At 72.2% G+C, this 115343-nt stretch carries 103 protein-coding genes, 3 tRNA genes, 3 rRNA genes, 1 other RNA gene and 4 pseudogenes (2 of these 114 cut by a window edge); 39 read left to right on the top strand and 75 right to left on the bottom strand.

What is annotated here, in order from left to right; genetic code table 11:
- Positions 1–91, bottom strand: partial view of a YihY/virulence factor BrkB family protein gene (locus R2740_RS10565; protein ID WP_371302632.1) — the 5' portion only. 878 nt of this gene lie to the left of the window's left edge; only the first 91 of its 969 coding nucleotides appear in the window; it begins with the start codon at positions 89–91; its stop codon lies off the left edge, out of view.
- A 96-nt stretch (positions 92–187) separates the two neighbouring features.
- Between R2740_RS10565 and R2740_RS10560 the strand changes: the two genes are divergently transcribed.
- From R2740_RS10560 to R2740_RS10550, 3 genes are all read left to right on the top strand, one after another.
- A complete protein-coding gene (locus R2740_RS10560; RefSeq protein ID WP_371302631.1) occupies positions 188–481 on the top strand; it encodes a hypothetical protein in 294 nt (97 codons plus the stop codon).
- Positions 482–588: 107 nt separating this feature from the next.
- Positions 589–4479 (top strand): hypothetical protein, encoded by a 3891-nt coding sequence (locus R2740_RS10555; RefSeq protein ID WP_371302630.1) that lies wholly within the window; start codon positions 589–591, stop codon positions 4477–4479.
- Between the two features lie 76 nt (positions 4480–4555).
- Positions 4556–4987, top strand: a complete 432-nt coding sequence (locus R2740_RS10550; RefSeq protein WP_371302629.1) for a hypothetical protein — start codon at positions 4556–4558, stop codon at positions 4985–4987.
- On the opposite strand, the gene R2740_RS10545 is transcribed toward R2740_RS10550, so the two are convergent.
- The 9 genes and pseudogenes from R2740_RS10545 to R2740_RS10505 all read right to left on the bottom strand — a co-directional run bounded on the left by R2740_RS10545 (position 4977) and on the right by R2740_RS10505 (position 17682).
- Positions 4977–5792: a hypothetical protein gene (locus R2740_RS10545; RefSeq protein ID WP_371302628.1), complete on the bottom strand. Its 816-nt coding sequence runs from the start codon at positions 5790–5792 to the stop codon at positions 4977–4979. The genes R2740_RS10550 and R2740_RS10545 overlap by 11 nt on opposite strands.
- Positions 5793–5856: 64 nt before the next feature.
- A complete protein-coding gene (locus R2740_RS10540; RefSeq protein WP_371302646.1) occupies positions 5857–7245 on the bottom strand; it encodes a hypothetical protein in 1389 nt (462 codons plus the stop codon).
- A gap of 865 nt (positions 7246–8110) precedes the next feature.
- Positions 8111–8578 (bottom strand): annotated as a pseudogene (locus tag R2740_RS10535) (DEAD/DEAH box helicase); the annotation flags it as partial.
- 14 nt (positions 8579–8592) lie between these two features.
- The gene (locus R2740_RS10530) at positions 8593–11580 is read right to left on the bottom strand and encodes a bifunctional [glutamine synthetase] adenylyltransferase/[glutamine synthetase]-adenylyl-L-tyrosine phosphorylase (RefSeq protein ID WP_371302627.1); all 2988 of its coding nucleotides are present in this window, start codon (positions 11578–11580) and stop codon (positions 8593–8595) included.
- Positions 11577–12344: a type 1 glutamine amidotransferase gene (locus R2740_RS10525; RefSeq protein WP_371302626.1), complete on the bottom strand. Its 768-nt coding sequence runs from the start codon at positions 12342–12344 to the stop codon at positions 11577–11579. The genes R2740_RS10530 and R2740_RS10525 overlap by 4 nt, the downstream gene beginning before the upstream one ends.
- A 73-nt stretch (positions 12345–12417) precedes the next feature.
- Complete coding sequence (locus R2740_RS10520; protein WP_371302625.1) at positions 12418–13065, bottom strand: hypothetical protein; 648 nt, start codon at positions 13063–13065, stop codon at positions 12418–12420.
- 44 nt (positions 13066–13109) lie between these two features.
- On the bottom strand, positions 13110–14447 hold the full coding sequence (locus tag R2740_RS10515) for a glutamine synthetase family protein (RefSeq protein ID WP_371302624.1): 1338 nt from the start codon (positions 14445–14447) through the stop codon (positions 13110–13112).
- 184 nt (positions 14448–14631) lie between these two features.
- Positions 14632–15411: a MerR family transcriptional regulator gene (locus tag R2740_RS10510; protein WP_371302623.1), complete on the bottom strand. Its 780-nt coding sequence runs from the start codon at positions 15409–15411 to the stop codon at positions 14632–14634.
- Positions 15412–15586: 175 nt separating this feature from the next.
- Positions 15587–17682: pseudogene (locus tag R2740_RS10505) on the bottom strand (NAD(+) synthase).
- Between the two features lie 7 nt (positions 17683–17689).
- Between R2740_RS10505 and R2740_RS10500 the strand changes: the two are divergent.
- The 3 genes from R2740_RS10500 to R2740_RS10490 all read left to right on the top strand — a co-directional run bounded on the left by R2740_RS10500 (position 17690) and on the right by R2740_RS10490 (position 19643).
- Complete coding sequence (locus tag R2740_RS10500; protein WP_371302622.1) at positions 17690–18043, top strand: ribonuclease E inhibitor RraB; 354 nt, start codon at positions 17690–17692, stop codon at positions 18041–18043.
- A gap of 141 nt (positions 18044–18184) precedes the next feature.
- Positions 18185–19048: a 3-methyl-2-oxobutanoate hydroxymethyltransferase gene (panB, locus tag R2740_RS10495; RefSeq protein ID WP_371302621.1), complete on the top strand. Its 864-nt coding sequence runs from the start codon at positions 18185–18187 to the stop codon at positions 19046–19048.
- Between the two features lie 274 nt (positions 19049–19322).
- Positions 19323–19643 carry a hypothetical protein gene (locus R2740_RS10490; protein ID WP_371302620.1) on the top strand — a complete coding sequence of 107 codons (321 nt, stop codon included), beginning with the start codon at positions 19323–19325 and terminating at the stop codon, positions 19641–19643.
- A gap of 37 nt (positions 19644–19680) precedes the next feature.
- Here the strand turns inward: R2740_RS10490 and R2740_RS10485 are convergent, their stop codons facing one another.
- Positions 19681–19875 (bottom strand): hypothetical protein, encoded by a 195-nt coding sequence (locus R2740_RS10485; RefSeq protein WP_371302619.1) that lies wholly within the window; start codon positions 19873–19875, stop codon positions 19681–19683.
- Positions 19876–20056: 181 nt separating this feature from the next.
- Here R2740_RS10485 and rnpB point away from each other — a divergent pair.
- An RNA gene (rnpB, locus tag R2740_RS10480) (RNase P RNA component class A) lies at positions 20057–20466 on the top strand.
- A gap of 99 nt (positions 20467–20565) precedes the next feature.
- Entirely contained in the window at positions 20566–20859 is a 294-nt protein-coding gene (locus R2740_RS10475) for a three-helix bundle dimerization domain-containing protein (RefSeq protein ID WP_371302618.1), read from the top strand.
- A gap of 11 nt (positions 20860–20870) precedes the next feature.
- Here R2740_RS10475 and R2740_RS10470 read toward each other — a convergent pair whose 3' ends face one another.
- From R2740_RS10470 to R2740_RS10450, 5 genes and pseudogenes are all read right to left on the bottom strand, one after another.
- A complete protein-coding gene (locus tag R2740_RS10470; RefSeq protein WP_371302617.1) occupies positions 20871–21518 on the bottom strand; it encodes an ATP-binding cassette domain-containing protein in 648 nt (215 codons plus the stop codon).
- Positions 21511–22386, bottom strand: a complete 876-nt coding sequence (locus R2740_RS10465; protein WP_371302616.1) for an ATP-binding cassette domain-containing protein — start codon at positions 22384–22386, stop codon at positions 21511–21513. Before R2740_RS10465 ends, R2740_RS10470 begins: the two co-directional genes overlap by 8 nt.
- Positions 22383–24158: an FtsX-like permease family protein gene (locus R2740_RS10460; protein ID WP_371302615.1), complete on the bottom strand. Its 1776-nt coding sequence runs from the start codon at positions 24156–24158 to the stop codon at positions 22383–22385. Before R2740_RS10460 ends, R2740_RS10465 begins: the two co-directional genes overlap by 4 nt.
- Positions 24159–24249: 91 nt before the next feature.
- Positions 24250–25122, bottom strand: a pseudogene (locus R2740_RS10455) (FtsX-like permease family protein); the annotation flags it as partial.
- A 439-nt stretch (positions 25123–25561) separates the two neighbouring features.
- On the bottom strand, positions 25562–27013 hold the full coding sequence (locus R2740_RS10450) for an RNB domain-containing ribonuclease (RefSeq protein WP_371302614.1): 1452 nt from the start codon (positions 27011–27013) through the stop codon (positions 25562–25564).
- On the opposite strand from R2740_RS10450, the pseudogene yaaA (R2740_RS10445) reads away from it, so the two are divergent.
- Together yaaA (R2740_RS10445) and yaaA (R2740_RS10440) are read left to right on the top strand one after the other, a co-directional pair.
- Positions 27012–27461, top strand: a pseudogene (gene yaaA, locus R2740_RS10445) (peroxide stress protein YaaA); the annotation flags it as partial. The gene R2740_RS10450 and the pseudogene yaaA (R2740_RS10445) overlap by 2 nt on opposite strands.
- Before the next feature lie 71 nt (positions 27462–27532).
- Positions 27533–27868, top strand: coding sequence for a peroxide stress protein YaaA (gene yaaA, locus R2740_RS10440; RefSeq protein WP_371302613.1), 336 nt, complete (start codon positions 27533–27535; stop codon positions 27866–27868).
- A gap of 121 nt (positions 27869–27989) precedes the next feature.
- Here yaaA (R2740_RS10440) and R2740_RS10435 read toward each other — a convergent pair whose 3' ends face one another.
- From R2740_RS10435 to R2740_RS10420, 4 genes are all read right to left on the bottom strand, one after another.
- Positions 27990–29810, bottom strand: a complete 1821-nt coding sequence (locus R2740_RS10435) for a bifunctional RNase H/acid phosphatase (protein WP_371302612.1) — start codon at positions 29808–29810, stop codon at positions 27990–27992.
- Positions 29807–30295: a zinc ribbon domain-containing protein gene (locus tag R2740_RS10430; protein ID WP_371302611.1), complete on the bottom strand. Its 489-nt coding sequence runs from the start codon at positions 30293–30295 to the stop codon at positions 29807–29809. Before R2740_RS10430 ends, R2740_RS10435 begins: the two co-directional genes overlap by 4 nt.
- A 265-nt stretch (positions 30296–30560) precedes the next feature.
- The gene (locus R2740_RS10425; protein ID WP_371302610.1) at positions 30561–31373 is read right to left on the bottom strand and encodes a Nif3-like dinuclear metal center hexameric protein; all 813 of its coding nucleotides are present in this window, start codon (positions 31371–31373) and stop codon (positions 30561–30563) included.
- Complete coding sequence (locus R2740_RS10420; RefSeq protein WP_371302609.1) at positions 31370–32083, bottom strand: DNA alkylation repair protein; 714 nt, start codon at positions 32081–32083, stop codon at positions 31370–31372. Before R2740_RS10420 ends, R2740_RS10425 begins: the two co-directional genes overlap by 4 nt.
- Positions 32084–32244: 161 nt before the next feature.
- On the opposite strand from R2740_RS10420, the gene egtB reads away from it, so the two are divergent.
- The gene (gene egtB / locus R2740_RS10415) at positions 32245–33549 is read left to right on the top strand and encodes an ergothioneine biosynthesis protein EgtB (protein WP_371302608.1); all 1305 of its coding nucleotides are present in this window, start codon (positions 32245–32247) and stop codon (positions 33547–33549) included.
- Complete coding sequence (gene egtD, locus R2740_RS10410) at positions 33546–34523, top strand: L-histidine N(alpha)-methyltransferase (protein WP_371302607.1); 978 nt, start codon at positions 33546–33548, stop codon at positions 34521–34523. The genes egtB and egtD overlap by 4 nt, the downstream gene beginning before the upstream one ends.
- 9 nt (positions 34524–34532) lie before the next feature.
- Here the strand turns inward: egtD and R2740_RS10405 are convergent, their stop codons facing one another.
- Both R2740_RS10405 and R2740_RS10400 read right to left on the bottom strand, forming a co-directional pair.
- The gene (locus R2740_RS10405; RefSeq protein ID WP_371302606.1) at positions 34533–36431 is read right to left on the bottom strand and encodes an alkyl/aryl-sulfatase; all 1899 of its coding nucleotides are present in this window, start codon (positions 36429–36431) and stop codon (positions 34533–34535) included.
- 46 nt (positions 36432–36477) lie between these two features.
- Entirely contained in the window at positions 36478–37359 is an 882-nt protein-coding gene (locus R2740_RS10400) for a bile acid:sodium symporter family protein (RefSeq protein ID WP_371302605.1), read from the bottom strand.
- A gap of 180 nt (positions 37360–37539) precedes the next feature.
- Between R2740_RS10400 and R2740_RS10395 the strand changes: the two genes are divergently transcribed.
- A complete protein-coding gene (locus R2740_RS10395; RefSeq protein ID WP_371302604.1) occupies positions 37540–38484 on the top strand; it encodes a DMT family transporter in 945 nt (314 codons plus the stop codon).
- Between the two features lie 50 nt (positions 38485–38534).
- On the opposite strand, the gene R2740_RS10390 is transcribed toward R2740_RS10395, so the two are convergent.
- The 4 genes from R2740_RS10390 to R2740_RS10375 all read right to left on the bottom strand — a co-directional run bounded on the left by R2740_RS10390 (position 38535) and on the right by R2740_RS10375 (position 41432).
- Positions 38535–38606: transfer RNA gene (locus R2740_RS10390), tRNA-Val, on the bottom strand.
- A gap of 233 nt (positions 38607–38839) precedes the next feature.
- Positions 38840–39304, bottom strand: coding sequence for a peroxiredoxin (locus R2740_RS10385; protein WP_371302603.1), 465 nt, complete (start codon positions 39302–39304; stop codon positions 38840–38842).
- A gap of 56 nt (positions 39305–39360) precedes the next feature.
- Complete coding sequence (locus tag R2740_RS10380; RefSeq protein WP_371302602.1) at positions 39361–40989, bottom strand: AMP-binding protein; 1629 nt, start codon at positions 40987–40989, stop codon at positions 39361–39363.
- A 14-nt stretch (positions 40990–41003) separates the two neighbouring features.
- Entirely contained in the window at positions 41004–41432 is a 429-nt protein-coding gene (locus R2740_RS10375) for a DUF3052 domain-containing protein (protein ID WP_371302601.1), read from the bottom strand.
- Between the two features lie 205 nt (positions 41433–41637).
- Here R2740_RS10375 and aceE point away from each other — a divergent pair, with 205 nt between their 5' ends.
- Positions 41638–44418: a pyruvate dehydrogenase (acetyl-transferring), homodimeric type gene (gene aceE / locus R2740_RS10370; protein ID WP_371302600.1), complete on the top strand. Its 2781-nt coding sequence runs from the start codon at positions 41638–41640 to the stop codon at positions 44416–44418.
- Between the two features lie 6 nt (positions 44419–44424).
- On the opposite strand, the gene R2740_RS10365 is transcribed toward aceE, so the two are convergent.
- Both R2740_RS10365 and R2740_RS10360 read right to left on the bottom strand, forming a co-directional pair.
- Positions 44425–46107, bottom strand: coding sequence for a SulP family inorganic anion transporter (locus tag R2740_RS10365; protein WP_371302599.1), 1683 nt, complete (start codon positions 46105–46107; stop codon positions 44425–44427).
- A gap of 70 nt (positions 46108–46177) precedes the next feature.
- Entirely contained in the window at positions 46178–47143 is a 966-nt protein-coding gene (locus tag R2740_RS10360; RefSeq protein ID WP_371302598.1) for an alpha/beta fold hydrolase, read from the bottom strand.
- A 146-nt stretch (positions 47144–47289) separates the two neighbouring features.
- Between R2740_RS10360 and R2740_RS10355 the strand changes: the two genes are divergently transcribed.
- From R2740_RS10355 to fabF, 6 genes are all read left to right on the top strand, one after another.
- Complete coding sequence (locus R2740_RS10355; protein WP_371302597.1) at positions 47290–48624, top strand: calcium-binding protein; 1335 nt, start codon at positions 47290–47292, stop codon at positions 48622–48624.
- Between the two features lie 33 nt (positions 48625–48657).
- Positions 48658–49878, top strand: a complete 1221-nt coding sequence (locus R2740_RS10350) for a PucR family transcriptional regulator (RefSeq protein ID WP_371302596.1) — start codon at positions 48658–48660, stop codon at positions 49876–49878.
- A 75-nt stretch (positions 49879–49953) separates the two neighbouring features.
- Entirely contained in the window at positions 49954–50970 is a 1017-nt protein-coding gene (locus R2740_RS10345) for an ACP S-malonyltransferase (RefSeq protein ID WP_371302595.1), read from the top strand.
- Positions 50970–51983 carry a beta-ketoacyl-ACP synthase III gene (locus R2740_RS10340; RefSeq protein WP_371302594.1) on the top strand — a complete coding sequence of 338 codons (1014 nt, stop codon included), beginning with the start codon at positions 50970–50972 and terminating at the stop codon, positions 51981–51983. Before R2740_RS10345 ends, R2740_RS10340 begins: the two co-directional genes overlap by 1 nt.
- Before the next feature lie 48 nt (positions 51984–52031).
- Positions 52032–52277: an acyl carrier protein gene (locus R2740_RS10335; RefSeq protein WP_371302593.1), complete on the top strand. Its 246-nt coding sequence runs from the start codon at positions 52032–52034 to the stop codon at positions 52275–52277.
- Positions 52278–52366: 89 nt separating this feature from the next.
- Positions 52367–53605, top strand: a complete 1239-nt coding sequence (gene fabF, locus R2740_RS10330; protein WP_371302592.1) for a beta-ketoacyl-ACP synthase II — start codon at positions 52367–52369, stop codon at positions 53603–53605.
- 63 nt (positions 53606–53668) lie between these two features.
- On the opposite strand, the gene R2740_RS10325 is transcribed toward fabF, so the two are convergent.
- The 8 genes from R2740_RS10325 to tyrS form a co-directional block, all read right to left on the bottom strand.
- The gene (locus R2740_RS10325; RefSeq protein WP_371302591.1) at positions 53669–54187 is read right to left on the bottom strand and encodes a DUF3145 domain-containing protein; all 519 of its coding nucleotides are present in this window, start codon (positions 54185–54187) and stop codon (positions 53669–53671) included.
- A 239-nt stretch (positions 54188–54426) separates the two neighbouring features.
- Entirely contained in the window at positions 54427–55332 is a 906-nt protein-coding gene (locus R2740_RS10320) for a hypothetical protein (RefSeq protein ID WP_371302590.1), read from the bottom strand.
- Positions 55325–55924 carry an RNA polymerase sigma factor gene (locus R2740_RS10315; protein ID WP_371302589.1) on the bottom strand — a complete coding sequence of 200 codons (600 nt, stop codon included), beginning with the start codon at positions 55922–55924 and terminating at the stop codon, positions 55325–55327. The genes R2740_RS10320 and R2740_RS10315 overlap by 8 nt, the downstream gene beginning before the upstream one ends.
- Before the next feature lie 12 nt (positions 55925–55936).
- Positions 55937–56851 (bottom strand): tetratricopeptide repeat protein, encoded by a 915-nt coding sequence (locus tag R2740_RS10310; RefSeq protein ID WP_371302588.1) that lies wholly within the window; start codon positions 56849–56851, stop codon positions 55937–55939.
- 175 nt (positions 56852–57026) lie between these two features.
- Positions 57027–57143: ribosomal RNA gene (gene rrf / locus R2740_RS10305) — 5S ribosomal RNA — on the bottom strand.
- Between the two features lie 135 nt (positions 57144–57278).
- Positions 57279–60444, bottom strand: a 23S ribosomal RNA gene (locus R2740_RS10300).
- A 444-nt stretch (positions 60445–60888) separates the two neighbouring features.
- Positions 60889–62436, bottom strand: a 16S ribosomal RNA gene (locus R2740_RS10295).
- The 16S, 23S and 5S rRNA genes sit together here, the layout of an rRNA operon.
- A gap of 482 nt (positions 62437–62918) precedes the next feature.
- Positions 62919–64187, bottom strand: a complete 1269-nt coding sequence (gene tyrS, locus R2740_RS10290; RefSeq protein ID WP_371302587.1) for a tyrosine--tRNA ligase — start codon at positions 64185–64187, stop codon at positions 62919–62921.
- Positions 64188–64319: 132 nt separating this feature from the next.
- On the opposite strand from tyrS, the gene R2740_RS10285 reads away from it, so the two are divergent.
- The 4 genes from R2740_RS10285 to R2740_RS10270 all read left to right on the top strand — a co-directional run bounded on the left by R2740_RS10285 (position 64320) and on the right by R2740_RS10270 (position 67915).
- Complete coding sequence (locus tag R2740_RS10285; RefSeq protein WP_371302586.1) at positions 64320–65444, top strand: hypothetical protein; 1125 nt, start codon at positions 64320–64322, stop codon at positions 65442–65444.
- Between the two features lie 35 nt (positions 65445–65479).
- Complete coding sequence (locus R2740_RS10280; protein WP_371302585.1) at positions 65480–66862, top strand: rhodanese-like domain-containing protein; 1383 nt, start codon at positions 65480–65482, stop codon at positions 66860–66862.
- A gap of 85 nt (positions 66863–66947) precedes the next feature.
- Positions 66948–67538: a hemerythrin domain-containing protein gene (locus R2740_RS10275; RefSeq protein WP_371302584.1), complete on the top strand. Its 591-nt coding sequence runs from the start codon at positions 66948–66950 to the stop codon at positions 67536–67538.
- A gap of 47 nt (positions 67539–67585) precedes the next feature.
- A complete protein-coding gene (locus tag R2740_RS10270) occupies positions 67586–67915 on the top strand; it encodes an antibiotic biosynthesis monooxygenase (protein ID WP_371302583.1) in 330 nt (109 codons plus the stop codon).
- A 25-nt stretch (positions 67916–67940) separates the two neighbouring features.
- Here R2740_RS10270 and R2740_RS10265 read toward each other — a convergent pair whose 3' ends face one another.
- Positions 67941–69086, bottom strand: a complete 1146-nt coding sequence (locus tag R2740_RS10265) for a hypothetical protein (RefSeq protein WP_371302582.1) — start codon at positions 69084–69086, stop codon at positions 67941–67943.
- 19 nt (positions 69087–69105) lie between these two features.
- On the bottom strand, positions 69106–69642 hold the full coding sequence (locus R2740_RS10260; protein ID WP_371302581.1) for an HdeD family acid-resistance protein: 537 nt from the start codon (positions 69640–69642) through the stop codon (positions 69106–69108).
- 203 nt (positions 69643–69845) lie between these two features.
- Here R2740_RS10260 and R2740_RS10255 point away from each other — a divergent pair, with 203 nt between their 5' ends.
- Together R2740_RS10255 and R2740_RS10250 are read left to right on the top strand one after the other, a co-directional pair.
- Positions 69846–70049, top strand: a complete 204-nt coding sequence (locus R2740_RS10255) for a hypothetical protein (RefSeq protein WP_371302580.1) — start codon at positions 69846–69848, stop codon at positions 70047–70049.
- A gap of 114 nt (positions 70050–70163) precedes the next feature.
- A complete protein-coding gene (locus tag R2740_RS10250; RefSeq protein ID WP_371302579.1) occupies positions 70164–71603 on the top strand; it encodes a serine/threonine-protein kinase in 1440 nt (479 codons plus the stop codon).
- A gap of 35 nt (positions 71604–71638) precedes the next feature.
- On the opposite strand, the gene R2740_RS10245 is transcribed toward R2740_RS10250, so the two are convergent.
- Both R2740_RS10245 and R2740_RS10240 read right to left on the bottom strand, forming a co-directional pair.
- A tRNA-Ile gene (locus tag R2740_RS10245) sits at positions 71639–71715 on the bottom strand.
- 22 nt (positions 71716–71737) lie between these two features.
- Complete coding sequence (locus tag R2740_RS10240; RefSeq protein WP_371302578.1) at positions 71738–72364, bottom strand: vitamin K epoxide reductase family protein; 627 nt, start codon at positions 72362–72364, stop codon at positions 71738–71740.
- A gap of 105 nt (positions 72365–72469) precedes the next feature.
- Here R2740_RS10240 and R2740_RS10235 point away from each other — a divergent pair, with 105 nt between their 5' ends.
- The gene (locus tag R2740_RS10235; RefSeq protein ID WP_371302577.1) at positions 72470–73210 is read left to right on the top strand and encodes a PIG-L deacetylase family protein; all 741 of its coding nucleotides are present in this window, start codon (positions 72470–72472) and stop codon (positions 73208–73210) included.
- Positions 73211–73305: 95 nt separating this feature from the next.
- Here R2740_RS10235 and R2740_RS10230 read toward each other — a convergent pair.
- The 4 genes from R2740_RS10230 to R2740_RS10215 all read right to left on the bottom strand — a co-directional run bounded on the left by R2740_RS10230 (position 73306) and on the right by R2740_RS10215 (position 76185).
- A tRNA-Asn gene (locus tag R2740_RS10230) sits at positions 73306–73381 on the bottom strand.
- Between the two features lie 140 nt (positions 73382–73521).
- Positions 73522–74028: a hypothetical protein gene (locus tag R2740_RS10225; protein ID WP_371302576.1), complete on the bottom strand. Its 507-nt coding sequence runs from the start codon at positions 74026–74028 to the stop codon at positions 73522–73524.
- Positions 74025–75911, bottom strand: coding sequence for a DNA primase (gene dnaG, locus R2740_RS10220; protein WP_371302575.1), 1887 nt, complete (start codon positions 75909–75911; stop codon positions 74025–74027). The genes R2740_RS10225 and dnaG overlap by 4 nt, the downstream gene beginning before the upstream one ends.
- 61 nt (positions 75912–75972) lie before the next feature.
- Positions 75973–76185 (bottom strand): hypothetical protein, encoded by a 213-nt coding sequence (locus R2740_RS10215; RefSeq protein ID WP_371302574.1) that lies wholly within the window; start codon positions 76183–76185, stop codon positions 75973–75975.
- Positions 76186–76267: 82 nt separating this feature from the next.
- Here R2740_RS10215 and R2740_RS10210 point away from each other — a divergent pair, with 82 nt between their 5' ends.
- Both R2740_RS10210 and R2740_RS10205 read left to right on the top strand, forming a co-directional pair.
- Positions 76268–76909, top strand: a complete 642-nt coding sequence (locus tag R2740_RS10210) for a hypothetical protein (protein WP_371302573.1) — start codon at positions 76268–76270, stop codon at positions 76907–76909.
- Positions 76910–77156: 247 nt separating this feature from the next.
- Positions 77157–77504 (top strand): hypothetical protein, encoded by a 348-nt coding sequence (locus R2740_RS10205; protein WP_371302572.1) that lies wholly within the window; start codon positions 77157–77159, stop codon positions 77502–77504.
- A gap of 100 nt (positions 77505–77604) precedes the next feature.
- Here the strand turns inward: R2740_RS10205 and R2740_RS10200 are convergent, their stop codons facing one another.
- Entirely contained in the window at positions 77605–78318 is a 714-nt protein-coding gene (locus tag R2740_RS10200; RefSeq protein ID WP_371302571.1) for a hypothetical protein, read from the bottom strand.
- Positions 78319–78450: 132 nt separating this feature from the next.
- Here R2740_RS10200 and R2740_RS10195 point away from each other — a divergent pair, with 132 nt between their 5' ends.
- Positions 78451–79635 carry a sensor histidine kinase gene (locus R2740_RS10195; RefSeq protein ID WP_371302570.1) on the top strand — a complete coding sequence of 395 codons (1185 nt, stop codon included), beginning with the start codon at positions 78451–78453 and terminating at the stop codon, positions 79633–79635.
- Positions 79632–80297: a response regulator gene (locus tag R2740_RS10190; RefSeq protein WP_371302569.1), complete on the top strand. Its 666-nt coding sequence runs from the start codon at positions 79632–79634 to the stop codon at positions 80295–80297. Before R2740_RS10195 ends, R2740_RS10190 begins: the two co-directional genes overlap by 4 nt.
- Positions 80298–80322: 25 nt before the next feature.
- Here the strand turns inward: R2740_RS10190 and R2740_RS10185 are convergent, their stop codons facing one another.
- The 12 genes from R2740_RS10185 to R2740_RS10130 all read right to left on the bottom strand — a co-directional run bounded on the left by R2740_RS10185 (position 80323) and on the right by R2740_RS10130 (position 92046).
- The gene (locus R2740_RS10185; RefSeq protein WP_371302568.1) at positions 80323–81231 is read right to left on the bottom strand and encodes a 2-hydroxyacid dehydrogenase; all 909 of its coding nucleotides are present in this window, start codon (positions 81229–81231) and stop codon (positions 80323–80325) included.
- On the bottom strand, positions 81228–82505 hold the full coding sequence (locus tag R2740_RS10180; protein WP_371302567.1) for a deoxyguanosinetriphosphate triphosphohydrolase: 1278 nt from the start codon (positions 82503–82505) through the stop codon (positions 81228–81230). Before R2740_RS10180 ends, R2740_RS10185 begins: the two co-directional genes overlap by 4 nt.
- A 40-nt stretch (positions 82506–82545) precedes the next feature.
- The gene (locus R2740_RS10175; protein ID WP_371302566.1) at positions 82546–83151 is read right to left on the bottom strand and encodes a response regulator; all 606 of its coding nucleotides are present in this window, start codon (positions 83149–83151) and stop codon (positions 82546–82548) included.
- Entirely contained in the window at positions 83148–84296 is a 1149-nt protein-coding gene (locus tag R2740_RS10170; protein WP_371302565.1) for a sensor histidine kinase, read from the bottom strand. The genes R2740_RS10175 and R2740_RS10170 overlap by 4 nt, the downstream gene beginning before the upstream one ends.
- 20 nt (positions 84297–84316) lie before the next feature.
- Positions 84317–85141 (bottom strand): ABC transporter permease, encoded by an 825-nt coding sequence (locus R2740_RS10165; RefSeq protein ID WP_371302564.1) that lies wholly within the window; start codon positions 85139–85141, stop codon positions 84317–84319.
- Positions 85138–86076: an ABC transporter ATP-binding protein gene (locus tag R2740_RS10160; RefSeq protein ID WP_371302563.1), complete on the bottom strand. Its 939-nt coding sequence runs from the start codon at positions 86074–86076 to the stop codon at positions 85138–85140. The genes R2740_RS10165 and R2740_RS10160 overlap by 4 nt, the downstream gene beginning before the upstream one ends.
- A gap of 94 nt (positions 86077–86170) precedes the next feature.
- The gene (locus R2740_RS10155; protein WP_371302562.1) at positions 86171–87013 is read right to left on the bottom strand and encodes a mucin-2 protein; all 843 of its coding nucleotides are present in this window, start codon (positions 87011–87013) and stop codon (positions 86171–86173) included.
- A gap of 216 nt (positions 87014–87229) precedes the next feature.
- A complete protein-coding gene (locus R2740_RS10150) occupies positions 87230–88267 on the bottom strand; it encodes a TRM11 family methyltransferase (protein ID WP_371302561.1) in 1038 nt (345 codons plus the stop codon).
- A gap of 2 nt (positions 88268–88269) precedes the next feature.
- The gene (gene dusB / locus R2740_RS10145; RefSeq protein WP_371302560.1) at positions 88270–89409 is read right to left on the bottom strand and encodes a tRNA dihydrouridine synthase DusB; all 1140 of its coding nucleotides are present in this window, start codon (positions 89407–89409) and stop codon (positions 88270–88272) included.
- Between the two features lie 74 nt (positions 89410–89483).
- Positions 89484–90233 carry a hypothetical protein gene (locus R2740_RS10140; RefSeq protein ID WP_371302559.1) on the bottom strand — a complete coding sequence of 250 codons (750 nt, stop codon included), beginning with the start codon at positions 90231–90233 and terminating at the stop codon, positions 89484–89486.
- Positions 90234–90269: 36 nt separating this feature from the next.
- Positions 90270–91667 carry a glycine--tRNA ligase gene (locus R2740_RS10135; RefSeq protein WP_371302558.1) on the bottom strand — a complete coding sequence of 466 codons (1398 nt, stop codon included), beginning with the start codon at positions 91665–91667 and terminating at the stop codon, positions 90270–90272.
- Between the two features lie 58 nt (positions 91668–91725).
- A complete protein-coding gene (locus tag R2740_RS10130; RefSeq protein WP_371302557.1) occupies positions 91726–92046 on the bottom strand; it encodes an antibiotic biosynthesis monooxygenase in 321 nt (106 codons plus the stop codon).
- Between the two features lie 61 nt (positions 92047–92107).
- On the opposite strand from R2740_RS10130, the gene R2740_RS10125 reads away from it, so the two are divergent.
- The 4 genes from R2740_RS10125 to R2740_RS10110 are packed head-to-tail and all read left to right on the top strand — an operon-like array spanning position 92108 to position 95295.
- Positions 92108–93040: a metal ABC transporter substrate-binding protein gene (locus tag R2740_RS10125; RefSeq protein WP_371302556.1), complete on the top strand. Its 933-nt coding sequence runs from the start codon at positions 92108–92110 to the stop codon at positions 93038–93040.
- Complete coding sequence (locus tag R2740_RS10120; RefSeq protein WP_371302555.1) at positions 93037–93891, top strand: metal ABC transporter ATP-binding protein; 855 nt, start codon at positions 93037–93039, stop codon at positions 93889–93891. The genes R2740_RS10125 and R2740_RS10120 overlap by 4 nt, the downstream gene beginning before the upstream one ends.
- Complete coding sequence (locus R2740_RS10115; RefSeq protein ID WP_371302554.1) at positions 93888–94892, top strand: metal ABC transporter permease; 1005 nt, start codon at positions 93888–93890, stop codon at positions 94890–94892. Before R2740_RS10120 ends, R2740_RS10115 begins: the two co-directional genes overlap by 4 nt.
- A complete protein-coding gene (locus tag R2740_RS10110; protein WP_371302553.1) occupies positions 94879–95295 on the top strand; it encodes a Fur family transcriptional regulator in 417 nt (138 codons plus the stop codon). Before R2740_RS10115 ends, R2740_RS10110 begins: the two co-directional genes overlap by 14 nt.
- A gap of 6 nt (positions 95296–95301) precedes the next feature.
- On the opposite strand, the gene R2740_RS10105 is transcribed toward R2740_RS10110, so the two are convergent.
- The 7 genes from R2740_RS10105 to R2740_RS10075 form a co-directional block, all read right to left on the bottom strand.
- Positions 95302–96180: a hypothetical protein gene (locus R2740_RS10105; RefSeq protein ID WP_371302552.1), complete on the bottom strand. Its 879-nt coding sequence runs from the start codon at positions 96178–96180 to the stop codon at positions 95302–95304.
- Positions 96173–96709, bottom strand: a complete 537-nt coding sequence (locus tag R2740_RS10100) for an RNA polymerase sigma factor (protein ID WP_371302551.1) — start codon at positions 96707–96709, stop codon at positions 96173–96175. The genes R2740_RS10105 and R2740_RS10100 overlap by 8 nt, the downstream gene beginning before the upstream one ends.
- 81 nt (positions 96710–96790) lie before the next feature.
- The gene (locus tag R2740_RS10095) at positions 96791–97570 is read right to left on the bottom strand and encodes an isoprenyl transferase (protein WP_371302550.1); all 780 of its coding nucleotides are present in this window, start codon (positions 97568–97570) and stop codon (positions 96791–96793) included.
- A gap of 130 nt (positions 97571–97700) precedes the next feature.
- Positions 97701–98429, bottom strand: coding sequence for a DNA repair protein RecO (recO, locus tag R2740_RS10090; protein WP_371302549.1), 729 nt, complete (start codon positions 98427–98429; stop codon positions 97701–97703).
- Between the two features lie 16 nt (positions 98430–98445).
- Complete coding sequence (locus tag R2740_RS10085; protein ID WP_371302548.1) at positions 98446–99309, bottom strand: alpha/beta fold hydrolase; 864 nt, start codon at positions 99307–99309, stop codon at positions 98446–98448.
- Positions 99310–99327: 18 nt separating this feature from the next.
- On the bottom strand, positions 99328–101055 hold the full coding sequence (leuA, locus tag R2740_RS10080; RefSeq protein WP_371302547.1) for a 2-isopropylmalate synthase: 1728 nt from the start codon (positions 101053–101055) through the stop codon (positions 99328–99330).
- A gap of 182 nt (positions 101056–101237) precedes the next feature.
- Entirely contained in the window at positions 101238–101732 is a 495-nt protein-coding gene (locus R2740_RS10075) for a hypothetical protein (RefSeq protein ID WP_371302546.1), read from the bottom strand.
- Between the two features lie 197 nt (positions 101733–101929).
- Here R2740_RS10075 and R2740_RS10070 point away from each other — a divergent pair, with 197 nt between their 5' ends.
- Positions 101930–102790 (top strand): septum formation family protein, encoded by an 861-nt coding sequence (locus R2740_RS10070; protein ID WP_371302545.1) that lies wholly within the window; start codon positions 101930–101932, stop codon positions 102788–102790.
- Positions 102787–103647, top strand: coding sequence for a septum formation family protein (locus R2740_RS10065; RefSeq protein ID WP_371302544.1), 861 nt, complete (start codon positions 102787–102789; stop codon positions 103645–103647). The genes R2740_RS10070 and R2740_RS10065 overlap by 4 nt, the downstream gene beginning before the upstream one ends.
- A 16-nt stretch (positions 103648–103663) precedes the next feature.
- Here the strand turns inward: R2740_RS10065 and era are convergent, their stop codons facing one another.
- The 10 genes from era to R2740_RS10015 form a co-directional block, all read right to left on the bottom strand.
- On the bottom strand, positions 103664–104587 hold the full coding sequence (gene era / locus R2740_RS10060) for a GTPase Era (RefSeq protein WP_371302543.1): 924 nt from the start codon (positions 104585–104587) through the stop codon (positions 103664–103666).
- Positions 104584–105369, bottom strand: coding sequence for a siderophore-interacting protein (locus R2740_RS10055; protein ID WP_371302542.1), 786 nt, complete (start codon positions 105367–105369; stop codon positions 104584–104586). The genes era and R2740_RS10055 overlap by 4 nt, the downstream gene beginning before the upstream one ends.
- A gap of 159 nt (positions 105370–105528) precedes the next feature.
- A complete protein-coding gene (locus R2740_RS10050; protein WP_371302541.1) occupies positions 105529–106800 on the bottom strand; it encodes a class I SAM-dependent methyltransferase in 1272 nt (423 codons plus the stop codon).
- Positions 106797–108200, bottom strand: coding sequence for an FAD-binding oxidoreductase (locus R2740_RS10045; RefSeq protein ID WP_371302540.1), 1404 nt, complete (start codon positions 108198–108200; stop codon positions 106797–106799). Before R2740_RS10045 ends, R2740_RS10050 begins: the two co-directional genes overlap by 4 nt.
- A 60-nt stretch (positions 108201–108260) precedes the next feature.
- Entirely contained in the window at positions 108261–108620 is a 360-nt protein-coding gene (locus tag R2740_RS10040) for a cytidine deaminase (protein WP_371302539.1), read from the bottom strand.
- Positions 108613–109923, bottom strand: coding sequence for a hemolysin family protein (locus tag R2740_RS10035; protein ID WP_371302538.1), 1311 nt, complete (start codon positions 109921–109923; stop codon positions 108613–108615). The genes R2740_RS10040 and R2740_RS10035 overlap by 8 nt, the downstream gene beginning before the upstream one ends.
- Before the next feature lie 10 nt (positions 109924–109933).
- Positions 109934–110401 carry an rRNA maturation RNase YbeY gene (gene ybeY, locus R2740_RS10030; protein ID WP_371302537.1) on the bottom strand — a complete coding sequence of 156 codons (468 nt, stop codon included), beginning with the start codon at positions 110399–110401 and terminating at the stop codon, positions 109934–109936.
- Positions 110398–111441 carry a PhoH family protein gene (locus R2740_RS10025; protein ID WP_371302536.1) on the bottom strand — a complete coding sequence of 348 codons (1044 nt, stop codon included), beginning with the start codon at positions 111439–111441 and terminating at the stop codon, positions 110398–110400. The genes ybeY and R2740_RS10025 overlap by 4 nt, the downstream gene beginning before the upstream one ends.
- A 180-nt stretch (positions 111442–111621) precedes the next feature.
- A complete protein-coding gene (locus R2740_RS10020; RefSeq protein ID WP_371302535.1) occupies positions 111622–112866 on the bottom strand; it encodes a hypothetical protein in 1245 nt (414 codons plus the stop codon).
- Positions 112863–113216, bottom strand: coding sequence for an HIT domain-containing protein (locus R2740_RS10015; RefSeq protein WP_371302534.1), 354 nt, complete (start codon positions 113214–113216; stop codon positions 112863–112865). The genes R2740_RS10020 and R2740_RS10015 overlap by 4 nt, the downstream gene beginning before the upstream one ends.
- A gap of 119 nt (positions 113217–113335) precedes the next feature.
- On the opposite strand from R2740_RS10015, the gene R2740_RS10010 reads away from it, so the two are divergent.
- Complete coding sequence (locus R2740_RS10010) at positions 113336–113845, top strand: SigE family RNA polymerase sigma factor (protein WP_371302533.1); 510 nt, start codon at positions 113336–113338, stop codon at positions 113843–113845.
- Positions 113842–114888 (top strand): Gmad2 immunoglobulin-like domain-containing protein, encoded by a 1047-nt coding sequence (locus R2740_RS10005; RefSeq protein WP_371302532.1) that lies wholly within the window; start codon positions 113842–113844, stop codon positions 114886–114888. Before R2740_RS10010 ends, R2740_RS10005 begins: the two co-directional genes overlap by 4 nt.
- 74 nt (positions 114889–114962) lie before the next feature.
- Here R2740_RS10005 and R2740_RS10000 read toward each other — a convergent pair whose 3' ends face one another.
- Positions 114963–115343, bottom strand: the 3' portion of a protein-coding gene (locus R2740_RS10000) for a 16S rRNA (uracil(1498)-N(3))-methyltransferase (RefSeq protein ID WP_371302531.1). The gene runs 360 nt beyond the window's last position; 381 of the gene's 741 nt are visible here — the last part of the coding sequence; its start codon lies off the right edge, out of view; it ends in the stop codon at positions 114963–114965.

Raw genomic sequence — 115343 nt, 5'->3', positions numbered from 1 at the left:
GCGACAGCCGGTCCAGCACGGCCAGCTGCTCCTCGGCCATGCCGAACTCCACCAGCTCCGCGCGCAGGGCGTCGCGGTCCATGTTGGACATGCCCCTCCCGCGGTCCGATCGCGCGGCCGCCGACGGCCGACCCAGGGCAGCACAGTAGTCGGCGCCGGTGTGGACCGCGTGACTACCGTGGGACCCATGGACAGCGATCAGGTCCGACGGTCGGTCGACGCGGCACTGGTGCCGCTGGTCGCCTCCCTCGGTCCCTGGGGCGTGACCGACGCCCACTGGCTGCCGGACCGAGCCGGTGCCCCCGTGGTCTGGCTCCGCACCCGGACCGAGCGGGAGCGCGGGTCGCTGGCCGGGCAGGTGTGGCTGCTTCCCCAGGTGCAGGTCACGCTGACCCGCCTCAGCGTGCCGCACGAGATCGTGTGGCCGTTGCGCCTCGAGCTCACGTCGTACGAAGCAGAGCAGCGGCTGCTGGCCGAGTGACTTTGCCAAACCGGACGCCCCTGCCTCTGGTCACCCGGGCGGATCGGTACTAGCGTCCACAAGGGCCCCATTCTGGGGGACACGGACCTATCGGGGAGGCAGTGGTCGTGGCTCACACGCGCATTCGCAGGCGGTTGGTTCCGGTGGTCGGGGCGGCGCTGGCGCTGACCGGACTCACCTCGTTCGGCGCGGCATCCGGGGCGGGACCCGGAGCCGAGCCAGGTGACGAGCCGGTCTACCGGCCCGGCACCGCGCCGATGCGGATGAACGAGGAGGCGGAGGAGCACCTCCTCGAGCGCGACAAGTTCTTCACCAGCCGGCTGCGCGCCGGCGACGAGAAGCTGACCTGGGCCGAGGTCGGCAAGCTGCAGGCCAAGGCGGGCCGGGCGGCACGCACCGACCGCCGGGTCAGCGCCCGGGCCGCGGTGTCCGCCTCGAACCCCAGCACCTTCGACGGCACCTGGAGCAACGTCGGCGCCGCCCCGATCTACGAGGTGACCCGCAGCACGCCGATCCTCGAGCAGATGAACGGCCGGATCGGCGCCCTCGCGATCAACGACGACGGCACCTACATCCTGGGCGGCGCCCAGGGCGGCATCTGGGTGCTCGGGCCCTCGGACACCGAGTGGAGCCCGCGCACCGACAACCTGCCCTCGCTGGCCATCGGCGCCCTCGCCATCGCCCCCTCCGACGACCAGATCGTCTACGCCGGCACCGGCGAGGGTGAGCTCTCCGGCGACTCGCTCGCCGGCAACGGCGTCCTGAAGTCCACCGACGGCGGGCAGACCTGGGCGCACGTCTCCGGCGACTACTTCCAGGGCGTCGCGACCTCGCGGATCGTCGTCGACCCCACCAACGCCGACCACCTCTACGCCTCCGTGCTCAGCGGCCGGGGCGGCGCACGCCGCGTCTCGCCCCCGGTGCACAGCCGGTTCGGCATCTGGGAGTCCAAGGACGGCGGCGTGACCTGGAAGATCAAGCGGCAGGTGCCGATCGAGCACGGCGCGACCGACCTCGAGATGGACCCGCAGAACCCGAAGATCCTCTTCGCCAGCTTCTGGGGCGATGCGATCTACCGCTCCACCAACGGCGGTAACAGCTGGAAGAAGATCATGACCGGGCTGCCGACCGGCGTCGACTACGGCGAGGCGCCCACCCGGTTCTCGATCGCGATCTCCCACCCCGACGCCTCGAGCCCGGCGACGCTCTACACCGGCTTCCAGATCGGCGACGAGCCCGCCCACCTCTACAAGTCCGTCAACGGCGGCAACTCCTGGGCGCAGACCTCCGACGGCGCCGGGGACGACACGGTCGCCGACTACTGCGGCACGCAGTGCTGGTACGACAACGTGGTCGAGGCCGACCCGACCAACCCCGACATCGTCTACGCGGGTGGTCAGTTCAACTACAACATCGGCTCCGGCGGCATCTTCCGTTCCGACGACGGCGGCGCCACCTGGCTCAACCTCGGCTGGGACCAGCACCCCGACTTCCACGCCTTCGCCTTCGACCCTCAGGACAGCAACCACATCCTGAGCGGCTCCGACGGCGGTGTCTGGGAGAGCGCGGACCGGGGCGGGCGCACCAGCCCGGGCGACCCGCTCGACGCGGTGACCTGGCAGACCCTCAACGCCGGCGGCCTGTCGATCGGGCAGTACACCTCGGTCGCCACCAACCCGGCCTGGACGGACCTGTCCGGCAACCCGTTCCCGTCGCGGATCTGGGGCGGCACCCAGGACAACGGGACGATGCGCCACTTCACCGACCCCACCAACCCCGCGATGACCGACGTGTCGAGCGGTGACGGCGGCCAGGTGCTGGTCGACCCGACCGACTCCAACTACGTCTACGGCACCTACTTCGGGCTGAGCCCGTGGCGGTTCGACGACGGTGGCGCGTTCATCTTCGGCAACCAGTCGATCGCCCGCGGCATCGACCAGTCGGATCGCTCCGACTTCTACATCCCGTGGGTGCTCAACAAGGACAACCCGGACCAGCTGTTCCTCGGCTCCTACCGCGTCTACCGCACCGACAACGCGAAGGCCGCCTCGGCCGGTGACGTGCTCTGGACGCCGATCAGCGGTGACCTCACCGGCGGCTGCACCGGCACCGCACCCAACGGTGCCCGCACCTGTGCGCTGTCCGCGTTCGGCGTGGGCGGCGGCGACGCCGTGTGGGCCGGCTCGCTCGACGGCTACCTGTGGGTGAGCCCCGACGCGCAGACGGCCGACTCGCCGACCTGGCGCCGGATCCGCTCGCCGAAGCTGCCCAACCGGCCGATCCAGTCGATCGCGGTCGACCGCTCCAACTGGCGGATCGCCTACGTCGCCTACGGCGGCTTCTCCGAGTCGACGCCCGGCAAGCCCGGTCACCTGTTCGCGACGTTCAACGGCGGCTACACCTGGCAGGACGTCTCCGGCGACCTGCCCAACAGCCCGCTCAACTCGGTCGTCGCCGACCCGTCGTACGCCGGCACGCTCTACGCCGGCACCGACGTGGGCCCCTACGTCAGCTACAACGGCGGCAAGAGCTGGTCGTTCATGGGCGGCGACAGCCACGCGATCGTCGGCATCTGGCAGCTCGACCTCGACCCGAGCCACGGCGTCCTCGCGTCCGGCACCCACGGTCGCGGCGTCTACGGCCTGGTCGACGACAGCCCGCGGCCGGCGCTGGTGCTCGACAAGGTCGACTCCGGCACCCCGGTGGGCCCGGGGTCGACCATCGACTACACGATCACGCTGCGCAACATCGGCACCGGTGACGCGACCGACGTCCGGATGACCGACCGGCTCCCCAGCCGGACGTCGTTCGTCTCGGCGTCGGACGGCGGGACACTGCGGGGACGCACGGTCACCTGGCGGCATCTCGATGTGCCGGCCGGCGGCAGCGTCGACGTGACGCTCTCGGTCAAGATCCCGGCGGGCCTGCCCTCCGGCGTCCACCGGATCGTCAACAACTCGTTCCGCGCGGTGTCCTCCGAGGGGCCCCTCACCACGGGCTCGCCGACGGTCACCCCGATCGCCGACCCCTACGACGTCTCGGTGGCTCCGGCCGCCCAGACCGACGGGGCCAAGGTCGGGAGCAGCGTGGACTACCACCTGACCGTGACCAACCTGGGCTACCAGGATGACTCCTACACCCTGTCGGCCTCGGGTGGCTCGTTCCCGACGTCGTACTTCGAGTCCGACTGCACCACCCCGCTGACGTCGACGGCGACGATCGGAGCGGGCGCCAGCACCGACGTCTGCGTGCAGGTCTCCGTCCCCGCAGGAGCCGCCGACGGTGACACCAGCAGCTCGACGGTGACGGCGACCTCCACCGGTGACCCGAGCGTGTCCGGGTCGGGCACGATCACCACGATCGCGGTCGCCTCGGCGACCCTGGTGGTGGACGACGACGGCAACGGACCCGACGTGCAGTCCTACTACACCGACGCGCTCGACGCCGCCGGTGAGAGCTACCAGGTGTGGGACCTCGCGACGGACATGACGCTGCCGACGAACTACCTCGACTCGTTCACCAACGTGGTGTGGTTCACCGGCAACGCCTACCCCGCTCCGGTCACCCCCTACGAGTCGGAGCTCGCCGGGTTCCTCGACGGCGGCGGCAGGCTGTTCATGTCGGGTCAGGACATCCTCGACCAGGCAGCCGGCCAGACCGACTTCGTGAGGGACTACCTGCACGTCGACTGGGACGGCACCGAGGCACAGAACGACATCTTCACCGCCTCCGTGCACGGCGTGGCCGGCACGTTCACCTCCGGGGTGGGCGACGTTCCGCTGGACCTCACGGTCCTCGGCGACGCCTACATGGACCAGATCACGCCGATCAGCCCGGCCCAGGCGATCTTCACCGACGACTCCGGCGGTGACAACGCCCTGGCCGTGGACAGCGGCACCTACCGGGTGGTCTTCCTGGCCTTCCCGTTCGAGGAGTACGGCAACGCCGGTCAGAAGTCCGACCTGATGACCGCGGTGCTGGGCTACTTCGGTTCCTGAGCCGAGGGGTGGGGGCCGGCCGCGCCGGCCCCCACGTCCCCGGCCCGGCCGCGCGGCCGCGCGCTAGGTTCGAGGCATGGGGAGGTCCGCGCCGCGCTCGGTCGTCCTCGTGGCCCTGCTCAGCTGGTCGGTGGCGGCGTGTGGCGACGCGCCCTCGCCCACGCCGAGCGCCCCACCGGGAGGATCAGTGACCGACAGCGCCAGCCCGGCAGCAGTGCCGGTCAGCGGCACCGTCGAGGTGCCGGCGGTGGCCGCCTCCTGCTTCCCCGACGAGCCCTGTGACCCGCCGGTGGTGGCAGGACAGCTGGTGCTCTCCCACGACGGCGATGTGGTCGCCCGGATCCCGCTGGGCGCGCGGGGCGCCTTCACCACGCGGCTCCCGCCCGGCACCTACGCCGTCTCCGTGACGCCGGGCGGCCCCGGGATGCGGCTACGCCCGGGCACGCTCACCGTGCCTCCCGAGGGGCTGACGGACGTGCGGTTGCGACTCGTCGGCGCTACGAGCTGACCCTGAGGAAGGCACTGTCCACGACGCCGTTCCACTGGTCGGACGGCGTGGCGACCGTGGTGGCGTCCTGCAGCTTGCCGCCGACCGAGAAGGGCGTGTCCGCCGCGAAGGTGAGCGAGCCGACCGGACCGGTGGCGGAGATCGTCCGACGCACCGGCCCTCGGGTGCCGTCGCTGTGGACCCGCCGGACCCGCAGCACCAGGGAGTCGCCCTGGGCCGACGTACGCCTGCTGCAGGTCGCGTGGTACCACCGCTTGGTCCGGGTGGTGAGGGTCGAGGTGACCATCAGCGTGCCGTCGTCGCCCTTGACCCGACACGAGAACCGAGGGCCGTCGAGCTGGAGCTTGTACTGCGCGGTCTGGGTGGCCAAGCCGCGCTGCACCAGGTTGTTGCCGTTGTCGTTGGCCGTCCCGGTGCTGGCGTCGTCGAGCTTGGCGTCGGCGCCGAAGGTGAAGGCCGCGCTCCCGGGTGACAGCACATCGGTGCTGCCGGCGTTGGTGACCGCCACCACCGCCCGGGCGCCCTTCGCGGTGCCGTCGTAGGCCGGGTAGCGCGCGGCGAGCCCGGACTTGATGTGCGACCAGTGCGCCGTCAACGCGCCCCCGTTGGCCGTCACCACCGACTGGTCCGTGGTCCCACTCCCCGCATTGCCGACCGACGTGATCGACTGCCCGTCGGTGGCGTCGCTGAAGGTGATGCTGACGACGGTGTCGGAGGCCGCCGAGGCCGGGGCGACCGGTGCGACGCCCGCGAGCGCGAAGGACGACAGGCCGGCCAGCGCCACGCGGGTCCCGAGACGAGTCATGGGCACCACCGTACGTCGGCGGCCCGCGTCAGTCCGCATCCGTGGACGCGTGGCGGGCCGGCGGTCACGACCAGTGCCGTCGCATCACCGACGTCACGGCGAACGGGTCGTCGCCGAGCTGCGCCGCGACCACGCCGGCACCCTCCGGCGAGCCGGTGTAGAGCGCCTCTCCCCCGCCGACCCAGTGCTGCCAGGCCCGGGCGTAGCCCTGCGCGCGGCGGGCGTTGACGCCCAACGCGCTCGGCACCGGATGCCACACCTCCCCGTCGGGCGCCAGCAGGCCCGCCGCGGCGCGCAGCGCCCGGCCGACGGACGCGTCGCCGTCGAGGATCACCCAGCGCGGCACCAGGTAGCGCTGGTCGGCCACCGGTCCGAGCGCCTCCTCGAGCGCCTCGCCGAACAGCCGCGAGGCCGCCTCGTCGACGTGCTCGAGGGAGCATCGGTAGACCCCCTCGGCGTCGAGCCACACCGAGACCGCCTCCGCCCCGCGCGTGGCCAGACCAGCCTCGCGGAGCCCGTCGGCGACCGCGTTGGCCACCTGCCGGATGCTCGGCCGGCGGCCGGCCTCGGCGACCAGCCGTCGGCCGCGCCGGACCTCACGCAGGCCGCCGAGAGTGGTGACGGCGGCGAGGACTCCGGTCGCGGCAGCCACGACCACCGGCGGGTAGCCCGCCGCGACCACCGCGCCGACACCCGCCGAGGCCGCGCCGACGCCCATCACGGCGGCGGCCAGCGGCCCCCGTCGGGCCGGGACCCGCGTCGGGCCGACCCGGACCGCCGGGGGCTGCTGGTCGGTCCCCCACTCCCGGGGGCGGTCCGGCAGCACCCGCACCGTGCGCGCCACGTGGTCGTCGTAGGGCTCGCCGACGCGCCAGCCCGCCGCGAGCGTGGCGCGGCCGGTGCTGCGCGCCACCATCCGGGCGTTGACCTCGCCGAACTCCCGGGCGGCGGGCGCTGCGAAGGGCGAGAAGGAGTCGTCCAGGTGGGCCACCCCGTCGACGATCTCGCCCTCGCCGTCCAGCGCGAAGAAGCCCTCGTGCTTCCTGACCAGGCGCTGCCAGTCGTTGTCGCCCTTGGGGTGCTGCTCGGCGACGCACACGACCGACCAGGTGACGGCGACCTTCTCCGGCCAGGTCGGGTCCAGGCGCAGCGCCCGGCCGCGGGTCTGCACGACGCTGGTGGCCGTGGTGGCCGCCGTCAGGTCGACCAGGCCGGTCACGCACGGGGCGTCCCAGCCCTCCCCCAGCAGCGCCCGGGTGCCGACCAGCACCTGGCACCCACCCCCCGCAAGGTACGCCGTCACGAGCGGGACCCACTGCCGGCTCGACCAGGACCCCTCCAGGACGCTGAGGCCGTCGCCGTGCGCCGCGACGACCAGCCCGGCCGCCAGCGACGGGTCGCCGACCGCGACGGCGGCGCGCAGGTCCTCGAGCACCTCGAGCTCTCCGGCCACGGTCGACCCGGTGACCAGCAGCGGGCGCAACCCGCGGGTCGCCGGGTCCGTGACCAGACGAGCGACCAGTGCCAGTGCCGACCCGGCCTCCCGGGCTCAGCACCCCGGTCAGGTCGGCGGGCAGCGTCGCCGTGGCCCGCTCGTGGTCGCAGAGCACCAGCATCCGCATCCGGTCACCGAGCACACCGTGCTCGTGGTCGAGGATCTCGACGGTCGCCAGCGCCTTGCTGTCCGAGCGCGCCAGGACCCGGTCCACCGGCGATCGGCCACGACGGATGCCGCGCCGGGTCCACTGGTAGCCCACCGACGGCAGGGCCCGGCGGATCGCCTCGGCGACCTCGGCGTCGGCCGGGTCGGCCGAGGCGACCAGGTGCCCGCGCGCCCAGTCGTCGACCAGGGCGACCCAGTCGTCGGCGGTCGGCTCCTGACGGTGCGCCTCGGTGACCCGGGCACCACGCGGGAGCCCGAGCAGACCGACATGGTGCATCCGCAGGGCCGCCCGGCACAGGTCGGGCTCGGCGGCCACCAGCTCGGCCCAGGGCACCTCGTCGGCGAGGACGCGCGAGTCCAGCCAGGACAGGAACGACACCGAGCCGAAGGCCGGGTCGGTCAGTCGATGCACCAGCTCGTGGAAGCGGGCGGCCTGGTCGTCGAGCCACTGGCCCTCCGTCGCGGTGGGCGTGGTGAGCCAGGCCAGCTCGAGGAACGGCGCCAGGTCGCCTTCGCGGACGACGGCGGGGATCGAGGTCTCGAACACGGTGTCGCCGAAGAGCTCCGCCACCACCGTTGCCTGGCTCGCGGTCATCGTGGCCGGCGGGGTGGCCGTGAGCCCGAGCACCCGCGCTCGCGGCAGCACGGCCAGCACCTCGGCGAGCAGCCGCCCCCAGACCTCGAGCAGGTGGTGGCACTCGTCCAGCACCAGCAGCAGGTCGCCCCGGGCGGCGAGCCGGTCGAGCAGCGCCCGGCCGTTGCGGTGCAGCTGCGCCAGCAGCGGTTCGACCGCCGCGTCGTCGCCGACCTCGGCGTCGGGGTCGAAGACCGCGACCGACTGGTAGGTGAGCGACGTGAGGGTGGCACTCAGGTCGCGACCCACGTCGGACTCCAGCCCGAGGCGGCGCGCCTCGCGCTCCCACTGCTGCTGGATCGCCGTGTTGGGGCTCAGCACCACCACGGCATCGGCCGTGCCGTCGGCGAGCCGCCGGCGGACGGTCTCCAGCCCCACCAGCGTCTTGCCCGCGCCGGGCGGCAGCTCCACCCAGGCGCGACGCCGGCCCGCCGACCAGGCGGCCTCGAGGGCGGACAGCGCCAGCTCCTGGTGGCGTCGGAGGCGCACCGATCGGCCCGCGGTCAGCCCCAGAAGACCCGCTCGACCACGTCATGGGCCTGGCGGGTGATCCGGAGGTAGTCGTTGAGCATCCGGTCACTCGAGCCGGGCGGGTAGCCCAGCACCGAGGCCAGGGCGGCCCGCTCGCGAGGGTCGCGGGGCAGCTGGTCCGACGGCTTGCCGCGCACCAGCGTGATCGCGTTGCGCACCTGGCTGACCCGGCGCCAGGCGCGCACCAGCGCGTCGACGTCGGCGGCGGCCAGCAGACCCGCCGCCCCCGCGGCCGTGAGTGCCTCGACGGTGCGGGTGCTGCGCAGCGACGGATGGGCACCGGCGTGTCGCATCTGGAGCAGCTGGGCGGTCCACTCGACGTCGGCGAGCCCCCCGCGACCGAGCTTGAGGTGGGTGTGCGGGTCGGCGCCCCGCGGCAGCCGCTCGTTGTCGACCCGCGCCTTGATCCGCCGCACCTCACGGATGTCGGCCTCGTCGAGGCCGCCCGCGGGGAAGCGCAACGGGTCGATCAGCGCGGTGAACCGCTCCCGGAGGTCGGCGTCGCCCACCACGGCATCGGCGCGGAGCAGGGCCTGGAACTCCCAGACCTTCGACCACTTGGCGTAGTAGGCGGCATAGGCCTCCAGGGTGCGCACCAGCGGCCCCTGCCGACCCTCGGGCCGGAGGTCGGCGTCGACCTCGAGCGGCGGGTCGGTGGCGGGCAGCGCCAGCAGCCGCCGCAGCTCGTTGGCCACGGCCAGGGCGTACGCCGCGGCCTGCTGCGGGTCGGCGCCCTCCTGCGGGTCGTGGACGAACATCACGTCGGCGTCGCTGGCGTAGGCCAGCTCGAAGCCGCCGTACCTGCCCATGGCGACCAGCGCCATCCGCGTCGGCGGCGACTCGAGCCCACGCGCCTCGGTCTCGGCGCGCTCGACCACGGCGAGCGTGGCCTCCAGCGTGGCGTCGGTGAGCCGCGAGAGGGCCGCCCCGACGTCGGCCACGTCGACGAGACCGAGCAGGTCGCCGGCCGAGATCCGGAAGAGCTCGCGGCGCCGGATGCCCCGGATCGCCCGGACCGCTCCCTCGGCGGAGTCGTGGCGGCCGGCGAGGGAGCGCATCTCCTGCAGGATGGCCTCGGAGGTCAGCGGCTCCAGGTCGCCGCCGAGCAGCCGGACACCGTCGGGCTCACGCTCGAGCAGGTCGGTGGCATAGCGCGAGGTCGCGAGCAGCCGGGCCAGCCGCTCGGCCACCTGGCCCTCGTCGCGCAGGGTCTTGAGGTACCACGGGGTCCGGCCGAGAGCCTCGCTGATCCTGCGGAAGCCGAACAGGCCGGCGTCGGGGTCGGGCGCGTCGGCGAACCACTCGAGCATGACCGGCAGCAGGGTCCGCTGGATCGCGGCGGTGCGGGAGAGCCCGCTGGTCAGCGCCTCCAGATGACGCAGGGCTGCGGGTGGGTCCTGGTAGCCGAGCGCGGCCATCCGCTCCTCGGCGGCCTCCGGGCTGAGCCGGGCCTCCTCGCCGGGGATCCTGGCCACCGCCTCCAGGAGGGGGCGGTAGAACAGCTTCTCGTGCAGTCGCCGGACCTCCCGGCGGTGGTGGGCCCAGGCCTTGTCGAGGGCTTCGACGGGATCCTTCAGATAGCCCAGGGTCCGGCCGAGCCGCCGCAGCGTGTCGTCGTTCTCGGGGACGACGTGGAGGCGCCGGAGCTGGAAGAGCTGCATCCGGTGCTCCAAGGTGCGCAGCCACGCGTAGGCCTCGCCCAGCGCGTCGCCGTCCTCGCGACCGACGTAGCCCGCCCGGGTCAGCTCCGCGAGCGCGCTGAGGGTGGTGGCCGGCCGCACCCGTGGGTCGGCGCGGCCGTGCACCAGCTGCAGCAGCTGGACGGCGAACTCGACGTCGCGGAGCCCGCCGGAGCCCAGCTTGAGCTGGCGCTCGGCCTCCGTCTTCGGGATGTGGTCGACCACCCGGCGCCGCATCGCCTGGACGTCGGTGACGAAGCCGTCCCGCTCGGCGACGCTCCACACCAACGGCTCGACCATCTCGACGAAGGCGCGTCCGAGCGCGAGGTCGCCGGCAACCGGTCGGGCCTTGAGCAGGGCCTGGAACTCCCAGGTCTTGGCCCAGCGCTCGTAGTAGCCGCGATGGCTGGCCAGGGTCCGGACCAGGGGTCCCTGCCGGCCCTCCGGACGGAGGTTGGCGTCGACCGGCCAGATGGTGCCCTCCGGAGTCTGGTCGGAGCAGACCTGCATCAGCGTCGCCGCGAGCTGGGTGGCCGCCCGCAGTGCGGCCGCCTCGTCCACACCCTCGACCGGCTCGGCGACGAAGATGACGTCGACGTCGGAGACGTAGTTGAGCTCGTGGGCACCGCACTTGCCCATCGCCAGGACCGCGAGCCGCGCGTCGGCCGCCGCCTCGCCGACCCGGGCCCGGGCGACGGCGAGCGCGGCGTCGAGGGTGCCGGCCGCCAGGTCGGAGAGCTCGGCGGCCGCGTCGTCGACCGAGAGGTGGTGGGCCAGGTCGCGGGAGGCCAGCCGCAGCAGGTGCCGGCGGTACTCCACGCGCAGGGCATCGGCCGCCTGGGTCGGTCCGAGGGTGGCCACGGGCACCTCGTCGCAGGGCTCGGCGCCGACGGCGGTGAGCAGCGCCGCGCGGACGGCGTAGGCCGCGGGACGGGTGGACCCGAGCGCAGGGTCGCACAGCTCGCGCCACTGGTCGGGGTGCCGGACCAGGTGGTCGGTCAGCGCCTGGCTGGCCCCGAGCACGAGCAGCAGCCGCATCGCGAGGCCCTCGTCCTCCATCAGGGCGTCGCGGAGGTCCTGGGGCTCGTCGGTGGCGGCGACCAGGCGCAGCAGCCCCGACAGCGCCAGGTCGGGGTCGCCGGCGCGGCCGAACATCGCGACCAGCGGCTCGCGGACCTCCCCCAGCGTGGCGAGGCCCTGCTGGGCGGCCTCGACGTCGTGGAACCCCCAGCGGAGCAGCGCCTGACGGCTGGTCGCGCTGTCGGGTTCGCGGGGGGTCATCGGGCGGCGACCGCCGCGGTGGAGTACGCCGTCACGAGGGCCGCGAACCGCTCGGCCAGGGGCCGCCAGGCCGCGTCGAGCTCGGCCCGAGCGGCCTCCACCTCGGCGAGCACCTGGTCGGCGTCGACGCCCGCCTCGCGAGGCTGGTCCGGCTCCTCGTCGACCCAGCGACGCAGCAGCGGCTCGTCGATCTCCGGGTGCCACTGGACGCCCCAGGCGGCGTCGGCGAAGCGCGCCGCCTGGATCTCGCCGCCGGGCGCGGTCGCCATCAGGCTCGCTCCGGGCGGCAGCTCACTGACGATGTCACTGTTCCAGTGGATGCCGCGGCGCGGGGGCTCCCCGGGGCCGGTGGCGACGGCACCGAACAACGGGTCGCCCGCGGCGGCGTCGGTCCACGCGACGGGCAACAGCCCGATCTGCTGACCGGTCGGGTTCTTCACGACCACGGTCCCACCCAGCGCGACGGTCGCCACCTGGTGGCCGAGACAGATGCCGAACATCGGCATCCGCGCCGCGACCGCCTCGCGGACCAGGTCCTTGACCCCGGCCAGCCACGACACCTCGGCGTCGTGGTGGGCGCTCATCCAGCCACCCATCACCAGCAGGCCGGCGTACCCGTCGAGGCCGGTGGGGAGCGCGTCGCCGGCCCAGGGCTGGCACACGTGCAGGTCGCAGCCGGCGCCCTCGAGCCAGACGCCGAACCAGGCCGGGGGGTCGTCGGCCTCGTGCTCGACGACGAGGATGCGCGGATGGCTGGTGGTCACAGCCGCAATCTAGCGGGCGCGCCGTGGCCCGGCCGTGGCCTGGCGGTCCCTCGGGTCGCTCGTGAGTCGCTCGTCAGGCAGGGGCGATGCCGGCCGCCAGCACCGCGCCACCCACCAGCGTCAGGGCCGCGGCCAGCCAGCGCTGGCTCCAGACCTGCTCCATGGTGCCGAGGACGCCCACCAACAGCATCCACCAGGGCAGCAGGTCGGTCCACGCGGCGGTCTCCCGCTTGGGGACCGCCACGAACCCCTGGTCGAAGGTGCGGAAGCACATGTAGCCGAGCACCACGGCGGCGAACGCCAGGGCGATCATCGCCGCGAAGACCGGCCAACCACGCTCCTGACCCGGAGGTGGAGGCACGACCCGCCACTTGACGGAGGCCAGCAGCGTCAGGGCGATCCCGGCCAGCATGAAGCCCCACATCAGCTTGTGCCGCGTGGCGAACTCGATCTGGTCGATCCGGTTGATGGCCCACCCGGAGATGATCAGGCCCAGGCCGGCGAGCATGGCCAGCGAGCGGGACACCGAGCCGGGGCTCGAGGCGAAGAGCAGCGCGGCGACGCCGTTGACGAGGAGCACCACGGCCATCGCGGCCGAGATCACGCCGAGTCGCGGCTGCAGCGCGACTCCGCCGGCGACGGCGGAGTGGACGTCGAAGGCGACAGCGGTCCAGACCACCCCGGTGGTGACGACCAGCCACAGCAGTGGCTCGACCACCACGCGGGGGTATCCGTGGACCCTGTCCACGCCGAGGGCTTGAACTGTCATAGGACCGGCAACATCCTGTCTCGCTCGAAGGCGGACACCTGGGTGCGGTACTCCATCCACTCCTGACGCTTGTTGCGCAGGAAGAAGTCGAAGACGTGCTCGCCGAGGGTCTCGGCAAGCAGCTCAGAACGCTCGGCAACGCCGATGGCGTCCTGCAGGCTCCGGGGCAACGGCTCGATGCCCAGGGCCTGGCGCTCACGCTCGGTCAGCGACCACACGTCGTCCTCCGCTCCGGGGGGCAGCTCATAGCCCTCCTCGATGCCCTTCATGCCCGCCGCCAGGACCACCGCGAACGCGAGGTACGGGTTGCAGGCTGCGTCGATCGTACGCAGTTCGATGCGTGTTGAGTTGACTTTCGAAGGTTTGTACATCGGGACCCGGATCATGGCCGAGCGGTTGTTGTGTCCCCAGCAGATGTACGACGGCGCCTCGCCGCCGCCCATCAGCCGTTTGAAGCTGTTGACCCACTGGTTGGTGACGCAGGTGATCTCCGCCGCGTGGGTGAGGATGCCGGCGATGAACTGACGCCCGGTCTTGGACAGCTGGTACTCCGCGCCGGCCTCGAAGAACGCGTTGCGGTCGCCCTCGAAGAGCGACACGTGCGTGTGCATCCCGGAGCCGGGATGGGTGGTGAACGGCTTCGGCATGAAGCTGGCCCACAGGCCCTGACCGAGCGCCACCTCCCGGATGACGGTCCGGAACGTCATCACGTTGTCAGCGGTCGTCAGCGCGTCGGCGTAGCGCAGGTCGATCTCCTGCTGGCCCGGCCCGCCCTCGTGGTGGCTGAACTCCACGGAGATGCCCATCGACTCGAGCATCGTGATCGCCTCGCGCCGGAAGTCGGCGCCCTGCGACTGCGCCGTGTGGTCGAAGTAGCCGCTCCGGTCGACCGGCACCGGCTCCTGGCCGGGCTGCGGGGAGTCGCGGAACACGTAGAACTCGATCTCGGGGTGGGTGTAGAAGGTGAACCCCTGGTCGGCCGCCCTGGTCAGGGTCCGCTTGAGGACGTGGCGCGGGTCGGCGTACGAGGGGCTGCCGTCGGGCATCACGATGTCGCAGAACATCCGGGCGGTCGCCTGCCCCTCGCCGCGCCACGGCAGGATCTGGAACGTCGACGGGTCGGGCTTGGCCAGCATGTCGGCCTCGTAGACCCGCGCGAAGCCCTCGATGGCCGAGCCGTCGAAGCCGATGCCCTCGTCGAAGGCCCCCTCCAGCTCCGCGGGTGCCACCGCCACCGACTTGAGGAACCCCAGCACGTCGGTGAACCACAGCCGCACGAACCGCACGTCACGCTCCTCGAGCGCCCGCAGCACGAAGTCTTCCTGCTTGCCCATGGCCCCACTATGTCGCAGGGATGTTTCGCAGGCGTGTCCCGACACGAGGTGCGGGAAATGGTCTCCCGACATGCCGGTCATGGCGGCACGACATGCGGGTCATGGCGGCACGACATGCGGGTCATGGCGGCACGAGATGCGGGTAGTGGTCCACCCACGTGTCCACAACTGAGGCGCGGACCGGTCAGGCCACCGGCTGCTGGAGCTCGATCACCTCGTCGTGGGCGCCGTCGAGATGGATCACGTGGTAGATCTCCCGACAGATGCCGGCGGGCTGGTGCCCATGCTCGGCGAGGTGCGCACCGAGCGCCTGCCAGGCGTCACCGATCCCGCTGATCGGGCCGCGGTACGTCGTCACGACGGCCCGCGCGACCGCGGGGAGTGTCTCCGTCTCGACGCCGGGAGGCGCCTCACCGTGCTCCTCCACGGCGGCGGCGAGGCGCAGCCGGTCTCCGTCGCCGGCGTACCACGCGACGGAGCGGCCGGGCAGCCGGCCGTCGTACGCAGCGACCAGGCGCTCGAAGAGCGGGCCGATCACGCCGGCGATCTCAGGCTGCTCGGTGACCTCGCCGGTGAGCTGGGCGAGCCGGATCTCGGGCAGGGAAGTGAGGGTGAACTGCATCTGACTGTCTCCTTCGATGAGTCGGAGGCGTCGCTCGACCTCGGCCAGCCGGCCGGTGTCGCGGCCGATCTGGTCGGCCAGCTCCCGCTTGCGCGTCTCGAGCAGACCGCGCACCTGGTCGGGCGCGGTCTGGTCGAGCAGCTCGCCGACCTGCTCGAGGGTGAACCCGAGCTCCTTGAGGGCGACGAGCTGGTGCGCGCGCGGCAGCTGGCCGGGCCGGTAGCGGCGATAGCCGGAGAACCGGTCCACCTCCGCGGGCGGCAGCAGGCCCAGGGCGTCGTAGTGGCGCAGCATGCGCACCGACACCCCGGCCAGCCGGGCGAACTCTCCGATGGTCAACATGACGACTCCCAGTCGAGGGCCTCACACGGTGTCAGGGTCAAGGAAGAGCCCTCAGCCGCATCTCGCGGGGCCATTCCCCGCATGTCGCGGGGCCATTCCCCGCATGTCGCAGGGCGATTCCCCGCATCTCGCGGGGCCATTCCCGGCATCTCGCGGGGCCATTCCCGGCATGTCGTCACAGGGAGGTGGGGACGTGGTCCTCGAGGTCGGCCAGCCAGGCGGCGGCGGAGGCGTCGGAGGGCATCCGCCAGTCCCCGCGGGGCGACATGGTGCCGCCGGCGCTGACCTTGGGCCCGTTGGGCAGCGCGGAGCGCTTGAACTGGCTGGCGAAGAACCGGCGGACGAACACCTGGAGCCACTCGCGGATCTCGGCCAGGTCATAGGCGCGACGGCGGTCGTCGGGGAAGTTCGGCGGCCACTCCCCCGCGGCGGCGTCGCGCCAGGCGTGCCAGGCCAGGAAGGCGATCTTGCGGGGCCGGTAGCCGCGACGCACGACGTGGTAGAGCGTGAAGTCCTGCAGCGCGTAGGGCCCGACGCTCGCCTCGGTGGACTGGGGCTTCGCCCCGTCCTCGGCGGGGATCAGCTCCGGAGTGATCTCGTGGTCGACGATTTCGCGGAGCACCGCGTTGGTGTCCTCGCCGAACTGGTCGGAGTCGGCGACCCAGCGGATCAGGTGCTGGATCAGCGTCTTCGGCACTCCGGCGTTGACGTTGTAGTGGGACATCTGGTCACCGACGCCGTAGGTGCACCAGCCGAGCGCCAGCTCGGACAGGTCGCCGGTGCCGAGCACGATGCCGCCGCGGTGGTTGGCGAGCCGGAAGAGGTAGTCGGTGCGCAGTCCGGCCTGCACGTTCTCGAAGGTGACGTCGTAGACCGGCTGGCCGTCGGCGTAGGGATGATCGAGGTCGTCGAGCATCTGCCGGGCCGCGGGGCGGATGTCGAGCTCCTCGAAGGTCACGCCGAGCGACTTCGCCAGCCGGGTGGCGTAGGACCTGGTCACCTCGGAGGTCGCGAAGCCCGGCATCGTGAACGCGTGGATGTCGCCGCGCGGGCGCGCCAGCCGGTCCATCGCCTTCGCGGCGACGATCAGCGCGTGGGTGGAGTCGAGGCCGCCCGAGACGCCGATCACCACCTTGGGCTGGCCGATCGCGTGCAGCCGCTGCTCCAGCCCGGCGACCTGGATGTGGTAGGCCTCGTAGCAGTCGAGCGCCAGCCGCTCGGGGTCGTCGGGCACGAACGGGAACCTGTCGACCTTGCGGCGCAGCCCGAGGTCGCCCGCGGGCGGCGACAGCTCCAGCTCGACGATGCGGAACTCACGGGTCCGCTCGTCGTGGGTGCGCCGGTTGTCGTCGAAGGTGCCTTGGCGCAGGCGCTCCTGCCGGATCCGGTCGAGGTCGACGTCGGCGACACTGCGCCGCGGCCCGTCGGGGAACCGCTCGGACTCCGCCATCAGGTCGCCGCACTCGTAGACCATCGTCTGGCCGTCCCACGACAGGTCGGTCGTGGACTCGCCCTGGCCCGCCGCGGCATAGAGGTACGCCGCGTTGCACCGCGCGCTGGCCGAACGGACCAGCAGCCGCCGGTCCTCCGCGCGGGCCACCGTGATCGGGCTGCCCGACAGGTTGGCCAGCACCGTGGCGCCGGCCAGCGCCGCCTCGGCGCTCGGCGGGATCGGCACCCACGGTGTCCTCGCACACCTCGACGTGCAGGCGCAGGCCAGGGACGTCGACGGCGTCGAAGACCAGGTCGGGCCCGAACGGCACGTCCTCGCCGCCGAGCCGCACCCAGGAGTCGCGTCGGTCGTCCCCGGGCGCGAAGTGGCGGCGCTCGTAGAACTCGCGATAGGTCGGCAGGTAGGACTTCGGCGCGACACCCAGCACCCGCCCGCGGTGCACCACGACCGCACAGTTGAGCACCCGGGTGCCGTGCACCCGGCGCGCCGACCACCACGATCGGCAGCAGGTCGGCGGTGGCCTCGGCGAGCTCGCCGATCACCTCCTCGACCTCGGCGAGCAGGGTGTCCTGGAGAAGCAGGTCGTCGATGGCGTAGCCGCTCAGGGCGAGCTCGGGGAACACCGCGGCCGCGACGCCCTCGTCGTGGCAGGCGCGCACCTCGGCGAGCACCGTCGCGAGGTTGGCCCGCGGGTCCGCGACCGCGACGGGCACCGTGCAGGCCGCGACCCGCGCGAAGCCCTGGGCGTAGGCCGAGGTGAAGTCCACGCTCGTGAGTCTACGATTCCCGGGACGCGACGGACGCCTTCGTGCTTCCATCGAGGCCATGCGTTCCCTTCGCAGACGCCCGGCGCCGGTCCGGATGTTCAACACCGGACATCCGGACGACGACGCGCGCCTGGAGGTGCTCGCGGAGGACGACGGCCTGCGGCACGCCTACTCCTGGAGCCACTTCCTGTGGTTCGAGGCGCGGGAGGCGGCCGAGGAGGCGACCGAGCGGCTCGAGCCGGCGTACACCGCCAAGATGGTGGAGAACCCGATCGGCCCCGGCTGGATCGTGCAGGCCCTCCGTGAGGGCGTGCTGCTCACCCCCGAGGCGGTGACCGAGGCACGCGGCGAGCTGACCGGGCTGGCCCAGGTCCTCGGCGGCAGGTACGACGGCTGGCAGGCCTGGGTCTGACCTCTCGGGCCGGACCGACCGGCGCCGAGCGGCGACGTGACCACCGTCACCGCGACGCACGGCGCGCCCCCGGCTAGCGTGGAGCGGTCCGTGGACTCCATCCGGGAGCCGCGAGTCACGCCCCGTCCGGGGAGGAGCGCCATGTCCGAGCCCGTTCCCAGCACCGAGACCACTGCCCCCTACGCCACCGGCGCCGGCGGGCCGCCCGTCGTCAAGCGGGTCCGCACCCATCATCTGCGTGAGATGAAGGAGCGCGGCGAGAAGATCACCATGCTGACGACCTACGACATGTACACCGCGTCGATCTTCGACGACGCCGGCATCGACATCCTCTTCATCGGCGACTCGGCCTCCAACAACGTCTACGGCAACGCCACCACGATCCCGGTGACGGTGGACGAGCTGATCCCGCTGGTGCGGGCCGTGTCGCGGGTCGCCAAGCGCGGCTTGGTGCTGGCCGACCTGCCCTTCGGCTCCTACCAGCGCTCGCCGGAGCAGGCCTTCGACACCGCCGTGCGGTTCATGAAGGAGGCCGATGCGCACGCCGTCAAGGTCGAGGGCGGCGCGGAGATCTCGGCCCAGGTCGAGAAGCTGACCACCAACGGCATCCCGGTGATGGCGCACATCGGCTTCACCCCGCAGAGCGAGCACACCCTGGGCGGCTACCGCGTGCAGGGCCGCGGCAGCGCCGCCGACCGGGTCCGCCACGACGCCCGGGCGATGCAGGAGGCCGGCGCCTTCGCCGTGGTGATGGAGATGGTGCCCGGCGACGTGGCCGCCGAGATCACCGCCGAGCTGGCTATCCCCACCATCGGCATCGGCGCCGGCGCCCAGTGCGACGGACAGGTGCTCGTGTGGCAGGACGCCTTCGGGTTGCGCACCGGCAAGATGGCGAGGTTCGTCAAGCAGTACGCCGACCTGCACGGCGTGATCTCCGAGGCTGCCCGCGCCTACGCCGACGATGTCCGCGCCGGCACCTTCCCGGGGCCCGAGCACACGTTCTGACGTCGGCGTCGCGGGCCGGTGAGCCCGCCGTGGTGGACAGCCGGGTCCGCCTGCGGCAGCGTGTCGGGCATGGCTGACACCCCGGCGAAGAAGACCACCGCCCCCGCGGCGACGAGCGCTCCAGCGAAGAGGACCGCGAAGAAGCCGGCCACGAAGGCCGCCCCGAACAAGGCGGTCAAGAACGGCGCCGAAGAAGGCGGCCACCAGGAAGGCGGCACCGAAGAAGGCGGCACCGAAGAAGGCGGCACCGAAGGCGGCGAAGGCGTCCCCGGGCATGGCCTCGGTGACCGAGCTGCCCGGTGCCGCCGCGCCGAGCGCTCCCCCGCCGCCTCGACGCGGCCGGCGTACCCCGTCGGCGGCGGCCACCGTCGAGCAGGCCTCCGCCGCGCTCCGGTCGGCCGAGCAGAGCGCGGAGAGGATCGCCCGTGACGTGGCCGAGCGGGTGGCCGCCGAGGTCGCGTCCAACGCGTTCGCGCAGACCCTGCAGAAGGCCGTGACCGCGGCGGTGACCGAGGCGCTCAAGCAGGCCCGGACCGCCGGCGACATGGCCACGGAGATGGCCGCCGAGACCCGCAAACGGGTCCGCCGGCGCTGAGCAGCCGGCGACTCGGGTCAGCGACGCGACCCCGGACTCATCGCTCGGCGTCGTCGTTCCACTTCGGGTCGTTGTCCCACGCCTCGTTGCGCTCCTCGACGATGTCGAGCGCCCTGGCCGCCTGCTGGCGGGTCGGGTAGGGCCCGAGCCGGTCGGCGTTGCGGCACCCCTCCTCGCCCTCGACCGCGTGATGGGTGAGGCAGAACCAGAACTCCTGCTCGGTGTCGCTCATGGGGGGAAGGTACCCGCTTTCGGCCAGGGGCACTCGAGGTGGTGGGTGGTCGCCCGGGCTTGCTGTCGTTTCGGCACAAACGTCGCGAATCGGCGACACCACGCCGCACTTTCCGCACAATCGCTGCCCATCCGCGCGGGTAGCCCCACCCGCGGGGACCGCCTACGCTGGACCCAGCGGAGGGGCTGGCCGGGCGACCGCGGCCCGTCGTACGACGTGCGGCGGGTCGAGGAAGGTCCGGGCTCCACAGGGCGCGGTGGTGGGCAACACCCACCCGGGGCAACCTGCGGGACAGTGCCACAGAGAACAGACTGCCGCCCGGTCCGCCGGGCGGTGAGGGTGAAACGGTGGTGTAAGAGACCACCAGCGCGCCGGGTGACCGGCGTGGCTCGGCAAACCCCACCAGGAGCAAGGTCAAGAAGTCCCGGGTCGCGAGGCCCGGGGCGCGCGCACGTTCGAGGGCGGCCCGCCCGAGTGCGCGGGTAGACCGCACGAGGCGGCCGGCAACGGTCGCCCCAGATGGATGGTCGCCACCGGAGTCGCCGCCAGGCGGCGCCGGGACAGAACCCGGCCTACACGCCAGCCCCTCCGCCTCGGCCCCTGATCGAGTGACGTCCGCCACCGCCGTGCAAAGTGAACAGTCGGTGAACAGCATTGGTCCGGCCGGGGGCTCGGCGGTTCAATGGCGATATGCGATCCCATGACGAGGCCGAGGCAGTTTCCCGCGTCATCCTGCGGCTCCGTTCGCGCTTCCCCGACGTCGACCCCATGGAGATCACCCACCTGGTGGAGCGCTGCCACCGTGACTTCGACGGCCGCCCCATCCGCGACTTCATCCCGCTGCTGATCGAGGCCGAGATGCTCAAGCAGCTACAGCGCCTGCCGGTCCCCGAGCCCCGCCCGCAGGCCGACCTGCCGTCGCCGGTCCCCGGCGCGGTCGACCCCTCGCTGGACCCCGGCGCGCGCACCCTCGAGCACACCTGACCGAGTCCGGCCTACCGGCTCAGCGTGGCCTCCCCCTCGTCGAGGCTGAGCTCCGCATCGGCCTGGGCTGCCGCCTCCGGGTCGTGGGTCGCCATCACGATGACGGCGCCCCGCGCGGCCTCGGCCCGCAGCAGCGCCAGCGCCCGGTCACGGTTGGCGGCGTCGAGGTCGCTGGTCGGCTCGTCCGCGAGCAGGACGGCGGGGCGCGCGGCGAGCGCTCGCGCGAGCGCCACCCGCTGCTGCTGCCCGCCGGAGAGCTCGTCGACGAGGTGGTTTCCGCTCTCCTCGACCCCGACCAGTCCCAACGCGGCCAGGCACCTGTCCCGCGCGTCCGTGGGCGCCACGCCCGCCGCCAGCAGCGGGGCCAGGATGTTCTCCGCCGCCGTCAGCGAGTAGGCCAAGCCGTTGCCCTGGGGCATCAGGCCGATGCCGAGTGCCGCGGCGTGCTCGCGGCCCGTCACCTCGTGGTCGCCGAGCACCACCCGACCGGAGGCGACGGCGACGGCGCCGGCCAGCGCCCACAGGAGTGTCGACTTGCCGGCCCCCGACGGCCCGGTGACGGCCAGCAGCGACCCTGGCGCGACCGTCAGATCCACGTCGCGCAGCGCAACGAGGTCGCCGTAGCGGACGGTCAGGCCGTGCGCCCGGAGCTCACTCATCGCCGGCTCCCCGTTCCGTCGGGTCCTCGAGCTCGGGCAGCAGCAGGTAGCCCTCCTCGTGATGACGGAACCGCACCAGAGTCCCGGGCTCCAGCTCCTCGCGCACGTGGGGAGGCAGCGGAAGGAACCCGTCGGGGGTGACCACGGCGTACTCCTCCCCATGGCGCCCCTCACCGCCCACCCGGCCGTCGCGGATGGTGATCGTCCGGGGCAGTACGGCGGCCACGGCGGGGTCGTGGGTGACCAGGATCGCGGTGGTCCCGAGCTCCCTGGTGACCCGGCCGAGCTGCTCGAGCACCAGGTCACGAGCCCCGTGGGCCAGCTGGCTGGTCGGCTCGTCCGCGAGCAGCAGTCCCGGCCGGGCGGCCAGCGCCACCGCCAGCGCCACCAGCTGGAGCTGGCCGGGGCTGAGCTCCGTGAGCCGACGCTCCGCCTGCTCCTGGAGGCCGAGCCCGGCGAGCACCTCGGCGGGAGACGGGAGCTCCCGGCCGCGACGGCGCGCTGCCCGTTGGGCGAACCGCACGTTGTCCAGCGGGGTGAGGTAGGGCAGCAGGTTGCGGCCGGCCCCCTGGAGCATCAGGGACACCTCTCCGGCCCGCAGCTCGTCGAGCTCGGCGAGCGAGGCCTTCGAGAGCTCACGGGCGCCGACGAACACCTTGCCCGCGCTCGGTCGTAGCAGCCCGGCGAGCAGGCTCAACAGCGTGGACTTCCCCGCACCGGACGGTCCCAGCAGGCCCACCAGCTCACCCGGGCCGACGTCGAGGTCGACGCCGGACAGCGCCGCGACCTCATGGCCCTCGGAGCGGTAGATCACCACGACTCCCCGGGTGCGGACCCCGACCCCCGGCGTGGTGCTCAGGGCGCTCACGGGACCGACTCCCGCAGCAGCGACACGTCCGCCGCTCTCGCCAGCGCACGACCGATCAGCAGGCTCCCCACGGACAGACCGGCGAGCACTCCGGCGAGCACCACGGCCACTCCCGCCCAGGGAGTGTGCAGGTCCAGGGTCGAGACCTCGGGCGGGGTCGCGAACAGCGGAACGAGCGGCATGGCAAGCCGAGCCCCGAGCGCACCGGCCGCCCCGCCGACCACCCCGGCGACCAGCACGGCCGGCAGCTGGCCGACCACGGCCGAGCGCCGCAACATCGCTGCGCCGGCGCCGGTCATCCGCAACGCTGCCAGGTCTCGGGTGCGCAGTCGCCAGCTGCTCGCCGCGCTGACCACGAGGACGAGCAACGCGATGAGCAGGGAGGCCGCGCCGACCAGCACCGCCAGCTGGAGACTCCAGGCCGACGCGGACTCGTCGTAACCTCGGCGTACGTCGTCGAGGCTGGTGGTGCCGGACGCGCGGATGCCGCGCTCGTCGAGAGCGGCCAGCACCCGGCGCCGCAGTTCGGGGTCTGCCCGGGCGTACCAGATCTCGACCCGCGCCGTCGGCCCCGCCGCGGGGCCACGCAGCATCGTGTCGAGGTTGGCGACGTACATCTGCCGAGCCGATCCGGGGACCCGGGTCAGCAGTCCTGCCACCCGGGCCGCGCGGTCCTCCCCGTCCAGTCCGGCGATCGTGGTGGCGGTGTCGACGGGCTGCCTCAGGCTCGTGGTCGCCAGCACCGGGACCTCGCTGAGCACCCAGTCGTGGCGGGCGGACAGCACGGCGCCTCCGTCACCGCGCACCCGGACGTCCAGCCCCTCGGCGCCGTCGGTGAGCGTGACCGGGGCGGGGCCGTCGCCGTCGTCGCCGGACCAGTGCACGGCCGACCCCAGCTCGACTCGCGTGCCGGCGGGGAGCTGCGTCAGCGCCGACACCGTGGCGGCTCCCCGGACCCGGGCGCCCGGCAGGCTGCCGAACCACAGTCCGACGACCTGACACCCCTGCCGGCACGGCACCGCCGCGGTCAGGGTCGCGTGGCGCTGGGCGGGAGCGATCCGGCCCAGCTCCACGTGGACCGCACGGCCGGCGTCACCCAGGAGATCCAGCCCCACGGCGACCGCAGAGCGCCGCCCCCCGATGAGAACCGACGTCAGCGATGAGCCGCGGACCTCCAGTGACGCCCGAGAGCCCACCAGGGCGATCGGCGAGCTGTCGGGCGCGGCCAGTCGGTTCCACAGCGCCTCGGAGGGCGCCGCACCGGGGAACAGGGCCACGGAACGGAAGGAGTCGGGCTCGACCGCGAGCGTCTCGACGGCACCCGCGCCCGGCGCCGAGACTCGCACCACCGGCGTCGTGTCGACCCCGTCGGGGTCGGCGGCGGTGAGCGCGTCCCGGACGCCCACCACGTCGGCCCCCTCGACGTAGGTGACCATCCGCGCTCCCGCCTCCTGCTCCGCGGCACTCGCCCGGTTGCGCGCCCCGATCAGCATCAGGGCATCGGCCGAGAAGACCGCGATCGCGGCGGCCACGGTCACCACCGCCACGACCCGTCGGGTCGAGGGGCTGCGGGCGGCGTCGAGCAGCCCGAGGGCCCACGGCATCCGGCCTCGCGCCAGCAGCCGCCGACCCAGCCCGGCGAACGCCGAGGGCCACGAGGTGGCCGAGCAGGAGCCCCACCACCACGCCCAGCAGTCCGGGGCGACCAGCGCCGCAGGGCCGGTCAGGCCCCCGCCCGCGAAGGTCAGCACCAGGGCGGCAGCGGACGCCAACAGGAGCGCCTCGGCTGACCCCCAACCGCCACCCGGCGCGGCGGGCGGGGACCCGCCGCAGCAGGTCGACGACCGGCTCCCGGGTCACCCGGTCCGCCGCCGCCGCGGGCGTCAGCACGAGTGCGACCGCGGCGAGTGCCGCCGCAGCGGCGAAGGGGATGCCGAGCTCGAACGGCGCCTCGCCCGGGAGTACGGCGGTGCGCGCGAGCCAGGTCGCACCGATCGCCAGCAGCGCTCCCGGAAGGAGACCGGCCAGCGTGATCGGCACCATCTCGGCGAGCAGCAGCCCGAGGGCACCTCGGCGACCACGACCGCGCAGTCGCATCAGGGCCACCTCGGGCCGCCGCTGCTCGGCCATGGCCGACACGACCAGCCACAGCACGACCATCGCCAGCAACCCGAGCTGGGCGAACAGCAGCGGCACGGTGACGGCCGCCTGGTCGACCTGGCGGGTGACCTCGTCCGCGAGGTCGGGGATGCCGGTCACCACGTCGATGCGGGGAAGGTCCCTGCTCCAGCGCTGTCGGGGGTCGCGCAGCGTCTTCTCGTCGACCAGCGACTCGGGATGGGTCAGCAACCGCCCGAGTCCGAGCAGCGAGGTCGCGTCGGCAGTGGGGGGCAACGCGAACCCTGCCGACGACCGCACCTCGGCGAGCGGCGCGCTGGCGCGTTCGAAGCTGGCCCGGTCGGCCAGCCACGAGTCGTGCTGGACGTGGCTGGGCGGGCCCGGGTCGAGCAGGCCGGCCCGGCCGTCGAGCTGCCGCCCGAACCAGTAGTCCGGGTCGCGGGGTGCGTAGACACCCACCACGGCCAGCCGCACGGACGTCGCGACGACATGGCCGCGCACGACCTGGGGGTCACCGGTCACCGCGACGTGGGACCCGGGCCTCCACCCGAAAGCCTCCCGGTCGCCGGGGGTCACCGCGATCTCACCGGCTGCGGCCGGGCACCTTCCGGCGAGCATCGTGACGTGCTCGCACATCCCCTCCCGCCACAGCACAGGTCCCACGGGCTGGGAGGTCCCCTCGGGGTACAGCCCGGCGGTCGCCTGGTAGCCCAGCACCGGTCTCTCGAGGTCGCGGCGCAGCCGGTCCGGCAGGGCGGCGACCAGGTCCTCGGGAGCCGCCACCCGGGCGCGGTCGGCCGGGGTCAGCGTCACCTGCACGCTCGTGGTGAGGACGTCGGCGCGCTCGACGGTGACCCTGGTGATCGCCTGCCTCATCGCGGCGGTGTAGAGCGGAGCCACGCACAGGCACGCCGTCAGCAGCGCGGCCAGCACCAGGACCGCGGCGGTCTGGAAGGGCCGGTATCGCCAACGGGTCACGACGCTCCCCCTCCCCGTCCCCGGCGGTGCCTTCCCACCAGGGTGACGGTCCGGCCGCGGGCGCGCCAGAGGCGGGATGTCACGCGAGCCGGAACTCGACCTTGCGCGTCGCCAGGTCGGCGGCGGCGAGCCGGACGGTGACCTCCTCGCCCAAGGGCAGCTCGGTGGCGGCGGTGAGGTCTGCCTCGACGGCCGGCTCGGCGACGGTGATGACGCCGCGCCGCGGGTCCTTCTCCTCGACCTCGATGACGGCGGCCTCGAACTCCTCGCCGACCCGCGGACGCAGGATGCCGGTCTCGACCAGGTCGACGACCGCGTTCTCGTAGGCGTTGGCCCGGCGGGTCGACTCCCTCATCTCCTCATCGAGCTCGGGCATCGCTCCGAGCACCCACTCGGGCACGGCGGTGCCGGCGCACAGCGACACGCAGATCTCGCCGGCGAACCGGTCGACCAGGCGGCGCAGCGGCGCGGTCACGTGCGCGTACGGCGACGCGAGGGCGGCGTGCTCGGGCTGCTCGGGCGGGGCGCCGTCGAAGGCGGCGTACCCGCTGCCGCGGAGCAGGCGGGTCGATGCCGTGGCCATCGCCGCCTCGGCAGGGACCGAGGGGTCCAGTGCGCGGATGAAGTCGGCCGGGCTCTGGGCTCGCGGCCAGTCGAGCTTGAGCGCGTGGGCGGTGCGGCGCAGCCGCTTCACGTCGCGCGGGTCGGCCGGCGGGAGCGTGCGCAGCACCCCCACGCCGCCGTCGAGCATCAGCTGCGCGGCGCCGAACCCGCACAGCAGGGACATCTGGGCGTTCCAGAGCTCGACGGGCAGCTGGGAGCGGAACTCGAGGGACCATCGCTCGCCCTCCACGACGATCTCCTGCTCCGGCATGGGGAGCGTCATGCCGCCGCGCGCGATCTCGAGGGCGATCCGCTTGTCCCCCACCTCGCGCAGCAGCTGCAGCGACTCGTCGGCGGTGCCGGCGTCGAGCGCCTGTTGCACGCCGTCGTAGGACAGCTTGGCCCGCGACCGCACCAGCGCCCGCTCGACCCGGGTGTCGGTGCGCTCCCCGTCGGCGTCCAGCGTCACGGTCCACACCAGCGCCGGCCGCACCTGGTCGGGCAGCAGGGAGGCGGCGGCCTCGGAGAGCACCTTCGGGTGCAGCGGGATCTTGGAGTCGGCGCCGTAGAGGCTCTGCCCCCGGCGGTGCGCCTCGAGGTCGACGGGGTCGCCGGCCGCGACGTACGCCGCCACGTCGGCGATCGCGTAGGACAGCACGTAGCCCGGCCCCGAGCGGGCCAGGTGGAGCGCCTGGTCGAGGTCCATCGAGGAGGCCGGGTCGATGGTCACGAACGGCAGGTCGGTGCGGTCGAGGCCGGGCAGCCGCGGCGACGACGCCGCCGACTCCGCCGCCTGCTGGACCTCCGCCGCGAACGCCGTGGTGACCTGTTGCTCGGCCTGGATCGCGGCGATCCCGTCACGCAGCGCCCGGGCGGCGACCGAGTCGTCGGCGGCGGTGCGCAGGCTGAGCACCCGGTTGGTCGGCATGCTGGCCACCCTATGGCGGACCCGCGCGGCATCTCGGCCACGCCACGATCTAGGGTCGGGCCGTGCTGATCCTGCTGCCGCCGAGCGAGGGCAAGGCGAGCCCCGCCGGGGCGCGCCGCTCGACCTGGGGTCGCTGTCGTTCCCCGAGCTCACCGAGGCACGCGAACGGGTGCTGGCGGCGCTGGTCTCGCACTGCGCCGAGCGGCCGGACCGGGCCGTGGCCACCCTGGGGCTGGGCCCGACCCAGGCCGACCTGGTCGCACGCAACGCCGCCCTCGCGTCGGCGCCGACGGCCCGGGCCGACGCGATCTACACCGGCGTCCTCTTCGACGCCCTCGACCTGCCGGGGCTGCCCGCCGCCGCGCGCCGGCGGGCCGCCGCGCGGGTGCTGGTCACCTCGTCACTGTTCGGGGTGGTCCGGCCGACCGACCGGATCCCGTCCTACCGCCTCTCCGGCGACGTGACGCTGCCCGGTCTCGGTCCGGTCGCCGGCGCCTGGCGCTCGACGCTCGGCCCGCCGTGCTGGGGGCGCTCGGCTCCGGGCTGCTCGTCGACCTGCGCTCGACGACGTACGCCGCGTTCTGGCGGCCGCCCGCCGACCTGGCGTCGCGGGTGGCCACCGTGCGGGTGCTGCTGGAGAAGAACGGCCGACGCTCGGTCGTCAGTCACTTCAACAAGGCGACCAAGGGCCGGGTCACCCGCGACCTGCTCGAGTCGGGCGAACAGCCGCGCACCCCTGGCGCCCTCGCCGGGCTGCTCGGCGAGCTCGGCTGGGAGGTCGAGCTCGGCCCCAGCGGCCGCGCCGGCACCCGCCTGGACGTCGTCGTCACCGAGATCGGCATGGCCGCCGGCTGACCCTGGGCCGGGTGGGGTCGGCGTGGGTCGTGTGTCCCGCCCCGTGGGGACTACGACGCCTCAGACACACAACCGCCCCCTGGCGGGGTCGTGTGACCCGCCCCGCGGAGACCACGACGCCTCAGACACACAACCCGCCCCCTGGCGTGGTCGTGTGACCCGCCGCGCGGAGACCACGACGCCTCAGACACACAACCCGGACAAACGTCCCGGCCCGGTCATCCGGCCGCCTCGCGGGCAGCGTTGTACGCCGTCGACGGCCGCCACAGAGCACCACCAGGGCGACCAGCAGCGCGATCGTGACGACACCCGTGACGTCCAGCGCCACGGCCTCCGACCGCATCGGGGGCACCACGAGGTTGAGGAAGAGGGCGAACAGCAACCAGACCGTGATGACGAAGCGCCTCGCCAGGAGGAAGGCCCACAGCGCCACGCCGCCCGCAGCCCCGATGACCGATTCCGCGACCACCACCGCGTCGCTGGGTCCGTCCGGGTAGGCGGCCACCAGCTCGCCCGTCGCAAGCGGGATGACGAGTTCGAGCACCAGCGTCCAGGCGACCAGCGCGACGATCGTCCAGAGCGCCCCGGTGAGCGCGCGGGGTCGCTCGGCGGGGGCCGATCGGCCCGCGACGTCGGACGGTCGCGGCGACGCTCCGTCGGATTCCGAGGTGCCCATCGACGCGCTCTCAGCGCAGGCTGGCGTCCAACGGCGACCCGGTGGGCCGGCCGTTGAACATCCGCAGGGAGGCCATCGGCTCGTCGAAGTGACGACCCCCGTTGAAGTAGGACAGCACGACACCGAGGCCGGGGCGAGCTCCATCCGGAAGACCGACTGGAGCGGCGCTTGCAGCGCGTGCGCCACCAGCGTCTTGATCGGCGTCACGTGGCTGACCACGACCACGGTGCCGCCGGCGTGGGCGTCGAGCGTCGCCTCCAGCGCGTCGAGCACCCGCTTCTCCACGACGCGGAAGGACTCCCCGACCTCTCCGGGTACGGCGTCGAGCGAGCCCAGCCAGGCATCGAGGTCGTCGGCGTGCGAGGTGGCGACCTCGTCGAAGGTCAGCCCGTCCCAGACCCCGAACTCCATCTCCGCGAAGCCCGGCTCGGTCGCGATCTCCCGCCCCAGCCGCTCGGCCAGGATCTCCGCCGACTCGACCGTGCGCCGCACCGGCGAGGAGAGCAGCGCGTCGAAGCGGTCTCCCATCGGCGCCAGCCAGTCGGCGGTGGTGCGGACCTGCTCGCGGCCCTCGTCGGACAGCCCGGGATTGGCGCTCGCGAGGCCGCCGGAGAAGCGCTTCTCGGCGGTGTGCACGGTGACGCCGTGGCGCACCAGCACCAGGGTCGTCGGCGCACCGCTGCCGCCCCAGCCGCGGGTGACCGGGCCCTTCGACGTCTGGTCTCGAGACGAGGGCTGGGCGACCTCCTCGACCGGCGAGTCATCCTGCGCGGCGGGCTCGGCCGGCGCTGGGTCGGCCTCCTCGTCGTCGGGCAGCTCACCGGCGACGGTGACGCCGTGACGCTCGCCGTCGAGCGCCTCGTTGGCGAGCCGGTCGGCGTGCTTGTTCAGCTCCCGGGGCACCCAGGTGTAGGTCGTCCCGAACGGCGCGAGGCCGTTGGCCTCCACCGCCAGGGGGCGCATCGCGGGGTGCTTGATCTTCCAGCGCCCCGACATCTGCTCGACCACCAGCTTGGAGTCCATCCGCACCGCGATCTCCGCGTCGGGGGTCAGGTCGCGGGCCATCCGCAGGCCGGCGATCAGGCCGGAGTACTCCGCGACGTTGTTGGTCGCCTCCCCGATCGTGGTGCCGTCCTCGGCGATCACCTCGCCGGTCTCGGCGTCCTTGAGCACCGCGCCGTACGCCGCCGGGCCCGGGTTGCCACGCGAGCCGCCGTCGGCCTCGATCACCACCGACCGCACGGAGGCCCAGCGGCTCTCGGTCACAGCCCGGACTCCGCGGTGCGGACCAGGATCCGCTGGCACTCCTCACACCGGATCACCTGTTCCGGCGGCGCCGCCTTGATCACCGCGATCTCGGCGTTGTCGAGGGTCAGTCGACAGCCGCCACACTCGCGGGCCCGGAGCATGGCCGCGCCGACACCGCCCTTGTTGGCCCGCAGCTTGTCGTAGAGAGCCAGCAGCTCGCCGGGCAGCCCGTCGGCCGCGGGGCCGCGCTCGGCGGCCAGGTCGGTCAGCTGGCGGTCGATGTCGGCGGCCTTCTCGTCGCGGGCGGCCACCAGGTCGGTCAACCGGGTGTCGGCGGCGGCGATCCGCTCGGTGAGCGCGGTCAGCGTGCCCTGCGCCTCCTCGAGCCTCTCCATCACCTCGAGCTCCTGGTCCTCCAGGTCGGAGATGCGTCGCTCGAGCGACTCCAGCTCGTGACTCATCCGCTCGAGGTCCTTGGGGTTGCTGATCAGGCCCTGGTCCATCCGGTCGCGGTCGCGCTGCCGGCGCGCCTTGACTGCCTCGACGTCGGCGTCGACCTTCTCCTGCTCCTCGGTGAGGTCGTCGACGACGATCTGCGCGTCGCGCTGCTCGCGCTCCCACTGCAGCCTGGTCTCCCGCAGCTGGGCGATCTCGGCGAGCTCGGGCAGCGTGGCGCGCTGGTGGCGCAGCTGGTCGGTGCGCGCGTCGAGCTCCTGGACGTCGAGCAGGGCCAGCTGGGCGGACGGGTCGGCGTTCAGCGGTGTCTCCTCAGGGTCGGCGGAAGTCCCACGGGTCGGTCACCAGGGTGCTCACCCGGGTGTCCACCGTATCCCCCAGCGCTTCCTGCACCGAGGCTCGGACCACGGGGAGCCAGGTCCACTCGGCGGCCCAGTGGGGGACGTCGAGGAGCGCAGGACCGTCCTTCTCGAGGAACTCCAGCGCCGGGTGGTGGCGCAGGTCGCTGGTGACGTAGGCGTCGACGTCGAGGCCGGCGACATGGTCGAGCAGGAAGTCCCCGGCCCCGCCGAGGACCGCGACCCGACGGACCGGACGGTCGGGGTCGCCGGCCACGCGGACCCCGGCCGCCGTCGCGGGCAGCGCCGCGACCACCGCGCTCGCGAAGTCGCCGAGCGTGGTCGCGGGCACCGCACCGACCCGCCCCATCCCGAGACCACCCTCGCCGGGCACGATCGGCTCGTCGTCGGTCAGCCCCAGGGCGGCGGCCAGCGCCGTGGAGACCCCGTCGGCCGCGCGGTCGGCGTTGGTGTGGGCGGCGAGCAGCCCGCAACCGGCGGTCGAGAGCCGGTGCAGGGTGCGCCCCTTCGGCGTGGTCGCGGCGACACCGTGCACGGCGCGCAGGAAGAGCGGGTGGTGCGTGACCAGCAGGTCGGCGCCCCAGTCGGCCGCCTCGTCGGCGACCGGCAGCACCGGGTCGACCGCGAAGAGGATCCGCCGGACCGGCTGCTCGGGCACGCCCAGGACCAGCCCGACGGCGTCCCAGTCCTCCGCGGTCTCCGGCGGGAACCAGCCGTGCAGCAGCGCGACGACGTCGGCCAGCGTCGGTGCGTCCGCGGTCGTCATGGGCGCAGGCTATCGGTCGCGCCGAGGTGCTTGAGCGCCTCCCGGCGGGACAGCCCCGACATCCGCTCGCCGGCCGCTGCCACCTCCGCGCGGACCCAGTCGGGGTCGACCCGCGCGTGGCTGCGCAACGCCCAGCCGATCGCCTTGCGCAGCCACAACGACGGGTCGTCGAGGTTGGCCTCGATGACGTCGTGGAGGAGCGCGGTGTCGGTCTGGTCGCGGTGCCGGATCTGGCACAGCACGGCCGTACGCCGCAGCCACAGGTCGTCGTCGACCGCCCACGCCCGCATCACCGGCGTCACCTCGGACCGGTGGCCGGCGAGCACGTCGCCGACCAGGTGGGTGGCGGTCTCGTCGACCAGGTCCCACCACGCGCCGGTCACCACGAGGTGTCGATAGAGGCCGAGCGCCTCCGGGTCCTGCCACTCCCGGGCCGAGCGATGCCGGGCGACCGCCAGGCCGGCGTACCTCTCCTCACGGAACGCCGCCTCGTCCCACAGCGCAAGCACCGTGTCGGCCCACGCGGCGCGGTCGGCCCAGGCCACCCCGGCGAGCTGCTCGCGGACCGTCGACCGCACCTCGGGCAGCCGCCGGCCCAGGTGCGGCATCGAGGACTTCAGGTAGCGCTGTTGGCCGGCCGCCCGAGCCGGGTCGGGATGCTCGGCCAGGGCGGCTCGGATCGCCTGCACCAGCGCACGATCGACGGTCACGAGCGCACGCTAGCGCGGAGCCGGGCGGTCGGACATGAACAGTTCCTGACGTCTGTCCGCGCTCCCTCGAAGAGTGTCGGTGGCCGTGCCTACACTCGGCTGGCGACCGCCTCCCGGCGCGCTTCTGCGCACCGGACGACCCCGCGGTCAGGAGGTCGAGGATGACCAGCCACACCACCGCCATGCACGAGCCGCAGCAGCTGCTCGCCCGCTACGACGACGTGCGCGCCTACACCGAGCGGCTGGCCGCGCCGCTGTCGCCGGAGGACCAGACGGTCCAGTCGATGCCCGACGTGTCCCCCACCAAGTGGCATCGCGCCCACGTCACGTGGTTCTTCGAGACCTTCGTCCTCGCCGACCACGAGCCACGATTCACGCCGTTCCAGGAGCACTACTGGTTCCTGTTCAACAGCTACTACGAGGCCGTGGGGCCGCGGTTCTCGCGCCCCGACCGCGGGCTGGTCACCCGGCCCGGAGCCCACGACGTGGGCGTCTATCGCGGCAACGTCGACGAGCGCATGCGCGAGCTGATCGACGCCCTCGACGGCGGCACCCTCGACAAGCTCGCGCCCACCATCGAGCTCGGCTTCCACCACGAGCAGCAGCACCAGGAGCTGCTGCTGATGGACATCAAGCACGTCCTGTCGCTCAACCCGATGCGTCCGGCCTACGCCGGCAGCCCCAGCGAGACGTCCGAGCCCGATCGACTCGGCTGGGTGGAGGTCGAGGGTGGGTTGGTCGAGATCGGGCATCGCGGCGAGGGGTTCTCCTTCGACAACGAGCTGCCCCGCCACCAGCAGTGGCTCGAGCCCTACCGCCTCGCCGACCGGCTGGTCACCAACGGTGAGTGGCTGGCGTTCATGGCCGACGGAGGCTACCGACGTCATGACCTGTGGCTGTCCGACGGCTGGGCCAGGGTCAACGGCGAGGGCTGGCGGGCGCCGCTCTACTGGACGGAGGTCGACGGGGTGTGGTGCGAGCACACGCTCCACGGCACCTGGCCGGTCAACCCCGGGCTCCCGGTGAGCCACGTGAGCCACTACGAGGCCGACGCCTTCGCGACCTGGGCCGGCAAGCGGCTCCCGACCGAGGCCGAGTGGGAGCACGCCGTGGTCGCCGACGGCCAGGGCGCCCTCGACCCCACCGGCAACCTCGCCGACACCGCCTCGTTCCATCCGCGGGCCGCCGGCCCGGCCACCGGGCGCCTGCGACAGGTCTACGGCGACTGCTGGGAGTGGACCTCCTCCGCCTACCACGCCTACCCCGGGTTCCACCCGCCCGAGGGGGCCATCGGGGAGTACAACGGCAAGTTCATGTCCGGCCAGATGGTGCTCCGCGGTGGCTGCGCGCTGACCCCGCCCGACCATGCGCGCGCGACCTATCGCAACTTCTTCCCACCGGCGGCCCGATGGGCGCTCTCCGGCGTCCGGCTGGCCGACGGCGGCGCGCCCGGTGGTGCCCGATGACGGCGCGACAGCCCACGGTCTCCGTGCTGCTCGAGCCGGGCTGGGAGCGCGGATCGCTGGTGGAGGACGTCCGCCGCGGACTCGGCTCCCAGCCGCGCACGCTGCCGCCGAAGTGGCTCTACGACGAGGTCGGGTCACAGCTGTTCGACCAGATCACCACGCTGCCCGACTACTACCCGACCGAGGCGGAGCGGGCGATCCTCCGCACCCACGCCTCCGACATCGCCGCCCGGACCGACGCCACGACGCTGATCGAGCTCGGCAGCGGCACCAGCGACAAGACCCGGCTGCTGATCGAGGCGCTCCGCGCCGAGGGGCGGCTGCACCGGTTCGTGGCCGTCGACGTCTCCGAGGCGACGCTGCGGCAGGCCGCGGCCCGGCTGGCGTCCACCTACCCCGGCCTGGAGGTGCAGGCCCTGGTCGGCGACTTCACCCTGCACCTGGGTCACCTTCCCGAGGGCGGTCGGCGGATGGTCGCCTTCCTCGGGGGGACGATCGGCAACTTCTACCGCGAGGAGCGGGCAGCGTTCCTGGGCGCCCTGGCCGACCATCTCGCCGGTGGCGACTGGTTCCTGCTCGGCACCGACCTGGTCAAGAGCGCCGACCGGCTGATCGCGGCCTACGACGACCCCGACGGCGTCACCGAGCGCTTCGTCGGCAACGCCCTGGCCGTCCTCAACCGCGACCTCGGCGCCGACTTCGACCTCGGCGCCTTCAGCTACGTGCCCTTGTGGGACAGCCGGATGCAGCGGATGGACCTCCGCCTGCGCGCGGAGACCCCTCAGCGGGTGCGGCTGCCCGGCGCCGGGCTCGAGATCGACCTCGCGATGGGCGAGGAGATCCGGGTGGAGATCTCCACCAAGTTCCTCCCCGACCAGATCGACGACGAGCTCGTGGCGGCCGGCTTCTCCGTGGCGGGTCGCTGGACCGACACCGACGGCGACTACGCCGTCACCCTGGCCCGACGCGAGTGAGCCGGGTCGCTACTCCTTCTCCGGGGTGACGATCGCGAAGTCGGGGTCGCCCGGGTCGAGGACGGCGACCAGTCGCTGGATCGCCGACGCGTCACCGGTCAGCTCGATCCCCTGAGCGGCCATGTCGTCGGGTCCGATCACGCCGGCGACGACCCCGACCAGCTGGGCGTGGTGCGGCAGGCGCACGGTCAGGTCGGCGCCGTCGGCCGACTCGACCCGCCGATGGGTCAGCACTCCGTTGGCGAGCCGGAGCCGGTAATGCGCCCCGTCGTCGGTGAAGACGAGGTCGATGGTGAGCTCCAGGTCCCAGGCCCGCGGCCCGTCGACCTGGATGGCGAGCGCGTCGAACAGCATCTCGGGGGTCAGCTGGGCGACCATGTCGGCCGCCGAGGTGGCGACCGGCGTCCCGAACGCGCCGTCGCGCAGCTCGGTCGCACCGGACAGGAAGAAGTTGCGCCAGGTGCCGTTCTCCGCGCCGTAGCCGAGCTGCTCGTAGGTGTCGGCCAGCAGCTGGCGTGCTCCCTGGTGCGACTGGTCGGCGAACACCACGTGGCCCAGCACCTCGGCGACCCAGCGGTAGTCGCCGTCGTCGAAGGACGCGCGCGCCTTCTCCACGACGGCGTCGGCCCCACCCATGAACTCGACGTAGCGGATGGCCTGCTCCACGGGCGGGTGCTGCCAGAGGTGGGCGGGGTTGCCGTCGAACCAGCCGAGGTAGCGCTGGTAGATCGCCTTGACGTTGTGGCTCACCGAGCCGTAGTAGCCATGGGTGCTCCAGGCGTTCTCCAGTGCCGGCGGCATCGTCATCGCCTCGGCGATCTCGGGCCCCGTCATGCCCTGGTTGAGCATCCGCAGGGTCTGGTCGTGGAGATAGCCGTAGAGGTCGCGCTGCACCGAGAGGTAGTCCACGATCCGGTCCCGGCCCCAGGTGGGCCAGTGGTGGGAGGCGAACGCGACGTCGGCGCGGTCGGCGTACAGGTCGATCGCCTCGGTGAGGTACGTCGACCAGACGTGCGGGTCGCGGACCAGGGCGCCGCGCAGGGTCAGCAGGTTGTGCAGGTTGTGGGTGGCGTTCTCGGCCATGCACAGGGCGTGGTAGTCGGGGAAGAAGAAGTGCATCTCCGCCGGCGCCTCGGTGCCGGGCGCCATCTGGAACTCGATGGTCACCCCGTCCACGACCTCGACCTGGCCGGTCGTGGTGATGTCGACGGTCGGCCGGATCAGCGTCACGGTGCCGGTGGACGTCGTCTGGCCGAGCCCGGCACCCACCTGTCCCCGGGGGCCCTTCGCCAGCGCGGCGCCGTACATGTAGCCCGCGCGGCGCGACATCGCGGTGCCGGCGTAGACGTTCTCGGCAACCGCGTGCTCGACCAGCCCCTCGGGGGCGAGGACGGGCACCCGCCCGGCGTCGACGTCCTCCTGCGTCGTGACGCCCTTGACCCCGCCGAAGTGGTCGACGTGGGAGTGCGTGTAGATCACGCCGGTCACCGGTCGGTCGCCACGGTGCTCGCGATAGAGAGCGAGAGCCGCGGCGGCGGTCTCGGCCGAGATCAGCGGGTCGATGACGATCACGCCCGTGTCGCCCTCGACGAAGGTGATGTTGGAGAGGTCGAAGCCGCGGACCTGGTAGATCCCCGCCACGACCTCGAAGAGACCCTGCATCGAGGCCAGCTGGGACTGCCGCCACAGGCTGGGGTTCACGCTGTCGGGTGCCTCGCCCGACAGGAACGAGTAGGCGTCGTTGTCCCAGACGACGCGCCCGTCGTCGGCATGGATGACGCCGGGATCGAGACTGGCGATCAGCCCCCGTCGGGCGTCCTCGAAGTCCTGGGTGTCCGCGAACGGCCACCGCTCCTTCAGGCCGGCCTGCTGCTCGACGATGAACGGGCTCGGGTCTTTGCTGGTCACAGTGGGTCCTTTCCAGGGGTGGAGGACGCGGGCACGGGCCGCGTGGTCATGACGTCGCCGGTCCGGGTGGGTCGGCGAGGGTGGGTGCGGTGCCGGCCGAACGTCTGCCGAGCTCGCCCGCGACGAGGATCAGGACGACGGGGACGACGAGGGCGGCCACCAGGGTGCGCACCATGGCGTCACTGCCGAGCGACGCGGCGATGACGAGCGCCGCCGAGACGTTGCGCTGCGCCGTGGCCAGCGCCAGCACCTGCCGGTCCTCGACCGGCCGCCCGAGGCCGGTGAGCCACCCCGCGATGAGGCCGACGAGCAGCACCAGGCCGGTGCCGACGAAGATCCACGAGCCGACCGACCCGAGCACGTCGCGCCAGGTGACCAGCAGCCCGGCCACGATGCCCACGGCCAGTCCCGTGGTGGACGCCCGTTGCAGCGCGGCCGCTGCCTGGCCGGCGAAGGACGGGTAGCGCGCCCGCAGCGCCAGGCCCAGGGCGAGGGGGACGAGCATGTAGACGACCAGCGAGGAGGCGATGTCACCCGGCGACACCGTCGCCCCCTCGAGGACGCGCGGGACCACCACCGGTGCGAACCCGACGGTGAGGACCATCAGCAGGACCATCACCCCGACCGCCGTCGCGGCGTCCCCCTTGGCCAGCCCCGCCAGCGTGGGCAGGAACGGAGCCCCGGCAGCGCAGCCGATCAGGATCACCGCGGCGGCGCTGGCCTCGTCCATCGGCAGCAGCCGGGCCGCGCCGACGGCCACGACGGGTACGACGACGAAGTTGGCGACCAGGACGGCGGCGACCAGTCGCGGTGCGCGCAGCGGAGCGACGATCTGCGGCACGGACAGACCGAGTCCCATGGCGGCCATGCCGGCCACGACGAACACCAGGATCCCCACCTGAGTGAGAACCGTCAGGGCTTGGGTCACCTCGCGCTCCTCCGAACGGCACGATGCGATCCACACCGGCGCCGCCTACACCGCCACCCTCCCACGCTCCGGCGCCGCGGCCAACCGCCACTGACCGTGACTCGCCCGACAGCGTGACGTCGCCGGTCCGAGCCGCGGGTGGGCACGGCCGTCGCCTCCCGCGCGGGGTACGTTGTCGCCGTGACCGGCGGCCGCGACCCGGCGCGGCAGCGCGCCTCGCTCGGGCTGGCGATGGTGGTCGCAGCGGGTGTCCTCTGGGGCACCGGCGGCCTGGTCGTGACGGTCCTCCACGAGCGTGACGCCCTGGGCGCGATGACGGTGAGCGCCTGGCGGATGGCGCTGGCCGCGGTCGCACTGGTCGGGTTCTCCGCGGCCACGTCCCGGCTGGCGACGGTGACGACGGCCTTCCGTCGCCACCCCTGGACGGCCGCCCTGGTGGGCGTCGGGACGGCGACGTACCAGGGTCTCTACTTCGTCTCCGTGCTGCTGGTCGGCGTCAGCGTCTCGACCGTGGTCGCGCTCGGGCTGGCCCCGGTGCTGGCCACCGTCTGGGAGAAGGCGGTCGCGCGTCGGTGGCCCTCGGCCCGGGAGATCGCCGTGCTCGCGGCGGCGCTGGCCGGGCTGGTCCTGATCAGCACGACGGCCGCCGCCGAGGACGCCAAGGTCGGCGACCGGCCGGCACTGGGGCTGGTGCTGGCGGTCGCGGCCGGGGCGACCTACGCCGCCACCACGGTGCTCGGTCACCGGCTCGCCCAGGAGGTCGACCCGGTGGCGCTCACGACCTGCGCGACGCTCGCGGGCACGGTGGCCCTGCTGCCGTTCCTGCTGGTCGCCGCGGTGCACGGCCAGCCGGTGCTGCCCAGCGGCCCCGCGACGGCCGCGCTGCTGCTGTATCTCGGGGTCGGCACGATGGCGTTGTCCTACGGCCTCCTCTACGCCGGCCTGCGCACCACGTCCGGCGCGGCGGCCACCGTGGCCACGCTCGTCGAGCCGCTCTCCGCCGCGTTGCTCGCCGCCGTGCTCCTCGGCGAGCGGCTGACCCCCCTGGCACTGGTCGGCGGTGCGCTGATCCTGGCCGCCGTGCTGGCGCTGCGACCCAGCGACGAGCGCCCCGCTCCCGCTTGAGGCCAGCGCCCCGCCCCGCATGAGGGCCTGTGCCGGCCCCGGAGGCGTCGTGGGCGCAGCAGGGATCGAACCTGCGACCGCTGGTTTGTAAGACCAGAGCTCTACCGCTGAGCTATACGCCCTCGGGCGTCCCGCGGACGGCACGCCGCGGGAGAGCCTAACGCCGGAGTCCCTCGCCGGTGGCATCGCACGGGTCCGCGAGACGGCGGGGGCGCAGCTGCGAAACGACCCCGAAATGGAGTTGAACCGCTGGCGTCTCGGGTCACCAGCGGTTCAACGAGGTGAACACTACACAGCCGTTCAGTCCCGTCCAACCCTTTCCGTCGAAAAAGTTGGCAAAATCTCCGGTCTCGCCCTAGGCGAGGGCCTCCAGCTGCCGAAGATGCTCGTCGAGGTCGCGCCCGTCGGGCATCGCGTTGTGCACCGACCAGCGGACGACGCCCTCCTTGTCGACGATGTACGACGACCGGCGGGGGCACCCCTTGGTCTCGTCGAAGACGTCGTAGGCCGAGGCGACGGCGCCGTGCGGCCAGAAGTCGGAGAGCAGCGGGAAGTTGAGCCCGTCGCGGTCGGCGAAGGCCCGCAGCGCATAGAGGGGGTCGCACGAGACGGCGAGCACCTCGGTGTCGAAGGTGAGGAACTGGTCGAGCCGGTCGCGGATGCCGGACAGCTCGCCGGTGCAGACCCCGGAGAAGGCGTAGGGGTAGAACAGGATCGCGACGGCCTTGGTGCCGCGGAAGGACGAGAGCCGGACGTCCTGGCCGAACTGGTCGCGCAGCTCGAAGTCCGGCGCCTCTCCCCCGATCTCGAGTCCCGTCATGGGCGGCATCTTCTCAGGCCCCACCGACAGGCACGGCACCCGGGTGCCGGGGCCCCTCACAGCTCCGAGCGCAGCACCTTGCCGGTGGCGTTGCGCGGCAGCTCGTCGGCGAACGCCACCTCGCGCGGCACGCTGAACCGCGCCAGCCGGTCCCGGACCCAGCCTCGCAGCATCTCCTCGGTCGCCTCCCGGGTCGCGGCGTCGCTGGGCACGCCGCCGGCGAGCACCACCACGGCCCGGAGCCGCTGCCCCCAGTCGGCGTCGGGCACACCGACGACCGCCACGTCGAGCACGTCGGGGTGGCCCGCGAGACAGCGCTCGACCTCGCTGGGGAAGAGGTTCTCCCCACCCGACACGACCATGTCGTCCTCGCGACCGTCGACGAACAGACGCCCCCGGTCGTCGAGATGTCCGATGTCGCCGGTGGACATCAGCCCGTCGACCACCTGCTTGCTGCCGCCGCCGACGTAGCCCTCGAACAGCACGCCGTTGCCGACGAAGATCCGGCCCCGCTCGCCCGCGGGCAGTCGTTCGCCGTGCTCGCCGAGGATCCGCACCGTGGTGCCGTAGGGCGGCCGCCCGGCCGTGTCGGGCGCGGCCCGGAGGTCGCGCGGCGTGGCGAGGCCGGCGTAGCCGACCTCGGTGGAGCCGTAGAGGTTGTAGAGCGTGTCGCCGAAGCGGTCCATCCAGCGGGTGGCCAGCCCCGGGGGAAGCGCCGAACCCGAGGAGGCGACGACCCGCAGCCGGGACAGGTCGTAGCGATCGACCACGTCGGGCGGAAGCTGGAGCACTCGCTGCAGCATCACCGGCACCACGGCGACGCTGCGGCAGTCCTGCTCGGCCACGGTGCGCAGCCAGTCCTCCGGGTCGAACTGGCGGCGCAGCACCACCGGCGCCGCGAGCAGCATCGACATCGCCAGGTGGGCGAAGCCCCAGGTGTGGAACAGCGGCGCCGCGACGTGGGAGGGCTGGCCGAACCGCAGCGGGATCCTGTCGAGCATGGCCACCGCCGCCTCCAGCCCGGCCTCCGACCGTGGCGCCCCCTTCGGGCTGCCGGTGGTGCCCGAGGTGAGCACCACCAGCCGGGTACGCCGGTCGGGAGCGGCCGGCACGGCCGTCGGGTACGCCGGCACGAGGGCGTCGATCGACTCGCCCTCGGCGGTGTCCGCCCTCAGCCGAGGGGTCCCGTCGCCCTCCAGCAGACCGACGAACTCCTCGTCGTGCACCAGCAGCCGCGGCCGCTCCCGGGCCAGCAGCTCGACCAGCTGGGGACCGGAGAAGGCGGTGTTGAGGTAGAGCAGGTCGGCGCCCAGCAACGAGGCGGCCACGGTGGTCTCGACGAAACCGCGGTGGTTGCGGCACAGCACCGCCACCCGGTCGCCCTCGCCCACCCCACGGTCGGCCAGCGCGGCGGCCAGCGCGGCGCTGCGGTCGCGCAGCTCGGCGAACGTGAGCGACCCGCGGTCGTCGACCAGCGCGGTGCGGTCGGGCTCGCGCAGCGCGGTCGCCAGGAAGCCGCCCGCCGGTCCGGCTCCCCACGCGAGCAGCGTGGTGGCCAACGAGGTGAGCGTCCACGGCGCATAGGGGCGCAGCACACCCGCGCGGGTCAGGACGCGGACCCCGGCACCGGCGGTGCGGCCGCGACCGAGGAGATCGCCGACCAGCCCGGCCGCCGGAGCGACCACGTCAGCCCGCCACGTCAGGAGACGGTCTTGGGGGCCACCAGGCGGGTGGCCATCCAGTCGGCGGCCACGCTGGCGGTGGTGGTGAGCGCGAGGCCGGCGATCGGGGCGGCCTCGGTGATGTCGGCGGGCTCGAGCGCGCCGGAGCGGCCGACCTTGGGGGTGAACAGCCAGATCACGCCGCCGCCGACCAGGTCGGTCAGCGCGTCGACGAGGCCGTCGACGAGGTCACCGTCGTCCTCGCGCCACCAGAGCACGACGGCGTCGACGACGTTGCCGTAGTCGCCGTCGACCATGTCGGCGTCGAGGGAGTCCTCGATCGCCTGGCGCAGCGAGTCGTCGGTGTCGTCGTCCCAGCCCAGCTCCTGGACGACCATGCCCTTCGTGAGACCCAGTCTCGCGATCGGGCCGGTCTGCTCCACTCCGCCCTGCGCGGACGCACTCACCTGGCTTCGCCACCTTCGGTCTGTCGTTCGGTCTGAGTCGGTCGATGTGGACCGCCTCACGGTCGGGAGCCCCGTGTCGCGGACCCGCTGACCTTAGTCCACCGAAGTTCACCCACCGGCGCAACCCTGCCTTCACCGGCCGCCGACGAGACGGCGTACTGGTCGGTAGATTGGGGACCCCGCCGACACGTGCAACGATGAGTGGGTGAGCGAGACTCCCGCACCCCAGCGAGCCGTGATCCACGAGGGACTGCCGACCCAGCTCCCCGACATCGATCCGGACGAGACCAGGGACTGGGTCGAGTCCTTCGACGCCATGGTCAGCGAGCGCGGCCGCGAGCGAGCGCGCTACGTCATGCTCCGGCTGCTGGAGCGAGCCCGCGAGCAGCAGGTCGGGGTGCCGGCCCTGCGCAGCACCGACTTCATCAACACCATCCCGCCCGAGCGCGAGCCGTGGTTCCCGGGCGATGAGGACATGGAGCGCAAGATCCGCCGGCTGATCCGGTGGAACGCCGCGGTGATGGTGTCCTCGGCCAACCGCAAGGGCCTGGAGGTCGGCGGCCACATCGCGACCTACCAGTCCGCGGCGAGCCTCTACGAGGTCGGCTACAACCACTTCTTCCGCGGCAAGAACCACCCGGGCGGCGGCGACCATGTCTACGTCCAGGGTCACGCCGCTCCCGGCATCTACGCACGCGCCTACCTGATGAAGCGGCTGACCGCCGAGCAGCTCGGCCGGTTCCGCCAGGAGGTCCAGCACGGCCGCGGCCAGGGCCTGTCGTCCTACCCCCACCCGCGGCTGATGCCGGACTTCTGGGAGTTCCCCACGGTCTCGATGGGGCTGGCGGCGATCAACTCGATCTACCAGGCGCGCTTCGACCGCTACCTCCACCACCGCGGCATCAAGGACACCTCCGACCAGCACGTCTGGACGTTCCTGGGCGACGGCGAGATGGGCGAGCCCGAGTCGCTGGGCGCCATCGGCCTGGCGGCCCGCGAGGAGCTCGACAACCTGACCTTCGTCATCAACTGCAACCTCCAGCAGCTCGACGGCCCGGTGCGCGGCAACGGCAAGGTGATCCAGGAGCTCGAGGCGTTCTTCCGCGGCGCCGGCTGGAACGTCATCAAGGTCGTCTGGGGCCGGGAGTGGGACGAGCTGCTCGCCCGCGACGTCGACGGCGTGCTGGTCAACAAGATGAACTCCACGCCCGACGGCCAGTTCCAGACCTACTCCGTCGAGGACGGCGCCTACGTCCGCGAGCACTTCTTCGGCGGCGACGCCCGGCTGCGCAAGATGGTCGAGAACCTCACCGACAAGCAGATCGAGCTGCTCCCGCGCGGCGGCCACGACTACCGCAAGGTCTACGCCGCGTTCAAGGCCGCCTCCGAGCACGTGGGCCAGCCCACGGTGATCCTCGCCCACACGGTGAAGGGCTGGACCATCGAGGCGTTGGAGGGCAAGAACGCCACCCACCAGATGAAGAAGCTGAGCGCCGACTCCCTCAAGGCGTTCCGGGACCGGCTGAGCCTCGGCATCTCCGACCGCTACATCGAGGAGTCCTATCTCGAGGGAGGCGCGCCGCCCTTCTTCCACCCGGGCGAGGGCAGTGACGTCCTGGAGTACCTCCGCGACCGCCGCGCCGAGCTCGGTGGACCGGTGCCGTCGCGCGTGGTCGCACCGCGGCAGCTGAAGCTCCCCGGCGACGCGGTCTACGCCGAGCTGAAGCAGGGCTCCGGCAAGCAGGCGATCGCCACCACGATGGCGTTCGTGCGGCTGCTCCGCGACCTGATGAAGGACCCCGAGATCGGGCCGCGCATCGTGCCGATCGCCCCCGACGAGTTCCGCACCTTCGGCATGGACTCGATGTTCTCGAAGGAGAAGATCTACAACCCGCACGGCCAGACCTACGAGTCGGTCGACCGCAAGCTGTTGATGGCGTGGAAGGAGTCGCCGCAGGGACAGCTGCTCCACGAGGGCATCTCCGAGGCGGGCTCGATGGCCTCGGCCACGGCCGCGGGGTCGGCGTACGCCACCCACGGCGAGCCGATGATCCCGGTCTACATCTTCTACTCCATGTTCGGCTTCCAGCGCACGGGTGACTCGATCTGGGCGATGACCGACCAGCTCGCGCGCGGCTTCCTCGTCGGCGCCACCGCCGGTCGGACGACGCTGACCGGCGAGGGTCTGCAGCACGCCGACGGGCACTCCCCGCTGCTGGCGGCCACCAACCCGGCCGTCGTGCACTACGACCCCGCGATGGCGCACGAGGTCTCCCACATCGTGCAGGACGGGCTCCGGCGGATGTACGGCGCCTCCGAGGAGCACCCGCACGGCGAGGACGTCGTCTACTACCTCACCGTCTACAACGAGCCGATCGTCCAGCCGGCCGAGCCCGAGGGCCTCGACGTCGCCGGTCTGCTCAAGGGCGTCTATCGCTACGCCGGCCCGCCCGAGGGCCTGCCCGACGACGCGCCCCGCATCCAGCTGATGGCCAGCGGCGTCGGGTTCCCGTGGATCCAGAAGGCCCAGCAGCTGCTCGCGGAGCAGTGGGGCGTGGCCGCCGAGCTCTGGTCGGTGACCTCGTGGAACGAGCTCGCCCGCGACGCGCTGGCCGCCGAGGAGTGGAACCTGCTCCACCCCGACGAGCCGCGCCGCACGGCCTTCGTCACCGACACGCTGCGCGAGGCGGCCGGGCCGTTCGTCGCCGTCTCCGACTACATGTGCGCGGTGCCGCTGCAGATCGCCCGCTGGGTGCCCGGCGACTATCGCGTGCTCGGCACGGACGGGTTCGGCTTCGCCGACACCCGGCCGGCCGCTCGCCGCTACTTCCACGTCGACGCCGAGTCGGTCGTCGTCCAGGCGCTGCAGGCGCTCGCCGACGGCGGCCAGGTGTCCGGCGACACGGTCGGCAAGGCCTTCGCGGAGTACCGCATCGACGACCCGACCGCGGTGCGTGGCGTGCTCCAGGAGGGCGGCGACGCCTGAGCGCGGTCAGACCGTCGGCGCCACCGCGTCGGCGATGTGCTCGTGCAGGCGGCCCGTGAACCGCTCCGCGAGACCGGAGCGCTCGAGCTGGTCGCGGAACCGGTGATGGGCCCTGGCCAGGCGGAGCTCGACTCCTTGGTCGGTCAGCCGCTGGTCCAGGGTCTCCAGGGCCTCCGCCCCGGTGGCATCCAGGTCGGCGACCATCTCCGCGTCCAGGACCACGCGGCGCAGGTCGTCGCGCGTGCGCACGAGCTCCCCCACCGCGGCGACCAGACGCTCGGCATTGGCATAGACCAACGGGGCCTCGAACCGCACCACGGCGACCCCGGGCATCCGCGGCGGTGATTCGTCGGCGACCCGGACGAACGTCCCCGCAGGGGTGGCGCGCAGCTCCAGCACGTCGGGGAAGCTCGCCCGCCGCACCAGGAAGGCGAGCGAGAGCACGACGCCCACGATCATCGCGGGCAGCGTCTCCCACACCAGCACCAGGGTGAAGGTGGCCAGCGCGGCGGCGAAGTCGAGCCGGTTGACGTTCCTGAAGTGCCAGAAGCGTCGCGGGTCCGCCGCCGGCAGCACGGCCGCGATCACCACGGCGGCGACCACCGGTTCCGGCAGGAGCTCGAAGACCGGCCCGAGGAACAGCACCGTGGCGACCACCAGCGCCGCCGCGACCAGGTTGGACACCTGGGTGCGGGCACCCGCCGCCTGGCCGGCGGCGGACTTCGACAGGCTCCCCGAGACGACCAGGCCGCCCAGGAGCCCCGAGGCGACGTTGGCGGCACCGGAGCCGATCAGCTCCTGGTCGCCGTCGACCGTCTCGCCGGTGCGGTCCGCGATCGCGGTCGCGGCGGCGTAGCCCTCCGAGAAGCCGACCAGCACCAGCGCCATGCCGCCGGCCACCACCTCCCACCAGCGCGTGTCTCCGAGATCCGGGAGGCCGACGGTGGGAAGTCCCCGGGGAATGTCACCCAGCACGGCCACGCCTTCGGCGTCACGCAGGTCCAGAGCCCAGACCGCCAGGATGCCGCCGACGACCACGACCAGCGCACCCGGCACGGCCGCGAGGCGGCGTTCGAGCACGAGCAGGATGACCAGGGCCGACACGCCCACCACCACGGTGACCGGGGTCCAGCCGCCCAGGTGGGTGGCGACGTGGATCGCCCGTCGCACGGCGTTCTCACCCGCGAGCTCGGTGCCGAGCAGACCGTCGAGCTGGCCGACGATGATGGAGATCGAGAGCCCGGCGACGAAGGCGTGGAGCACCGGGCGCGAGATGAAGTGGACGATCCAGCCGAACCGCAGCAGTCCCGCCACGACGAGCAGCAGACCGGAGACCAGGGCGAGGCCGGCCGTGAGGGCGACGGGGTCGGCGCCGGCCCCGCCCATCTCGGCGACGAGTGAGGCGCTCAGCGCCGCCACCGCGGAGGCGGGACCGACCACGAGGATCGAGGCACCTCCGGTCACGGCGTACGCCGCCAGCGCGGCGATCGCGGCGTAGAGACCCACCTCCGGTGGGACCCCCGCGATCCCGGCATAGCCCAGGGACTCGGGGATCAGCAGCGCGGCCACGCCGACACCGGCGAGCAGGTCGCGCGGCAGGTCGGCTCGTGCGTACGACGGCAGCCAGCGGAGGACCGGCAGCAGGGAGTGGACCGTCCGCGTCGGACGGCGCACGAGGTCACCGGTCATGGCAGCAAACTAGTCAGGCGAGCGGACCGATGTCAGGTGGTGACGACCTCGGCATGGCGGCGCCCGGCGACTACGCGGGGGTACGCCGACGCAGCGGGGAGACCGGGGCGTGGCCGGCCTCGGCCTGGTGGATGCGCACCGAGCCACCGTGCTCGAGGTCGGCGCGCCAGGCCTGCGGGTCGAACGCCGACGGCTCGGTGCCGCGGACGAACTCGCGGAGCAGCTTGACGAACCGCTGCGGGTGGTCGACGTGCGGGAAGTGCCCGGCGTTGGGCACGATCTCGACCCGGGCGTGCGGGACGACGACCTCGGCGACCTCGGCGTGACTGGTCGGGATGACGGAGTCGTCGTCTCCCCAGACGATCAGGGTGGGCATCCGGCCGGCGAGGTAGGCCCGGTCGCTCATGGTGATGACCTGGCCGCGCCAGTCGACGACGGCGCGCACGACGTGCCGGATGGCGGCCCGGGTCGACTCGTCGCGCAGGGAGTCGAAGATCTCGGCCACCTGGTCGAGGTCGCGGGTGCGTGGCAGCCGGGAGTGGGACAGCAGCCGCAGGCCGGTCACGCCCACGTGGCGCAGACCGGGCAGCGTCAACAGGCCGGTCACCTGGTGGAAGCCCGGGGTGGTGATCAACCGGATCGCGGGAGTGACCTCGGGGCCGAAGCCGCCAGGAGCGACCAGCACGACGCGCTCGACGAGCTGGGGGTACTGGTAGGCGAACTGCATCGCCACGCCACCACCCAACGAGTGGCCGACGACGGTGACCCGGTCGACGTCGAGCAGGGCGAGCAGGTCACGCATCGCGTTGGCATAGCCGCCCACGCTGTAGTCGGCGCGGGGCTTGTCGGAGTCGCCGTGGCCGAGCAGGTCGGGCGCGATCACGGTGTGGTCGCGGGCCAGGGGGTCGATGACCGCGTCCCAGGTGTGGTGGTCGCAGCCGAGCCCGTGGAGCAGCAGCACGACCGGCCCGCTGCCCTTCATCACATAGGCGCGACGGTGCCCGTGGACGGTGAGGTACTGCACGCGATGGGCCACCCCCGACCCCTTCCTGCACCGGCGGTTGTCTGTCCGGACACCGGATGTTACCCGCCGGTTCGCTTTCGGCAACGCACCGGGCATTGCGGCGAGGGCGAAGGGCTGAGAGGATCGCGTCCCTTCGGGCCGGAGGACGGGGGCGGGTCATGGAAGGACCGGGCACGAGTCGGCGCGCCGCGTGGGCCGCTGCGATCGGACTGCTGCTCGGGCTCGGCCCGCTCGTCGGTCCGTCCGGGCCGGCGTACGCCGAGGTGCCGATGTGCGCCGGGCTGCCCGCCACGATCATCGGCACCGAGGGCAGCGACCACCTGCTCGGCACCCCCGGGGACGATGTGATCGTCGGTCTCGGCGGCAACGACTTCATCGACGCGGGAGACGGCGACGACCGGGTCTGCGGTGGCCCGGGCAAGGACCGTATCCTCGGCGGCACCGGCCGCAACCGCCTTCTGGGCGGCCCCCACGCGGACAACATCTCGGGGCGCTCCGGCAACGGGGACTACCTCGCCGGCCAGAGCGGACCCGACAGTCTCACTCTCGATGGTCCTGGAGCGGGTCACGCAGACCACTGCGTCGGCGGCCAGGGCGACGACCTGATGACGTGCGTGAGCGGGGCGAACATCGTGGAGGGCGGGCCGGGCAACGACCGTCTCCAGTCGACGTTCTACGGTCCCGCGCCGGACACGGGGGCCGTCTGGGACGGGGGCGACGGACTCGACAGTCTCGACGTCTGGGGCAAGACGCCGGTCGGGAGCATCCACCTCGACCTGAGCCTGGAGTCCGCCACGGTCGACGGCGCGACCATCCCGGTGCTGAGCATCGAGTCCGCCTCGGCGCGGGCCGCCCAGGTCGACCTGGTCGGCACCGACGAGGCCAACAGGCTCACCGCCGTGCCCGCTGCCTCGGACGCCCTGGACGAGTGGGTCCGCATCGACGCCGGCGCCGGCGACGACACGATCGTGCTGAACTCCGGGTTGGCGGAGGCGCCACCCGCGGACCTGCTCGGTGGACCCGGTGAGGACTGGGTCGATGCCGGCTTCCAGCGCGCCTCCGACACCAGCGCCCGAGAGCACGTGTGGGTCGATCTCTCCTCGAGCACCTGGGGCACGCAGGAGCGTGGGTCCCTGGGCACTCTGGACGGTGAGCGGGTGAGCGCCGAGGCGCGCCGGCTGGCCGTGGCCGGCAGCCCAGGACCGGACTGGATCTCCGCCACGGCCTCCACGGTGGAGGTTCACGCGGGAGCGGGCGACGACACCGTCGGTGGTGGCGGCCTCCGCAGGCTGCTGCTCCGAGGTGGTCCGGGCAACGATCTGCTCACCGGCGGCGGTGCGCACGTCCTGATCTACGGCGGGTCGGGCGGCGATGTGCTCCGCGGCGGCCCCAGCGACGACGAGCTCTACGGCGGGCGGGGCGGCGACTCGGCCGATGGTGCCGGCGGGGTCGACCGATGCCGGGCGGAGGTCACCCTGCGCTGCGAGCGCTGAGCCGGTATGCCCTGCCCTTTGTAACCTGTGGGCGTGGCGAGCGAGACTCCCGAGGGGCCCGGCACGGCCGGCGCGCCCTCACGCGCCCGGGCGACGGAGGCACTCCAGCGTGCCACCGGAGCGCTGAGCACGACCGCCACGTCACGGATGCAGACCGGCATGGCGTGGTTCCAGGAGCTCTCGGCCGAGGACCGTTCGTGGATCGGGCTGATCGTCCAGGCCGGCATCACCGGCTTCGTCAACTGGTACGCCGCCGGCGGAGGCCCCGACGACCTCGAGGCCGACGGCGGCACCCGCTCCGCGCTGGCGGCCTCGGTCTTCGGTGCCGCGCCGCGCGCCCTCACCGGGGTCATCACGCTCCGGCAGACGGTCGACCTGATCCGGCTCTCCATCGAGGTGGTCGAGTCCAACGTCGCCGCGATCGTCGCGCCGCCCGACGTCCCCGACGTGCAACGCGCGGTGTCGGCGGACGCCCGTGAGGTCGCGTTCGCGACCGCCGAGGTCTACGCGCGCGCCGCGGAGACCCGGGGCGCCTGGGACGCCCGGCTGGAGGCGCTGGTCCTCGACGCGGTGCTGCGCGCCGAGCCCGACGACACCGTGCTCTCGCGGGCCAGCGCGCTGGGCTGGTCGGCGGAGGAGCCGGTGGTGGTCGTTCTCGGGTCCGCCCCCACGCCGCGGGGCGCGGACCTTTTCGACGCCGTACGCCGGCAGGCGGCGGACGCGGGGCTGGATGCCCTCGGTGCGATCCAGGGCGACCGCCTGGTGCTGATCCTGGGCGGCGCCGAGGACGGGCTGAAGGCCGCCGAGACCGTGGTCGACGTCTTCGGGCCGGGGCCGGTGGTCGTCGGCCCGGTGGCCGAGGGCCTGGCGCGCGCCCACTCCTCTGCGCGCTCGGCCCAGGCGGCCTATCGGGCGGCCACCGGCTGGCCGGGCGCCCCGCGACCAGTGGGCAGCATCGATCTGCTCCCCGAACGGGCGCTCGCCGGCGACGGACACGCCCGCCGGTTCCTCGTCGACGAGATCTTCCTCCCTCTCCACCAGGCCCGGGGCGAGCTGCTCGAGACGGTGGCGGCCTTCCTCGAGCAGGGCGCCGGCATCGAGGGCACGGCTCGGGCGCTGTTCGTGCACCCCAACACCGTGCGCTACCGGCTGCGTCAGGCGGCCGAGCTGACCGGGCTCACGCCGACCGCACCTCGCGACGCGTTCACGCTCCAGGTGGCGCTGGTGTTGGGTCGGCAGTCCGGGCGGACCTGACCATCGCGCGGCCAGCCCCCTTGACGTGTGACGCTCGCCTCGCAAGGGTTTGGAGGGTTCCTACAAAGAAGGGTGGTGCAGATTCGTCCGCGCTCGACGCGCGGCGAGCAGGCACCACCAGGCAAGGTGGTCACCGTGCTGGTCATCGTCGCCCCCGGACAGGGGGCCCAGAGCCCCGGGTTCCTCGCGCCCTGGCTCGAGGACGCCGGCTTCGCCGACCGCCTGACCCACCTGGCCGAGGTCGCCGAGCTCGACCTGGTGCACTACGGCACCGAGGCCGACGCCGACACGATCCGTGACACCCAGGTCGCCCAGCCCCTCCTCGTGGCCACCGCGCTGGCCACCCTCGGGGTGCTGCTGCCCGACGGTCTCGGTGGCGTGGGGGCCGTCTCCGGCCACAGCGTGGGCGAGCTGGCCGCCGCGGCCGCGTCGGGGGCGGTGTCCGCCGACGACGCGATGGTGCTGGTCCGCGAGCGCGGCCGGGCGATGGCCGAGGCCGCCGCCGTGACGCCGACCGGCATGACCGCCGTCCTGGGCGGCGACCGCGACCAGGTGCGGGCCACCCTGGAGCGGCACGGCCTCACCCCCGCCAACGACAACGGCCCCGGCCAGGTGGTCGCGGCCGGCACGCTCGAGCAGCTCGCCGCGCTCGCCGAGGACCCCCCGGAGAAGGCCCGCCTCGCGCCGCTGAGCGTCGCCGGGGCCTTCCACACCCACCACATGTCTCCGGCGGTGGCGCGGCTGACCGAGCTGGCCGCGGAGAGGCAGACCGCCCCCGCCACCACCGCGGTGATCTCCAACAAGGACGGCCAGGTGGTCCGCGACGGCCGGGAGGTGCTCGACCGGATCGTGGGGCAGATCGCGTCTCCGGTGCGCTGGGACCTGTGCATGGAGACCATGCTCGGGCTGGGCGTCACCGGCATGCTGGAGCTCCCACCCGCCGGCACCCTCACCGGCATCGCCCGCCGGGCGATGAAGGGCGTCGAGACCTTCGCCCTCAAGACCCCCGACCAGCTCGACGACGCCCGCGAGTTCATCGCGCGGCACGGCACCGTCGGCTCGGCCGGCCCTGACACGGAAGGCGGCCTCTGATGGCAGACCTGCGCGGCTCCACCGGCGCCCCCCACGCCCGCATCCTGGGCGTCGGCGCCTACCGCCCCTCGCGGGTGATCCCCAACTCCGAGGTGATCGAGGCGATCGACTCCAGCGACGAGTGGATCCAGCAGCGCTCCGGCATCAAGCAGCGCCGCTGGGCCACCCCGGAGGAGACGATCCAGCTGATGAGCGTGGCGGCGTCGCGCCAGGCCATGGAGCGCGCCGGGATCACGGCCGAGCAGATCGACTTCGTGCTGGTCGCCACCGTCAGCCACCTGCTGCAGACGCCCGCCGTCGCGACCGCGATCGCCCACGAGCTCGGCACCAACCAGGCGCCCGCGCTCGACATCTCGGCGGCCTGCGCCGGCTTCTGCTACGGCGTCTCGCTGGCCGCCGACATGGTCCAGGGCGGCAGCGCCAAGCACGTCCTGGTGATCGGTGTGGAGCGACTCTCCGACATCACCGACGTCTACGACCGGGGCACCGCCTTCATCTTCGCCGACGGCGCCGGCGCCGTCGTGGTGGGCCCCAGCGACGTCCCCGGCATCAGCCCGGTGGTGTGGGGCTCCGACGGCGAGCACTTCGACTACATCCGGCAGCGCGAGGACTGGCGCGACGTCGTCGGCGGCCCCGACAAGCCGGGCAGCGGCCTGATGCCGCACCTCACGATGCAGGGCAACCCGGTCTTCCGCTGGGCGGTCTACGCGATGGCCAAGGTCGCCGCCGAGGCGCTGGAGCGGGCCGGCATCACGGCCGACGACCTCGACCTGTTCGTGCCCCACCAGGCCAACATGCGCATCATCGACGCGATGGCCAAGGCCATGAAGCTGCCCGACACCGTGCGCATCGCGCGCGACATCGCCGACCAGGGGAACACCTCGGCGGCCTCGATCCCCCTTGCCCTCGACCGGATGATCGTCGAGGGTGAGGCACGCAGTGGGGACACCGCGCTCCTCATCGCGTTCGGCGCCGGCCTGGCGTACGCCGCCCAGGTCGTCACCGTGCCCTGACCATCCACCACCTCATCGCACCTACCCGTCCGAAAGGGAACCCCCACCATGGCCACCACTGAAGAGATCCGCGCCGAGCTCGCCGAGATCGTCAACGAGGTCGCCGGCGTCGACGCCGACGACGTCCAGCTCGACAAGTCCTTCGTGGACGACCTCGACGTCGACTCGCTCTCCATGGTCGAGGTCGTCGTCGCCGCCGAGGAGAAGTTCGGCGTCTCGATCCCCGACGACGAGGTCAAGAACCTCAAGACCGTCGGCGACGCGGTGGCGTTCATCGAGAACGCCCAGGGCTGAGCGACACCACCCGTTCGTGGGCGGCCGGCGGGGCATCCCGCCGGCGCCCCTCGATCCCGGGCCGGCAGGCCTGAGCATGTGAGGATGACATGAGCCGCACCAGAGTCTTCGTGACCGGCATGGGCACCACCAACCCGGTCGGAGGTGACCTCGCCAGCACGTGGGAGGCGCTGCTGGCCGGCCGGTCCGGCGTACGCCGGCTCGATGACCCGTGGGCCGAGGAGATGCCGGTGAAGATCGCCGGTCGGGTGGCGGTGGAGCCCACCGAGGTCCTCGAGCGGGTCAAGGCCCGGCGTCTCGACCGGTCCTCGCAGTTCGCCATGGTCGCCGCGATGGAGGCCTGGGCCGACTCCGGCCTGGCCGACGCCGAGGTCGACGGCGACCGGCTCGGCGTGGCCCTGGCGTCCGGCATCGGCGGCGTCACCACGCTGCTCGACAACTACGACATCCTCAAGGAGAAGGGGCCCCGTCGGGTCTCCCCCCTGGCCGTGCCGATGCTGATGCCCAACGCCCCGGCGGCCAACATCAGCCTGCTGATCGGCGCACGCGCGGCGGTCAACACCCCCGTGTCCGCCTGCGCCTCCGGCAACGAGGGCATCGCGCTGGCCGTCGACCAGATCCGGCTCGGCCGGGCCGACGTCGTCGTCGCCGGCGGCACCGAGGCGGCGATCCACCCGCTGCCGATGGCGGCGTTCGCCAACATGATGGCGCTGTCCAAGAACGACGGCGACCCCACCACCGTCTCCCGGCCCTGGGACACCGCGCGCGACGGGTTCGTGCTCGGCGAGGGCGCCGGGGTCCTCGTGCTGGAGTCCGAGGAGCACGCCCGGGCCCGTGGCGCGCGCATCTACGCCGAGGTGCTCGGCGCGGGCATCACCGCCGACAGCCACGACATCGCGCAACCCGACCCGGGCGGCCGCGGCGGCGCCCGTGCGATCGTGCGCGCGCTCGAGGAGTCCGAGATCTCCCCCTCCGACATCGCCCACATCAACGCCCACGCGACGTCGACCCCGCTGGGCGACATCGCGGAGGGGCTGATGATCCATGCCACCCTGGGCGCCCAGGCCGACCGGGTGGTGGTGACCAGCACCAAGTCGATGACCGGGCACCTGCTCGGTGGCGCCGGCGCACTGGAGTCGATCGCGACCGTGATGGCCCTGCACGACCGGACCGTGCCGCCGACGATCAACCTCGACGACAAGGACCCGCAGGTGGAGCTCGACATCGCGACCAAGCCTCGAGACCTTCCCGAGGGTCAGATCGCGGCGCTCAACAACTCCTTCGGGTTCGGCGGGGCCAACGTGGCGGTCGCCTTCGGCACGGTCTGAGTCCCTCGGGGGTCGACCCGTCGCACGTCGGTACGACGCCGGCGGTCCCCGTCCGTCGGCCGGTCAGACCACCTGGTGCAGCCAGCGCACCGGGGCGCCCTCGCCGGCGTGCCGGAAGGTCTCCAGCTCGTCGTCCCAGGGCTTGCCCAGCAGCTTGTCGATCTCGGTCACCAGGGTGGTATCGCCGAGTGCGGCCTTGACCACGGCGGCCTTCAGACGGTCCTCCGGGATCATGATGTCGCCGTGCAGTCCGGTGACGGCGTGGAACACGCCGAGGTCGGGTGTGTAGGAGTAGCGCGCCCCCTCGGTGCCAGGAGTCGGCTCCTCGGTGACCTCGAAGCGCAGGTGGTTCCAGCCTCGCAGTGCCGAGGCGATGGAGGCGGCCGAGCCCGCGTCACCGACCCAGGACAGCTCGGCGCGATAGCTGTGCGCCTGGGCGGGCTGCGGGATCCAGTGCATGGTCGAGGCAACGCCGAGCACGCCGCCGACGGCCCACTCGATGTGCGGGCACAGCGCCGACGGCGCAGAGTGAACGTAGAGCACACCCCGCGTCTGGACGCGCGTGGCAGTGGATGCGGTCACTGGACCTCCTTCATCACCGGCGCGGAGATGCGCCTTCCCCAGCGTTCTCGCTCGGTGTGAAAGGGTCTTGAGTGACGGATCTGAACTTGTGTGCCCCATTGTGACTGATGGGACGGCGGAATGCCAGCCATGCGGGAAAAGACGAGGGCCCCGGCGTGGCGACTGCCAAGCCGGGGCCCTCGTATGGATCCCCCGTCGTTCGCGGGCGGCGGTAGGGGGTCCGCCGCCAGCGAGTCCGATCAGCCCTTGCCGGGCTTGCCCTTGCCGCCCTTGGACTTGTCCTTCGCACCCTGGGCCTTGTCCTTGCCACCCTGCCCCTTGCCGCCGCTCTTTCCGGCGTCGTCCTTCTTGGAGTGGCCCTTGCCCGGGTTGTCGTCCTTGGTCGGGTGGTTGTCCTTCTTGCCCTTGGTGCTCGACTCGTCGTCCTTGGCGCCACCGTTGCCGGGGTGCTCGATCGTGGCGCAGTAGGTCTCGATGTTCTCCTCGCCACCGGCCGCCTCGGCCAGGTTGGCGTAGGCCGTCGAATGGTCGGACAGGCCGCCCTTCGTCCAGGCGTTGCACAGGCCGTACGCCGCAGGACCGGTCGCGTCGGGGCCGTTGCCGCCCTTCGCGTCGTCGGTGGCGTCGTCAGTGGCGTCGTCGGAGGCCCCGTCCGTGGCCCCGTCGGTCGCCCCGTCGGTCGCCCCGTCGGTCGCCCCGTCGGTGCCCTCGTCCGTGCCCTCGTCGTCCGGCACCTCGGTGGTGTCGACGTCGCCGGGCTCGTCATCGGCCTGGGCGTGGCTCTTGCCGTGGTTGACGCCGGGCACCGAGCCGGTGAGCGCGGCGGCGCCGACGCCGACGAGCGACAGGGCACCGACGGCGACGGCCGCGGCGAGCTTGGTGGACATCCGGGTGGATCGCATGGCGGTCCCTTCGTGGTGGGCAGTCTGAGCCGCCGAACCAGTCCCCAGGGGGCCGTGCTCCGCGAAGGCGGCGCGCAGCGCAGCCTCCCCCGACAGCTCGGCCTCGGTCGCCGGCGCCTGGGCGGCGGCGAACAGCTCAGCGAGCGCGTCAGGCACACCCGCGTCGGAGCCGGAGGCGAGCCGATCCGCCAGCCACGGGTCGTGCGGCTGGTCGTCGGCGGGGAACGGAGTCTGGTCAGGCATCGTGCTCAGAGAACGTCGTGAACCACGTGGGCGTTACATCCGCGCGCTCTGCTGGTCTGGACAGCCGCTCCTCGAGCGTCCGGAGCGCCCGGTGCACCGCCACCCGGACCGTGCCCGGCCGCTTGCCGACCACCTGCGCCACTTCGGCCACCTCCATCCCGAGGACCACCCGCAACATCACCATCTCCGCCTGCGCCTCGGGCAGCGAGGCGATCAGCCGCAGGGCCGACTCGGTCGACATCCGCTCCTCCACCAGATGGCCCGCGTCGGGCACCGACGACGCATCCAGCTCCGAGAGATCGTCAACGGCCGACTCGGGCCGGCGTCCCCGGCGGCGGACCAGGTCCAGGTGCAGGTTGCGCGCGATGGTCACCACCCAGCGACGGAACTGAGGCCCGCTGCCCTCGAACGAGGTCAGCGACTCCATCACCCGCAACCACGTCTGCGAGGCGACGTCATCGGCCTCGTCCCCGGCCACCACCCGCAGATAGCGCACCAGCATCGGCTGCGTCGACCGCCAGAGCTCCGCGAACGCGTCGCCGTCACCCTGCTGGGCCTCGCGCAGCAGGCGCTCGAAGCGGTCGTCGAGCATGGCCGATCCCGGTCAGCCCTGACGCTTCTCGAGCGCGTCGGCCCGCTCCGCGGCATCGGTGATCTGGTCGCTGTCGATCGCGTGGGTGCGGTGGAACCAGGCCAGCGCCTCTCCGTCACGACCGGCGGCCTCGAGCGTGTCGGCGTAGCCGTAACGCAGCCGGACCACCCACGCGGCCCGGCTCTTGGAGGTCAGCGGTGAGAGCTCCAGCACCCGCAACGCGGCGTCGAGCTGGCCGAGGTCACGCCGAGCGCCCGCCTCCACCAACGTCATCTCGGCCTTCGCCTCCGGAGCGAACCCGGCCACCGAGGGGTTGCGTGCCAGCTTGAGCGCCTCCTGAGGGCGGCCGAGGGCACGCAGACAGTCGGCCATGATCGGCAGATAGGCCGTGGCGCCGTTCATCCGCTTCGCGGCGCGCAGCTCGGCCAGTGCCTCGGCGTAGTGACCGGCGGCGTACGCCGACTCGCCGACCGCCTCGCGCACCACGGCCAGCCGGCCGGCACGCGCCCGGGCCGCCAGCGTGTGCTGGTAGGCCGTCTCCGGGTCCTCGTCGATCAGCTGGCCGGCGGCCGCCAGATGCCGAGCGACCCGCTGGGCGAGCTTGTCGGGCAGTCCCTTCAGCTGCGCCAGCACGCTCCGGTCGAGCTCGCGGCCGGTGATCTCCTCCGGGAGCGGCGGGCCGTCGTAGCGCTGCTGGGTCTCGGTGCGCGGCTCGGTGCGGTCCGCGCGCCCGCGGTCGCTGCGACCACCCCGCTCGGGACGACCGCGCGCGGCGCCCCGGCCAGGCGAACCGCCACGCCCGCCGCGGTCCGCGGCGCCGCGTCCACCGGGGCCGCGTCCCGACGACCCGCCGGAGGACCCGCTCTGGCCACGGCCGCGGCCGCCGGACGGTCGCTGTCCGCGTGGCTTGCCACGCTCGTCGCTCATCGCAAGAACTCCTCGTTGCTGTCAGGTGCGATCCTAGGGCCGGGAGCCCGCTCGCGCGGCTCAAACCGGTCCAGCGGTCGCTGTGGCGCCGCGGGATCGCGGCTCGTGGTCGTCCATGACCGTGGTAAATGGCCGAGAGAGGCCACGGGTGGGTGGCCTCTCTCGGGTGTGGTGTGTTCGGCGGCGTCCTACTCTCCCACAGCCTCTCGGTTGCAGTACCATCGGCGCTGGCAGGCTTAACTTCCGGGTTCGGGATGGGTCCGGGTGTTTCCCTGTCGCTATGGCCGCCGTAACTCTTGTGACCTGTTACTACCTGTCCCACACACTCTCTCGCGTGTGTGGGTGGTGTTTGTGGTCTCAGTTTTGCATGTGGACGCGGGCGTTCTCTTTGTGTGTGGCTTGTCGTGGGTTTTGGGTTCTGTTGTGTGGTGGCAAGTCCTCGGCCTATTAGTACCGGTCAGCTCCACACGTCGCCGTGCTTCCACCTCCGGCCTATCAACCCAGTCATCTAGCTGGGGGCCTTACCAGGTCAACCCTGTGGGAGCCCTCATCTTGAAGCGTGCTTCCCGCTTAGATGCTTTCAGCGGTTATCACTTCCGAACGTAGCTAACCAGCCGTGCTCCTGGCGGAACAACTGGCATACCAGAGGTTCGTCCATCCCGGTCCTCTCGTACTAGGGACAGCCCTTCTCAAGACTCCTACGCGCGCGGCGGATAGGGACCGAACTGTCTCACGACGTTCTAAACCCAGCTCGCGTGCCGCTTTAATGGGCGAACAGCCCAACCCTTGGGACCTACTCCAGCCCCAGGATGCGACGAGCCGACATCGAGGTGCCAAACCATCCCGTCGATATGGACTCTTGGGGAAGATCAGCCTGTTATCCCCGGGGTACCTTTTATCCGTTGAGCGACGCCGCTTCCACATGCCATGGCCGGATCACTAGTTCCGACTTTCGTCCCTGCTCGACCCGTCAGTCTCACAGTCAAGCTCCCTTGTGCACTTACACTCGACACCTGATTGCCAACCAGGCTGAGGGAACCTTTGAGCGCCTCCGTTACATTTTAGGAGGCAACCGCCCCAGTTAAACTACCCACCAGGCACTGTCCCTGATCCGGATCACGGACCTAGGTTAGACAGCCAGCACGACCAGAGTGGTATTTCAACGTTGACTCCACATGACTGGCGTCCACGCTTCACAGTCTCCCACCTATCCTACACAAATCGAACCGACCACCAATACCAAGCTGTAGTAAAGGTCCCGGGGTCTTTCCGTCCTGCCGCGCGTAACGAGCATCTTTACTCGTAGTGCAATTTCGCCGAGTCTGTGGTTGAGACAGCGCCCAAGTCGTTACGCCATTCGTGCAGGTCGGAACTTACCCGACAAGGAATTTCGCTACCTTAGGATGGTTATAGTTACCACCGCCGTTTACTGGCGCTTAAGTTCTGAGCTTCGCGACCGAAGTCGCTAACCCGTCCCCTTAACGTTCCAGCACCGGGCAGGCGTCAGTCCATATACATCGTCTTGCGACTTCGCATGGACCTATGTTTTTAGTAAACAGTCGCTTGGGCCTGGTCTCTGCGGCCAACCGGTGCTCGGGGAGCAAGTCCCTTCACGCGTCGGCCCCCCTTCTCCCGAAGTTACGGGGGTATTTTGCCGAGTTCCTTAACCACAGTTCTCTCGATCGCCTTGGTATTCTCTACCTGACCACCTGTGTCGGTTTGGGGTACGGGCGGCTGTACAGCTCGCTAGAGGCTTTTCTCGGCAGCATAGGATCACTCACTTCGCCTTAATCGGCTCGGCGTCAGATCTCACACTCCCCACTCAAGGGGGATGGCCCGGATTTGCCTAGGCCACGTGCTACATCCTTACCCGTGGACAACCATCGCCACGGTTGGGCTACCTTCCTGCGTCACCCCATCGCTTGACTACTACCCGGTCGGGTCCCACGCTCCACCACCAGCCCCACACCCCTCCGAAGAGGCATGCGGGTTGAAAGGTGGCTTCGGGTGGTTAGCATCACGGACCTCGTCAGGGTCGCTACGTTGCCGGTACCAGAATATCAACTGGTTGTCCATCGACTACGCCTGTCGGCCTCGCCTTAGGTCCCGACTTACCCAGGGCAGATTAGCTTGACCCTGGAACCCTTGATCATTCGGCGGAAGAGTTTCTCACTCTTCATTCGCTACTCATGCCTGCATTCTCACTCGTGTCGCCTCCACACCTGGATCACTCCGGCGCTTCACCGGCGACACGACGCTCCCCTACCCACCCACACACCTGAACCAGCCGGCGAACCGACTGACTGGGCTCCCCAATCAAGGGGGTGTGAGTGCCATAGCTTCGGCGGATGACTTGAGCCCCGCTACATTGTCGGCGCGGAATCACTTGACCAGTGAGCTATTACGCACTCTTTCAAGGGTGGCTGCTTCCAAGCCAACCTCCTGGTTGTCACTGCGACTCCACATCCTTTTCCACTTAGTCACCGCTTAGGGGCCTTAGCTGATGGTCTGGGCTGTTTCCCTCTCGACTACGGAGCTTATCCCCCGCAGTCTCACTGCTGCGCTCTCACTTACCGGCATTCGGAGTTTGGCTAACGTCAGTAACCTGGTCGGGCCCATCGGCTATCCAGTGCTCTACCTCCGGCAAGAAACACACAACGCTGCACCTAAATGCATTTCGGGGAGAACCAGCTATCACGGAGTTTGATTGGCCTTTCACCCCTATCCACAGGTCATCCCCTCAGTTTTCAACCTAAGTGGGTTCGGTCCTCCACGCGGTCTTACCCGCGCTTCAACCTGCCCATGGATAGATCACTCCGCTTCGGGTCTTGATCATGCTACTCAACCGCCCTGTTCGGACTCGCTTTCGCTACGGCTACCCCACACGGGTTAACCTCGCAACACAACGCAAACTCGCAGGCTCATTCTTCAAAAGGCACGCCGTCACCCCACCCCAAAAGGCAAGGCTCCGACGGATTGTAGGCACACGGTTTCAGGTACTATTTCACTCCCCGCCAGGGGTACTTTTCACCTTTCCCTCACGGTACTGGTCCGCTATCGGTCATCAAGGAGTATTTAGGCTTAACGGGTGGTCCCGCCAGATTCACACAGAATTTCAGGAGTTCCGTGTTACTTGGGAAACACGATCACACAGCCACACACTTACACGTACGGGGCTCTCACCCTCTACGGCACCGCTTTCCAACGGACTTTCGCTTCATGCATGGTTTCTCACTGCGCACCCGCACGGCAGCACGGATAAAATCGCGTCCCACAACCCCACACCAACAACCCCTGCCGGGTATCACATCAGCGTGGTTTGGCCTCATCCGATTTCGCTCGCCACTACTCTCGGAATCACTATTGTTTTCTCTTCCTGTCGGTACTGAGATGTTTCACTTCCCGACGTTCCCTCCCAACACCCTATATATTCAGGTGCAGGTGACTGGACATGACTCCAGCCAGGTTTCCCCATTCGGACACCCCCGGATCACAGCTCGGTTGCCAACTCCCCAGGGCTTATCGCAGGCTCCAACGTCCTTCATCGGCTCTTGATGCCAAGGCATCCACCATGTGCCCTTCATAGCTTGTCACCAAACAACACAACTCAAACAAACACAACAAACTACAAAGATGCTCGCGTCCACTATGCAAAACTCAAACAACAAACCCCACCACCCCACACCACCCCACCACAGGAGCAGCACAGAGCCCAGGCCAAGACACCAACCCCACCCACCCCCACCCACCAAGGCAAGGAACCCCACCCACAAGCAGGGAACCCCACCCACCAGGGGGAACGGGGGGCCTGATCTCTCAGAACCCCAACAGCATGTGACCCCCCACCAATCCAGCCAGGCACCACCCTCACAGGCACTGCCGGCCAAACCGCCGGGGGACGTCGATGATTCCACTAGGACAGCAACCCGTCCCGACACCACAACCGGGTGCACCAAGAACGGACCGCCCCACCAACCCCCACGCCCACCCCACAGGGCAGGCACCAGAGCCAGCAGGTCAGATGAATTGCTCCTTAGAAAGGAGGTGATCCAGCCGCACCTTCCGGTACGGCTACCTTGTTACGACTTCGTCCCAATCGCCAGCCCCACCTTCGACAGCTCCCTCCCACAAGGGGGTTGGGCCACCGGCTTCGGGTGTTGCCGACTTTCGTGACGTGACGGGCGGTGTGTACAAGGCCCGGGAACGTATTCACCGCAGCGTTGCTGATCTGCGATTACTAGCGACTCCGACTTCATGGGGTCGAGTTGCAGACCCCAATCCGAACTGAGACCGGCTTTTAGGGATTCGCTCCGCCTTACAGCATCGCAGCCCTCTGTACCGGCCATTGTAGCATGCGTGAAGCCCTGGACATAAGGGGCATGATGACTTGACGTCATCCCCACCTTCCTCCGAGTTGACCCCGGCAGTCTCGCATGAGTCCCCGCCACCCCGAAGGGCGCGCTGGCAACATGCGACAAGGGTTGCGCTCGTTGCGGGACTTAACCCAACATCTCACGACACGAGCTGACGACAGCCATGCACCACCTGTATAGGACCCTTACGGACCCCCCATCTCTGGAGGATTTCCCTATATGTCAAACCCAGGTAAGGTTCTTCGCGTTGCATCGAATTAATCCGCATGCTCCGCCGCTTGTGCGGGCCCCCGTCAATTCCTTTGAGTTTTAGCCTTGCGGCCGTACTCCCCAGGCGGGGCGCTTAATGCGTTAGCTACGGCACGGAACCCGTGGAATGGATCCCACACCTAGCGCCCAACGTTTACGGTGTGGACTACCAGGGTATCTAATCCTGTTCGCTCCCCACACTTTCGCTCCTCAGCGTCAGAACATGCCCAGAGAACCGCCTTCGCCACCGGTGTTCCTCCTGATATCTGCGCATTTCACCGCTACACCAGGAATTCCATTCTCCCCTGCATGCCTCCAGTCTGCCCGTATCGAAAGCAAGCACCGAGTTAAGCCCGGTGTTTTCACTCCCGACGCAACAGACCGCCTACGAGCCCTTTACGCCCAATAATTCCGGACAACGCTCGCACCCTACGTATTACCGCGGCTGCTGGCACGTAGTTGGCCGGTGCTTCTTCTCCGACTACCGTCACCACCCCCAAAAGAAAGCGGCTTCGCCATCGGTGAAAGAGGTTTACAACCCGAAGGCCGTCATCCCTCACGCGGCGTTGCTGGATCAGGCTTCCGCCCATTGTCCAATATTCCCCACTGCTGCCTCCCGTAGGAGTCTGGGCCGTGTCTCAGTCCCAGTGTGGCCGGTCACCCTCTCAGGCCGGCTACCCGTCAAAGCCATGGTAGGCCACTACCCCACCATCAAGCTGATAGGCCGCGAGCACATCCCACACCACCCCAAAGGGCTTTCCACCACCCCCCATGCAGGAGGCAGTCCTATCCAGTATTAATCACCGTTTCCGGTGGCTATCCCAAAGTGCAGGGCAGATTACTCACGTGTTACTCACCCGTTCGCCGCTCGAGCACCCTCCGAAGAAGGCCTTTCCGCACGACTTGCATGTGTTAAGCACGCCGCCAGCGTTCGTCCTGAGCCAGGATCAAACTCTCCAAAGAAAATTCAAACCCTAACAACAAAACAAAAACCAACGATCAAACGTCAGTCCCAGAATCATTGCAAAACCACCAACCCAACCCCAAAACACAGGGAAAGATCGACAGGTAAACAAACAAATCAATTCATCGACTATCACACACTGTTGAGTTCTCAAAGATCAGGCGCGCACCAACGACACCAACCCGTGAGGGCTGTAGCGATAGGGGCGGTTCCAACTTTAGCCAGCCGCACCAACACGACCAAATCGTGGAGATGCCTTCCGGCCGTCCCGCGCACTCGACCCTCCGGACCGGCTGTCGGCTGGCCGAGGCTCACCGACATCCACCCGAAGTGGAGGAGAGAGTGGGAGTCACCCGGGGCCGAGAGCCCGCTGACTGCTTGCTCTCCGCCGCGCCCGGCGCAACGAACCTGAACATTAGGCGAGCGCGGTGGGTCGGTCAAATCGACACGCGGTGAGCCCGGCCACACGGCACCCGCGGTCTCAGCGGGGCCCCACCGCGACGCCGGCGAACCGCTTCTTGCCGCGGCGTAGGACCAGCCAGCCGCCGCCGACGACGTCCTCGGCGCCGGGCACCTGGTCGGGGTCGGTGACCCGCTCGTTGTTCAGGTAGGCACCGCCGTCGCCGATGGTGCGGCGGGCGTCGTTGCGGCTCTGGGCCAGCCCGGTGAGCACCAACAGCTCGACGACCGACGGGATCTCCCCCTCGACCTCCGCGGTCCCCGCCTCGCGCAGCGCGGCGCCCAGCGTCTCGCCGTCCAGGGCGGCCAGGTCGCCCCCGCCGAACAGGGCGGCCGACGCGCTCCTGATGCGCTCGGTCTCGGCGGGGCCGTGCACGAACGAGGTGACCGCCTCGGCCAACGCGCGCTGCCCGGCCCGCAGGAACGGCTTCTCGGCCGTCTGCTGCTCCAGCTCCTCGATCTCCTCACGGGAGAGGAAGGTGAAGATCCGGAGCATCTCTCCCACCTGGGAGTCCTCGACATTGAGCCAGAACTGGTAGAAGGCGTAGGGCGTCATCATCTCCGGGTCCAGCCAGAGCGCCCCAGCCTCGGTCTTGCCGTACTTCGTGCCGTCGGCCTTGGTGATCAGCGGGGTGGCGAACGCGTGGGCCGCGCCGCCCTCGGCCCGCCTGATCAGCTCGGCGCCGCCGGTGATGTTGCCCCACTGGTCGGAACCGCCGTGCTGCAGCGTCACACCATGCGCACGGAACAGGTGCAGGAAGTCCATCGACTGCAGCAGCACGTAGGAGAACTCGGTGAACGAGATGCCCGACTCGAGCCGCCGGCGCACCGTGTCGCGGGCGAGCATCCGGTTGACCGGGAAGTGCTTGCCGATGTCGCGCAGGAAGTCGATGACGGACAGCTCGGCGGTCCAGTCGTGGTTGTTGACCACGGTGGCGGCGTTGTCGCCCTCGAAGGACACGAACCCACTGACCTGCCGGCGTACGCGCTCGGTCCACTCCGCGACCGTCTCGGCGGTGTTGAGCGTCCGCTCCCCCGAGTCCTTCGGGTCGCCGATCATGCCGGTCGCCCCACCGACCAGGATGTACGGCGTGTGGCCGGCGTCCTGGAGCCGGCGGGCGGTCAGCAGCTGCACCAGGTTGCCCATGTGGAGGCTCGGAGCGGTCGGGTCGAACCCGACATAGAACCGCACGCTCCCCTGGCCCAGCGCGGCGCGAAGCGCGTCGCGGTCGGTCGAGTGGGCGATCAGGCCGCGCCACTCGAGGTCGTCGAGGACGTTGGGGGTGCTCACGGTGCTCCTTCCCTGGGCCCGCGCGGGTCGCGAGCGCCCCAAGTCTGCACCATCGGGGAGCCCACTCCCACGGCCATTCCCCGCGGATGCTCGGCACTCCCCGGCGGCCGGTCGGTCCGCCACACTGGCTCCATGGGCCGCCTCCCCCGTCCTGGCGACGTGCTGCTGTGGGTCGGCGTGGTCGCCTGGGCCGCCGCCTGTGCGTGGCAGTCGTGGACGCCCTCGGGACTGTCCTGGCACCACTTCGCGACCGGCGCCTCCGGCCTCACCGGTGGCTCGGGGCTTGCGGTGTTCGCGGACGACCCCGAGCTCCAGGTGGGGCCGCTGTCCCTGGTCGTGGCGGCCGCCCTCGGCGACGGCGAACGGGGGCGGGTCACCGCCGAGCTGCTGATGGCGGCGACCGGCCCGCTCCTGCTGGCGGTGCTGGCGCCGCTGGTCACCGGTCCGCGCCGCCGGCTCCGCCTGGCCCTCGCCGCACTCGTGCTGCTCCCGGGCTGGACGGTCCTGGCGGTGCGCTGGGGACACCTCGACGACGTCCTCGCGATGCTGCTGGCCGTGCTCGCGGTCCGAGCGGTCGCGGCCCGGCGGCCGCTGCTGGTGGGCCTCGCGCTGGGCGCAGCCATGGCCGCCAAGCCCTGGGCGGTCGGCTTCCTGCCGCTGGTGCTCGGGCTGGACCGCGGGCGGCTGCGCGCTGCCCTGGCCGCCGCTGGGACGGCGGCCGCGGCCTGGCTGCCGTTCCTGGTCGCCGCGCCCGGCACCCTGCGCGCGCTGCGGCCGGACGTCCCTCTGATCCCGGGCAGCGGGCTGCACAGCCTCGGCGTGCGTGGCGAGTTCGTGCCGGGGTGGGGACGCACCGCCCAGCTGCTCGCCGCGCCGGCCGTGGCGCTGCTCGTCGCCCTGCGAGCCGCGTGGCCGGGAGTGCTGCTCGCCGCGGTCGCGGTCCGGCTGGCCCTCGACCCCCAGGACAACCCCTACTACATCGGTGGGGCCGCGGCCGCGGCCGTGGTCTTCGACCTGGTGGCGGTCGCGTGGACCCTGCCCTGGGCCACCCTCGCGACGACCGTGCTGCTGTGGCAGCCGTTCGTCGCGGACTACGCCCGGCGGCTCGACTCCACCTCCGGTCTTGCCCACTGGTGGTTCACCCACCCGGCGGCGGTCGGGTGGGTGCACCTGGCGTGGGCGGCAGCGATGGTGGGCCTGGTGCTGTCGACACCGCGGCGGTCGAGACTTGAAATTGATACCCCCGGGGGTATATAAACGCTAGCAACAGATCCCGTTCCTGGAGGCTCAGCATGATCTTCACGCAGTACTACCTCGACTGCCTGTCGCAGGCGTCGTACCTCGTCGGTGACGAGACCACCGGCAAGGCCGTCATCGTCGACCCGCGCCGCGACATCGCGGAGTACCTCAACGACGCCGAGGCCTCCGGCCTCGAGATCGTCGGCGTCATCAACACCCACTTCCACGCTGACTTCATCTCCGGTCACCTCGAGCTGGCCGCGCGCACCGGCGCCTGGATCGGCTACGGCGACGCCGCCCAGGCCGACTTCGAGGTGCGCAGCCTCGTCGACGGCGAGCGGATCAGCCTCGGCGACGTGACCCTGGAGATCATGACCACCCCCGGTCACACCCCCGAGTCGATCAGCGTGCAGGTGTTCGAGCACGCCGACGACGAGGTCGCCTACGGCGTCCTCACCGGCGACGCGCTGTTCATCGGCGACGTCGGCCGGCCCGACCTGCTCGCCTCCATCGGCGTCACCGCCGATGAGCTCGGCAAGATGCTCTACCACTCGATCCAGCACAAGCTGATGGGCCTGCCCGACGACGTCCGGGTTTTCCCGGCCCACGGCGCCGGCTCGGCGTGCGGCAAGAACCTCTCCACCGAGCTCCAGTCGACGATCGGTCAGCAGCGCAAGCTCAACTACGCCTGCCAGCCGATGTCCGAGCAGCAGTTCATCGACATCGTCACCGAGGGCCAGCCCTCCGCGCCGTCGTACTTCGTCTACAACGCGATCCTCAACCGCAAGGAGCGGGAGGTCTACGCCGAGGGCGAGGCGGTGCCGGCGCTGGACGACGCCGCTGTCGAGGCCGCCCTCGCGCGTGGCGCGATGATCCACGACGCTCGCGACCAGCAGGAGTTCTCGACCGCCCACCTGCGCGGCTCGATCAACGTGCCCGTCGACGGCCGGATGGCCGAGACGGTGGGCATGGTGTTCGCGCCCGAGCACGAGGTGATCGTGGTGGCCCCCGAGGGCCACGAGCAGGAGGTCGCGACCCGGTTCGCGCGGATCGGCTACGACCACGTGATCGGCTACCTGCCCGAGCCCGAGCACTACTTCCTCGGTCACGAGGACGACGTCGCGCGGGCCAGCCGGCTGACGGTGGCCGAGACCGAGGAGGCCATCGCCAACCCGGACGTCCAGCTGATCGACATCCGCAACGCGGGCGAGCTGGCCGTCGGCCAGATCCCGGGCGCCGTGCACATCCCGCTCGCCGAGCTGAGCAAGCGCGCAGACGAGCTCGACCCGGCCCGCCCGGTGCTGCTCTACTGCGCCGGCGGCTGGCGCAGCAGCGTGGGCGCCAGTGCGCTGCGGGCCCAGGGCTTCGCCGATGTCTCCGACATCCTCGGCGGCTACGACGCGTGGGCGCTGACCCACGAGCCCGTGGCGTCCTGACCCACCCCCACTCACGGCGGCCGGCTTCCTCCAGGACCGGCCGCCGTGTCATGCCCGGAGGCACCCCGGGCTAGGCTCGCCGCTCGTGGACGCCGACGACCTGCCCCGCTGGGCCGACGAGTCGCTGCGGCCGCCCCCGGTCGACTATCCCGCGGCGACCGCCGCAGACCACGCCTCGGGCGAGCATCTCCGGGCCATCCACGACATGTACCGTCGCGGGCTCGCCCAGGTGGGCGACCTGGTGGAGCTGGTGGCAGCTGGGGACGCAGACCCTGCCGAGGCGCGGGCCGCGCTGCACGGGCTGGGCCTCACCGAGGCCTACCAGACCCTCGGCTCCTACTGCGGCCAGATCTGCAGCGCCGTGCAGACCCACCACGGCATCGAGGACCGCTTCCTCTATCCGCCCCTCCGCGACGCCGACGACGCGCTGAGCGCGACGCTGGACCGGTTGACCCACGAGCACGAGGTGATCCACGCCGTGCTGGTGCGGCTGGACGGCAGCGTCGTGCGGCTCGCGAGGTCGGCGGACCCCGGCTCGGGCGCGGCCGCCACCCCGGAGGCCGGAGCCGCGTTGGTGCGGGAGTTCCGACACCTGCGCGCCCTCCTGGAGTCGCACTTCCGCTACGAGGAGGACGCGATCGGCACGGCGCTCGGGGTGCACCGGATCGGCGTCTGACCGACCCGGGAGTTGCCGTCGGCCGCGCCGGGCGGGAGCGTGTGACCATGCAACCCGCACGCCCGCTCGTCGGCCAGGTGGTCACCGTCTTCCGCAACCGGCTCCGGCCCGAGCACGAGGCGGCCTATGCCGACGAGCTCGCCGTGGTCGCCGCCCTGGCGCGCGAGATGCCCGGCTTCGTCGAGACCAAGACCTTCACCGCCGACGACGGCGAGCGCTGCACCGTGGTCACCTTCGCCGACACCGACTCCCACCGGGCCTGGCGCGACCACCCGCGACACCGCGAGGCGCAACGGCACGGCGTGGCCGACTACTACGCGGAGTACTCCATCGCGGTGGGCGAGACGACCTACGCCAGCGCGTTCGTGCGCGACTGAGAGACCGGCCGGGCGCCGGCGGCGGTCACTCGCGCGCCGGACGGCTCTCGAAGGCGGCGTACGCGGAGAAGGCGCCCAGCGCGAGCAGCAGGAGCATCACCGCGGGACGCAGCTCGGCCAACAGGAGTACGCCGGCGCACACGGCCGCCACGGCCGCCGCGGCCAGCGGGAACAACGGCGAGGCGGAGGCGCGGTCCCAGAGGTCGCGGGCACTCGCCCGGAGCTCGGGCCGACCTCGCACCACGCTGACCACGAGCGCGACCAGCAGCCCCGCGAGCACCGCCAGCGCGAGACCGCGCAGCAGGGAGCGCAGTGGCTCACTGATCAGGTCGACGACGGCCCGGGTCGCCTCGGGGGCACCCGTCACCGCGTCGACGGCGGCCGACCGGGCCGCCACCAGCCCGACCAGGGTCAGCAGCAGCGCCAGCACCACCCCGATCGCCGCACCGGCCGCCCACCGTCCACGCCGACGGCCGAGCAGCACACCCCCGACGAGCAGGGCGACCGCCAGGAACGGCAGCCAGGTGCCGAGCAGGTCGAGGGCGCGATAGCCCTTGCGGATGGTGACCAGCTGGTCGACCTCCGCGATCGGGATCGACGCCGTCAGCTCCGGCAGCCGGTCGGCGCCCGGGACCCCGGCGTTGACCAGCTGGCTGCGCACGGTGGCGGACAGGGTGGCCAGCGAGAGCCGCACCGTCCCGTCGGAGCCCGCACTGAGGAGGTCGGTGTCGTCGGCCTTGCCCTCGACGATCGTGACCAGCTGCTCGTGGACGCTGTGCAGCGACTCCTCGAAGGCGGTCTGGAACTCCTCGCTCTCGACCACACGCGTCGCCACCTGCTGGACCCGCCGCTCGAGCCGGTCCCGCAGTGGCTCCGCCAGCAGCCGCAGCGCGGCCGCGACCCGCGGTGGGGCACCCTGCGCCGCCAGCGCGTCGACCGAGCGCTCCACGATCTGCTGGTCGTCGACCCAGCCCATCACCTGGTCGACGATCTGCTGCTCCGCGCGCGCCTGGACGGTGGGGTCGGCGGCGACCGGCGCGACCGTCGACACGAAGGTGTCGGAGTCGGTGACCGTTGCCTTGGTCCACCAGGCGGTGGCGGCCACCGGCACCATCAGGCATCCCACGACCACCAGCAGTCCGGCCAGTGCCGTGGTCAGTCCACGTCGCATGAGTGCTCCCGACGCCCGCTCAGACCGGCTGGCTGTAGGCGCGCGCGGCGCGGCCCATGACGAGGATCGACAGACCCTCGACCAGCACCTGGATGCCCAGCAGGACGCCGAGGAGTGTGGGAGTGAACGTGAAGACGTTGAAGAGGACGATCAGCCCCAGGACCAGGGAGACGCCCCCGCTGATGATCAACGGGACCCGCAGCTCGGGCACCTGACCCGCGACGGCCAGTCGGGCCACGCCCACCATGAAGAACATGGTGCCGGCCACCAGGGTGAGGGTGAAGGCCACCGCCGCGGAGTTGCGCAGCATCACCAGCCCGAGCGCGGTCATCAGGCCGCCGCCGAGCACGCCGGTCCAGGAGCCGTCCGTGCCGACGCGGACGAGCGAGAACACCAGGGTCACCACACCCGAGATGAACGTCATCCAGGCGATGAAGAGCACCGAGACAGCGGTCGCGAAGGTGGCGTTGCCGAGCAGGACCAGGCCCACGACCACCAACAGGCCGCCGAGGATCCAGTCCCCGAGGCTCTTGGAGGCGGGTTGCACGTCAGACATGTGGCTTCCTTTCCGAGGACGAGGACACCCCCGCCGACTCATCGCCCGTGCCGCGGACCATCGTGCTCCCTCCGGCGCCAGGACGCGAGGCGGCTCGCCAGCCGAGGAGCGACCTTTCAAGCCTCGGCGCAGGTGTGCGGGCGCCCGATCGGGGTACCTCACGCAGGTCGTGGTCGTCCGACCGCGCCGGAGGAGGAGGTCTGATGCGCAGAGTGGTTGGCATCGTGGTGGTCGTCTGGTTGGTGATCGGTGTGCTCGCCGCGGTGCAGCGCGGCTACTTCGGAAGCGGCCAGGACGTCAGCTGCAAGACCTTCGGGGACACCGCGCTGACCATCGTGGCCGGCCCCCTCAACTACGTCGGGGTCAACCCGAAGGTCCAGTGCAAGGTCCCCCAGCCGTCCAGCTGACCGGTGGGACGGGACCCTCGCTCGCTGAGATCTCGCTCACGCCCGGCACGGGAGGCCGGCACGTCCGCGGCGCCTCACCTGGGCGGTGTTCGGTCGCGTGCCTACAGTGAGCCGGTGATCGCGGGAAGGTATGCGCTGGGGCGCCAGATCGGCCGTGGCGGCATGGGTGCGGTCTGGCTGGCCCGCGACGAGGTGCTCCACCGCGAGGTGGCGGTCAAGCGGCTGGGGCACGGCGACCTCGACCTCGAGCGCGCGGCTCGCGAGGCGCGACTCGCCGCCGCTCTGAACCACCCGCACGTGGTCGCGGTCTTCGACCTGGTCGAGGACGACGACGGGCGCTGGCTGGTGATGGAGTACGTCGCGGGCCGGACCCTCGCGGGGGTCACGGCGGAGGAGGGCGCCCTGCCCCCGGCCCGGGCGGCACACCTGCTCGCCCAGGCGGCCGAGGCACTCGCCGCCGCCCATGCAGGCGGGATCGTGCACCGCGACGTGAAGCCGTCCAACATGCTCGTGGGGCCGGACGACACCCTGAAGATCTCCGACTTCGGCATCGCCCGCGCCGACGACGACGCGACGATCACCCGCACCGGCATGGTCACCGGCTCGCCCGCCTATCTCTCGCCCGAGGTGGCCCGGGGCCAGCGGGCCACACCGGCCAGCGACGTGTGGTCGCTGGGCGCCTCGGCGTTCCACGCGGCCACCGGGCGGCCGCCGTACGACGCCGACGGCAACGCCGTCGCCACGCTCTACCAGGTGGTGCACGAGGAGCCGCCACGACTGCCTGCCGGCCATCCTCTCGACCCGCTGCTGCGGCACAGCATGGTCGCCGAGCCCGAGCGGCGCTGGACGATGGCGCAGGTGCACGCGTTCCTGTGCGGGCGCGAGGTGCCGTTGGCCGAGGGCGGCACCGCGGAGCTGCCGGTCGACGTCGCGGACCCCGGGGTCACCCAGGTGCTCACCGCGCCGGCGCCGCCGGTGCAGACGTCCACCCGGCGCAGGGTCGCCCCGCCCAACGAGCCACCGTCGGCCGCCGCGGCAGCGTCCCCGGAGGAGCCACGGCCCCGGCGGGGCCCGGCCACGGCACTGCTGGTGGCCGCCGCGCTGCTGGTCGCGCTGCTCGGCGTGGCGTGGGGCGTCGGACACCTGGGCGGCGACCCCGGCGGGGGCGCCGCATCGACGGGCGCAGACCCCTCACGCGCCAGCGACACACCCACCCAGGCGGAGAGCTCCGGCACGGCCTCGGCGGACGAACCGACGGTCGACGACATGCGCGCCTTCGTGGCGTCGTACCTCACGGCGGCGACGTCGGACCAGAAGGCGAGCTGGGCGATGCTGACGCCGTCCTTCCAGAAGGCCAGCGGCGGCTACGGGCAGTACAAGAAGTTCTGGCAGCAGCAGCAGGCCGCCGAGCTGGTGTCGTTCTCCGCCGACCCCGACAACCTCACCGTGGAGTACGACGTGCGCTACACGCGCAACGGCGCGCACCCCGTCGACCACGTGCGCCTGCAGCTCGCCTACGCCGGCGGCGACTATCTCATCGACGGTGAGGGCTGAGCCTGCGGCCGTGGAGACGGCCCTCGACCCCTGCCTGGTGGGGCGGGCGGGGCTCGAACCCGCGACCAAAGGATTATGAGTCCTCAGCTCTAACCGACTGAGCTACCGCCCCGCGGCGGAGCCTACCGGCGCGGTCAGGTCAGGCCGACCAGCAGCATGGCGCCGATCGCCAGCCACCAGGCGCCCCAGAACGCCAGGTCCAGCCGCCGCTCGACGGCGCGGGCGACGAGGCCGCCGAAGCCTCCCTCGCCGAACACCCCGGTGCGGTGCGCGATCCGGGTCAGCGCCGCGGTGATGACGACCACGGCGGTGGTGAGGCCGACACACCAGGGACAGAGGCTGCGGATGCTGAACGCCGTCTCGGCCATGAACCAGGTGGCGAAGACGAGGAAGAAGACGCTCAGCCCCCAGAGGGTGCCGGCGTAGGACCGGCTGGGACGCGTGCCCAGGAAGCCGCCCAGGGCGGCAGAGGCGAACAGGCTGAACATGATGGCGCCGATCACGGAGTTCGGCGGGCCGAGGACGCTGGACTGCCAGGCGTCGAGCACGTCGGAGCAGGAGACGCGGTCGTTGAAGTCGCACGACAGGGTGGCGCCCGGGTCGGTCAGCAGGGTGATCTTCTCCAGCACCTGCACCACGGTGAAGCCGATCCCGGCCAGCGACGCGCCGAGGACGACCGACCAGAGGTCGCCGAGACGCGGCTGCGCGGTCTCCGTGTCCAGCGGGTCGAGGATGTCGTGGTCCGAGGTGACGGTGCTCATGCCTCCACTGTGCTCCTCGCGGCGGACGCCTGTGGGCCGAATCGTTGCGTTCTGTGTCACAACCGGTCTGTCGGACCGCGGCGGGTTCCTGCCATGCTGCACCGCATGGAACCCACACCCCTGGAGCCCCTGCCCGAGGACTGGGAGCGCGCGCTGTGCGTGGTCGCGCACCCCGACGACCTGGAGTTCGGCGCGGCCGCCGCGATCGCCCGCTGGACCGGCCAGGGCAAGCACATCGTCTACTGCATGGTCACCTCGGGCGAGGCCGGGATCGACGGGATCGCGCCGGAGGAGTGCCGGCCGCTGCGCGAGGCCGAGCAGATCGAGTCGGCGCGGCTGGTCGGCGTCGACGAGGTGGAGTTCCTCGGGTTCACCGACGGCATCGTCGAGTACGGCGTCCCGCTGCGCGCCGCGATCGCCCAGGTGGTGCGGCGGCACCGCCCGGAGATCGTGATCACCGGCAACTTCCGCGACACCTTCGGCGGGCGCAACCTCAACCAGGCCGACCACATCGCCGTGGGTCGCGCCGTGCTCGACGCCGTGCGCGACGCCGGCAACCGGTGGATCTTCCACGACCAGCTGGTCGACGGGCTGGAGCCCTGGGGTGGGGTACAGGCCGTGTGGGCCGCCAACTCCCCCGGCGCCGAGCACGGCGTCGACACGACCGACACCTTCGACGCCGGCGTGGCGTCGCTGGCCGCCCATGCGGCGTATATCGAGGGGCTGGGCTGGGAGGGCTGGGACCCCGAGGAGTTCCTCGAGGGCTTCGCCCGGCCGACCGGCCAGCGGCTCGGCGTCGCGAAGGCGGCACCCTTCGAGGTCTTCCCGATGGGCTGGGGCGACTGACGGCCGAGATGCCGGAAATGGCCCCGCGACATGCGGGAAATGGCTGACCGAGAGGGGCCGCTCGGGCCATCAACGCCGGCGCGGTCTTCGCCGCATGGCTCCCCCGGTTGGACTCGAACCAACAACCCTTCGGTTAACAGCCGAATGCTCTGCCAGTTGAGCTACAGGGGACTGTCGAAGCGGCCACAGACTAGCAAGCCGCCTCGACCCGGTGCGAATCTTCAGCCAACCGGTCATGGTCGGACGACCATTCCCTGCATGTCGCGGGGCCATTTCCCGCATGTCGCGGGGCCATTTCCGGCATGTCGCGGTCAGAGGCCGGCGTCGGAGCGGGCCTGGTCGAGGGCGGCCTCGGCGGCCAGCCGCACCGTGGGGTCGTCGGGGTCGACGCCGGCGTCGTACTCGAAGAACCACTCGACGGGGGCGTCGCCCACCGGCGAGCGGCGGCCGACGACGCGCAGGCCGCGGCGGGCGGTGACCGGGATGTGCCGTTGCAGGACGATCGAGGCGGTCACCCGCTCACGGACCATGGCCAACAGGTCGCCGGGCGTCTCGAGGACCACCTCGTGCACGACCCGCCGCTCGCCCCAGGTGCCGACCTCGGCGACCCGGAGCGTCGACTCGTCGCGGTCCCAGTCGGCCGCCTCCACCTGCTCCCACGGCAGCCGCACCTGGTCGCCCTCGGAGGGGACCAGATAGAAGGCCTGCCGCGAGCCGGCGGCGACGAGCCCGCCGGCGCCCTCCGCCCAGGCCAGCACCCGCTCGCCCGGGGCCAGCGCCACCTCCGGAGTGGTACGCCGGCCGAACCGGCCCCTCACGGCTCCCCCATCGCCCGCTCGCGCAGCGTCCGCCGATGCTGCTCCAGGGCGACCAGCTCGCCGAACATCCGGTTGTAGTCAGTCGCCTGCTCCACCGGGTTGGTGCGTTGCAGCCGCGACTTCAGGTCGGCGATCCGGCGCAGCGCCGTCAGCTCGAGGAGCCGGAAGACGTGGGCGGCGACGTAGGCGCCGTCGGGCTCCTTGGCGGTGGGCAGCGGCTCCACGCCGAGGGCGCTGATCGCCGAGGAGACCGCCGGGTCGTCGGCAGCGTCCCGCAGCCGGGCGGCCCAGCCCTCGTCGTGGCCCGCGGTCGCCGGTCCGCCGGCGGCGGCCACCACCTCCCACACCGCGCGGTAGGTCGGGTGGGTGAAGTCGTTGCCGCCCACATCGGCGGCGGTCCGGCCGACGACGGCCGGGTGCTGCAGCACCAGCTTGAGGGTCTCGCGCTCGATCGAGAAGCGCGGGTCGCGCAGGTCGGGCAGCTGCTGACGGGGGGTGGCCGCCGGCTCCGGCTCCCCGCGCCCCGGAGGCGCCTGGGTCGGCGTGGGTCGCGAGCCCCGCGCGGCAGCCCGGCGTACCTCCGCGCGCGCCTCCTCGATGTCGACCCCGACCATGCCGGCAACCTCGCGGGCGAACGCGTCGACCTTGGACTTGTCGCGCACGCTGGACACCAGCCGTGCGGCCTCGCGGAGGGCGTCGACCCGGCCGTCGGCCCGGTCGAGGTCGTACTTGCCGACCACGTTGCCGAGCACGAAGCGATAGAGCGGCACCCGGCGGGCCACCAGCTCGCGGACCGCGGAGTCGCCCTGCTGGAGCCGCAGGTCGCACGGGTCGAGCCCGGAGGGCTCGATGGCGACGTAGGTCTGGGAGACGAAGTTCTGGTCGCCGGCGAAGGCGCGGAGCGCGGCCTTCTGGCCGGCGGCGTCGCCGTCGAAGGTGAAGATCACCTCGCCGCGGAACTCCTCGTGGTCGTGCAGGAACCGGCGCAGCACCCGCGCGTGCTCGTCGCCGAAGGAGGTGCCGCAGGTGGCGACGGCGGTCGGCACACCGGCCAGGTGGCAGGCCATCACGTCGGTGTAGCCCTCGACCACCACGGCCTGCGAGGACCGCGCCATGTCGCGACGGGCCAGGTCGATGCCGTAGAGCACCTGGCTCTTCTTGTAGATCGGCGTCTCGGGGGTGTTGAGGTACTTCGCCTCGATCCGGTCGTCGTCGAAGATCCGGCGCGCCCCGAAGCCGATGGTGTCCCCGGACGCGTCACGGATCGGCCACAGCAGCCGCCCGCGGAACCGGTCGTAGGCCGACCGGCCCTGGGCCACCAGCCCGGCCGCGACCGTCTCCTCGTCGCGGAAGCCCTTCTGCCGCAGGTGGTGGGTCAGCGCCTCGCCGTCGCGGGGCGCGAAGCCCACGCCGAACCGGGCCGCCGCCTCCTGGTCGAACCCGCGCTCGTCGAGGAACTGGCGGCCAGCCAGCGCGTCGGGGGTGCGCAGCTGGTCGGCATAGAACTCCTGGGCCACCCGATGGGCGTCGATCAGCCGCGACCGGTTGGGCCCGCGCCGCTCGGTGGGGGCGTCGCCGTCCTCGCGGCGCAGCTGGACGCCGTACTTCTCCGAGAGCCGCTCGACCGCCTCGACGAAGCTGAGGCCGTCGATCTTCATCAGGAAGGTGAAGACGTCGCCGCCCTCACCGCAGCCGAAGCAGTGCCAGAACTGCCGCGCCGGCGTGACGTGGAACGACGGCGACTTCTCGTCGTGGAAGGGGCACAGCCCCTTGAGCGAGCCGCCACCGGCCGAGCGCAGCGTGACGTAGGAGGAGATGACGTCGTCGACGCGCGCCTTCTCGCGCACCTCGGCGATGTCGTCATCGCGGATCCGCCCGGCCACGCCGGGAGTCTACGGGGCCGGTCGCGGACCTCCCCCGCTCGTCCCCAGGGCGGCCCGGGGCTCAGGCACCGGCCTCGCGGCGCTCCCGCCAGGCGTCGGTCGCCTCCTCGCGGGCCTGCGCGCCGATCTCGGCGTAGCGCTCCTGCAGCCGGTCGCGGATCTCGTCGGCGGAGTAGGCCCGGCGCTTGCGCTCCTCGCGCGCGACGACCGCGCCGGTCGCGGCCAGCCCGAGCACACCCGCGAGCCCCAGCGCCTTGGTCCACGTGCCTGCCATGGACCGCAGCGTACGCCGCCCACCGGGGGCCCCGCCGCGGTTCGGCCGCGGTTCGGGCGCCGTGGCGGGCACAATCGTGCCCATGGCGAGCGTGACCCTCGAGGAGGCGGCCCAGCTGACCCGCACCGGCGACCTGTGGCTGTTCCGCGGCGTGACCGCGGCCGACCACGCGATCCGACTCGCGACCAACGCGCCGGTCAACCACGTGGCGCTCGCGGTGGCGATCGGCGACCTGCCGGCGATGATGTGGCACGCCGAGCTCGGACGCCGACTGGTGGACCTGTGGACCGGCACCCACCACCGGGGTGCCCAGCTCCACGACCTGCGCGCGGCGGTGGAGCGCTGGACCGGCCTGCGCAAGCAGCAGGTCTTCCTCCGCCAGCTGGAGCCGGTGGCCGGGCGGCCCGAGGAGGACGCCGCCCTCAAGGCGGTCGCCCGCTGGAACGGCACGTCGTTCCCCTCCACCGGACAGCTGGCCTGGCGGTGGTTCTCCGGCCGCAACGGCATCCCCAACCCCGAGCTCCCGATGGCGCTGCGCACCGAGGTGGCCTACTGCGCCGAGCTCGCCGCCGTCACCCTGCAGACGATGGGCGTGCTCGACGACGAGCTGCCCCCCACGTGGTACGACCCCGGGCGCTTCTGGAGCGGCGACGCGCTGCCCCTGCGCGACGGGTGGTCCTATGGCGACGAGATCGAGGTCACCGTCTCCCACCCGGCTCGGTGACCGGTCGGACAGCGAAGCGCCGTTGGCACCCGGAGGACCCCCGGATATCGTCGATGCCATGAGGCTGTCGGCAAGGCTGCACGCGCTGCGAGAACGTTCCCGGGCTCGGCGGGCCCAACGCCGGGCGGCGGCCGTCGAGAGGTCCGCGCGGCAGGCCCGCGAGCGCACCCTCCGCCCTCGCGTGGGCGTCCGGGACCAGCGCGGCGGGTTGGGGCAGACCCGCTGACCCTCCGGAAAGGACGACCCGGTGGCCGACCACCGACCGGCCGATGACGACGTGGCCGCGCGCGCCGCGGAGATCCGCGCCGAGGCCGACGAGGCACTGCGTGGGCTGACGCCCGACGCGTCGCTGTGTGCGATCAGCCGGGAGGGGCGCTCCTTCCCGGCCGGGAAGTTCCACGAGGGCAGGGGCTACGCCGCGGCCGAGGTGCTGCGCGGCCTGCGGCGCGGGATGAGCCCCCGCGAGGCGGTCGACGCGGCCTGGGACCGCTGGAGCATCGTCGCCCCGCTCCCCCGGCGCACCGCCCCCGACTGGGCGGCGTACGGCGCCGGCGGCGACGACGTGCTCGCCGAGCTGCTCGAGCTGGCCGGCTGACGGCCGCCGCCGTACGCGACAGCTTCGCGACGGACACGGCCACCGCGAGGAACGAGCCGAACGCGGGGCGCCCGAGGTGCCCCGCGTTTGCGTGCCGCGGTCAGCGGCGGGCGAGCACCACGCCCAGCCAGGTGAACCAGACGATGAAGCCGATCCCGAAGATCGAGGTCGAGACCTCCGAGGCGGCCGGTACGACGGTGACCAGGCCGACGGCGGCCAGCCCCAGCGCGAGGCCACCGAGCGCGGCCGGCAGCGTGCGGGTGCGCAGCACCGCCAGCCCCACCACCATCGCCCAGAGTGCGCCGGCGACCTCGACCCCGCCGCCAAGGGCGTCCTGCACGATGCTCACCGAGGTCCAGGTGGAGCGGGCCAGGTCGGGGTCGCCGGCGTGCAGCGAGACCACGGCATGCTGACCGACCACGGCCACGCTGCCGCTCGCGACCAGCAGCCCCGACCAGACGAGCCCGAGGGCCGCGGACACTCGCGCCGGCCCCGGTGCGGACGCCAGCCGGTCGCGGACCCCCAGGGCGACCAGCGCCATCGCGGCACCGCCGAGGAGATAGAGCAGGGCGTACCACGCCGACATCACGGCCGTGTGGTCGAGCAGGAAGGCCAACGAGCCCGACGGATCGGCGACGGGGTCGACGAAGCCCTGTGGTGCGAGGTAGGCGCCCATCGCGAGGAAGCCGACGACGTAGGTGCCGGCGACGACCTGCGCCGCGATCCCGCCGGCCTGGACCAGCGGGCCGGGGACCGGACCGGTGTCGGCCGGGGTGGTGGTGGAACCGGGACGGGGAGAGGTTTCGGTAGTCATGGCTCCACGGTGGCCCCCGGGGCCGGTCTGGCGCATCGGAGCAGAGGATCGACCCGACCGGTACTCGCGGCCAGGAGATCCTGGACCCAGGTACGGTCCACTCCCGCCGTGTCCCGCCCTACCCTGAGGCCCATGGCGGGAGGTCTGGTGCGAGCGATCTGGGACGAACCTCGGGTGGTCGCCCCGCCCGGGCCTGCCTGGTGGGACCGAGCGCTGGTCGCGGGGCTGGTCCCGGTGACCGTCCTCGAGGGGCTGCTCCGGCCGGACGTGGTGTGGCCCGCGTGGCACATCGGCTGGGCGCTGGCCTGCGTCCTGACCCTGCTGTGGCGCCCGCGGCGACCGCTCACCATGCTGCTGGTCGGCTATGCGACGCAGACGGTGGCGGGGGTGGTCCCGGCACTCGTCGGCGAGCCCTACAGCGTGCTCAACGTCACGGCCGTGGTGCTGTTGCTGGCCTACTCCCTCGGGCGATGGGCCAGCGGTCGGGGTGTGCTGGCCGGGACGGCGTTCTTGCTGGTCGTCCACCTGGCCAGAGAGCCACTCTACGCCTCGAGCGGGTCCTCGATCGGGGTCGGTGTCGGGGCGCTCCTGCTGCCCGTGGCGGTGGGCGTCGCGGTCCGGTTGTGGGTCCGCGTCCAGCATCGTGAGCGCGACGAGATCAGGAACCGCGAGCGCGCGCGGCTGGCCCGCGACCTGCATGACACCGTGGCCCACCACGTCACCGGCATCCTGCTCCAGGCCCGAGCCGCCCGGGTCAGGGCGCAGAACGATCCCGACGGCGCGGCCGAAGCCCTCCGCGGGGTCGAGGAGGCGGCATCGCGCTCGCTGGAGGACATGCGGGCGCTGGTGGCCGTGCTCCGGGAGGACGACGACGGCGCCCAGCGCGCCCCGACGTACGGCGTCTCCGACATCGCCGGGCTCGCCGACGCCGACGCGACTCCCGCGGTGGTCGTCTCCACCACCGCGGACCTCGACGGCGTCGCTGCCGCCGTGGGATCGGCGCTCTTCCGAGCCGCGCAGGAGGCGGTAACCAACGCTCGTCGCCACGCAGTCGAGGTGACTCGCGTCGACGTGGAGCTGACCCGAGAGGCGGACACCATGACCCTGCGCGTCCACGACGACGGGCGGACGGAGGTCCCTCGAGGCCGGCCGCCGCGGCGACGGGCGCGCTACGGGCTGGCCGGCATGCAGGAGCGCTTCGCCCTGCTGGGCGGCCGGATCACCGCCGGCCCGGACCCGGTGGGTGGTTGGACGGTCCTGGCCGAGGCGCCGACGCGGGTGTCCGCCCGCGGCGACGGTCAGGAGGTGCGCGCATGAGCGACCCGGTGCGGGTGCTGCTGGCCGACGACCAGGAGATGGTGCGGATCGGCCTGACCACCATCCTCGAGGCCTACCCCGACATCGAGGTGGTCGGCCAGGCGGCCACCGGACTCGAGGCCGTCAGCCTGGCGCGTCGGCTCCGGCCGGACGTCTGTCTGTTCGACATCCGGATGCCCGACCTCGACGGCATCGAGGCCACCCGACAGGTGGCTGGCCCGGAGGCGTCCGAACCGTTGCCCGTGGTCGTGGTGACGACCTTCGACGACGACGAGTACGTGTTCGACGCGCTGCAGGCCGGGGCCCGGGGGTTCCTGCTCAAGGACGCCGAGCCGGACCTGCTGGCCGAGGCCGTGCGCGTCGCGGCACGCGGCGACGCGCTGCTGGCCCCCTCGGTCACCGCCCGGCTGCTCACCACCTTCGCGCGCGGCCGCTCCGGGCGGGCGGCCCCTCCGCTCGAGCCCCTGACGGCCCGCGAGGAGTCGGTGGTCGACCTGGTGGCCAGGGGCCGCACGAACGCCGAGATTGCCGAGGAGCTCTTTGTCTCGGTCAGCACCGTCAAGACGCACGTAGGCGCGCTCATGGACAAGCTGCCGGCGCGCAACCGGGTGGAGATCGCCTTGTGGGCCTACGCGCAGGGGCGCATCGACCCCTCCTCGTGACACCGACGTGGATCCCGGCCTCCGTTCAGGGCCGGCGTACGACGTGGGCGAGCGGCTCGCCGGCGGCGAAGCGCACGAGCTGCTCGCGCACCACGCGGTAGGCCCGCGGCCACATCGCGCTGCTGGCGCCACCGACGTGCGGGGAGATGAGCACGCCCGGCGCGGACCAGAGCGGGTGGTCGGGCGGCAGCGGCTCAGGGTCGGTGACGTCGAGCGCCGCGCGCACCCGGCCGGACCGCAGCGCCACCAGCAGCGCGTCGGTGTCGACCACCGCCCCGCGGGCGACGTTGACCAGCAGCGCCCCCGGCCGCATCGTGTCCAGGAAGTCGCGCGACACCAGCCCGCGGGTGGCGTCGGTCAACGGCACCACCAGGACCACCACGTCGGCGTCGGGCAGCAGCCTCGGCAGGTCCTCGACTCCGTGCACGCCCTCCCGCGCACGGCTCGCGACCCGCACCACCTCCACCTCGAACGGCCGAAGCCGCTCCTCCACGGCCGCCCCGATCGAGCCGTGGCCGACGATGAGCACCCGCTTGTCCGCGAGCGCCGGCCACCAGTCAGAGGCCCACTCGCTCCGGTCCTGCGCGCGGACGAACTCCGGCACCCCGCGCAGCGACGCCAGCATCAGCGTGAGCGCCAGCTCGGCGGTCGAGGTCTCGTGGATGCCCTTGCCGTTGCAGAGCGTGACGCCCTCGGGCAGGTGCGGCCACACGTGGTCGATCCCGGCGGTCAGGGTCTGCACCACGCGGAGCCGGGGCATCCGGGCGAGCACCGTGAGGTCGGCCGCGAACGTGTACGCCGGCACGAACAGCTCGACCTCGGCCGCATCGGCGGGAAGGTCGTCGGCACTCGGGACCACCTGCGCCACGGTCACTCCGGAGGGGAGATCGCCCAGCGCCGCGGGGTCGAACGGCACCCACACCAGCCGGCTCACCCGCAGAGCTCCGCATGCCGGGAGACCGCGCTGGCGTCGGTCAGCGAGGCCACCTGGTCGACGACCACGCGCAGCCGCGCGCCGGCGTCGTCCGCGCCCGCCCAGTCGTCGGCGAACGGACGGTCGAGGGCCTCCGGCCCCCGGACCAGCAGCGCCTCGACGAGCTCGGCGAGCAGGCCCCGCTGCCGCTCCATCAGCGCCACCCGGTCGTCGGCGCGCATGACGTAGTGGGCCGCGATCCCCTTGAGCACCGCGATCTCCAGCCGGGTGCGCTCGGGCACCACCAGCGCCGCGCGGTAACGGACGAACGGCCCCTCCCCCGCCGCGAACGTCGCTTCCTGCACCGCACCGCAGAACCGGCCGATCACATCGGAGGTGAGGTTCTTCAGCGCGGCGAGGTGCCGCCGCGACCCGTCGTAGGCCGCCCGCGGCCATGCTTCGATCGCGACCAACCCGTCGAGCACCTCGTCGAGCAGGGCGTCGTCGGCGTCCGGGACGTACCACTCCCGGACGGTCTGCCACACCGCCGGCCGGTCCACCGCGGTGAGCTCGATCCGGCCGGCCACCACGCCGTCCTCGACGTCGTGGACGGAGTAGGCGACATCGTCGGCGAGGTCCATCACCTGGGCCTCGACGCACTGGGCCGCGCGCACGGCGCCCTGGCGCATCCAGTCGAAGACCGGCCGGTCGTCGTCGTAGACGCCGAACTTCACCACCGTGCGCGGCGACCCGTCGGCGTGCAGTCCCTGCGGCGGCTCGGCGGCCGACCGGCTCCAGGGGTACTTCGTGCAGGCGTCGAGGGTCGCCCGGGTCAGGTTGAGCCCGGCCGAGCGGCCGTCCGCGTCGAAGGTCTTGGCCTCCAGCCGGGTCAGCAGCCGCAGCGTCTGGGCGTTGCCCTCGAAGCCGCCGGCGTCCTTGGCCAGGTCGGCCAGCGCCCGCTCGCCGTTGTGGCCGAACGGCGGATGCCCGAGGTCGTGGGCGAGCGCGGCGGTCTCGGCGATGTCGGGATGGCAGCCGAGCGCGCGAGCCAGGTCGCGGGCCACCTGGGCCACCTCGAGGCTGTGGGTGAGCCGGTTGCGCACGAAGTCGTCGGTCTGCGGGCCGACGACCTGCGTCTTGGCCGCGAGCCGTCGAGACGAGGCCGCATGCACCACCCGGGCCCGGTCCCGCTCGAAGGGAGTCCGGACCGGCGCGTCGACCCGCTTGGGCGGCTCCTCGACCAACCGCTCGCGATCCGCGGCGGCGTAGTGGTCGGCGGTCGGGCTGGTGCTCATCGAGGCGACCCTAGCGGGTGCCGCGGACCGCCCCACACCCTCACAGCCAGCCGGACTCCACGGCGATCCGGACCGCCTCGGCCCGGTTGGCGGCACCGGTCTTGCCGATGGCGGCGGAGAGGTGGTTGCGGACCGTGCCCTGGCTGAGGAAGACCTGCTCGGCGATGACGGCGACCGGCGCCCCGTCGCGGGCCGCGCGCAGCACCTCGGTCTCGCGCTCGGTCAGCGGCGACTGCCCGGCCAGCAGGCTGTCGGCGGCCAGCTCGGGGTCGACGACCCGGAGCCCCTGGTGCACCCGCCGGACGGCATCGGCCAGCGCCCGGGCCGGGGTGTCCTTGACGACGAAACCGTCGGCGCCGGCCTCCAGCGCCCGACGGACGAACCCGGGACGCCCGAAGGTCGTCACGATCAGCACCCGGGTCTGCGGTCGGGCGGCCTTGAGTGCGGCGGTGGCGGCGATGCCGTCGAGGCCGGGCATCTCGACGTCGAGCAGGGCCACGTCGACGTCGTGGTCGTGGGCAGCCGCGACCACCTCGTCGCCGCGGGCCACCTCGCCCACCACCTGCAGGTCGCTCTCGAGGTCGAGCAACGCCGCCAGGGCGCCGCGCACCAGCGCCTGGTCGTCGGCGAGCAGCAGTCGGATCATCCGCGGGTCACCTCGAGGCGGAAGCCATGGGGTGCCACGGTGCTGGTCATCAGCACCGCACCCTCGGCGACCGCGCGCTCCCTCAGCCCGGTGAGCCCGTGGCCGACGCTCCCGTCGCCGGGACCTGTGCCCCCGGGACCCTCGCCGTCGTCCTCGACGGCCACCCCAGCCCGGCCCAGGCGCACCGTGCACCGGGTCGCCCGGCTGTGCCGGACCACGTTGGTCACGCCCTCGCGGATCGTCCAGGCGAAGAGCTCCCGCAGCTCGGCGGGCACCTCGTCGACGGTGGTGGGCAGGTCGTCGGCGATGCCGGCCGACCGCAGCGCCTCGCGGGCACGCACCAGCTCGGCGGCCAGCGACAGCTCGCGGTAGCCCCCGACCGCCCGGCGTACGTCGGCCAGCGCGTCGCGGCTGAGCCGCTCCACGTCGGCCAGCTCGGCACGGGCCCGCTCCGGGTCGACGTCCAGCAGCCGGCCGGCGAGCTCCGCCTTCACGGTCACCACGGTGAGTGTGTGGCCGAGGATGTCGTGGAGGTCGCGCGAGAAGCGGTTGCGCTCCTCCGCGACGGCCAGGTCCGCGAGCTCCTCACGGGCGTTGAGGAGCTGCTGGTTGCGATCCATCAGCATCCGGACGCCGAACATCGCCAGCGCCGCGGTGAGCAGCGAGAACGTCAGCGACGGCTGCTCCTCCCAGCCGGTCACCGCGCGGACCAGCACCTCATGGAGCAGCGCCAGCCCGACGGTGACGGCGAACGCGACCCGCACCGGCAGGGACATCACGGCGGTGACGGCCACGTAGACGAACGTGGCGGTGCCGGACTGGCCGACCGCCCAGCAGACCAGGGCCGACAGCATGGCCATCCCGGCCAGGATCGCCAGCCCGGTCCCGCGGCGGTGCGGCGCCGGCGCCATCCGCCGCTGCCGGACCGCGCCGAACGACCCGAGATAGAGCGCTCCGAACACGACGAGCGCCACCAGGGCGACGGTCCCACGGGGGGTGCCGCGGATCGCCCAGGCGTCCTGCACCGGCTCCTGGAGGAAGATCAGCCAGATGGCGGCGAAGACGAGCCACCACCACCGCCCGCCTCGGGCCCGTCCCCCGAACGGGCCCGAGGCGGGCGGGGAGACGACGGGTGCGTGAGTCACGTCGGTCACGCTAGCCGTCGTCAGACCCGGGCGGTGTCTCGGCTCATCCGCCACGCGGCGCCGCCGACGAAGACCGCCAGCCACGCGACCGCGTTGAGCACGGAGTACCAGTCGAGCTCGCGGGTCAGCGGCCACCGGGAGATCTCCGCGACCCCGAACATCGGGGTGGTCGAGGCGACCCACCACATGGTGGTGCCCTTCGTGATCGGGATGAACACGTTGCCGAGGAAGGACAGCAGCGCCAGGCCGGGACCGAGGATCTGCATGGCGTTCTCGCCCGGCACCAGGTAGCCGACGAACACCCCGAGCGCGGCGAAGACCAGCGAGCAGACGACGGTCAGCAGCGCGCAGGCCACCCAGGTGGCCGCCGGCATGTCGGGCTTGCCCTGGACCAGGCCGGCGACGTTGACCATGGTCACCGCGACCGCGCCGAGCAGCACCGCGAGCAGGGTCTTCACCAGGATGTAGGACACCGGGGAGAGCGGCGTGAGCCGCAGCTGGCGGGACCAGCCGAGCGACCGCTCGAGGGCGACCGCGGTGCCGCCGGAGGCGGCGGTCAGCGCGGCGCCGTAGAGCGCCATCGACACCATGATGTACGCCGACACGTTGCCGACGCCCACCGACTCGTTCGCGTAGTCCTGGCTGCCGGCGAAGGCGAAGAACAACGCGCTGGGGAACACGAACGCGAAGATGACCGTCCGCCGGTTGCGCAGCACCCGGCGCAGCTCGATGCCGACCAGGGTCCGGTTCAGGCCGCCCCAGCGGGGCACGGCACGGGTGGCCGGGTCGAAGCCGGGCGTCGCAGCCGCGGCGGCGCTCGCCGCAGGGAGTGCGGTGTCGTTCATCGGGGGTCCTCCTGGGTTTCGGCGGCCGGCGTGCCGGTCAGGGTGACGAAGGCGTCCTCCAGCCCTCGACTGGTGATCTCGAGGTCGCGGGCGGCGGTCTCGGTGAGCAGATGCCGGGCGACCGTGTCGGTGTTCGCGGCGTGCACGACGACGCTGTCGCCGCGGATCTCGACCGACTCGACGCCGGGCAGCCCGGCCAGCGCGTGGGCGTCGGCGCCGGCGAGCGTGGCGCGCAGGGTGCGGCCGCTGGCGAGTGCCTTGATCTCGGCCCCCGAGCCGTCCGCGACGATGCGCCCCTGGCGGACCAGGACGATGCGGTCGGCGTACTGGTCCGCCTCCTCGAGGTAGTGCGTCGCGAACATCACGGTGCGGCCCCGGGCGGCGTCGTCGCGGATGGCCGCCCAGAAGCTGCGCCGCCCCTCGACGTCCATGCCGGTGGTCGGCTCGTCGAGGAGCAGCACCGCCGGGTCCGGCAGCAGCGCGAGGGCGAACCGCAGCCGCTGCTGCTCGCCGCCGGAGCACTTGCCGACCTTGCGGTCCGCGAGCCCCGCGATCCCGGCCCTTTCCAGGGCGTCGTCGGGGTCGGCCGCCCCCGGGAAGAGACTGGCGGTGAGCCGGACGGTCTCCCGGACCGTCAGGTCCTTGAGCAGGCCGCCGGACTGCATCACGGCGGACACCAGGCCGCGGGCGATCGCGTCGCGGGGCGACAGCCCGAGGACGGACACCTCGCCGCGGGTGGGCGCGGAGAGCCCCAGGATCATGTCCACGGTGGTGGTCTTGCCGGCGCCGTTGGGGCCGAGGAAGGCCACCACCTCGCCGGGACGGACGGTCAGGTCGAGGTCGTCGACGGCGACGACGCTCCCGAAGGTGCGGGTGACGCCTGCGAGGCGGATCGCCGGAGTGGTCGATCCCGGGGTGGCGGTGGAGGTGGTCATGCCTCCAGCGTGTCGGCTCCCCGCCGCCCGGACCTCAGCCCTCTGTCACGACTCCGGCGTGACAAACGTCAGCCGTGCCGGGCCTCCGGCCGGGTCAGTACGTCGAGACGTGGACGTGGTCGTAGTGGTTGGCCGTGGCCGACCCGCGGTTGGACATCGGCCGCCAGCCCTCGCCGGAGCGGACCGGGGTCCAGATGTGCTGGCGCCAGATCACGTCGTAGAGGTGCAGCTCGGCGGCGTGGGCGCGCAGGTAGTCGGCGATCGCGGTGCCGAGCGCCACGTCGCTGGTCATGATGTCCAACGCCCGCCCCGAGGAGTGCTCACCGTGGGCGTCCCAGCCGCCGTAGCGGGTGATCTGGGGGAAGGCGTGGCACACCGAGCGATAGACCCGGATGGCGTTGGTGGTGAGCCCGTTCTCGACGCTGGAGTCGGGGCACGGCGCCATCGACAGTCCGGCCGCCGGGCCGACGGGCTTGTCGCTGCTGAGGTAGCCCGCGGTCACCCAGCGCGGCTCTCCCTTGACGACCACCTCGACGCGGCCGTTGTCGCGGCGGCCGGTGACCAGGATCTGCTTGCCCTCCTCGAACTCACCGACCTGCTTGGCGCCCTTGGCGGCGGAGGTCCAGACGTTGAGGGGGGCGGTGGTCCAGAGCTTGACCCGCTTCTTCTTCGCCTGCCGCACCACCCGTGCGGTCTCGGCCTCGTCGGCGGCCGCGGCGATCAGCTCGTTGGACTCCTCCACGTCCTGGGTGACCTTGTGCCGCTTGGCCGAGCGGGACAGCAGGGGTGTGCGATCGCTCAGGTCAGCCGACTGGCCGGTGGGGGTGTAGGTCGCACCCGACAGGTCGGCCGCCGGAGTGGCGACGGGCAGGTCGGCGCCGGCGACACCCAGGCCGACGACACCGAGGGTCGCGAGGGTGGCGAGGGGGGCGGCCACGACCGCGGCTCGGGGAGAACGGGGGGTGGGGCGTTCCCGCTTGTGGCGTGCATCTGCCACTGCGCTGATGTCCTTTGCACGTTGCTGACGGGGGGATTTGCGCCGCTCCATGTGATAACGAATCGGACACGGCGCCCCCGAGTGAAGCACACTGGTCTGGTCCAGTGCCAATCACCGCGCCCGGCGGTGAGACGCCGGCGGCCGTGGGATCCCCGGTCACGAGGGGCGTCGAGCGACGATGACGTCGCGGAGGATCGAGCTGTCGACGCGGTGCTGCAACGCGCGGTAGGGCTCGCTGTCGGCGACCAGCAGGCCGTGCCGCCGGAGCAGGTCGGCCAGGTCGTCGCGGGCCGCGACGTGGGTGTTCCAGGCGATGCCGAGCGCACCGCCCGGGCGCAGCAGCCCCACCCAGACCGGCACCGCCGCCTCCAGCAGGTCCAGCGGGCGCCGGGCCAGCCCGTGCTCGGGGTGCCGGCTGCCGTGCTGGACGCCGTACGGCGCGTCGGTGACGACCGCATCGACGCTGCGAGGCTTGACCAGCTCGCCCGCGCGCAGGGTGTCGGCGTGCAGCACGCTCAGCCGCTGGGTCCGCCCGGCCGCCCAGTCCTCCTTGGTGGGCGCCACGGTCGCGTCGGTGCGCCGGGCGACGCGCTTGCCGTCGTGGCGCACGGGCGTCGTGGCGATCGTGTGCTTGAGCCGCTTGCGCTTCAGCCAGCTCTTGAGGAACCCGGCGTAGGCCTCCACGTCCTTGCGGTCCAGGTCGAGGCCGACGGCGTCGTGGCCCCACCTCAGCGCCTGGCTCAGCGTGGTGCCGCGACCGCACAACGGGTCGAGCACCCGCAGCGAGCCGTCGAGCAGCTGCTCGGGCTGCTCGCGGAAGAGCAGGGTGACGTGCAGCAGCAGATGGGTGAACGTCTCGTTGGTCTTGCCGGAGTACTTCAGGATCGTGAGCAGGTCGTCGTCGTAGCGCGCCAGCGGGGTGAGCGTCAGCGGGGCCAACAGTCCGTCGCGCAGCTCGAAGAGCGCGAACGCGGTCGACAGCTGGGAGAGGTGGGCGAGCGCACGCTCGTCGAGGTCGGGGGCGCTGAACGTGACGTAGCGGACGCCGCCGATGGTCTCCTCGTCGAGGTGGTCGATCACCCCGCCCAGGACCCGCTCGTCGACGATCCGCAGCTCGGCCGTGGTGAGTGCCGCCGACGCCTGGGCATAGACACGGTTGGCCGAGGGCTGCACCAGCAGCGCATAGCGGGGCACGCCTATCCGCCCGTGGTCTCGGTCGTGTCCTCGCGGACGTGGCTGCCCCGGCCGTCGGTGTCGTCGAGCCAGCCCTCCGGGAGCACCACCCTCGCGCGCGGGGAGCCCTGCCGGCCGCGGGCCGCGCCCAGCTCACCGACCGGGAAGGGCTCGCTCGGGTCGAGGTCGGCCAGCAGCTCGTCCAGCGCGGCCAGTGAGTCGACCAGCGCGAGCGAGCGCCGCAGGCGACCACCGGCCCGGAAGCCCTTGAGGTACCACGAGACGTGCTTGCGGAACTCCTTGCAGCCGCGTTCCTCGCCCATGTGCTCGCTGAGCCGCTCGGCGTGCCGGCGCATCATCACCGCCACCTCGCCCAGCGTGGGCAGCGTCGTGACCTCGCGCCCACCGAAGGCCGCCGCCAGGTCACGGAACAGCCAGGGACGGCCCAGGCAGCCACGCCCCACGACCACGCCCGCCGCGCCCGTCTGCTCGACCATCCGGACCGCATCGGCGGCCTCCCACAGGTCGCCATTGCCGAGCACGGGGATGTCCACGTGGTCGACCAGCCGCCCGATCGCCTCCCAGTCGGCCTCCCCGGAGTAGGCCTGCTGCACGGTGCGACCGTGCAGCGCGATGGCGGCGACCCCCGACTCCTGGGCGATCCGTCCCGCGTCGAGGTAGGTCAGGTGGTCGTCGTCGAGGCCCTTGCGGGTCTTCATGGTCACCGGGACGCCGTAGGGCGCGGTCGCGGCGACCGCCGCCCGGAGGATCTCGGCCAGCAGCCCGCGCTTCCACGGGAGCGCCCCTCCCCCGCCCTTGCGGGTCACCTTCGGCACCGGACAGCCGAAGTTGAGGTCGACGTGGTGGACGCCGTACTCCGCGCACAGGATCTCGGCAGCCTTGCCGACGTAGACCGGGTCGGTGCCGTAGAGCTGCACCGACCGCACCGACTCGAGCTCGTCGAAGACCAGCATCCGGCGGGTCGTCTCGTCACGCTCGACCAGGCCGCGCGAGGTGATCATCTCGCAGACATAGAGCCCGGCCCCCTGCTCGGCACACAGCCGGCGGAAGGCGGCGTTGGTGATGCCGGCCATCGGGGCGAGCACGACCGGGGTCTCGACCCGTAGCGGGCCGAGCTGGAGATGGTCGGGCAGCGGGGGCACCGGGTCATTCTCCCCGGGAAGGGCGGGTTGCCCCAAACGCACGAGGCGGCGAGCCGGACGCTCCCGGCGCGGCGTCAGCCGTTGCCCTTCTTGCTCTTCTTGTCGTTCTTCTTGTTCTTCGCGCCCTTGTCGTCGGCCGACTTGTCCTTGACCACGACGACCTTGCCGGACCAGGTGACCGGGTCGAAGCCCGGGCCGGTGAAGAAGCTGACGTTCTTCATCTTGTCGCCCTTGGGTGCGAGGTAGACCCAGCAGGTCGCGGTTCCCTTGCCCGGCTTGAACTTCTTGGGCAACGGGGTGCTCGGGCACGGCTTGAACGTGCTCTCGAAGCTGCTCGCGCTCACCAGCTTGTTGTCACCCGCCGCGAGGTAGAGCGGCACCGACAGCTGGCTGAGATCACTGCGACCGATGTTCTTGACCTTCGCGTGGACGAAGAAGGGCGTGGAGGTCTTGGCCTTCTTGTCGAGCACCCAGGCACTCAGCCGGGAGATCGGGACCTGCTCGACCTTGGTGACCTTGAGGTCGAGCACGGCCACGCGCTTCTCGTCGAGCGCCCAGGCGACCGCGGCGGCCTTGCCGATCGCGAGGTCGCTGCCCTGGGCGGTGAGCGTGACCTTCTTGCCCACGTCGAGATAGTTGCTGGGCGCCGCCGACGGCGACCCGTCGCCCGACCCGCTGCCGGACCCGCTGCCCGAGGCGCCCGACGTCCCGGACCCGCCGGGGTCGTCGCCACCGCCACCGGAGCAGCCGGCCAGCAGCGCGCCGGACAGCAGGATGGCGGCCAGCGCGACGACGCGCGGGCGTCGGGTGCGGGGCGTCGACATGGCGCCCACTGTAGGCAACGAAGCTCCGGACAAAGGTCAAGACCCGATCAAGCGCGCGCCAAAATAGCCGACGATCCCCTCGATCGGGACGCGCTCCTGCGCCATCGAGTCACGCTCGCGCACGGTCACGGCGCCGTCGTCGAGGGTGTCGAAGTCGACCGTCACGCAGTAGGGCGTGCCGATCTCGTCCTGACGCCGGTAGCGGCGACCGATCGCGCCCGCGTCGTCGAAGTCGACGTTCCACTGCCGGCGCAGGTCGGCGGCCAGGTCACGGGCCTTGGGCGACAGGTCGGCGTTGCGTGAGAGCGGGAGCACCGCCACCTTGACCGGCGCCAGCCGTTGGTCGAGCCGGAGCACCGTCCGCACGTCGACGCCACCCTTGGTGTTGGGGGCCTCGTCCTCGGCGTAGGCGTCGACCAGGAAGGCCATCAGCGACCGGTTGGGGCCGCCCGCCGGCTCGATGACGTAGGGGAGGTAGCGCTCGTCGGCGGCCTGGTCGTAGTAGGACAGGTCCTGGCCGGAGAACTCGCTGTGCTGCCTCAGGTCGAAGTCGGTGCGGTTGGCGATGCCTTCGAGCTCACCCCACTCGCTGCCGGCGAAGCGGAAGCGGTACTCGATGTCCACCGTGCGCTTGGCGTAGTGGGAGAGCTTCTCCTGGGGGTGCTCGAAGTGCCGCAGGTTGTCGGGGTCGATGCCGAGGTCGACGTACCAGCGGGTGCGCTCGTCGATCCAGTACTGGTGCCACTCCTCGTCCTCACCCGGCTTGACGAAGAACTCCATCTCCATCTGCTCGAACTCGCGGGTGCGGAAGATGAAGTTGCCGGGGGTGATCTCGTTGCGGAAGGACTTGCCGAGCTGCGCGATGCCGAACGGCGGCTTCTTCCGGCTGGAGGTGACGACGTTCTGGAAGTTGAGGAAGATGCCCTGCGCGGTCTCGGGGCGGAGGTAGTGGAGCCCCGACTCGTCCTCGATCACGCCGAGGTAGGTCTTCAGCATCATGTTGAACTCGCGCGGCTCGGTCCAGGCGCCCCGGGTGCCACAGTTGGGGCAGGCGAGCTCGGCCAGGTCCACCGAGTCGGGGTCGTCGAGACCCTTCCGCGAGGCGTAGTCCTCCTGCAGGTGGTCGGCGCGGTAGCGCTTGTGGCACGACTGGCACTCGGTCAGCGGGTCGGTGAAGGTGCCGACGTGGCCGCTGGCCTCCCAGGTGCGCCGCGGCAGGATCACGCTGGAGTCCAGACCGACGACGTCGTCGCGGCCGGTGACCATCGAGCGCCACCACTGACGCTTGACGTTCTCCTTGAGCTCCACGCCCAGCGGGCCGTAGTCCCACGCGGAGCGGGTGCCGCCGTAGATCTCGCCGCTCGGGAACACGAAGCCCCGGCGCTTGGCCAGGGAGACGACCTTGTCGAGGGCGGACGGCGCGGGCTTGGCCATGGGGATCCTTCTGCTTCGGGCGCGGCCGACTGGCGGTCGGTGCGCGGGGGACGAAGGGTCAGCCTAACGAGCGGGTCGAAGCGGTATTGAGGTCGGCTCCCGGTTCGGCGTCCTCGAAGGCGCCCGGCTCGTCGAGGGCGCGCCCCAGGGTGGTCCAGGCGTGCAGCTTGACGTCGTAGGCCGACAGCGCGCGGCGATAGGCGCCGACCGACTCCCAACGAGTGAGCAGCAGCCACAGGTCGGGGTCGTCCAGGGCGCGGCCGAGGCTCCCCTCGACGTATCCCGGCTGCGCGGCGAGCAGGTCGCGGGCCGCGGCCAGGTCGTCCCGGAAGACCGGCGCCTCCTCGGCGCCGACGCGGAAGCGGTTCACGACCAGCACGGCGACACGCTAGCGGACGTCCATTTTGACAATCATTCTCAACTGAGTGAGAATGATTCTCATGAAGATCTCCCCGACTGCCACCCGCTTCGCGTCCCTGGCCCTGCTGGGCGTCCTCGCGAGCTCACTCCTTGCCGCCTGCGGCGACGACTCCGGCAGCAGCGACACGAGCGGGCCGTCGGTCGCGGCCGCGTTCTACCCGCTCGCCTACGTCGCGGAGCGGGTGGCCGGGGATCACGCCACGGTGGAGAACCTCACCCAGCCCGGCGGCGAACCCCACGACCTCGAGCTCGGCCTCAACCAGACGGTTGCCCTCCAGAAGGCCGACGTGGTGGTCTACGAGGCCGGTTTCCAGCCCGCCGTCGACGACGCGGTCGCGGACCTGTCCGGCGAGCAGCTGGTCGACGCGGCATCCGTGGTGCAGCTCCACCCCGCCGTCGCGTCCGACGCCGACCACGCCGAGGACCACGAGGACGGCGAGCTCGACCCGCACTTCTGGCAGGACCCGCTGCTGCTCGCCGACGTCGCCGATGCCGTGGCCGACTCGCTGAGCAAGGCCGACCCCGACCACGCCGACGACTACGCCGCCAACGCCGCCGCGCTGCGCACGGACCTGGAGCAGCTCGACCAGGACTACACCCAGGGCCTGACCGACTGCGAGCGCTCGACGGTGGTGGTCAGCCACGACGCGTTCGAGTACCTCACCCGCTACGGCCTCACCTTCGAGCCGATCGCCGGCCTCTCCCCCGACGCCGAGCCGAGCCCGGCCGGGCTGGCCGCGCTCCAGAAGCTGGCGCGCACCGAGGGCGTCACGACGGTCTTCTCCGAGCGGCTCGCCTCCCCCGCGCTGGCCGACACCCTGGCTCACGACCTCGGCATCAGCACGGGGGTGCTGGACCCGATCGAGGGGCTGAGCGACGAGACCGCCGACGAGGACTACCTTTCCCTCATGCGTGAGAACCTCGCCGCCCTCCAGAAGGCGAACGGCTGTTGACCGCGGCCGGCCCGCTGCCCGACACCGACGACGCCCCCGTCGTCAGGGTCGAGGACGCCTCCGTCGAGCTCGGCGGGCGGTTGATCCTGCGTGGCGTGGACCTGGCCGTGCGGCCCGGCGAGTTCGTGGCCCTGATGGGCGCCAACGGCTCCGGCAAGTCGACCCTGGTGCGGGCACTCACCGGCCTGGTGCCGGTGGCCCGTGGCCGGGTCTCCCTGTTCGGCACGCCGGTCGATCGGTTCGACGACTGGCAGCGCGTCGGGTTCGTCCCCCAGCGGGCCGGTGCCGCGGGCGGCGTACCCGCCTCGGTGTGGGAGGTGGTCGCCTCCGGACGACTCACCCGACGGCGGCTGTTCCGCCCGCTCGGCCGCCGCGACCGGGCCGCGATCAGCTCCGCGCTCGAGGTCGTCGGCCTGGCCGACCGCTCCCACGACGGCGTCTCGACCTTGTCCGGCGGGCAGCAGCAGCGCGTGCTGATCGCCCGGGCGCTGGCCGGCGGCCCCGAGCTGCTGTTCCTCGACGAGCCGACCGCGGGCGTGGACCTCCCCAACCAGGAGGCGCTGGCGGACACGTTGCGGATGCTGTCGGACAACGGCGCGACCATCGTGCTGGTCACCCACGAGCTCGGCCCGCTCGCCTCCCTGATCGACCGGTCGGTGGTGATGCGCGACGGCCGGGTCGCCTACGACGGCGGACCGCTCGACGACCATGCGGTGCACCAGGTCGACTTCGGCGCGGGCGTGCACGAGCACCACCACCCACGGCCGAGCACGCACGACCACGCTCCGCACGTCGGCTCGCCGTTCGACCTGCCCGGCCACGGCAGCGAGCTGAGGGAGGGCGAGCGATGATCGAGCTGCTGTCCGAGCCGTTCATGCTGCGAGCGCTGCTGGCGGCGCTGCTGACCGGCTTCGCCGCGCCCGCCGTCGGCACCTACCTCGTCCAGCGGCGGATGGCGCTGATGGGCGACGGGCTCGGCCACGTGGCCGTCACCGGCGTCGCGATCGGCCTGCTGACCGGGACCTCGCCCACCTGGTCCGCGGTGCTGGTGGCGGTGCTCGGCGCGGTGCTGATCGAGGTGATCCGCGAGGGCGGGCACACCAACGGCGACGTGGCGCTGGCGCTGCTGTTCTACGGCGGCCTGGCCGCGGGCGTGCTGGTCACCGGGTTGGCCGGGCAGAGCGCCGCCCGCCTGCAGCAGTACCTCTTCGGCTCGATCCTCACCGTCTCGCGGACGGACCTCCTCGTCACCGCCGTGCTGGGATCGGTCATCGTGATCGCCTCGATCGGGCTCCTCCCCCAGCTCTTCACGGTGGCGCTCGACCCCGACTTCGCGCGGGTCGCCGGGCTGCGGGTGCGGTTCTACAACCTGCTGGTGGCGGTGCTGGCCGCCGTCACGGTGACCGTGGCGATGCGCACCGTGGGACTGCTGCTCGTGTCGGCGCTGATGGTGGTCCCGGTGGCCACCGCCCAGCAGCTGAGCCGGTCCTTCCGTGGGACCCTGGCCCTGGCCATGTCGCTGGGGCTGCTGGCCGCCGTCGGCGGCCTGGTGGCGGCCGCCCGCCTGTCGCTCAGCTATGACGCCAACGTGGCCCCCGGCCCGTCGATCGTGCTGCTGTCGCTGCTCGGGTTCATCGCGGCCTGGCCGGTCGGCGTGCTGGCCCGGCGCCGGGCCCGGCTGGCCGCGCCGTTCGCGGCCGGGCAGGCCGACGTACGCCGGGTGGAGGAGCAGCACGCGCACGTCCACGGCCCCGACTGTGGCCATCCCGCGGTCCAGCACGACGACCACGTCGACTACATCCACGACGGGCACCGGCACGCCGAGCACGGGAGCCACTATGACGAGCACTGACCGGCAGCCCGCCGAGCGTCCGGCTCCGCGACCGACCCGGCAGCGTCGCGCGGTGGCCCAGGTGCTGACCACCTTCGCCGACTTCCGGTCCGCGCAGGAGATCCATGAGCTGCTCGGTCAGCAGGGCGACCCGGTGGGGCTCGCGACCGTCTATCGCACCCTGCAGCTGATGGCCGACCTGGGCGAGGTCGACGTGCTGCGCAGCGAGGACGGCGAGGCGATCTACCGCCGCTGCTCGGACACCCACCACCATCACCTGGTCTGCCGCTCCTGCGGCGCCACCGTCGAGGTGGAGGGCCCGGCCGTGGAGCGCTGGACCAGCGGGATCGCGGCCGACCACGGCTACACCGACGTGGCCCACACGCTGGAGATCTTCGGCACCTGCCCGGCCTGCCGGGGCTGAGCAGGTTCAGCGCTCGTCGTCGATCCGCACCGACCCGACCAGGCGGGTGAGGCTGCGTCGCGCCTGCGGCTCCTGGTCCGCCGCATGCTCGGCGAAGATCAGGAGCAGTCCGGAGCGGGTGCGGACGAACCAGGCGTCCACGGTGGTGGGCACCTCGAAGGTCACCGCGTCGTCGGCGCTCTGCAGCAGGTGGATCGGCGACTGATCGGGACAGGCGTCGCGGCGCAGTGAGAACCGCAGGTGCGTCGCCGGCTGCCCGAACGCCACGACACTCTCCGGCCCTGCCTGCAGCGTCATCTCCGGCAGCGACGAGAGCTGGCCGGCCGCGCCCAGCGGGTCCTGGGTCACCGACTCCCAGAACTCGAACACGCTGCCCGAGCACGGCCGCGTCCGCACGATCTCCGGGACCATCACCACCAGCCTGAGGTGGTCCGGCCCGGCTCGCTCCGTGACGCCAGGCCGGACCACGCCATCCGCCGACCAGGTCCAGGTCCCGGTCGACGCACCGGTCGACGCCGCCGGCGGCGTCAGCCGGACGACGACCGGGTCGTGGTCGCCGAACGGGTGCGCGTGGTAGGTCACGTCGGCCGCCAGCGCCACGCCAGGCGGGAGAACCTTGTTCCGGCTGCGCCCGTAGGGCAGCTGCCCCGCGTCGGCCACGGTGGTGTTGGGCTGCGGCCGCTGCGCCGGCAGCGGCGCGTCGCCGGCGAACGGCCCTCCGACGAGCCAGTGGCCGAGCGCCACCACGGCGGCCAGGGCGGCGACCGTCAGCCCGGCGCGGGCCGCGCGCCGCCGCCGGCCACGACGCTCGAGCTCCCACAGGTCCGGCACCGGGACCAACCGCTCCGCGTCCCGGGCGAGCTCCCGGAGCCCCTGCTCAGCCATCCGCCCCCACCTCCATCGCACCGAGTGCCGCCTCGAGCGCCGCGCGACCACGCGCCAGCCGGCTCTTCACCGTGCCGGTCGGGCAGCCGAGCAGATCGGCAACCTCATCGACCGACAGGTCCACCAGGTGGTGCAGGGCGACCACCTCGCGCTGTGTCTCCGGGAGCGACCGCAGCGCCGCCATGAGCTCGAGATGCGTCTCACCGAGCCCGGGCAGGTCCACCGCCTCCACCAGCCGATGCCGGATCCGCGCGAAGTTCCGGAGCTTGCGCCAGCGGTTGCGGTGCACGTTGATCGCCACCGCGCGCAGCCAGGCCTCCGGGTTGAGCGTCGCCTCGAACCGGGCCCGGTGCAGCGACGCGCGGACGAACGCCTCCTGGACAGCGTCCTCGGCCTCGGAGTAGTCGCCGATGACGCCGTAGAGCTGCACGACGAGGCGACGGTAGGACGCCGCGAAGACCTGCGGAAGGATCCCTACGTCCTGGCTCTCCAGCCGCGCGCTGCGCGGGTCGAGCAGCTCCTCGTCCATCCGGCCTCCCCTCGGGGTTCCTGGGAGGACGACACCCCGGCCAGTGCCGGGGTTCCATGGTCGCGCGATTCTTCCGGCCTGTCAGCGCGCGCCGCCGTACCTCCGGTCGCGGGCGGCGTAGGTCTCGATCGCCCGCCACAGGTCGCGGCGGTCGACGTCGGGCCACAGCACGTCGGAGAAGACCAGCTCGGAGTAGGCCGCCTGCCAGAGCATGAAGTTGGAGAGCCGGTTCTCACCGGAGGTCCGCCAGACCAGGTCGGCGTCGGCGAGCTCGGGGACGTAGAGGTGGCGGGCGAAGGTCCGCTCGTCGACCTTGTCGGGGTTGAGCCTGCCGGCCGCCGCCTCGCGGGCGATGGCACGGGCGGCGTCGGCGAGCTCGGCGCGGCCGCCGTAGTTGACGCACATGGTCAGCGTGAGGACGTCGTTGTCGGCGGTCATCTCCTCGGCGACCTGGAGCTCCTTGATCACGGACTTCCAGAGGCGGGGCGCGCGCCCGGCCCAACGGACCCGGACACCGAGCTCGTGCATCTCGTCGCGGCGCCGGCGGATGACGTCGCGGTTGAAGCCCATCAGGAACCGCACCTCATCGGGCGAGCGGGACCAGTTCTCGGTCGAGAAGGCGTAGGCGGAGATCGCCTTCACCCCGATCTCGATGGCACCCTCGACCACGTCGAAGAGCACGTGCTCGCCGCGCCGGTGGCCCTCGGTGCGGGGCAGCCCCCGCTGCTTGGCCCACCGCCCGTTGCCGTCCATCACGATCGCGACATGGTGCGGGACCAGGTCCGGCGGCACCTGCGGCGGCCGGGCCCCCGACGGGTGCGGCGACGGCCGTCGTACCGGCGTGCGGGGCTGGCGCTTCACGTGCCCAGCCTAGGGCTGCGGGTTGGAGGTTCATCATGTGAAGCAGTTGAGTTGTCACTTCTCGTGGTGAGTTCACCAGGAGAAGTGACGACTGACCTGCCGCACATGATGAACGAGTGACAGCAGAGGTTCACCGCTCCACATAGGCCAGGGACCGCAGGCCCCGCTCGACGTGCCAGGCGAGGTACGCCGCCACGACGCCGGAGGCCTCCTTGAGGTGCCGAGGGTCCGCGGCGCGGACCAGCTCCCAGTCGCCGGCGAGCAGCGCGCCGAGCACGGCGACGGTCTCCGCCGCCGGGGTGGCCGAGCCGGGCAGCCGGCAGTCGGAGCAGAGCACGCCGCCCGCCGAGGGGTTGAGCCAGCGGTGCGGGCCTGGGTCGCCGCACCGCGCGCAGTGGTCGAACGACGGCGCGTAGCCGGCGACCGACAGCGACCGCAGCAGGAACGAGTCGAGCACCTGGCCGGCCGGCAGCTCCTTGCCGGCCATCGCCCGCAGCCCGCCCACGAGCAGCAGGAACTGCTGGGTGGCCGGCTCCTTGTCCTCCACGACGAGCCGCTCGGCGGTCTCCAGCATGGCGGTGCCGGCGGTGTAGCGCTCGTAGTCACCGCCGAGCTCGGCCGAGAACGGCGTCAGCGTCTCGGCCTGGGTCACCACGTCGAGGGTGCGCCCCTCGGCGATCATCAGGTCGACGTGGGTGAACGGCTCCAGCCTCGAGCCCCAACGCGACGACGTACGCCGGACGCCGCGGGCCACCGCGCGGACCCGGCCGTGGTGGCGGGTCAGCAGGGTGATGATGCGGTCGGCCTCGCCCAGCTTGTGGGTGCGGAGCACGATCGCCTCGTCGCGGTAGAGCGGCACCGCACCATGGTGCCACTCAGGAGGTGGTACGACGGCGCCGACGCGGCGTTTCCCAGCAGGAGCGGGCGAACTCGACCGCCTCGGCGTCCAGCCGCTCGGGCGACGCCCGCCATTCGAGGAAGCTCCTGGCCTTGACGAAGCGCGCGTGCGGGAGCTCGTCGGCGAGCATCGCGGCGTCGGCCGCCGGGTGGATCGGGTCGGCCGGGTGACCGACGATCAGCGCCGGGGCGGTGATGGCGCGCCGCTGACGCGCGGTCGGCGCGACCATGCCGAAGAACAGCCCGTGCATCACCGCGGCCATCGCGTCGGGCCGCTGGTCGAGCGTGTCGAGCATGATGCCGGCCCAGAAGGGCACCAGCCCGCGGGGCACCGGACGGGTGAGCCCGCGCACCGCCCGCACCGTGAACGGCAGGTAGCGGGCCGCGAACATCAGCGGCCCGAACGCCATGATCCCCGCCTCCAGCGCGTTGTTGAGCACCGGCATCTCCAGCAGCAGCCCACGCACCCGGTCGGGGGCGTTGACCGCGACCGCGAGCGACACGTTGGCACCCAGCGAGGTGCCGCCCACGACCGCCGTCGGCGCTCCGAGATGGTCCAGCAGCGACACCACCTGGTGGGCGAACTCGCCGACGGAGTAGGCCAGGGGGTCCGCGGGACGGTCCGAGCGACCGTGGCCGAGCAGGTCCAGGGTCACCACGTGCAGCCCCTCGGCCGCCAGCGCGCGTGCCAACGGCTGGTGCATCCGACGCGGCATCAGCTGTCCGTGCAGCAGCACCACCCAGGCCTCGCCGGCGCCGTACTCGGTGTACTCCAGCCGGTCGCGCCCCGCCGGGGTGTCGAGGAAGAACTGGCCGACGCGCTCGGACACCAGGGTGGGCATGCGCGGCAGCCTAGTCGCTCAGCGGCTCCGGTTGACGGCGCTGATGACCGCCTTCAGCGAGGCGGTCACGATGTTGGCGTCGACGCCGACGCCCCAGAGCACCTGGCCACCGACGGCGCACTCGACGTAGGCGGCCGCCTGGGCGTCGCCGCCGGCCGACAGCGCATGCTCGGCATAGTCGAGCACGCGCACGTCGAAGTGGTGCTCCAGCCCGTTGATGGCGTCGCAGAACGCCGCGATCGGCCCGTTGCCGGTGCCCTCCAGGGTGCGCACCTCGCCGTCGACGTAGACGTTGACGGTGAGCGCGTCCTTCTCGCCGGCGGCGCTCGAGGTGTGCACGGAGTTGAGCCGCAGCGGCGCCTCGCGGTCGAGGTACTCGGCGGAGAAGATCCCCCAGATCTCCTCGGGGAGCACCTCGCCGCCCTGGTCGTCGGTGTGCTGCTGGATGACCCGGCTGAACTCGATCTGCGCCCGACGCGGGAGGTCGAGCTTGTGGTCGGTCTTGAGGATGTAGGCCACCCCGCCCTTGCCGGACTGGCTGTTGACCCGGATCACGGCCTCGTAGGTGCGGCCGACGTCGTGCGGGTCGATCGGGAGGTACGGCGCCTCCCAGGGCAGCTCGGACACCGGCACGCCCTGGTCCGCCGCCTGCCGGTCGAGGTCCTCCAGGCCCTTCTTGATGGCGTCCTGGTGGGAGCCGGAGAAGGCGGTGTAGACCAGGTCGCCCGCGTAGGGGTGGCGCGGGTGGACCGGCAGCTGGGTGCAGTACTCCACCGTGCGACGGATCTCGTCGATGTCGGAGAAGTCGATCTGCGGGTCGATGCCCTGGCTGAACAGGTTGAGGCCGAGGGTGACCAGGTCGACGTTGCCGGTGCGCTCGCCGTGGCCGAACAGGCAGCCCTCGACCCGGTCGGCGCCGGCCATCATCGCCAGCTCCGTCGCCGCCACGGCGGTGCCACGGTCGTTGTGGGGGTGCAGGCTGATGGTGGTGAACTCGCGCCGGGTGAGCTGCCGGGAGAACCACTCGATCTGGTCGGCGTAGACGTTGGGGGTGGCCATCTCGATGGTGGCCGGCAGGTTGAGGATGATCTCGCGACCGTCGTCGGGCTGCCAGACGTCGGAGACCGCCTCGCACACCTCCACGGAGAACGGCAGCTCGGTGCCGGTGAAGATCTCCGGGGAGTACTCGTAGCCGATGACGGTGGTGCCGAGGTTCTGCTCGGCGTACTTCATCACCATGGTGGTGCCGCGGACGGCGATGTCCTTGACCTCGTCCTTGCTGGCGTGGAACACCACCCGGCGGAAGAGCGGGGCCAGCGCGTTGTAGAGGTGGATGTTGGCGTGGTGGACGCCGACCAGGCTCTGCACGGTGCGCTCGATCAGGTCCTCGCGGGCCTGGGTGAGCACCGAGATCGTGACGTCCTCGGGCACCCGGTCCTGCTCGATGAGCTGGCGGACGAAGTCGAAGTCGGTCTGGCTCGCGCTCGGGAAGCCGACCTCGATCTCCTTGTAGCCCATCCGGACCAGGAGGTCGAACATCGTCATCTTGCGGGCGGGGGTCATCGGGTCGATGAGTGCCTGGTTGCCGTCGCGCAGGTCGGTGGAGAGCCAGCGCGGCGCCCGGGTCACGGGTCGCTCGGGCCAGGTGCGGTCGGGGAGCTCGATCGGCGGGAACGCGCGGTAGCGCTGGATCGGCATCCCGCTGGGACGCTGGGTGTTGACGAAGCCGGAGTGCTGGAGGGTCATGGTCTGATCGATTCGCTGGGAGCGGGGCCGGCGCGCCAGAACACTCCGCAGCGAGGGGGTCCGGCTGTCAGACCTCGCTACGGCAGCGAAGGAGGAGGCTGCGCGTCATGACGTGCAGACGCTACCACGCGGTGCGGTGCGGGTGGCATGGCGTCCACCCGCCCCGCACGCGTCGGTCCCGCTCAGGAGGTCATGCACTCCTGCAGCTTGGTGACCATGTCCGGAGCAGCGGACGTGGGGTCCTCGCCCTGGAAGGTGGCCGCGAGCACGTCGTGCATGACGTCGTCGCTGAACGCCTCCTTCACACAGGTGGCCGTCGCCTCGTCCATCGTGTCCAGCTGCATCTGGTCGTTGAGGAGCTCGGTGAGGTCGACGCAGTCGAGGAACGCGCTGGCCGCCGCGTCGGCGTCGTCGGCGGACATCTTGACGTCGCTCAGGCTCTCGTCGGTCTTGCCGTCCTCGGTGAGGATGCCGTACTTCTTCAGCTTGTCGACACCGATGTCGTCCACGAAGCCGCCCGCGATGCAGTCCGCCTCGCTCTGCTTGACCGAGAGCCCGCTGTCGGACGCCTTCATGATCGAGTCGGCGATGCTCTTCTTGGCCTCGTCGTCGCCGCCTCCGCAGCCCGAGACCACCAGCAGCAACGCGGCGGCCGCGCCGATCGTGCGCACCCTCATGTCATACCTCCCCGTGACCCGGCTGGGCCACGGCGGCACAACCTCGCGCGCTAGAACCTACCCCGGCGAGCCGGGTCGGAAACATCGGGGCGTCACCCGCCGCGGTGTCGGAACGGCCACGGCCCTCGGGCGCCGCCGGTAGCATCGGCGGCACGCCGACCCGCCTCGGAGCGCGGGTCACGACCACCGATCGAGGCATGGAGGACGAGGTGCCGTTCCGCGCGATCGGCGGCGCGCGCCGGCCCCGTCGTACGCCGCCCGCGGCAGCGTCGCTGGCCGCTGCCCTGCTGGCGACGCTGGCGCTGACCGGCTGCCAGTCCGACGCGACCGCACAGGGCTCGCACGCCGACCCCGCCCAGGTCGACGCCCTCGAGCCCCCCGAGACGGGCGAGTGCCGGCTGCTGACCCTCGCCGACGTCGACCGACCGAGCAACGCCACCGCGACCGTGCCCTGTGTCGACCCGCACACCGCGGAGACCTTCGCGGCGGGGTCGCTCCCCGCCGAGTTCGACGACGCCGCCTACGACGACCGGGGGCTCGGCTCCTTCGCCTACGACACCTGCGGACGGGAGTTCATGGACTTCCTCGGCGCCGACGAGAGCCTGTCGATGCGGACCATCCTGAGCTGGACCATGTTCCGGCCCTCCGAGACGGCCTGGGACCGTGGTGCGCGGTGGTACCGGTGCGACGTGATCGGCGGGGGCGCCCACAGCAAGACGCTGATCACCCTCCCCGACGAGGCGCGTGGCCTGTTGAAGAAGCCGGTCGACAAGTGGCTGGCGTGCGTCAAGGGACGCTCCGTCGACACGGCACCGCGCGTGCCGTGCTCGGACCGGCACACCTACCGCGCCGTCACCACGATCCGGCTCGGCAAGCCCGACGACGACTACCCCGGCGACAAGGTCGTGGCCCAGCGAACGCGGAGCTTCTGCGGCGACTCGGTGGCCGCCTGGCTGGGCTACCCGGCCCGCTACTCCTACGCCTACACCTGGTTCCCCGAGTCGGACTGGGACGCGGGCAACCGGAGGTCGGTGTGCTGGGCGAGGACCGACCAGTGAGCGGCACTCCCCGGCGTCGGTGGCTGCGCCGCGGCGGAGCGGTGGCCGTGCTGCTGGCGGCCGCGGTCGCCCTGGCCGGATGCAGCGGCGACCCGGGCGACCCGGCGACACCGAGCACCTCGCCGACGCCCAGCGCCACCCCGACCCGGCCACCCCGGGCCGAGGCGGCTCCGCGGCCGCAGGTGGGCGACTGCTACCGGCTCAGCTATGAGCAGGCGCTGGCGCCGACGAGCGAGGTCGACCCGGTCCGCTGTCGACGCGGTCACACCGCGGTCACCTACTACGTCGGCACCCTCGACCTGGTCGTCGACGGCCACCTGCTCGCCGTCGACGCCGCGCGGGTGCGCTCGCAGGCGGCCCAGGCGTGCCCGCGACGCCTCGCCGGCTATCTGGGCGGCACCGAGGAGCAGCTGCGGCTCAGCATGCTGCGGCCCGTCTGGTTCTCCCCCACGCTGGCCCAGTCGGACGAGGGCCAGGACTGGTTCCGCTGCGACGTGATCAGCCCCGGCGACGGACAGGAGCTGCACCGGCTGGGCGTGCCACCGCGACGCGCGCTGGCCACCGCGGCCGGGCGGACGGCGTACGGCGTCTGCGGCACGGCCGAGCCCGGCGCCGCCGGGTTCGAACGGGTGCCCTGTGCCGCCCGCCATCGCTGGCGGGCGGTGACCACCTATCAGCTGACCGGCAAGGCCTACCCCGGTCGTGCCGCGGTCCGGGCGGTGGCCGACGAGCGCTGTCAGGCGGTGGGCAAGGAGCGCGCCGACGACCCGCTGACCTATCGCTGGGGGTTCGACTACCCCACCGAGGCCCAGTGGCGCAGCGGGGTCCGCTACGGCCTCTGCTGGGTGCCGGACTGACCCGGTCCGCGGCCGCTCAGAAGCCGAGCTTGCGCAGCTGGCGCGGGTCGCGCTGCCAGTCCTTGGCCACCCTGACGTGCAGCGACAGGTGGACCGGGGTCCCGAGGAGGGCCTCGATCTGCTGGCGGGCGCGGGTGCCGACGTCCTTCAGCCGGGCACCGCGGTGCCCGATCACGATGCCCTTCTGGGAGTCGCGCTCGACATAGAGGTCGGCATAGATGTCGAGCAGCGGCTTGTCGTCGGGCCGTCCGTCCCGCAGGCCCATCTCCTCGACCACGACCGCGATGGAGTGCGGCAGCTCGTCGCGGACTCCCTCGAGCGCGGCCTCCCGGATCAGCTCGGCGGCGAGGATCTCCTCGGGCGCGTCGGTGAGGTCGCCGTCGGGGTAGAGCTGCGGGCCCTCCGGCATCAGCCCGACGAGCAGGTCGGCCAGCAGCTGCACCTGGTCGCCCGACACGGCCGACACCGGCACGATCTCGGCCCACTCGGTGCCGGTCTGCTCGCCGAGCGCCGCGATGTCGGACAGGTGCTCGGCGATCCGGTCGGGGCTCGCCAGGTCGGTCTTGGTGGCGACGGCGACGCGGATGGTCCGGCGTACCTTGGCGAGCTCGGTGACCAGGAACCGGTCTCCCGGGCCGATCTTCTCATCGGCGGGGAAGCACACCGCGACCACGTCGACCTCCGACCAGGTGGCCATCACCAGGTCGTTGAGCCGCTCCCCGAGCAGGGTCCGCGGTCGGTGCAGCCCGGGGGTGTCGACCAGGATCAGCTGCGCGTCGGGTCGGTGCACGATGCCGCGAACCACGGTGCGGGTGGTCTGCGGGCGTGAGCTGGTGATCACCACCTTGGTGCCGACCAGGGCGTTGGTGAGCGTGGACTTGCCGGCATTGGGGCGGCCGACGAAGCAGGCGAACCCGCTGCGGAACTCCGGCTGGCTCATCGGCTCTCCTGCTGGGCCTGGGCGGCGTCGTAGTCGGCCCAGATCTCGTCGTCGGACTTCCCCGCCGCCTTGCCGGCACGCCACACGGGGCCGGGGTCGACGGCGCGCGGCTGCCGGACGGCGCCACCGCGCCAGTAGCCCATCACGTCGTACGACGCCGACGGCAGGCGGCGGACCCGCATCAGGTGCTTGCGGATCGCCCGCATCTGCCCGGACTCGCCGGCCATCCAGAAGTAGCCCTCCCCCACCGGCCAGTCGATCCCCTCGACCACGGCGGCCAGGTCGCTCCGCCCCGGCGCGGGAGGCCGCAGCCAGGCCACCTCGGCGCTCTCGGGAAGGTAGCCGGGCAGGTCGTCGGGCACCTCCGCCCAGATCCTGGTCGGGATGCCGGGCATCGACTCCGCGATCCGGGCCATCGCCGGCAGTGCGGTCAGGTCGCCGACCAGCAGCAGCCACGCCGACCCGGCCGGCGGCGCGAAGGAGCCCTTGGGGTCGGTGACCGTGACCTCGTCTCCCACGCAGTCGCGGCTCGCCCACTCGGTGACCAGGCCCTCGTCGTGCACCACCACGTCGAGAGTCAGCTCGCCGCCGGCCCAGCGGCGAACGGTGTAGTAGCGGCTCTGGAACTGTCCCGGCACCACCAGCCCGACCCACTCGTCGGGGATGCCCGTGCTGGTCCAGCCGGCCAGACCGTCGCCGGCCAGCACCAGGCGCAGGAGATGCTCCGAGAGTCGCTCCCGGGAGCACACCTGCGCGGCGTAGGTCTGGGCGCGGGTGCTCACCGGCTCAGGCTACCGACCGCCGCCGCACGCAGGTCGCGCGACCATTTCCCGCAGGTCGCGCGACCATTTCCCGCACGCAGGTCGCGCGACCATTTCCCGCACGTCGCGCGACCATTTCCCGCAGGTCGCGCGACCATTTCACGCATGTCGCGGTCGGGGTCACCAGGTGGGGCGCAGCGGGAAGCCGTCGTCGCCCTGCTCGTCGGTCTTGGTGGCCAGCACGTGGTGGAGCTGGATCTGGTTGCGCTCGAAGCCGACGCGGGAGCCGGCCATGTAGAGACCCCACACCCGCGCGGTGCCCTCCCCCACCTCCGCGACGCACTCGTCCCACCGGTCGACCAGGTTCTGGCACCAGCCGGCGAGGGTCAGGGCGTAGTGGCGGCGGAAGTTCTCCTCGTGCATGACCTCCAGGCCGGTGTCCTGCACGGCCGTGATGATCCTGCCCGAGCCGGTCAGCTCCCCGTCGGGGAAGACGTAGCGGTCGATGAACTCGCCGGTCTCCTGCTTGCGGTTGTGCGACCGGGTGATGCAGTGGTTGAGCAGCCGGCCCTGGGGGCGCAGCCGGTCGCGCAGGAAGGAGAAGTACGCCGGGTAGTTGCGCACGCCGATGTGCTCGGTGAGGCCGATCGAGCTGACCGCGTCGAAGCCGGACTCGGCGACGTCGCGGTAGTCGGAGTGGCGCACCTCGGCCAGGTCGCCGAGACCGTCGCGGTCGATGGCCTCCTTGGCCCACGAGGCCTGCTGCAGCGACAGCGTCACGCCCAGCGCCTTGACGCCGTACTCCTTGGCGGCGTGGCGGACCATGCCGCCCCAGCCGCAGCCGACGTCGAGCAGCCGGTCCCCGGGCTTGAGGTCGAGCTTGCGGCAGACCAGGTCGTACTTCTCCCGCTGCGCCTCCTCGAGGGTGGCGTCGGCGTCGGGGTAGACCGCGCAGGTGTAGGTCATCGACGGGCCGAGGACCAGCTCGTAGAACCGGTTGGAGACGTCGTAGTGGTGCGAGATCGCGGTGGCGTCACGTCCGAGCGAGTGGCGCAGCCCGTCGAGGGTGCGCCGCCAGCGGGGCACCCGCTCCTCGGCCGGCGGGGCCGGCGGGCGCAGGTTGGAGAGGCCCAGGGAGCGGAGCACGGCGACCGCCTCGCCCGCGCTGGGGCGACGGAACCGCAGCTTGTCCTGGAGGAGCAGCAGCGCACGGTAGGGGTCGCCGGGGTGCACCCCGCCGATCTCCAGGTCACCGGAGACGTAGGCGCGCGCCATCCCGAGGTCGCCGGGGGCGGTCATCAGGTAGGACAGCCCGCGCTGGGTGCGCAGGTCCAGCGTGATGCCGGAGTCCTCCGGTCCGGTCGCGCTGCCGTCGTAGGCCGTGAACCGCACCGGCATGCCGGCCGCGAGCATGGTCTCGACCGCCTCGGCGATCGACGCCTTCGTGGTCATCGTCTCTTCACCACCTTGTCGTACATGGACGTGAGCCTGTCGTCGGGGTCGTAACGCCCCTTGACGACGGCCAGATTCCCCCCGTCGTACAGATCGTCGAACGTCTCCCGGTCGTAGAACGCCTCGGAGTAGAGCGACTTGTGGCCACCCAGCCGGGTGACCTCGGCCTCGATCGCCCGGTTGAGCGGACCCTCGGACGCCTCGGGGCCGACGTGCACCGTGCCCCAGAACCCCGCGTTGACGTAGGTCGTCCCCGGCGCGAGCGGGTACGACGGCCAGCGCCGCGGACCGTCGTCGCCCTCACGCAGCCGGAGCGGGCACAGCCACACCGGCCGCATGCCGACCGCGTCGTCGAACCAGGACAGGAACTCCGGCAGCCGGTCGACGGGGACCTCGACGTCCTGGATCACCCGCTCCCGCTCGGGTCGGCCGGCGCGGGCGTCGAGCCGCTTCATCAGGCCGACCCGCTGGTCGAGGGTGACCATCCGGTAGTAGACGTCGGAGCGACGCCAGCGCCGCGGCCAGAACCGTCGGGCCACGGGATGCTGGGCGCCGAAGGCCGCGGAGCACCAGAACCAGTCGGTGTCCCACCGCCACAGATAGTCGTAGGCGGTCAGCAGGTCGGTCTCGCGCTCCTGCAGCGAGCGGTAGAAGATCTGCTGACCGGTGTAGTCGCTGGGCCGCGAGGGCGTGCCGGGCGCCTCGCCGGCGTCGGCCACCCAGCGGGCGAGGGTCAGGTAGAGCTCGTCGGGGGCGAACGCCACCCCGTCGAGCCCGTCGACCGGCTGTCCCTCCCAGACGCGGCTGTCGACGATCTCGGCCACCGTCTTGGCCAGCTGAGCGGGGTCGTCGAAGCGCAGGTGCCGCAGCGCCACGAGCCGGCCGATCGGCTCGAGCTCGATGCGCAGCCGGGTGGCGTAGCCGAGCGAGCCGTAGGAGTTGGGGAAGGTCGCGAAGAGGTCCGCGTGCTCGTTGTCGGGCGTCGCGGTGACCACCTCGCCGGCGCCGGTGAAGACGTCCATCTCGAGGACCGACTCGTGCGGCAGCCCGTTGCGGAAGCTGGTCGACTCGATGCCCAGCCCGGTGACCGCGCCGCCGAGGGTGATGGTGCGCAGCTGTGGCACCACCAGCGGGATCAGGCCGTAGGGCAGGGTCGCGTCGACCAGGTCCTCGTAGGTGCACATCCCCTGCACGTCGGCGGTGCGGCCGACCGGGTCGAGGGAGATGACGCCGGTGAGCCCGCCGACGTCGAGCCCGGGTGCCTGCGCCACCTGGCGCGGCCGGAACAGGTTGGAGGTCTGCTTGGCGAGCCGGACCGGGGCATCGTCGGGCAGCGCGCGGTACGACGCCCGGAGACGCTGCACGGCGCGGTCGTGCTCGGTCATCCCCACGACGGCCACCCGGCCTACTCTGCTGCATCCCCGGTCAGGAGCCAAGGGGTGGGTCGGTCTCGGCGGCTCTCAGGTCGTGGTGGACTGCGCGAGGGTCCCGCGCGCATCCCCGCGGTGTACGACGACCCCACCGCCGCCGAGGTCGGTGACGGCGGCCAGGTCGTCGGGGTCGAGCGCCCCGGCCCCGGTGAGCACCACGGCGGCCTCGAGGCCCCGTGACCCCGAGGCCAGCGCCATCGCCACGCACACCTGCAGCGCCGACAGCCGCAGCGACGGGAGGTCGACGGTGGCGGCGGCGTAGGTGCGGCCGTCGGTGTCGCGGACCGCGGCACATTCGGCCGCCCCGACCCGGGCCCGGGTGGCCCGGGCCAGCGTCACCAGCTTGGCGTCCTCGGCGGACAGGGGCGTCTCGCCGGCGCTGTCAGTCATGCGCGCCAGCGTAGCCAGCGACGTCGGCGTCGGCGGTGGGCGCCCGGCTGATCAGCACGGTGCCGATCTTGTTGCGTCGGCCGATCGCCTCCTCGGCCTGGAACCGCAGGCCCTCCACCTCGACGTGGGAGCCCGGGATCGGCACGCGACCGAGGTGCTTGGCCAGCAGCCCGCCGACGCTGTCGACGTCCTCGTCGTCGATGTCGACACCGAACAGCTCGTCGAGGTCGCCGATCGAGAACCGCGACGAGACGCGGACACAGTCGTGGTCGACCTGCTCGACCTCGACCTCGTCGGTGTCGTACTCGTCGGAGATCTCGCCGACGATCTCCTCGAGCACGTCCTCGATGGTGACCAGCCCGGCCGTGCCGCCGTACTCGTCGACGACGATCGCGACGTGCTGGCGCATCGCCTGCATCTCCGAGAGCAGCGCGTCGACCGGCTTGGACTCGGGCACGAAGTGGGCCGGCCGCATCACCTCACCCACCCGCTGCGTGGTCTCGACGTCGGGGGCCTCGAAGTCGCGGCGCACCAGGTCCTTGAGGTAGGCGAAGCCGAGCACGTCGTCGAGGTTCTCGCCGATCACCGGCAGGCGGGAGAAGCCGCTGCGCAGGAACAGCGACATCGTCTGCCGGAGGTTCTTGTGGCGCTCGATGTAGACCACGTCGTTGCGGGGCACCATCACCTCGCGGACCACGGTGTCGCCGAGCTCGAAGACGCTGTGGATCATCTTCCGCTCGCCCGACTCGATCAGCTGCGAGGCCTCGGCCAGGTCGACCAGCTCGCGCAGCTCGGTCTCGGTGGAGAACGGTCCCTCGCGGAAACCGCGGCCCGGGGTGATCGCGTTGCCGACCAGGATGAGCAGCCGCGGGATCGGGCCGAGGATCGTGGTGACCGCGGTGAGCGGTCCGGCGGTCGCCAGCGCCACCGGCTCGGGATGCTGGCGCCCGAGGGTGCGCGGCGCCACGCCGATGACCACGAACGACACCACGAGCATGGACCCGACCGAGGTCAGCACCGCGGGCCACCAGCGACCGCCCCAGGCGTCGTAGGCGAACAGCGTGACCAGCACGATCGCCGAGATCTCGCACAGCAGCCGCAGCAGCAGCGCGGTGTTGAGGTAGCGCGGCGAATCGGACAGCAGGCGGACCAGCCGGCGCGAGCCGGCCCGGCCCTCGTCGGCGAGCTCGTGGGCCCGCGCGGGGCTGAACGACGCCAGCGCGGCGTCGGCGGCCGAGAACAGCCCGGCGAACAGCACCAGGCCGGCCGCCGCGAGCAGCAGCCAGACGTCTCCGGAGGTCATCGTCGGCTCGTCATGCCTCGGCGGCCGCGGCCTCGCGGCGCCACTCGTCGAGGAGCCTGGCCTGCAGCCCGAACATCTCGGCGTGCTCGTCGGGCTCGGCGTGGTCGTAGCCCAGCAGGTGCAGGATGCCGTGCACGGTCAGCAGCTCGATCTCGGCCTCGGTGGCGTGCCCCGCCTCGGCGGCCTGCCGCGCGGCGACCGCCGGGCAGAGCACCAGGTCGCCCAGCACCCCCTCCTCGGGCTCCTCGTCGACCAGCCCCGGGCGCAGCTCGTCCATCGGGAAGGCCAGCACGTCGGTGGGCCCCTGCTTGTCCATCCACTGCTCGTTGAGGCTCGCGATGGTGGCCTCGTCGACCGCCTTGACGCACAGCTCGGCCATCGGGTGGACGCGCATCCGGTCCATCACGAACCGGGCCAGCCGAGCCAGCCCGCGGACGTCGAGTCCGGCGCCGGACTCGTCGAGCACCTCGATGCTCACGAGCGGCGGTCCTGGGCCGCGCGGTTGCCCCGTCGGGGGTCGGCGCTGCGCGGCCCGGTGTCGCGGGACGCGTCGTAGACGTCGTACGCCGCGACGATGCGGCCGACCAGCCGGTGCCGCACGACGTCGCCGGCGTCGAGCCGGTTGAAGACGACGTCCTCGACGCCGTCGAGGATCTCCTCGACGACCTTGAGCCCGGAGCGGGTGCCGCCGGGGAGGTCGATCTGGGTGACGTCTCCGGTCACCACGATCTTGGAGCCGAAGCCGAGCCGGGTGAGGAACATCTTCATCTGCTCCGGCGAGGTGTTCTGCGCCTCGTCGAGGATGATGAACGCGTCGTTGAGGGTGCGGCCGCGCATGTAGGCCAGCGGCGCGACCTCGATGGTGCCGGCCGCGAGCAGCTTGGGGATCGACTCGGGGTCGACCATGTCGTGGAGCGCGTCGTAGAGCGGCCGGAGGTAGGGGTCGATCTTCTCGCTGAGCGTGCCGGGGAGGTAGCCCAGCCGCTCGCCGGCCTCGACCGCCGGGCGGGTGAGGATGATCCGGGTGACCTGCTTGGCCTGCAGCGCCTGCACCGCCTTGGCCATCGCCAGGTAGGTCTTGCCGGTGCCGGCCGGGCCGATGCCGAAGGTGATCGTGTGCTGGTCGATGGAGTCGACGTAGCGCTTCTGGTTGAGCGTCTTGGGCCGGATCGTGCGGCCGCGGTTGGAGAGGATGTTGAGCGAGAGCACCTCGGCGGGCCGCTCGGTCGTCTCGGCGCGCAGCATGCCGGCGACCCTCTCCACGGTCTCGGTGGTGACTCCCTGGCCGGTGCGCAGGATCGCGACCAGCTCGTCGACCAGCCGCTCGACCAGCGCCACCTCGGCGGGCTCGCCGTGCAGGGTCACCCGGTTGCCGCGCACGTGGATCTCGGCGTCGAACTCACGCTCGATGAGGGCCAGGTGCTCGTCGCCGGGGCCGAGCACGCTGACCATGTTGATGCTGGAGGGCACGACCACGACGTGCTTGGCGACGCCGGTGTGCGTGGGCGAGTCAGTCATGCAGGGCCCGGGTGGGGCGGCCTTTCTTCGCTGGGAGCCGGTGGACCGCGGCCTGGTGCGGGAACGCCCAGATCGCGCTCTCCATGCTACGGGAGCCCGCCCGGCCGGCCCACCCGGTTTGCGCGAGGCGTCGCAGACGGGGACATGACGCGTCGCAGACGGGGACGCGAGGCGGCGAGGTCAGGGCCGGGTGACCGACAGGATGCCCAGGCACATCTCGTCGGTGGTGCCCTCGCCCCAGACGACGTACTTGTCCGGCTGACCCTCGAACGACGGCAGCCGGTCACGCAGCCACTGGACGTGCCGACAGGTGACCGTGACCGTGTCGAACGGGTGGAGCTGGATCGGGTCGATCGGCTTGGCGCCCTGGTCGTCGAAGTCCCAGACCGGGATGTCGAGGATGGTCCGGGCGTCGGGTCTGCCCTTGTTGACCTCGATGGTGATCGAGCGCCCGAGCAGGTGCATGTGCCCCGCGACCGCGCGCACCGTCGTGGGCTGGCCGATCGTGCGGGTGCAGGTCTGGACGTTGCCGGGTCGGATCTCCTTGCCGCAGACCAGGTGCAGCAGGTCGGCAGTGTTGCCGGCCGCCCCGAAGCGGGCCTTGGTGTCGGCGACGGCCGCGGCACGCTCGCAGAGCGGGCCGTCGGCATGCGCGGGTCGGCACGGCAGCTCGACCGGCGCAGGGAGGAGCATCGTCTGGAGCGGTGTGAGGTCGGCCGAGGCAGGGGCCACACGCAACAGCGTGCGCGAGGTGTCCGCACCGGTGCCGGCGAGCAGGTTGTAGTGGACCTGCATCACGATCTGCGAGCCCTTCTCGAGCTTGACGCCGTAGCCCGGCGCCTGCACCGACTCCTTGCCGCCGGGAGCCCAGGCGCCCAGCCAGGGAGCGTTGTCGAGGCCCGGGCCGGTCTCCAGGCCGCTGTTGCCGAAGCAGGTCCAGCCCTCGCCCTCGGTCTGCGCGTCGAGCTGCTCGGCCTTGGCGACCTGCTCGGGCGGCACCCGGAACAGGATGACGTGGTGGACGACCTCGGTGTTGCCGGGCTGCACGAAGGTGCCGGTCAGGAACACGTCCTTGGCCAACTGGGGGTCGAGCAGGAAGCAGCGGTAGTCGTCGGTGCCGACGCCACTCGGCGCCGAGGGGGTGTACGACGCCGGCATGGTCAGCGTCAGCCGGCGCTCGCCGGCGCGCAGCTTCTTGGGCTTCCACGCCTCGATCGGGTGGTCGTCGGAGGCCCAGGCGGGCTCGGTGTGCTCGGCCGCGTCGGTGCCGCTGGGGTGGTCGTGCGGCATCAGCGCGTCGAGCGCGTCGTGGGTGTGGTCGCTCGCGGCGGGGTCGGTCGCGCTGCCGGCCGCGGAGCAGGCGGTCAGGCCGACGAGGAGTGCGGCCGCGAGGGCCCGGCGGGAAGTCGCGCTGGAGCGACTCATCCGGGCGGCCAGGTCATCGATCGCCCACCGAGCAGGTGCAGGTGGGCGTGGAAGACCGACTGGCCCACGCCGGTGCCGGTGTTGAACACCAGCCGGTAGTGGCCGTCCAGGCCCTCGGCGTCGGCCACCGCGGCGGCCGCGGTCACGAGCTCCGCGGCGGCCTCGGGCGCGGCGGCGGCCAGCGCGGCGGCGTTGGCGTGGTGGGCCGTCGGCACGAACAGCACGTGCACGGGCGCCTGTGGCGCGACGTCGCGGAACCCGACGACGGCCTCGCCGCGGTGCACGATCTCTGCGGGGATCTCGCCCGCGACGATGCGGCAGAACAGGCAGTCGCTCTCCCCGGTGGCCATGCCGACACTGTAGACGCGACGCGCGCCCGGCCGGGTAAACCTCCACGTCACCTCGCGCGTGGAACTAGCGTGAGGACCCATGAGCGACAGCGGCCGGCGGCGCGCGTGACCGCGGAGTCGTGGGGGCCGACGAGGCCCTCGAGCAGCTGTACGCCGCCCACTGGCGCTCGCTGGTGCGGCTCGCCGCCCTGCTCGTGCGCGACCTCGGCACGGCCGAGGAGGTCACCCAGGACGCCTTCGTCGCCGTGCACGCGCGGTGGCAGCGACTGCGCGACCCCGACCGGGCGCTGGCCTACCTGCGACGCTCCGTGGTCAACGGGTCGCGCACGGTGCTGCGGCATCGGGGCGTGGTGGCCCGGCACATGGAGCGGCAAGGGCCGCCGGCTGACGGTCCGCCGGCGGACGCCCGGCTGGTGGACCTCGATCGTCGCCGTGCGGTGCTCGACGCGATGGCCACGCTGCCCCAGCGGCAGCGCGAGGTGATCGCCCTGCGTCACTATGCGGAGCTCTCCGAGGCAGAGATCGCGGACACGCTCGGCATCTCCCGCGGGGCGGTCAAGAGCCACGCCTCGCGCGGCTCGGCGGCCCTGAGGGAGCGACTGTCAGACCTGTGGGAGGAGCGGCCATGAGCGCCGAGGACCGACTGACGCAGCTGGTGCGGGACGCCGCGGAGAGCGTCGACCCGGGCGAGCGGCTGGGCGCCATCCGCGCCCGGGCGGGTGCGGAGGCTGCGCGGAAGCGTCGACGCGTCTGGTGGACCGTCGGCGGCGCGTCGCTCGCGACGGCCGCGGCGGTGGCGGTGGTGGCCGTCGCGGCCGGCGTACCAGGGGCCGAGCGGGCCGACGAGGCCGGCCCCGCGGGCAGTCCGACCGACATCCCGTCGGGCACCTTCACGCTCGAGGCCACCCCCAGCGCGGGGCCGAGCCCCATCAGCCCACCCCTGGCGCTCGCGATCCCGGTCTACCTGGTCGGCGACACGCCAACGGGCCCTCGCCTGTATCGGGAGTTCCAGTCCGGTCGCGGCGACGACCAGCCCACCGAGGCCGCCCGGCGCGCGGTCGAGGGCCCGCCTCTGGATCCCGACTACCGCACCGGCTGGCCCGACGGGAGCGCGGTCGTGATGACCGAGTGGGCCGGACACCAGGCGATCCTGGTCGACGTCCACGGCGACGGGGTCGACCTGTCGGTGCGCCCCGCGGGCATGACCGCCCAGGAGGCCCGGCTGGCGATCCAGCAGGTGGTGTTCTCCGTGCAGGGCGCGGCGAAGGAGCGGCTGCCCGTCCAGATCCTGCTCGACGGCAAGGCCTCCCCGACCGTGCTCGGCGTACCGATGGACGAGCCGGTCGACCGCGACCCGGACCTGCTGGCGCTGGTCAACGTCACCACGCCGGAGCAGGGCCAGGTCATCACCGGGAGCACGCTGGAGGCCTCGGGGGTCGCCAACTCCTTCGAGGCCACCGTCGGCTGGGACATCCTCGACGCCGACGGCACCACCGTGCTCACCGGCTCCGCGATGGCCGAGGGGGCCTACGACCGGCTCTACCCCTGGGCGACGGACATCGACGTCTCCGGCCTGGCACCGGGCGACTACACCTTCGTGGCCCGCACCGACGTCTCGAGCACCGAGGGCCCGGGCCCCACCGAGGACACCAAGGACTTCACCATCGACTGACCCGTCCACGATCGTTTGCTGCAGAAGGCCCCGCGACACGCCGACAACGCGGGCAGATCGCAGCAAACGATGGGTCAGCGCCAGCGGGAGGTCTGGGCGAGCAGGGCGGCGACGGCCGCGACGCCGGCGGTGGAGGTGCGCAGCACCTCGGCACCCAGACGGCAGTCGACCGCGCCGGCGTCCGACAACAGCGCGACCTCGTCGTCGCTCAACCCGCCCTCGGGGCCGACCACCATCACGATCCGACCCGCGGCCGGCACCTCCAGCGACGCCAGCGGCGCCGAGGCCGCCTCGTGCAGGACGACGGCGAGGTCGGCTCCCTCGACGAGCCCGGCCAGGTCGGCCGTCGCCGCCAGTGACGCCACCTCGGGGAACCACGCCCGGCGCGACTGCTTGGCGGCCTCGCGCGCGGTGGCCCGCCACTTGGCGAGGGACTTCCCGACGCGCTCGCCCCG

Source organism: Nocardioides sp., assembly GCF_041393715.1.
In the GTDB taxonomy this organism is placed as follows: Bacteria; Actinomycetota; Actinomycetes; order Propionibacteriales; family Nocardioidaceae; genus Nocardioides.
The sequence above is the reverse complement of the archived record's forward strand: the minus strand, read 5'-3'. Positions and strand labels throughout refer to the sequence as shown.

Bases quoted from the DNA above. Each gene is read 5' to 3' on its own strand.
- R2740_RS10385 (WP_371302603.1), bottom strand. From the start codon at position 39,304: ATGACGGGACTCGAGATCGGGGGAGAGGCGCCGGACTTCGAGCTGCGC.
- R2740_RS10025 (WP_371302536.1), bottom strand. From the start codon at position 111,441: ATGACTGACTCGCCCACGCACACCGGCGTCGCCAAGCACGTCGTGGTC.
- R2740_RS10280 (WP_371302585.1), top strand. From the start codon at position 65,480: ATGATCTTCACGCAGTACTACCTCGACTGCCTGTCGCAGGCGTCGTAC.
- R2740_RS10070 (WP_371302545.1), top strand. From the start codon at position 101,930: ATGGAGGACGAGGTGCCGTTCCGCGCGATCGGCGGCGCGCGCCGGCCC.
- R2740_RS10125 (WP_371302556.1), top strand. From the start codon at position 92,108: ATGAAGATCTCCCCGACTGCCACCCGCTTCGCGTCCCTGGCCCTGCTG.
- R2740_RS10365 (WP_371302599.1), bottom strand. From the start codon at position 46,107: ATGACCGGTGACCTCGTGCGCCGTCCGACGCGGACGGTCCACTCCCTG.
- R2740_RS10310 (WP_371302588.1), bottom strand. From the start codon at position 56,851: ATGAGCGACGAGCGTGGCAAGCCACGCGGACAGCGACCGTCCGGCGGC.
- R2740_RS10015 (WP_371302534.1), bottom strand. From the start codon at position 113,216: ATGGCCACCGGGGAGAGCGACTGCCTGTTCTGCCGCATCGTCGCGGGC.
- R2740_RS10425 (WP_371302610.1), bottom strand. From the start codon at position 31,373: ATGACGACCGCGGACGCACCGACGCTGGCCGACGTCGTCGCGCTGCTG.
- R2740_RS10075 (WP_371302546.1), bottom strand. From the start codon at position 101,732: ATGAGGGTGCGCACGATCGGCGCGGCCGCCGCGTTGCTGCTGGTGGTC.
- R2740_RS10035 (WP_371302538.1), bottom strand. From the start codon at position 109,923: ATGACCTCCGGAGACGTCTGGCTGCTGCTCGCGGCGGCCGGCCTGGTG.
- R2740_RS10355 (WP_371302597.1), top strand. From the start codon at position 47,290: ATGGAAGGACCGGGCACGAGTCGGCGCGCCGCGTGGGCCGCTGCGATC.
- R2740_RS10005 (WP_371302532.1), top strand. From the start codon at position 113,842: ATGAGCGCCGAGGACCGACTGACGCAGCTGGTGCGGGACGCCGCGGAG.
- egtD (WP_371302607.1), top strand. From the start codon at position 33,546: ATGACGGCGCGACAGCCCACGGTCTCCGTGCTGCTCGAGCCGGGCTGG.
- R2740_RS10215 (WP_371302574.1), bottom strand. From the start codon at position 76,185: ATGGCAGGCACGTGGACCAAGGCGCTGGGGCTCGCGGGTGTGCTCGGG.
- fabF (WP_371302592.1), top strand. From the start codon at position 52,367: ATGAGCCGCACCAGAGTCTTCGTGACCGGCATGGGCACCACCAACCCG.
- R2740_RS10515 (WP_371302624.1), bottom strand. From the start codon at position 14,447: ATGGGCAAGCAGGAAGACTTCGTGCTGCGGGCGCTCGAGGAGCGTGAC.
- R2740_RS10200 (WP_371302571.1), bottom strand. From the start codon at position 78,318: ATGACTACCGAAACCTCTCCCCGTCCCGGTTCCACCACCACCCCGGCC.
- R2740_RS10475 (WP_371302618.1), top strand. From the start codon at position 20,566: ATGCGATCCCATGACGAGGCCGAGGCAGTTTCCCGCGTCATCCTGCGG.
- R2740_RS10050 (WP_371302541.1), bottom strand. From the start codon at position 106,800: ATGACCACGAAGGCGTCGATCGCCGAGGCGGTCGAGACCATGCTCGCG.
- R2740_RS10550 (WP_371302629.1), top strand. From the start codon at position 4,556: ATGGGGAGGTCCGCGCCGCGCTCGGTCGTCCTCGTGGCCCTGCTCAGC.
- R2740_RS10450 (WP_371302614.1), bottom strand. From the start codon at position 27,013: ATGCCGACCAACCGGGTGCTCAGCCTGCGCACCGCCGCCGACGACTCG.
- R2740_RS10315 (WP_371302589.1), bottom strand. From the start codon at position 55,924: ATGCTCGACGACCGCTTCGAGCGCCTGCTGCGCGAGGCCCAGCAGGGT.
- R2740_RS10530 (WP_371302627.1), bottom strand. From the start codon at position 11,580: ATGACCCCCCGCGAACCCGACAGCGCGACCAGCCGTCAGGCGCTGCTC.
- R2740_RS10160 (WP_371302563.1), bottom strand. From the start codon at position 86,076: ATGACCACCTCCACCGCCACCCCGGGATCGACCACTCCGGCGATCCGC.
- R2740_RS10560 (WP_371302631.1), top strand. From the start codon at position 188: ATGGACAGCGATCAGGTCCGACGGTCGGTCGACGCGGCACTGGTGCCG.
- R2740_RS10100 (WP_371302551.1), bottom strand. From the start codon at position 96,709: ATGGACGAGGAGCTGCTCGACCCGCGCAGCGCGCGGCTGGAGAGCCAG.
- panB (WP_371302621.1), top strand. From the start codon at position 18,185: ATGTCCGAGCCCGTTCCCAGCACCGAGACCACTGCCCCCTACGCCACC.
- R2740_RS10260 (WP_371302581.1), bottom strand. From the start codon at position 69,642: ATGTCTGACGTGCAACCCGCCTCCAAGAGCCTCGGGGACTGGATCCTC.
- R2740_RS10210 (WP_371302573.1), top strand. From the start codon at position 76,268: ATGGCGAGCGTGACCCTCGAGGAGGCGGCCCAGCTGACCCGCACCGGC.
- R2740_RS10285 (WP_371302586.1), top strand. From the start codon at position 64,320: ATGGGCCGCCTCCCCCGTCCTGGCGACGTGCTGCTGTGGGTCGGCGTG.
- R2740_RS10165 (WP_371302564.1), bottom strand. From the start codon at position 85,141: ATGAACGACACCGCACTCCCTGCGGCGAGCGCCGCCGCGGCTGCGACG.
- R2740_RS10040 (WP_371302539.1), bottom strand. From the start codon at position 108,620: ATGACTGACAGCGCCGGCGAGACGCCCCTGTCCGCCGAGGACGCCAAG.
- R2740_RS10175 (WP_371302566.1), bottom strand. From the start codon at position 83,151: ATGATCCGACTGCTGCTCGCCGACGACCAGGCGCTGGTGCGCGGCGCC.
- R2740_RS10190 (WP_371302569.1), top strand. From the start codon at position 79,632: ATGAGCGACCCGGTGCGGGTGCTGCTGGCCGACGACCAGGAGATGGTG.
- R2740_RS10140 (WP_371302559.1), bottom strand. From the start codon at position 90,233: ATGTCGACGCCCCGCACCCGACGCCCGCGCGTCGTCGCGCTGGCCGCC.
- R2740_RS10430 (WP_371302611.1), bottom strand. From the start codon at position 30,295: ATGGACCAGGGCCTGATCAGCAACCCCAAGGACCTCGAGCGGATGAGT.
- R2740_RS10500 (WP_371302622.1), top strand. From the start codon at position 17,690: ATGCGTTCCCTTCGCAGACGCCCGGCGCCGGTCCGGATGTTCAACACC.
- R2740_RS10115 (WP_371302554.1), top strand. From the start codon at position 93,888: ATGATCGAGCTGCTGTCCGAGCCGTTCATGCTGCGAGCGCTGCTGGCG.
- R2740_RS10335 (WP_371302593.1), top strand. From the start codon at position 52,032: ATGGCCACCACTGAAGAGATCCGCGCCGAGCTCGCCGAGATCGTCAAC.
- R2740_RS10195 (WP_371302570.1), top strand. From the start codon at position 78,451: ATGGCGGGAGGTCTGGTGCGAGCGATCTGGGACGAACCTCGGGTGGTC.
- R2740_RS10235 (WP_371302577.1), top strand. From the start codon at position 72,470: ATGGAACCCACACCCCTGGAGCCCCTGCCCGAGGACTGGGAGCGCGCG.
- R2740_RS10485 (WP_371302619.1), bottom strand. From the start codon at position 19,875: ATGAGCGACACCGAGCAGGAGTTCTGGTTCTGCCTCACCCATCACGCG.
- R2740_RS10180 (WP_371302567.1), bottom strand. From the start codon at position 82,505: ATGAGCACCAGCCCGACCGCCGACCACTACGCCGCCGCGGATCGCGAG.
- era (WP_371302543.1), bottom strand. From the start codon at position 104,587: ATGAGCCAGCCGGAGTTCCGCAGCGGGTTCGCCTGCTTCGTCGGCCGC.
- R2740_RS10110 (WP_371302553.1), top strand. From the start codon at position 94,879: ATGACGAGCACTGACCGGCAGCCCGCCGAGCGTCCGGCTCCGCGACCG.
- R2740_RS10270 (WP_371302583.1), top strand. From the start codon at position 67,586: ATGCAACCCGCACGCCCGCTCGTCGGCCAGGTGGTCACCGTCTTCCGC.
- R2740_RS10320 (WP_371302590.1), bottom strand. From the start codon at position 55,332: ATGCCTGACCAGACTCCGTTCCCCGCCGACGACCAGCCGCACGACCCG.
- R2740_RS10135 (WP_371302558.1), bottom strand. From the start codon at position 91,667: ATGGCCAAGCCCGCGCCGTCCGCCCTCGACAAGGTCGTCTCCCTGGCC.
- R2740_RS10255 (WP_371302580.1), top strand. From the start codon at position 69,846: ATGCGCAGAGTGGTTGGCATCGTGGTGGTCGTCTGGTTGGTGATCGGT.
- R2740_RS10545 (WP_371302628.1), bottom strand. From the start codon at position 5,792: ATGACTCGTCTCGGGACCCGCGTGGCGCTGGCCGGCCTGTCGTCCTTC.
- R2740_RS10510 (WP_371302623.1), bottom strand. From the start codon at position 15,411: ATGTTGACCATCGGAGAGTTCGCCCGGCTGGCCGGGGTGTCGGTGCGC.
- R2740_RS10105 (WP_371302552.1), bottom strand. From the start codon at position 96,180: ATGGCTGAGCAGGGGCTCCGGGAGCTCGCCCGGGACGCGGAGCGGTTG.
- egtB (WP_371302608.1), top strand. From the start codon at position 32,245: ATGACCAGCCACACCACCGCCATGCACGAGCCGCAGCAGCTGCTCGCC.
- R2740_RS10265 (WP_371302582.1), bottom strand. From the start codon at position 69,086: ATGCGACGTGGACTGACCACGGCACTGGCCGGACTGCTGGTGGTCGTG.
- R2740_RS10490 (WP_371302620.1), top strand. From the start codon at position 19,323: ATGGCCTCGGTGACCGAGCTGCCCGGTGCCGCCGCGCCGAGCGCTCCC.
- R2740_RS10020 (WP_371302535.1), bottom strand. From the start codon at position 112,866: ATGAGTCGCTCCAGCGCGACTTCCCGCCGGGCCCTCGCGGCCGCACTC.
- R2740_RS10240 (WP_371302578.1), bottom strand. From the start codon at position 72,364: ATGAGCACCGTCACCTCGGACCACGACATCCTCGACCCGCTGGACACG.
- leuA (WP_371302547.1), bottom strand. From the start codon at position 101,055: ATGACCCTCCAGCACTCCGGCTTCGTCAACACCCAGCGTCCCAGCGGG.
- R2740_RS10340 (WP_371302594.1), top strand. From the start codon at position 50,970: ATGGCAGACCTGCGCGGCTCCACCGGCGCCCCCCACGCCCGCATCCTG.
- R2740_RS10470 (WP_371302617.1), bottom strand. From the start codon at position 21,518: ATGAGTGAGCTCCGGGCGCACGGCCTGACCGTCCGCTACGGCGACCTC.
- R2740_RS10085 (WP_371302548.1), bottom strand. From the start codon at position 99,309: ATGCCCACCCTGGTGTCCGAGCGCGTCGGCCAGTTCTTCCTCGACACC.